This window comes from Samsonia erythrinae, assembly GCF_004342665.1.
GTDB classification, from domain to species: domain Bacteria; phylum Pseudomonadota; class Gammaproteobacteria; order Enterobacterales; family Enterobacteriaceae; genus Samsonia; species Samsonia erythrinae.
This window is the reverse complement of the sequence record NZ_SMBY01000005.1, coordinates 1-115,343: the sequence shown is the minus strand read 5'-3', so window position 1 is coordinate 115,343 and position 115,343 is coordinate 1. Positions and strand designations below refer to the sequence as shown.

Here is a 115,343-nt window from a genome sequence, read left to right as displayed (position 1 = left end):
CGGCGGGAACGGCGCTGGCGGATAAGCAGGAAATCCGTCACCTTAAAGACGAACCCGTGTCTCTCGATCCCATCAAGGCGGTGGGGTTGCCGGAAGCACAGGTGGCGCGCGATCTGTTTGAAGGGCTGGTCAATCAGGATGCCAAAGGGAATATTGTCCCCGGCGTTGCGCTGCGCTGGCAAACGACGGATAACCGGACGTTTTTCTTCACCCTGCGTGAGGATGCGCGCTGGTCTAATGGTGACAGTGTCACCGCTGCCGATTTTGTTTACAGCTGGCGGCGGCTGGTCATGCCTGAAAACAGCTCGCCGTTTGCCTGGTTCGCCCGGCTGGCGGGAATACAGAATGCCGAACAGATTCTGTCAGGTAACATGCCCGCCGACCAGCTTGGCGTGACGGCCTTGAATGACCGTACCCTGAAAGTTCAGCTCAGTAAGCCGGTGCCTTATTTTGTCAACCTGACGGCGAACTTCAGCCTGTTTCCGGTACATCAGGCTACCGTGGAAAAATACGGTCATGACTGGACGAAACCGGGCAATCTGGTCGGGAATGGCGCCTTTACGCTGGCCCAGCGCGTAGTGAATGAAAAACTGGTGCTGACGCCGAATCAATACTATTGGGATCATGCCAATACGCGCCTGACCAAAGTCACTTTTGTTCCCATTAATCAGGAGTCTAACGCGACTAAACGCTATCAGGCAGGGGATATCGATATCACCGAGTCATTCCCGAAAAATCAGTACCAGAAATTGCTGAAGACGTTACCCGGTCAGGTTTATACGCCGGAACAGCTTGGCACCTATTACTATGCGTTTAATACCCAGCGCGCGCCGACGAATGATGTCCGGGTGCGCAAAGCGCTGTCCTACGCCATCGACCGTAATGTGATTGCGAAAAAAATTCTGGGAACGGGAGAAAAACCGGCCTGGCGCTTCACGCCGGATGTAACGGCCGGTTTTAAGCCTACAGAGAGCCTGTTGCAGCAATATTCTCAGGATGAATTGGATGCACAAGCGAAAGCGTTGATGGCTGCGGCAGGCTATGGCCCTGATAAACCGCTGAAGTTATCGCTGTTATACAACACGTCGGAAAGTCACCAGAAGATTGCGATTGCCGTGGCTTCGATGTGGAAAAAAAAGCTGGGAGTCGATGTCCGCTTGTCCAATCAGGAATGGCAAACCTATATCGATAGCCGCAACAGCGGTAATTTTGATGTGATACGCGCATCCTGGATCGGCGATTATAACGAGCCTTCGACATTCTTATCCCTTCTGACCTCGCACCATAGCGGTAACATCGCGCGTTTTAACAATGGGGATTACGATCGCGTGCTTGATGAGGCTGGTAACCAGACCAATCCCAGCGCGCTGAACGCGATCTACAACCGGGCGGAGCAAATATTGCTGGATGAAGCGCCGATTGCACCGATTTACCAATACACCAACGGGCGTCTGATCAAGCCGTGGGTGAAAGGGTATCCCATGACTAACCCCGAGGACGTGGCATACAGCCACATGCTGTACATCGAAAAACACTAGTCTGGCGTTGGCGAACCAAGCGGCCAATAGGCACGAAAGGGCTGCTAGCGAAAACCGTTGGAGGAAATCAGTGGTGGCAGGAAAAACGTTGCAACACAGCGGGGCGGTTCATGCGTATCAGTTGGATGGTAACGGCGGGATTACGCCAATTGGCGAGTTGGATATCGCTAAGAGTGAAAAAACCTGCTGGCTGCATCTGGATTATACGTTGCCTGCCAGCGCACGCTGGCTGAACGAAACCGCGCTGGTGCCGGATAGCGTGCGTCGCGCCTTGACGGGAGAAAGCGCGCGCCCGAGAGTGACGCGTTTAGGCGAAGGGACGCTGATCACGCTGCGCAGCATCAATTTGAATCTCAATGCGCGCCCGGATCAACTGGTGGCTGTCCGGGTCTTTATCACCGACAAACTGATTATTTCTACCCGACGCCGCAAGGTGTTGGCGATAGATGAAATTCTCACCGATCTGAAAGAGGGCAATGGCCCGACGGACAGCGCAAGCTGGCTGGTATCCATCGCGGAAGCGCTGACCGATCATACCAGCGAATTTATTGATGACTTGCATGAGAAAATCATCAATCTGGAAGACGATTTGCTGGATCAAAAGATCCCCGCGCGCGGCGAACTGGCGCTGATTCGCAAACAGCTGATTGTGTTGCGACGCTACATGACGCCGCAGCGCGACGTTTTTTCGCGCCTCTCCGGTGAGAAACTGCCCTGGATGCAGGATGACGATCGACGCAGAATGCAGGAAATTGCCGACCGATTAGGACGCGGGTTGGAGGATTTGGATGCCAGCGTTGCCCGTACCACTGTCTTGTCGGATGAAATCACCACGCTGATGACGGATGCGATGAATCGCCGTACCTATACGATGTCGCTGCTGGCGATGGTTTTTCTACCAACGACGTTTTTAACCGGGCTGTTCGGCGTCAATTTAGGGGGCATTCCCGGCGGCGATGCGCCGTTTGGTTTTCTGACATTTTGTCTGATGTTAACGGTATTAATCGGTGGCGTTGCGTGGTGGTTAAAACACAGTAAATGGTTATAGCTGTCCACCGCAGATTAACATGCAGAGAATCACAAATTTTCGCGAACGGGCGAAAAAGCACGGGGAAATTGAGCGATATCAACATTTTTCAACTTATGGTGCGGCACTATCATTCACGCAGGTGAATGCAACGTCAAGCGATGGGCGTTGCGCTCCATGTTGTCTTACTTCCATTTTTTTGAATTACTGCATAGCACAATTGATTCACAACAAGCCGACAATTTGTCGGCTTTTTTTTACCCCGCACACCCAATCCCTGCTGTTTTGCTGCGAGGGAGGCGGCAAATAACATGCCGGTAACCCCTAACCAGCATGTCCCAACTTACGTTAGTCAGCCGTGTTTATTTGATCTCCAGCACGTCAAGCCGGGCGATTGACGGTGTGTCATCATCGTCTTCCGGCTGCCAACCAACAGGTTGCAGCGGTAGTTCTTCACGATCGAAGGCCAGATCGCCGCCATCGACCACGTCACCTCCGTGACGAATGCTTTTGAAATCAAACAGCGCATGATCGGCCAGGTGAGAAGGAACAACGTTCTGCATCGCGCTGAACATGGTCTCAATACGTCCGGGGTAGCGTTTGTCCCAGTCGCGCAGCATATCTTTAATAACCTGACGTTGCAGATTCGGCTGCGAACCGCACAGATTGCACGGAATAATCGGATATTGACGGGCTTGTGCAAAACGCTCGATATCTTTTTCACGGCAGTAAGCCAGCGGTCGGATGACCACATGCTTGCCGTCGTCACTCATCAGCTTCGGCGGCATACCTTTAAGCTTCCCGCCGTAGAACATATTCAGGAAAAGCGTCTGCAATATGTCATCGCGGTGATGACCGAGCGCGATTTTCGTCGCGCCTAGCTCCGTCGCCGTGCGGTATAAAATTCCACGGCGCAGGCGTGAACACAGGGAGCAGGTCGTTTTCCCTTCCGGGATCTTCTCTTTCACAATCCCGTAGGTGTTTTCTTCAACGATTTTGTATTCCACGCCGATACTGTCCAGATAGTTCGGCAGTACGTGTTCCGGGAAACCCGGCTGTTTCTGATCCAGGTTTACTGCGACCAGCGAAAAATTAACCGGCGCGCTTTGTTGCATATTGCGTAAAATTTCCAGCATGGTGAAGCTGTCTTTCCCGCCAGACAGACACACCATGATGCGATCGCCTTCTTCAATCATATTAAAGTCAGCGATGGCTTCACCGACGTTGCGGCGCAGGCGCTTTTGCAATTTGTTCAGGTTGTATTGCTGTTTTTGACTGATTTGTTGATTTTCTTGCATTTTATTTTGTTCCTACACCCATGAAGGGCACCAAAGGGGCAAAACGATTCACCGCGCGAGTTTCCGATTCAGCATGCCGACCTGATCTTCAGCATGGCTTTAATCTATTTTCGTCGACTTCAATACGCCGTTTGTGCGTTCTCATGTCCCCATTGGGTTAGCGATAGCGAAAAGTTTTCACCTGCCGGAAAACCAGCAAGCATAAGTATGTCGGGTATGGTACGGATTACAGCGACGAATACCAGATCGTTTTACCGCGGCCTTTGATTTTTATCGCGGTGTTGCCGACAGGAAATAGGCTAGATATAGTCTTAGTCTGAAAAGTCCGGACGGTAGGTTCCGCTGCGAAACGCGGCGTCCAATTGACTGTCCACACGATCAGAGGCCGAAATATGAAAGGGTTGTCATGGTTATGCACTGCTGCCGCGCTGCTGCTGGTAGGGTGTGGGAGTCATAATGAGCAAAGTGCGCTGGCCCAGCGGAGCGACAATAACAGTACCGTGGCGCAGTTGAAGAGCAGTTCGCCGATTGACGTCAACTGTATGTTGCTCGGCGGAACGATGGGGGTTTCCCGCCAGTTGGATGGCGCGAATGTCGGCGCCTGTCAACTGGCGAACGGAAAGCGCTGTAGCGAACAATCGCTGATGAATGGAACCTGTCCGGCGGGGTGAGTATTGCGGCAGTGTGCACTGCCGCAGCGCAGCGTTAACGCGTCACCAGATTGGCGCAGGGCACGTTCTGACTGATATCCTTCAGGTTTTGCAACGTCGTCTGGGAAATGCTGATTAACGCCTCTTCGGTCAGAAATGCCTGATGCCCGGTGAATAACACATTGTGACATGCGGATAAGCGACGGAAGACATCGTCCTGAATCACATCGTTGGATTTATCGGCAAAGAAGAGATCGCGTTCGTTTTCATACACATCCATGCCCAGCGCGCCGATTTTCTGCTGTTTTAGGGCATCAATGGCGGCCTGTGAGTCGATGAGTCCGCCACGGCTGGTATTGACGATCATTACGCCGTTTTTCATTTGCGCAAACGCCGCGCTATCCAGCAGATGGTGGTTTTCCGGCGTCAACGGGCAGTGTAAAGAAATCACGTCAGCGCTGGCGTACAGGGTTTTCAGATCAACGTACTCGGCGCCCAATTCCAACGCCTGCGGGTTTGGATAGGGGTCGAACGCCAGCAGCCGCATGCCGAAGCCTTTCAGGATACGCAGGGTGGCGATGCCGATTTTCCCCGTGCCGATAACTCCCGCCGTCCGCTTATGCATATTAAAGCCAATTAACCCTTCCAGAGAGAAATTCGCGTCGCGAGTACGTTGATAAGCGCGATGGATGCGGCGATTCAGCGTCAGCATCAGGCCGACGGCATGTTCGGCAACGGCTTCAGGAGAATACGCCGGCACGCGCACGACGCTGATCCCCAGTTCTTTGGCGGCGTCGAGATCGACATTGTTAAAGCCCGCGCAGCGCAGCGCCAGCGTGGTAACGCCAAGTTCCGCCAATTCGGTCAGGACCTCACGCCCACCGTCATCGTTCACAAAAATGCAAACGGCCTGGCTGCCCGCGGCCGTTTTTGCGGTGCGCGATGTTAGCATGAAATCAAAAAACTCCAGATCATAGCCAAACTGCTGATTGACCTGTTCCAGATATTTACGGTCATACTGCTTGGTGCTGTAAATTGCCAGTTTCATCGATGATTTCTCCGAAAAGTCTTTAACTAACGCTATCAGAAAATCGGACGCTGACAAACCGTTACCTGACTGACAGTCACGGTTTGAAAAGGGAGGATCGCCGCATAACGGCAGTTCGCGACGCAACGGCTGGAAAAATCAGACAACACGGCAGGAGAAGCGATAAAGAAAAGCGCGCCAGCAGGCGCACAATAAGTTTAGCCAAACAAAACAATATCAATGGCAAGGATGGTAATAATGATTCGTTATGCCGTCGCTAACTGGGACAGCTGCGCTTTGGCATCTTCGGTCGCTTTCTGTGCCACATCCGGGCCGTAGCCATAGCCTTCTGCGAACACGAATTCAATGTCGGTCAGGCCGAGGAAGCCGAGGAAGACACGCAGGTACGGTTCCAGCAGGTCGGTTGGCGTGCCTTTATGGATGCCGCCACGGCTGGTTAATACAATCGTGCGTTTCCCTTTCACCAATCCTTCCGGGCCTTGCTCGGTGTAACGGAAGGTCACGCCAGCGCGCGCAATCAGGTCAAAGTAGTTTTTCAACTGGGTAGGAATATTGAAGTTGTACATCGGCGCCGCGATGATGATGATGTCATGCGCCTGCAATTCGGCGATCAGATCGTCGGACAGTTTCAGCGCTTCCTGTTGGCGCGGGGTCAACGGGGCATCGGAAGGGCGCAAAGCGCCGACTAATTCGCCATCCAGTACGGGAATCGGTTGAGCAGCCAGATCGCGCACGGTGATCTTATCGTCAGGATGCGCGGACTGCCATTGCGCGGTGAAGTGGTCAGCCAGTTGGTTTGACTGAGAAAAACCTGCCAGAATACTTGATTTCAGAACCAATACGTTGCTCATTGCCAATTCCTTTAATGATGAAAGCGGGCGACACCTTTACGCCCTTTATTGCGTCACATCTTATGTGTCGTCAGGGAATGTGGAAAGTGCAAATATTCGAGGTCTTTATTCGATTTTCTTGAATAAGACAGTCTGATGCCATTAGAGCCGGTGTATGGCAATGTGCTACTATCCTCGACCTAAAAATTCCACGACCTGAAAATCCCTGCCTGCGCCATCAGGTTAGGGTAGGCGACGAAAATCGTCCCGGCAGAGAAAAAAGCAAAGTAGAGAAACGGCAGTTACCGTTAAGGAAGAGCAACGTGAAATCACCTCTCAGTGCATTGTCTACACAGTTAAGTGAGCTAATGCTTCGCGATCGGCAACGACTGCGCCGCCGCTTACAGGGCGCAGCGAAAGTCGACAGTCCGCAGGCGCAGGCGGCGATCGCGCAGGAGATTGAAGGAGAGATCGTTGCGGCGCGGCAAAAAGTCGCGAATCGTCGGGCTAGCTGTCCGGCGATCCACTACCCTGAACAGCTTCCCGTGAGCCAGAAGAAAGACGAGATACGGAATGCGCTGCGCGATAATCAGGTGATTATCGTGGCAGGCGAAACCGGATCGGGTAAGACCACTCAGTTGCCCAAAATTTGTCTTGAACTGGGGCGGGGCGTCCAAGGGCTGATTGGTCATACGCAGCCGCGTCGTCTGGCAGCCAGAACGGTGGCGGACCGTATTGCCGCCGAGCTGGAAACGCCGCTGGGCGGCTGCGTCGGCTATAAGGTGCGGTTTAACGACCGGGTTGGCGATAACACGCTGGTCAAACTGATGACGGACGGTATTCTGCTGGCGGAAATCCAGCAGGATCGCCTGTTAATGCAGTACGACACTCTGATCATTGATGAAGCGCACGAGCGCAGCCTGAACATTGACTTTATTTTGGGCTACCTGCGTCAGCTGTTGCCAAAGCGCCCTGATTTAAAAGTGATTATCACGTCGGCCACCATCGATCCGCAGCGTTTTTCCCGTCATTTCAGCAATGCGCCGATTATTGAGGTATCTGGCCGGACATATCCGGTCGATGTGCGCTATCGTCCGGTCGTGGAGGACGCTGACGACAGCGAGCGCGATCAGCTACAGGCGATTTTTGATGCGGTAGAAGAACTGACGCGCGAAGGACCGGGCGACATTCTGATCTTCATGAGCGGCGAACGTGAAATTCGCGATACGGCGGAAGCGTTGATGCGTCTGGATTTGCCGCACACCGAGATTTTACCGCTGTATGCGCGCTTATCGAATCAGGAACAGAACCGCGTCTTCCAGTCGCACCATGGTCGTCGCATCGTGCTGGCGACCAACGTGGCGGAAACGTCGCTGACCGTGCCGGGCATCCGCTATGTGATCGACCCGGGGACGGCGCGTATCAGCCGCTACAGCTTCCGCACCAAGGTGCAACGCTTGCCGATTGAGCCGATTTCACAGGCCTCGGCGAATCAGCGTAAAGGCCGCTGTGGCCGCGTCGCGGCCGGTGTGTGTATTCGGCTCTATTCCGAGCAGGATTTTCTGTCGCGACCCGAATTTACCGATCCTGAAATTCTGCGTACCAATCTGGCCTCCGTTATTCTGCAAATGACGTCGCTGGGGTTAGGCGATATTGCCGCGTTTCCGTTTGTTGAAGCGCCGGACAAACGCAATATTCAGGACGGTGTGCGCCTGTTGGAAGAGCTGGGGGCGATTCATCTGGCGGAGAACGGGCATTATCATCTGACGCCGCAAGGGCGGCAGTTGGCACAATTGCCGATCGACCCGCGTCTGGCGCGCATGGTGCTGGCGGCGAGTAAAATCGGCTGTGTGCGTGAAGTCATGGTGATCGTTTCCGCGCTGTCGATTCAGGACCCGCGCGAAAGGCCGTTGGATAAGAAGCAGGCATCGGATGAGAAACATCGCCGGTTTGCCGATAAAGACTCCGATTTTCTGGCCTTCGTCAACCTGTGGGATTATCTGCGCGAGCAGCAAAAGACGCTGTCTTCCAGCCAGTTCCGCCGCCAGTGCCGCACGGATTTCCTTAACTACCTGCGCGTGCGTGAATGGCAGGATATCTACACGCAGCTGCGTCAGGTGGTGAAAGAGCTGGGGCTGCCGGTAAACAGCGAGCCGGCCGATTATCTGAGTATTCACTGTTCGCTGTTGACCGGGCTGCTGTCGCACATCGGGCAGAAAGATATCGAAAAACAGGAGTTCAGCGGCGCGCGTAACACACGCTTTGCCATTTTTCCGGGTTCCGGGTTGTTTAAAAAACCACCGAAATGGGCGATGGTGGCGGAACTGGTGGAAACTAGCCGCCTGTGGGGACGTATTGCCGCGCGTATTGAGCCGGAGTGGATTGAGCCGCTGGCCCAGCATCTGATTAAACGCAGTTACAGCGATCCCCACTGGGAAAAAGCGCAAGGCACGGTGATGGCGCAGGAGAAGGTCACGCTGTTCGGATTGCCGATTGTCGCGGCGCGCAAGGTGAACTATAGCCAAATCGATCCGACGCTGGCGCGTGAGCTGTTTATCCGTCACGCGCTGGTCGACGGGGATTGGCAAACGCATCACGCTTTTTTCCGGGCCAACCTCAAACTGCTGGCAGAGGTGGAAGACTTAGAGCACAAGTCGCGCCGTCGTGACATTCTGGTCGACGACGAAACGCTGTTCGCCTTCTACGATGAGCGCCTGCCGCACGACATTATTTCCTCTCGCCATTTCGATAAGTGGTGGAAAACGGCGAGCCGGGGCAACGGCGACCTGCTGAATTTTGAAAAGAGCATGTTGATTAAAGACGGCGCGGAGCAGGTGAGCGCGCTGGACTACCCGAACTTCTGGCATCAGGGCAGTCTGAAACTGCGTCTGTCCTATCAGTTTGAACCGGGGGCGGATGCGGATGGCGTCACGGTACACATTCCGCTGCCGATCCTCAATCAGGTGCGTGACGAGGGCTTCGAGTGGCAAATTCCCGGTGTGCGTCGTGAACTGGTGATCGCGCTGATTAAATCGTTGCCCAAACCGTTACGCCGTAACTTTGTTCCTGCGCCGAACTACGCGGAGGCCTTTCTGGCGCGAACGTCGCCGTTAGAAAAGGGATTGCTGGATGCGTTGGAACGCGAGTTGCGGCTGATGACGGGCGTGACGGTGCCGCGCGAGGCGTGGCAATGGGATTTGGTGCCCGATCATCTGAAAATCACGTTCCGGGTGGTGGATGAAAAGCAGCGGGGGCTGCGGGAAGGTAAGGATCTCAACGCGCTGAAAGCGCAGCTCAAGGATAAGGTGCAGCAAACGCTGTCGTCGGTGGCGGATGACGGACTGGAACAGCGCGGTCTGCACGTTTGGAGCTTCGGTTCCCTGCCGGATTGCTATGAGCAGAAGCGCGGCGGTTATTCCGTGAAAGCCTATCCCGCGTTGGTGGATGAGAAAGATAGCGTGGCGATCCGCCTGTTTGATACGCCGCACCAGCAGCAGCAGGCTATGCGGCAGGGCTTGCGTCGACTATTGTTGTTGACGATCCCATCGCCGATTAAATATCTGCATGAAAAGCTGCCGAACAAGGCGAAGCTCGGCCTCTATTTTAACCCGTATGGCAAAGTGCTGGAGCTCATTGATGACTGTATCGCCTGTGCGGTAGACAAGCTGATTGAATCTTCCGGCGGCGTGGTATGGCAGGAAGCGGCCTTTCACCAACTGCATGAAAAGGTCCGTGCGGAGCTGAACGATACGGTGGTTGATATCGCCAAACAGGTTGAACAGATCCTGACCGTGGTCTTTAGCATCAACAAACGCCTGAAAGGGCGGGTCGATATGGCGATGGCGCTGGCGTTAAGCGACATCAAGAACCAACTGAACGGGCTGGTTTTTCGCGGTTTTGTCACCGAAAATGGCTGGCGTCGTTTACCGGACGTGCTGCGCTATTTACACGCGATCGAGCGACGTCTGGAAAAACTGGCGCAGGATGCCCATCGTGACAGAGCGCAAATGCTGAAGATTGAACAGGTACAGCAGGCGTGGCGGCAATGGTGGAATAAACTGCCTGTGGAACGGCATGATGACGATGACGTGAAGGCGGTGCGCTGGATGATCGAGGAGTTACGCGTAAGCTATTTCGCCCAGCAGTTGGGAACGCCTTTTCCGATTTCGGATAAGCGCGTGTTGCAGGCGATGGAGCAGGCGGAAGCGTAACGTCCTCTTGTGGTATCAGGTCGGCGATGGCGGTTGTTTTAATGCCAGATACGCCGATCTGATGGCCTCCTCACCATACTGCTGTTCCAGACGCTTGATGGTGAAGTGACCTTTCGCCATGTTTTGGTAGTGGTGAATGAAAAGGGTATTTATCGCGGCGCCGCTTGCCGCGCCAATGACCGGGACAATCTGCGCGGCCATTTTTTCCGTCATAGTCACCCCAAGCCGCATGGCGACGGCATCAATCAGTTTCGCCAGCGTTTTCCCCGCGTGTGAGGTGCTCATCCTGGCAGACGCTTTGCCCGCGCTTTTTTTGCCGGCGATGCCGATCAATTCACGTGTGGCATGTTTGGTAATGTCTGCAAGGACAGCACGTGATGCATAGTAGGCGGAATCCGCGGCGTCATCGCTTTCTTGTGTGCCGCCAAGGGCGAACACTTCCACGCAGGCGGCTTTAACGGACATATCAGAAAGGGCAAACCCTTCGCTGCGGGCGGTATCGGCCACTGAACGCATCATGATGGTAGTGCTGATGGGGAGTTCGACCAGCAAGCCCGCGGCACCAAAGAAACCGCTGACCGCACCGGACGCGGCGACGGCCAGTTTATGTGTTTTGGGGGAGGCGGGCCGCGCAGGGGCATCGTCCAGCGTATAGAGCGCCGCATCTACCGCTTTGTAAAGCGCCGAGTGCACGACATCCTGTATTTTGTTTTTCACCATGGTCGGTAGTCTGGATAAGCTCCACTCAATCGGCTTGCCCACCAGATTTGCGGCCTGTATGGCAAAAGAGGGCGCTTCCAACAGCGCGATGGCATTTTTGATGGCAATTTCATCCTGCGAAGTAAGAAGAGTCATTCGCGTTCCTCATCGATGGGCAATCTGCCTGTTTTCAGGCGAGGCTAGGTAGCAATACGTGACGAGTGCGCGGCTAGCCAGAGGGAGAAATTCTCTGGCAGAATAGGGCGGGAGAAATAATACCCCTGCACTTCGTTGCAACCAAAACGTGTCAGATGTTCAAGCGTTTCCTTGTTTTCAACGCCTTCCGCCAGCACAGTGTAATTCAGTTTGTGCAGCATGCCGATCGCCGACGCCACAATAACCCGGCTATTGTGGTCGGTTTTGATATCTTTAATCAGCGACTTATCCAGCTTTATCATCGTCGCGGGAATATTGCGCAGATAGCTTAAGTTGCTGTATCCCGAACCGAAATCATCAAGCGCAATCGTGAAGCCGAGCTGCTTGAGCGCCAGCATCGTGGCGGATGTTTCTGAGCTCTCAATAATCTTCTGCGTTTCGACGCACTCCAGGTCAACATCCTGTGGGGTCAGCCCATCACCTTCCAAAATCGCCATGATCCGCGGGATGAAATCACTTTCGGCAAAATTACTGACGGCGATATTAACCGATACCGGGAACGTTAGCCCCGTTTGACGCCACGCCTTAACCTGGCTCGCCGATTGCCGGATGACCCATTCGGTTAACGGTCGCATCAGCGTCGTTCCTTCCGCCAACGGAATAAACTGGTCGGGATAAATTTCACCCAGCGTGGGGTGACGCCAGCGAATCAGCGCTTCGGCGCCGGTGATGGTGTGCGTCGTGAGACTTAACTTCGGCTGATACACCAGATAGAGACCCGGTTTGTTGTTCTGTATCACATCGGCCAGCTCATTAAGCAGGGTAAAGGCCAACTGCTGTGCTTTATCCGCCTCATGATCATAGGCGGAATGGCGGATGTTCCGGGTGATGGCGACGCGCAGTGCGCTCATCGCTTCCCGCAGAATACGTTGTGGGTCGTTGGCGGGGATCTGAAATTCGGTGTAGCCGGTGAAAAGCTCCAGCTTAAGCGGAATATGGCTGGAAATACTTTCATGGATGCGATCGGCACAGGCGTCGAGTTCCGCCAGCGCCTGTTCTTTTTTATCTGACTTGACTAATAGCGCGAAGCGTCCGACAGCGACGCTATAAATACTGCTTGTTGCGCTTAAACTCAGACGCAGAAAAACGCCTATATCTTTTAGCAAACCTTCGACGGTCGGCATGCCCAGCGCACACCCCATTTCATAAGCGTAAGAAATCTCAATGGTATCAATCAAAATAAGCAGATAGTTTTCATGAATATCCGTAATGTGACTGATATCGTAAATCAGGCGCTGGCGGTTAGCTAATAGCGTCACGCCATCAATCAGCCCGATATTATTACGGTACTCCATTAATATCATCGCGATGGAGGCTAAATCACGTAATAGCCGTAATTGGATTTTACTGAGCGTGCGAGGAACATAATCGATAACGCAAAGTGTACCGATGGAATACCCTTCTTTGGTTTTCAGCGGTACGCCGGCATAAAAACGCATAAAGGGTTCACCGGTAACGAAAGGGCTGTTTTTAAAGCGCGCATCTTGTTTTGCGTCGGGGCAGACAAAGTCTCGACCTGTCTCTATGGTAAAGTGATCGAAGGTGCCGATTTTATCGATATCATCCAGAGGGAAACAGGTTTTTGCTTTAATGTGCAGCGTTTTCGGGCCCGTCAGGGTGATGAGCGCTGTCGGCGTACTCAGTAGCTGACAGGCCATGTTGGTGAGTTTATGCAGGACTTCATCCTGATAGGCGTCGGTTTTCTGTAGCTCGTCGAGAATCTGCATGCGTTTTTCTTCATCATGACTCAAATGTTTTAACATGTAGACTCTTCCTTTTCGCAAAAATAATCGCGATAACAGCTATTTAAATTAATGGCGACACATTAGTATAGCGGCTAAAAAATAAGGTGGCTTATTATATCACGCTCATCTTTTAGCTATAAACCAACGTATTTTCTCCTTAGCGAGGGTTGGTGTTAAAAAATAGCGCGTTGGAAAGGCGCGGCTGCAAATGAAAGTATAATTATAAAGCAGCATTTTTCAGAAGAAATAAATGAAATTTGAATAATTTTGACATCCGCGTTGGGATGTCATGAAACAGAAATTAGCGTATATCGCGGATAAAATTATAACATACATTTTTAATGCCATATTCAGATGAAAAACGTTAGGCGATACGTTAAGTACGCTCGCCTGACGGAAGAAGCGAAATTCATGGTGACTTAGCGTCGTTTTGCCATGCTCTCCAACTGCTGGCGAATGGCAGTAACGGCGACGGCGCGGTTATCCGCGCGATCGCGCGCGCTGGCCTCTGGCGCTGAGCTTTGAATCCCCATGAGCACCCAGCCTGATGTCAGGTTCATCATGAGCGGAGAACCGCTGTCGCCCGGCAATGTGTCGCACTGATGCGCCATAACCGCGGAGTGAACCCAGCCCGTGATCACACAATTCTGATGACGATAGAGCCTGTCCTGATGATCTTCCGGATAACCTGCCTGCGTCACGCGTTGGTCGTTTTCCCTTAATGTCTTTATCAAGTCCTGACGGCTTCCCTGCCATATCGGGAGCGGGCGAATACCCGGCGGCGTTTGTTGCAGACGAATCAGCGCATAATCCAGTGGCGCCGCCGAAGGCGGAACGATCCATCCCTCTCCGTCAGCTTTCAATTTCCGGGCGAGTTTTTTATTCGTCAGCGCTTCAATTTCTGTTGTTTCATAGCGCCAACCGTCCGCTGTCGCCAGAAAGCGTAACGCGACGGGGGGATCGATCTCGCCCTTTGGCGGCATAACCACGCAGTGTCCCGCGGTGAGCGCCAAATGGGGCGAAATGAGTGTCGCGGTACAGAGGTTGCCGCTGGCGGTTTCCAACTGGCCGATAGCCTGCCACGGCCAGCTCGCGGCGTCAGGGACGGCATCCCGATCGTCGTGATTGAAAAATAATATTTGTTGTTGCGTGGCGATATCTGACGGGGTGGTCGTTGCCCAACTTAACGAAGCGATAAAGGGTAATGAACATAACAACCAGGCTGATATGCGCATGTAATGAGTCAACCTTATGGTAAAAGTCAGCAACGTGAGTGAACGCATTGATTCAAACGTAATGCGTTAAGCGAATTATAGATGTAAATCACGGGGGTTGTTGCCTGAAGAGTAAAGGGATGGCCCCTGATAGGGATGACCTCCGCAACTGCCTAGAGGAAAAAAATCAGGGTGATAAGTCCACAGAGCAAAACAAGGGATAACGTAATTTCAAATGAGTAACGACGTATCATTATCCCGTACCCCATGAAATAAACACCCGGTAAACCGGGTGTTTTGAGGGTAACCCCATTGGGGAACCCGTAGAGTCATGTGATGAAACCGCGGTCGCCGATGGGGGCCGCTTTCCCGTAAGGGGAGACAGCGTACTTACGCCGCTGGCGGGGTGGTTTCAGGCTTAGCCGTTTTCGCCTTTTTCACGTGTTTTTTTGCCGCTTGCGCTTTCTGCTCCGTTGCGGGTTTGGCTTTTTTCACGTGTTTCTTGGCCGCCTGCGCTTTTTGTTCCGCCGCCGGTTTGGCTTTCTTCACGTGTTTTTTGGCCGCCTGTGCTTTTTGTTCCGTAGCCGGTTTGGCTTTATCCCCCATTTTTTTATGGTGATGGGCTTTAGCCGGAGCGGACGTTGTGGCCGCTGAAGCCTGAGCGGGCATGCTGGTTACGGTATCTGCGGCAAAGGCTACAGAGGACAGACCCAGAGCCGCACCCGCGATCATAACTAATACTTTATTCATCATCTTTTCCTCATTTCTCATTCACGTTTCGTGACCCTCAGTTGGGCCGGTGAGATGAGAATAAGAAAAACCGATCGTGGCTTCAGTGAGTGATTGGTTTCGGCATGTAACCGAATGTACAAGCCGGAAGCGATTGAAAGAGGACGGCGGGATAACCGCCGTCGTGGCTAGCGCAATGCCGCGGTAGTGGTTGTCGCTGTTTTTACCGGCCAGGAGAAACGGAAGCGGGCGCCGCCGAGCGGACTGTCATCCACGCTTACGCGGCCTTCGTAAGCGCGGGCGATAGCATGGACGATCGCCAGCCCCAGTCCGCAGCCTCCGCTACTGTTCTCCATTCCTGCCTCCAGACGAATAAACGGCTCAAAGACACGTTCCCGGTTTTCGGGGGCAATGCCGGGGCCGTCATCTTCGACTTGCAGACAGGCCAAATTGTCAGCTCTGGATGTCAAACTGATGTGCAGGCGCGTATGGCAGAAGCGCAGACCGTTGCCGATCAGGTTATTCAAAACCCGTTCCATCAGTCGCAGATCGAGCGCGCCGATCTGCGCCGTATGGGGCATCTCCAGCGAGATGTGTTTATCCGGGTGGATCAGACGGAAATCATCCACCTTTGCCTGCAACCACGAGGGAATATCAATATCGGCAAGATGCAATGCCACCTGAGGACGGTCGAGCCTGGCATAGGTTAGCAGTTCGTCAATCAAGGCTTCGAGTTGACCAATATCCCGGTTTAACGCCTGCTGTTCGTCTTCCGTCAGATTGTCGCTCATGGCCAGCCGGTAGCGCAGCCTGACCAGCGGTGTTCGCAGTTCGTGTGCAATACTGTCGATTAACTGCTTTTTACTGTTGATCAACTGATTCAGATTATCCGCCATCCGGTTAAATGCGACGCCCAGTCGGAACAGACTCGACGTGTTATCGAAATGGATACGTTCTTCCAGATGACCATCACCCAGACGCTGCGCGGCGTGTTCCAGCTTTAACATTGCTTGCCAGTGCGGCCGCATCCACAGAAAAACCGGCAATGCCAACGATAACCCGATAAGGATCACGAGCAGTAGATCCAGTAGCCGCATTTCGTGTAGGAAGAACAGATAGGGAATCGGGCCGACGGCAAGCACATAATGACTGCGGGGAATGCGTTGGATAAAGGTGTACTCGTCATCCAGCGCAATGATTTCACCCTGATTCAGCCGCTGTCTATCTCTGGGGTTCAGCGCGTATTTACTCACCGGCTCGATGTGCAATTTAAACGACAGGTTCAAATCGAGCTGACTGATGGTTTTGTGCCAGTCACGGGGGGGGATCGCGCGCAGTTCGTTACGAATGAGGTATAACGAACTTTTCATCAGGTCATCCATAGACTGACGCCCGGCGCGTTCGGCCGTCACTTTGTAAACCAGCCCAACCAGTAGCGTCATGACGACAAAACAGGCGAACAGTAACAGAAAAAACTGCACGAACAGCTTTCTCATGGCGTAACGCTCTCCCAGGTATTCGGCGCGAAGAGGTAGCCTTTGTTACGCACGGTTTTGATGCGGAACGGCTCCAGCGGGTTGTCGTAGAGTTTTTTCCGCAGGCGGGAAATCGCCACATCGATACTGCGATCCATACCGTCATAGCTGACGCCGCGCAGATTTTTCAACAGCGCGTCGCGATCCATGATGTGACCGGCATGTGTCGCTAGCTGCCAAAGGAGATCGAAATCGGCGGTGGATAAGACGATATGTTCTTGCCCTAAGGTGACCTCCCGGTTTACCGGGTCAATACAGAGCAGACCAAAGTGCAGTGGTTTATGGACCTGCAACGCGGTGTGCGTTACGCTTTCCGCCGTCGCGTGCGGCGCAGCGGCGTATTGTCGCAAATGCAGGCGCAGACGGGCGAGTAACACGGCAGGCGGCGTGGTTTTCAATATGTAATCATCGGCGCCCATTTCCAGCGACAAAATATGGTTCATATCGCTGTCCAGCGAGGTCAGCAGCACAATCGGGCCGCGGTATTGTGGCCGCAATTCCTGACAAATCGTCATGCCGTCTTTACCGGGCAGCATGATATCCAACAGCACGAGATCGGGCTGATGCTGTTCAATAAAAGCTAATGCCCGATCGCCCCGAGCTTCAACCTGAACATCAATGTCATGCTTGCCGAGGTAGGCTGCGATCAGTTTTCCAACCTCGCTATCATCTTCGATAAAAACAATCTTATGCATGGTCTTTACGTTATCCCCATCTCACTGCGGGTAGCATAGCCTCATGAACGGGGATAAACGAGAAATGAAGCGTAAATGGGTGTTAAGCGTTTGTTTGCAGGTCTGAATTCGGTAAGCGGCGGCGTCCTTTTTGGCGCGACGCTAGCGCAAAGCCCGTCCGCCATCGACGCCCAGCGTTTTTCCGGTCATGTAGCGGCTGCTGAGTAAATACTCCACCAGCCTGACAATCTCCTCTTCACCGGGCGCAATTTTCATTAATGACTTCTCAAGGGCCTGTTGGCGATACGCGTCGTCATCCTGTTCTTTAAACAGAATTAAGCCGGGCGCAATGGCGTTTACCTTCACCTCCGGCGCCAGCTTGCGGGCAAAGGATCGCGTCATGTTATCCAGCGCCGCTTTGCTGGCGGCATACGCGATATGTTTCTCACTGCCTTTTTCCACGACGTAATCCGTCAGATGAATAATGTCTGCGCCTGCGATGCCTTGCCCACGCAGACAGGGCTCCAGCAATTGGTTGAGCAAATAGGGCGTATAAACATGAATTTGCAGCATATCGGCCAGCGTTTGCTCTGGCGGAGTGGTCGGCGTCTCCGGTTCCCAGCGGCTGGCGTTATGAATCATTGCGCGCAGCCGCGGCGTGAGCGACCGGATCTGTTCAGCGAAGGCATAGATGTTTTCCGTCGTGGAAAAATCGGCGGCCAAACAGATTGCGCCCGCCTGACGTAATGCGTCCAGTTCGGTATAAGGGGTACGATAGCTGAGTATCACCGGAATCGACCGAGCCAGAAATGAACGGGCCAACGCCAGCCCGATACGTCGGGCTCCGCCGGTAATGAGCACGGGAGCGGAAGAAAAAGTTGTCACGATGAGATCTCCTCAACACGCGGGTCAAAAGGTGGCAAACCGTGACAATATACCTGAATTTTTCTGCATACTCGCCATACTTCAGGCGGCATGTACAAGACGTTGCCTGACCACTTTGGATGACTGACTCGAACAGGGGGGAGCGGCATTGCCGTCGCGCCCTGCGTGTGGCAAGGCGTCGGATTGAACGCAGACAAATGGCTGTCTGCGCGCTTTAACATGCCATGCCGTGCAGCGCGGGCACGGCATGGCGGGTGAGATTCGTTATGCGGAACGCGCGGTGGTCGCCTCAATTGCCTGCGCCAACGAGCCGTAGAAGCTGAGCTTCCCTTGGATCGGATGCACTTTCGCCCGCGCCAGCGTTTTGAGCGGTTGGAAAGGGATATCGGTGATGATGAGCTGCTTGCCTTCGGGCAGCGTTTCGCTAAAGCGCAGGAACGCATTTAATCCGCCGGCATCCAGTACCGGTACGGCATCCCACTGTAAGATGATGTTTTGATAACCTTCGCTGCGTACCGTCAGATCGTTAAAGATGCGCTCTGCCGCGGCGAAAAACAGTGGGCCGTTAACCCGTAAAACCAGGTGGTCGGGTATTTTGGTGTCCGGCAGCTCGCTCAACCGCGTCATTTGCGCGATACGGCGCATAAAGAGCAACGAGGCCAGGACGATACCCACGGTAATGGCGATAACCATGTCAAACAGGACGGTCAGCGACATGCAAAGCAGCATCACGATGATATCGTCTTTCGGCCCGTGGCGGAGCAGGTCGACAACTTTATGCGCTTCGCTCATGTTCCAGGCGACGATCAGCAGCAGTGAGGCCATCGCGGCTAACGGCAGATAAGACAGCCATGGGGCCAGTATCAGCAGAGCCAGCAGCACCAACAGCGCATGGATAACGGCGGAGATCGGCGAGCTTGCTCCGGCCCGCACGTTCGCGGCCGAGCGGGCGATCGCGGCGGTGGCGGTAATGCCGCCAAAGAACGGTGCGATGATGTTGCCAAAACCTTGTCCCACCAGTTCCGCGTTGGAGTGGTGCTTTTTACCCGTCATACCGTCCAGCACGACGGCGCACAGCAGCGATTCAATCGCGCCCAGCATGGCCATAGAAAATGCCGCGGGCAGCAGAGCTGAAATGCTGTGCCAATCCAGCGCCATGGTTTTCCCCTCAGGTGACGGGATATTCCACGGCAAAACGAGCTGCGGCAGGATGGGCGGGATACCCTGTCCCTGTGAGCCATCGGCCAGCATATAGCTGAAACGGGAGCCGATGGTCGCCACATTCTCACCAAACAGCGACATGATCCCCATCACGGCGACCCCCGCCAGCAGCGCGGGCAGATGACCGGGCAGGCGAATGCCCAGCCTCGGCCAGAAGATTAAGACCAGCAGCGTTGTTGCGCCAATCAGCGTATCGGCCAGGTGCAGAGTAGGCAGGGATTGCGCCAGCGCCGCGACTTTCTCGACGTAGTGCTCAGGCACTACCGCCATTTGCAAGCCGAAAAAATCTTTGATTTGCATAGTTCCGATGGTGATGGCGATCCCAGAGGTAAACCCCAGCGTCACCGAGAGCGGAATGTATTCAATCAGGCGACCGAAGCGGCAAACGCCCATCAGCAGTAAAAACACGCCGGAAAGTAAGGTGGCCACCAGCAGGCCGGATAGCCCGAACTGCTGCGACACCGGATAGAGAATGACGACGAACGCCGCAGTCGGCCCCGATACGCTGAAGCGCGATCCGCCGCTCACGGCAATGACGATCCCGGCGATGGCCGAGGTATACAATCCGTACTGCGGGGGAACGCCACTGGCGATCGCCAGCGCCATCGCCAGTGGAATAGCGATAATGCCAACGGTGATGCCGGCGATAATGTCATGGGTGAAACGTTGCAGTGTATATTTTTCGCGCCAGCATGCGTCAATTAGTGCGCTGAACGGCCTGATGCCGTTAATTCCGTGCGTTTTCATCTAAACAGAAACCAAAGTAAGGAAGCAAATGGACATGGCGGGCCTGGCGGTCCGTCGAAGACGCTCATACGATACGCCGGACGCGCTCAGAAGATCCAGAGATACATCAAGATAAGTTGAAGTCAGGCGGGCCGATACGATAAAGATCGCGTCGGTGAAGAACATTCGCACGGCGGTAACGTCAAATTTGCGGGAAACCCGGTGATGGCGTTCCCAGCAGAACGCCTGGCACCGGGTCTCCCGATTCTGTCACGATGAGGTTGTCATCAAATGTTATTACAACATGATGGTAATCAGATAGGCGGCAAAGAGCGCCAGATGCGCGCTGCCGCTTAACACGTTGGTTCTACCCGTCGAGAACGTAATGTGGCACAGCACCAGAACAGACAGCATCACGACAATATGGGGCATATCCAGACCGAAGTTCAGCGTATGACCTGTCATCATGGCGATGATGGTGACGGTTGGCACCGTGAGTGAAATCGTCGCCAGCACCGATCCGAAGAACAGATTCATGGCGCGCTGTACCTGATTTTTCAGGACGGCGCGGATCGCTCCCAGCCCTTCAGGCGAGAGAATCAATAGCGCGACCAGAAAGCCCGTAAACTGCGTCGGCGCATACATTTCAGTCAACAACGTTTCCAGCGTGACGGAATTCATCTTGGTCACAGCGATAACGGCAATCAGGTGAATCAGAAGCCAGCCCGTGTGCCAAAGCGAACTGTGGGCGGATGGCTTACCGTGATGTGGATCGTCACCCTCATCCTCGTGTTCATAAACAAACAAACTTTGGTGAGTACGGGTCTGAATCAACAGGAAAACGCCATACATCGCTGCGGAAATGGCGGCAACGATCAGGGACTGAGTGAGGCTGAAGTTGCCGCCCGGCAACGCGCTGGGAAAAACCAGTACGATCACGGCCAACGGGAAGATCGCCATCAGATACTGCTTGATGCCGCTCAGGTTTACGTACTGCGTGGCGAACTTGCGACCGCCAAGCAAGAGGGCGAAGCCGACCAGGCCACCGGTCACAATCACGATAACGGAATAGAGCGTATCGCGCATCAGGTCCGGGCCCGCGTCGCCGGTCGCCATCAGCGCTGAAATCAGGCTGACTTCAAGAATGACGACGGAGAGGCTAAGAATAAGTGAACCGTAGGGCTCGCCAAGGCGGTGTGCAAGCACATCGGCATGGCGTACCACGCTGAATGCGCTGAAAAGGATCCCCGCTAATGCAACGGCATTGATGGCGAGAATTGCGATAAGATCTTGTGAGTTACCCCACATATAAAGTATGGCGAGCGCAATAACGGGAAAAATAAGCGAGTATTCATGATGGCGAGTCTTGGCCACCTCAGCATGAGACTTCATTGCGGGCGTTCTCCTTATCCAGAGGATAAAAAAATGAAAATATCCCCGTTATAATTGAGCCGGCCTATTTTCTGCTCAAATTATTTCGGGCACAAACAAGTAATAAAGAAAAAAGTTACCAGAAAGTAGTTATAGCGTCATAAAACGCACAGAATGATAACATATCGTTGCATTCGTCGAGGGAATTTACGGATTTTTACGCATTGAGATAAAATCGGCATCAACGGGGAGAATTTGCAGCTATTCTCCCTATTGCAATGATTTTGAAATGTATTTTCAATGGCTACTGATCGGGATTGTCCATGATATCGTGGCGTTTATGATGATAATCCTCCTCATTTAGCCCTTCTCGCCAATAAGGTACGGCATACACCTGATTTCGTTCACAACCGCGTTCCCGGCGAACATGGCGACGGAGTTGAACGACGATGCGATCTTCACCGGCTAACCAGTAAAATGCTCCATCGGCAGCGGGTAGCGTCTGAAAACGGTGCAACAAGGCATCGGTGACGTCCGTTCCGCCGACGATCCAGTGCAGCTGGAAGCGGGGCGGCGTAACGATATCGAGCTTATCAGCATGGCTGTCGACACGGATCACTGCATGTCCTTGAGTCTCTGCCGGCAGGTGTTCCAGCAGCGCGGCGATCGCGGGGAGAGATGACGGGTCGCCTGCCAGATAATAAGTCGCTGCCGGGGGGAGCATCGGGTACGGGCCACCAGGCTGCGAAAGTCCCACCCAGTCGCCGGGTTTGGCCTGCCGTGCGAACGTGACGGCCGGCCCGGCATGGTCATGCAGCGCGAACACCATATCGAGCTCCGCCTCCTCTGGGCGCAATGCCCGCACGCTATAGGTTCGGACAATAGGGCGCGCCTCGCCCGCCGGCCATATCGGCCCCCGTTCGCCGATGACCGGCAAGATGGGCTTTTGCTGCCCGGCTTGCGGAAGAAAGAGTTTGATATGGGCGCCATACCGCTCGGCTGGATAATCGCGCAGGGCATCGTGATGAAAAGTCATGCAGCGTAAATGGGGGGAAAGGTCGTGGATACGTTTAACCTGAACCCAAACAGGCTGGCGCGGCGTTGCCATTTCATGTCTCCGAGGATAGTCAATTCCAGAACAGGGCAGGACTATAACATGAAGTGATAACCATTATCATTTCATGCGCTAACATTCGCCCTGCGGATGATATCGCTATACCGCAGCGGAGCTGGCCTGCGGTTGTGGGTATCGGGCGTGCGTTCTATCTGCTGCAACGTGGTCGATTGGTGTGAGTTAAGCGCTGAATATTGCGTACTGTCAACACATGAAACATTGTCATAACCTTTTTCAGTTTTTGTGACCATTATCAACCTTGCTTGTGAAGCGATAAATGCATAACCTCACTCCTATCATGGCATAAACTCAGGCGGATGAAATAGTTAGGCTTGAGAGAAAGGATACCGCCCTGATGGTCGGTAATAAGAGGGGGCGTCGTAAGAGAGCGCCATTTTAGCGAGTCATGTTGGGGGAAGCTGTGTTAACACGCGATTTTTTGCAAAAAGCGGATTGCAGAACCTCTTTTGGTTCCATCGACGAGACGCTGCTGCTCACGCCGCAGCAGCGTGCGGATTCGCTGGAACGGACACTGGCGCGACGGCCAGCCGGTGGTGCTGTCTGGGTATTCGGTTATGGTTCACTAATGTGGAACCCGGTTTTTGACGCTGAAGAGGTCTGTCTGGCGACGTTGACTGGCTGGCAGCGGGCCTTTTGCTTACGTCTGACCGTGGGGCGTGGCACGGCCTCGCAGCCGGGCAGAATGCTGGCGTTGAAGCCCGGAGGGCAAACGACGGGGCTGGCTTTCCGTTTGCAAACGGACTCATTGCGAGAAGATCTGGAACTGCTGTGGAAGCGGGAAATGATGACGGGCTGCTATCGTCCGCTCTGGTGCGAGCTACAGCGGAAAAACGGCGCACCGCTGACGGCGCTGGTGTTTGTTTCCGAGCCCGAACATCCCCTGAACGAACAAGATACCTGTATCCAGAGCGTCGCGCCGTTGATTGCCCGCGCCAGCGGTCCGCTCGGCACCAATGCGCAATATCTGTTTGCGCTGGAACAAGAGCTAAAGAATCACAATACGGAAGATAAAAACGTGAGCGAACTGGCCCAGCGGGTGCGTTTCCTACAGCAGTCCTGTTTTTCGTCCACACTTCCCGGGCAATAAGCCAGACATTGAGGTGGACGGCCATTCGCCGTCCACCCCGCAGTGGCGCAACATGCCGCATTACCAGCCGACGCCGACCCCCATGGTATAGAGAGTGTCGTCAACATCTCCCTGATCGCTTTCGATACGGGTCCGAGAGACTTTCATACTCATGGAGGACCAGTCGGTCAGCTTAAAGCGTAATCCGGCTTCTGCCTTCAGATACAGCGGCGTCGTCGCATCGAAAGATCGCCCTAATTCACCGTTGGTGAAAGCCTCAACCGATTTACTGAACAAATAGCGGTTATAGGCCCATTTCATCCCGCCGGAGTAGAAGTTGTCTTCGCCTTGATCGCGATAAACAAACGTTTGGGAGTTGACCAGCGATGTCAGCGAGAACGCGCCCAGATCGTTATCCCAGAACTGATAGCCGGGACCCAGACCGAATGAGCGGTTAATTTTAATGCTTTCGATCCAGTCGCGTTTGTACTGATAACGTCCCTGCCAGAACCAGTTTTCATCAACAAATTTATCCAACGCATATTCGCCCGCCGCATTCTTGGTGCTCTCGACATTATCCTCTTTCGCCAGATGATAACTGGCATCAAGGTTGTGTCTCCAGGTGCCATGACGCGCCTTGGTATCCAACGAAACATCGTAATTATCGGTTTCCGTCGAGCTTTTCTTGTGCGACATGCCGGCGTCGATGTTGCCTTTCCAGGCGAAATCCGTCACCAGCGGCTTTTGCGCCACGATCGAGGTAATTTCGGAAAGCGGCAACGTTTGCGGACCCGCCGCCTCGGCAGACAGCGACGGCGTTGCGACGATAGCGCGATTTTCGCCTGCTTTAATCGCCGGGTAGAGAACCCCTTCCTGATAACGTTCGCCCTGGATGACCAGAGCGTGGTCGGTTTCAAAGGTTTTGACTTTATCCCAGGAAACCGCGACGGTTCCGGCATAGTCGGTGTTGATAAAAAGCTTTCCGCCGTCGAGCAGCGTGATTTTCCCGGTGAGCTGATCACCGTTGGTTAGCCAAATCGTGTCAGCGCGGCTCTGCGTAATGCCTGCGGAGAGGGCAATGATCAGACTGAGGGAAGAGATTGCGTGTTTGGATAGTGTCATTTTGCCAGATAAACAGTAGTGACATACATTGAAATGTCCGTCAGAGACGTACAGCCGAGAATCAAGAACCGGAGTGATCCGGAGCGGGAAACATTAACAGGAATCGTAATGATGCTCTACCCGAAAAAGGTGATTGATTAGAATGTAAATAATTATAAAAGTTGCCATTGATGATTAATGGCTATAACGCGATGTTGGTCACATTTTTCATGCGCAGGGAAGGGGGATGTCATGCGGTAACCTCTGGCCTGAACCCGTTTCAGACCAGAGGAACCTGAAGAGACGCTATGCCGTGCTCTGCGTGTGCTTCGCCGTATTTTTGGTTAAAAAACGCGTGGTAAGGAACTGTCTTACGCGTAAAACAATACGTTCCTGAAACAGAACGCACAGGATGACGGTTGATACCAGAAACAGGAGATATCCCGTTATCGACAACTGTACCTGACCCGCCGCGGCAATACATTGGTCCCAATCGCTGAGGCAGGCTGTCGGGTTGCCGCGCACCAGCTGTTCCAGCGTGCGGAACAGGTTAAACAGCGGGACGTGCAGCGCAAAGATAGAAAGCGACGCCGCGCCGAGCCGCGGTGACCAGTGGCGTAGCCACTCGCTGTCAGGCTCGCGCGCCAGCGCGCTCAGACAGACTAAGCCCACCTGCGCCGGCAGCAATAAGCCGTTGTGCAGCAGGAAATACCAATAGGCCTCACCTTTTGTAAACAGCCAGGTCGCCACCAGAAAATTAGCGCCGATAAAGAGCGCCACCGCGTAACGCTGGCCTCTGCTCAGCGGCTGGCGATTTTCATTTCGGTAATGGCGGAACAGCGCGTAGCCCAGGATCCCGGCCAGAAACTCGGGTAAGCGAAAAATAGGCCCACGCTGTAATAGTCCGGTATAGGGCATGCCGAACTGTTGTTGCCAGATAACCCAAATCGGCGGCAGCAGATACAGCAGGCAGATGATCCCCATCCATAACCAGGGGTGGCGGCTTCTCAACAGACGCGGCGCAAGCAGTGGAAACGTCAGGTAGAAAAAGAACAGCGTAGAAAGCGACCACAGCGGGGCGTTGAACGTCAGAAAGTAAGGGTTCCACGCCTGCAACATCAGCACCTGCAATAACCCGTTGAACGCCAACTGTGTATTTGTCATGTAGTGACGCAGCGTTTCGGGATCCGCGGCGGGGTCATTGGTATCATAAATGACGAAACGCGCACTGGCGACCTGTCCTTCCGGCGGTACAGCCAGCCATTGCATTAGCGTCACGACGGCAATGGAAGACAGGAGGGCGATAATATGAATGGGGTAAAGATTAAAGAAGCGTTTGGCCCAGAATTGACGGGCCGGCTCACGCAGACGCCCATCTTTGATATACACATGCGCCAGCAAAAAGCCGGACAGGACGAAGAACGTACTGGTGGCGAAAAATCCCATGCTGGTGAGCTCGCTTAAAAAAGGAATGCGCTCGCGCTGGGGATAAACGTGCACGGTGTGATAAATCATCACATAGCAACCGAGCAAAAATCGTAACCACTCCAGGCCGATAAATCGCTCTTTGCTAACTTTTTTCATGTTGTTCCTCAACGTTAAACTCGGTGTAAAAGCCGTAAATTGCGATTACAGACTAGTTTAGACGAGAGAAACCTCACATTAATTAGGATAATGGCTATAAATGCCGTCGCTGTTTAGTCACCGTTTAAATTTGGCGGAGAATAGGTGATATTTTCGCCAGCGGCGGCGTCATTCTCGCTCACCCGAAATCCCGGACGGAAGGGCGCCGGAGCGCCTTATCCGTACCGCCGACAAGCGCGATGTTGTCTGACGTCGGTTAAATGACCTTTTCTTGTAATACCCAAACGGCAGCCTCAACCCGCGATTTCAGCTTCATTTTTTTCAGCAGATGTTTGACGTGAACCTTAACCGTACTTTCGGTGATCGTGAGCTTGCGGGCGATGACCTTATTGGACAAACCCTGCGCCAACAGTTTCAGAATATCGCGCTCGCGCGGCGTAAGCTGTTGAATATCACGGTCGCTGCTGTGGCGACTTTCACGCAGGCTGGCGGCCAGAATTGGCGTTAATGTTTCGCTCAGCACCATTTTTCCTGACGCCGCCTGATGCAGCGCGGCCAGTAAATCTTCTGGCTCCATATCTTTAAGCAGATAGCCATCGGCGCCGTTTTTGAGCGCATTGACAACATCATCTTCATGGTTGGACACGCTGAACACCACAATCCGGCCAGACAGCGATTTTTCGCGCAGGCGATTCAACGTTTCCAAACCATTCATGCCGGGCATGTTCAAATCGAGCAGAATCAAATCCGGATCTAACTGCTCCGCCAGCTCAACCCCCTGTTCGCCATGGCTTGCTTCGCCGGCCACCTGCAATTCCGGGTCCATGCTGATCAGTTGTTTAACGCCATTTCGCAACATGGGATGGTCGTCAATCAGCAATAAGGTGGCGGCATCTTCGTTAATCATGTGTTTCTCCTGTTAATGGCAACCGGTGATGGTATTCGGAAAGGAAACTGACATTGACTTCAGTGCCTCCCGATGGCCGGCGTCGAACAATGCATTCGCCGTGCAAGCCTCGTGCACGGTCGCGCATAATAATAAGTCCATAGTGGTTGGCGCGGCTGACATCGTCAGGAATACCGATACCGTTATCGGTCACGCTGAGTTCGATGTAGCCCTGACGCAATTGCAGGGCGATCGCGACCTGGGTCGCCTGTGCGTGTTTATAAATATTACTTAACGCTTCACGCACGATTTGCAAAATATGGATGCCCTGATGAGCGGATACCGACTGCGGCGGTAAACGGTAATCTAATTCGATGGCATAGCCCAGACGTTTGCTGAATTCATCGACGGAGGCCCGTAATGCCGCGAGTAAACCGGACTCAGAGAGTTTCAGTCGGAACGTCGTCAGCAGTTCACGCAATTGACGGTAAGCGGTGTTCAGTTCTTCCCGCATTTCCGTCAGCAACTGCTGCGCGCTGGGCGACAGTTCGCCGCCCTGCATTTGCAGACAGCTCACCTGAATTTTCAGGCAAGAGAGAGACTGTGCGATGGAGTCATGCAATTCGCGGGCAATGGTGGCACGTTCCTCCATGAGCATCAATTGCTGTTGATGATGGGATTGGCGTTCCAGCGCCAGCGTTGTGGTCAACTGTTCCAGTAACGTGTTCAGCAATTGGTTCTGATCGCGGCTCAGCGTGGTGTTGTCCGGAAGCGTGGCAAGCACCATGCCATATTGTCCATGTTTGTCGTGCAGATCCCAGCAGTGCGGCTCGCCCGGCATTTCTTCCGGTTTTCTCTGCATACCGCAGCTCTGACAACGGGTGTCCGGACAGCGTGCCGGCTGCGGCTGGCTGCTATCGCTAAATTGATGAAATTGCTCCTGATTATTATCTTCATACAGCCGCAGTTGAATATTGCGTAGCGGCGTCAGTTCAGGCAGCTCGTTGAGGATCGGCATCAACCGACTGCACAACGGCGCCCCGGTATGCAGATGTCGGCTGGCGCGATAAAGAAAAGAGAGGAGCTCGTTTTTCTTTTGCAGATCGGCCGTTTTTTCGGCCACGCGCTGTTCCAGTTCGTGGTACATGGCGGAAAGCTCGTCCGTCATGCTGTTCAGTACCTGGCCCAGCGTGCTCATTTCGTCTTGACCGTGAATGGTCACCCGCTGGGTAAAATCCCCCCGGCCAATCGCTTTGGTCATCGAAACCAGATGTCGCCATGGCGTTAACAGGCGGCGTCGCAGGTAAAAGAACGTCGTCACCAGCAGGATAACCATGATGCCGATGAAAATACGCTGCACCTGCGTGACCATCATCAGGCGTTGCTCGGTTTTCTGGTCGATCGCGGAAACCAGATCGTCCAACTGGGTGACGAAACGCGCCACGTCTGCCGACGCGTCGTTAGGATGCGCCGCCTGTCGCAGGTGGGGTTGCAGGCTCTCCAGCCAGAAAATCCGCAGCGTGTTGAACTGTTCGCTGAGCCCCTCCCGGCGTACAGCCTGCTGTAAATCACTGCTGATTTCATCCTGTTCCAACTCGTGCAGGTAAATGTCATGTCCGGCAGAGAGCGGCACCATCGACAGCAGACGGTAGCTTTGCATACGCAGTGAGCCGGCTTTATTAATGGCGTGCGCATTCCCTTGAATGCTTTGAGACATCCAACTGGAAATCGACATACCCGCAATGCCGAGCAGGCCTAACAGCAACATTAACAGCGCGACCTGATTGACGAGCGATAGCGGCAGCAGGAAACGTTTCAACATATAAAACAACCTCTGCTAGAGGAGTAGAAAATCAGTACCGGGAAGGATAATCCTTGTTGGCATTTTTCCCGATCGCACACGATAACCCCATACCCACTAGTGAGTACCACCAAATATCCGACCCGTAAAAGTGATGAGGAAGGAGAGAAAAGTGGGGGGTGTAACAACTTGAATTATCGTCGTTTATTTTTTAACGGAATTTACTCATTAAGGAGTGTGGTGATTTTTACACGGTTTTTTTACCTGACAGCTCGTTGATTTGCATCAACTTTACCTGCGGTGTAATCCCTAATGTTGCGCCTTAATTCTACCGCGTTTTTATTTATTGAGGTTTATATGACGCAGCCTTCATCACCCGAAAAAATATCGCAGAGCTCGCTGATAAGTCGATGGAATCCTGAAGACCCACAATTCTGGCAATCTGGCGGTCAACGGATAGCACAGCGTAATCTTTGGATCTCTGTGCCCTGTCTGCTGTTATCGTTTTGTGTCTGGATGATTTTCAGCACCGTGGCGATTAATTTGAACAAGGTCGGGTTTAGTTTTACCACGGATCAACTCTTTTTGCTGACCGCGTTGCCTTCCGTTTCCGGTACGTTGTTGCGTGTTCCTTACTCCTTCGTCATCCCAGTAGTCGGGGGACGCCGCTGGACGACGTTGAGCACGATTATTCTGGTGATCCCGTGTATCTGGCTGGGATTTGCCGTGCAAAACCCACAAACGCCTTACCGTATTTTCGTGCTTATTTCCCTGTTATGTGGTTTTGCCGGCGCGAACTTCGCCTCCAGTATGGCTAACATCAGCTTCTTTTTTCCGAAATCGCGTCAGGGTGGCGCATTAGGCATTAACGGCGGTTTGGGCAACCTCGGCGTAAGTGTGATGCAGCTTGTGGTGCCCGTGGTGATCTTCCTGCCGATACTGAGTCTCGGCGGCAGCGGCGTTGTTCAGCCTGACGGCAGCACCCTCTGGTTGCACCATGCGGCATGGGTTTGGGTGCCGTTTCTGGTGATCGCCTCGATCGCGGCGTGGTTTGGCATGAACGACCTGTCTACGGCCAATGCCTCCATACGCAAGCAACTGCCGGTGCTTAAACAAATGCACCTGTGGGTACTCAGTTTCCTGTATCTGTCGACGTTTGGTTCGTTTATCGGGTTTTCGGCGGGTTTCGGCATGTTAGCCAGAACGCAGTTCCCGGACGTGGTTATTTTGTACTATGCCTTCTTCGGGCCGTTGCTGGGGGCGCTGGCGCGTCCGGTCGGCGGGATCCTGTCTGACCGCTTCGGCGGGATCAGAGTCACATTGATTAACTTCATCCTGATGGCGATTTTCTCCGTACTGCTCTTCCTGTCTTTGCCGGGTGAGGGGCATGCGGGGTCATTCGGACTGTTCTTCGGCATCTTCATGGCGCTGTTTCTGACGGCGGGGCTGGGCAGTGGTTCTACCTTCCAGATGATTGCGGTGATTTTCCGTAAGCTCACGACGGATCGGGTGAAAGCCGCCGGCGGAAGCGATGCAGATGCGCAGCGCACGGCGGCCACCGATACGGCGGCGGCGCTGGGCTTTATTTCAGCGATTGGCGCGATCGGGGGGTTCTTCATTCCTAAAGCCTTCGGGACGTCACTCGAATTAACCGGCTCGCCCACCGGCGCCATGAAGGTGTTTGTGGTGTGTTATGTCGTGTGCGTATTAGTGACCTGGCTGGTTTACGCCAGAAAGAAAAACTGAGCCTTGACCCGGCTCCCAACCACCTCGTAGCCACATTTTATGTCGACTAAGAGGTGGTTTCGTGCGCGGTTAATGCTGTTATTTTCATGCTACTCCGTAGCACGCGCCCGACAAGGAACGCTCAATTGCCGCGCTCCTTGACCTCTGGCTTGTTGGCGCTAATTGTGTCGCTACGCGATACCTTCGGCGCTCGTGACTGCTACTCGGGCCTCCAGTGACGCGTTTACTCGCCCCATTAATGGGCTCGCCCTACGGGCCAGCACAAGTGCTGTTCAAAAACGTCGTTGACGTTTTTGTCCGACGCGGCACTGGTTTTCGCCGCATCCCTGCGGCTCACCCGGCAGTCACGCCCACCTCAGCACAATTTTTTACGCCAGAAAAACAAGGACAGAGACATGCTCTCTACGTTCGCATGGAAATATAACTACGACGCCTCCTCCTTTTCGGAGAAGCGTTTTTTTCGCGCTGCATCCAGCTACCCCCTTATTGAATCTGCACGATTTTTCGTCGCTTCCTGACTACTACCTCTAAATAGTCGTGTGTATAAATTCAGTATAAGCACAAAACAAATGGTTTTATTTTTATCCTTTAAAATCATGTAATTAATTTATTTTTTCGTAATAATTCTTTGGTGGTAGTTGAATGTCTTCTTCGTTTTTTGCGGGAGGGCACTCTTGATCGTTATCAAGTTTGCCGCCGCGGTTGCCGGATACCCTAGCGCCAATTTGAGCGATGTATCGTAAGCAAAAACAGATATCTGCTACGAACATTTCATAACGACAGGGGCCAGCAGGCTTCGCAGCAGGAGAGTCCGGATGAGCAAATTCCTTGACCGGTTACGTTACTTCAAACAACTGGCCGAACCGTTTTCTGATGGTCACGGCCAGACCCTTAACACCAATCGCGATTGGGAAGATGGCTATCGTAGCCGCTGGCAGCACGACAAGGTGGTACGTTCTACCCACGGGGTAAACTGCACCGGTTCATGTAGCTGGAAGATTTATGTGAAAAACGGTCTGGTGACGTGGGAGACGCAACAGACTGACTATCCGCGCACTCGTCCGGATCTGCCCAACCATGAACCTCGCGGCTGCCCGCGCGGCGCAAGCTATTCCTGGTATCTTTACAGCGCAAACCGTCTGAAATACCCGATGATGCGCAAACGCCTGCTGAAACTGTGGCGTGAGGCTCGGTTGACGCACAGCGATCCGGTTGATGCCTGGGCATCCATCGTTAATGACCCCGAAAAAACTAAATACTACAAACAGATCCGTGGCCGCGGCGGTTTTGTTCGCTCTGACTGGAATGAAGTCAACGAACTGATTGCCGCGTCTAACGTTTATACCGCCAAAACCTACGGCCCTGACCGCATCATCGGCTTTTCACCGATTCCGGCGATGTCGATGGTGTCTTATGCGGCCGGTGCGCGCTATCTCTCCCTGTTGGGGGGCGTGTGTCTGAGCTTCTACGATTGGTACTGTGACCTGCCGCCCGCTTCGCCGATGACCTGGGGCGAACAGACCGACGTACCCGAATCGGCCGACTGGTATAACTCCTCTTACATCATCGCCTGGGGATCAAACGTTCCGCAAACTCGTACCCCGGATGCTCACTTCTTCACGGAAGTCCGCTACAAAGGCACCAAAACGGTCGCGGTGACGCCGGACTACGCTGAAATCGCCAAGTTGTGCGATCAGTGGCTGAACCCGAAACAGGGGACTGACAGCGCGATGGCGCTGGCGATGGGGCACGTTATTCTGAAAGAATTCCACCTTGATAAACCGAGCCAGTATTTCAGCGACTATGTACGGCAATATACTGACCTGCCGATGCTGGTGCTGCTGGAGCCGCGTGAGGAGGGGTACTATGCGGCGGGCCGTATGCTGCGTGCGTCCGATTTGGTGGATAACCTCGGTCACGATAACAACCCGCAGTGGAAAACCATCGCGATTGACGACGCCAGCGGCAACCTGACGGCGCCGCAAGGGTCAATCGGCTATCGCTGGGGCGATCAGGGTAAATGGAATCTGGAACAGCGCGACGGCGTGAGCGGCGAAGAGGTGAAACTGCGCCTGAGCCTGCTGGGGTCGCACGACGAGGTGGTTGACGTCGGCTTCCCGTATTTTGGCGGCGCAGTCAGTGAACATTTCAACAGCGTCGAATTGCAGGATGTGCTGCTGCACAAACTGCCGGTGAAACGCCTGACGCTGGCTGACGGTAGCGAAGCGCTGGTTGCCTGCGTCTATGACCTGACCATGGCGAACTATGGGCTGGATCGCGGTCTGGATGATGACAACTGCGCGCGTGATTACGACGAGGTGAAAGCCTATAGTCCGGCCTGGGCCGAGAAGATCACCGGCGTTTCTCGCCAGAACATCATCCGTATTGCGCGTGAATTCGCCGACAATGCGGATAAAACGCACGGGCGCTCCATGATCATCGTCGGTGCCGGTATCAACCACTGGTACCACCTGGACATGAACTACCGCGGCATCATCAACATGCTGATTTTCTGCGGCTGCGTGGGGCAGAGCGGCGGCGGCTGGGCGCACTATGTCGGGCAGGAAAAGCTGCGCCCGCAAACCGGTTGGATGCCGCTGGCATTCGGTCTGGACTGGCAGCGTCCACCGCGCCACATGAACAGTACGTCCTTCTTCTATAACCATTCCAGCCAGTGGCGTTATGAAACCGTCGCGCCGCAGGAGTTGCTGTCGCCTCTGGCGGATAAATCCCGCTTTACCGGCAGCATGATCGATTTTAACGTGCGTGCCGAACGTATGGGTTGGTTGCCGTCTGCGCCCCAGCTGAATATGAACCCGCTGGATATCGCGGAAAAAGCGCGCGCCGCCGGCATGACGCCGCAGGACTATACCGTTGCCGCGTTGAAATCAGGCGAAATCGCGTTTGCCGCCGAACAACCGGACAACCCGCAGAACTTCCCGCGCAACCTGTTCATCTGGCGTTCTAACCTGCTGGGCTCTTCCGGTAAAGGGCATGAATACATGCTGAAATACCTGCTGGGTACGGAACACGGTATTCAGGGGCAGGATCTCGGCGCACAGGGCTGCGTGAAGCCGGAAGAAGTTGAATGGCGCGATCAGGGCGGCGAAGGCAAGCTGGATCTGGTCGTGACGCTCGACTTCCGCATGTCCAGTACCTGTCTGTATTCCGACATCGTTTTGCCGACGGCGACCTGGTATGAAAAAGACGACATGAATACGTCGGATATGCATCCGTTTATTCATCCGCTGTCGGCGGCCGTCGATCCCGCATGGGATTCCAAAAGCGACTGGGAGATCTACAAAGGCATTGCTAAAACCTTCTCCCGCGTGTGTCAGGGCCACCTTGGTCAGGAAACGGATCTGGTGACGTTGCCGATCCAACACGACTCTGCGGCGGAAATGGCGCAGCCGTTCGGCGTGGATGACTGGAAAAAAGGCGAATGCGATCTGATCCCGGGGAAAACGGCACCGCACCTGATGGTGGTGGAGCGTGACTATCCGAATCTGTATGAGCGCTACACCTCGCTTGGCCCACTGTTAGACAAGCTGGGCAACGGCGGTAAAGGCATCGGTTGGAACACGCAAACCGAAGTCGATTTCCTGAAAAAACTGAACTACACCAAAACCGAGGGTGCGGCGGCGGGTCGTCCGAAAATTGAAACGGCGATCGACGCGGCGGAAGTGATACTGTCTCTGGCGCCGGAAACCAACGGTCAGGTGGCGGTAAAAGCATGGGAAGCCCTGAGCAAAGTCACCGGGCGCGACCATACGCATCTGGCACTGAATAAAGAAGACGAGAAAATTCGTTTCCGCGATATTCAGGCGCAGCCGCGCAAAATTATCTCCAGCCCGACCTGGTCTGGTCTGGAAGATGAACACGTTTCCTATAACGCCTGTTACACCAACGTTCACGAGCTGATTCCGTGGCGCACGCTGTCCGGTCGCCAGCAACTGTATCAGGATCATGAATGGATGCGTGCCTTCGGTGAAAGCCTGCTGGTTTACCGTCCGCCGGTCGATACCCGCGCTGCCGCGCCGGTGATGAACCAGAAACCGAACGGCAACCCGGAAAAAGCGCTGAACTTCCTGACGCCGCACCAGAAATGGGGCATTCACTCCACGTACAGCGACAACCTGTTGATGCTGACGCTGGGGCGCGGCGGGCCGATTATCTGGCTGAGTGAAGACGATGCCCGTGATTTAGGGGTGGCGGATAACGACTGGATCGAAGCGTTCAACGCCAACGGCGCGTTGACCGCGCGTGCGGTTGTCAGCCAGCGCGTGCCTGCGGGCATGACCATGATGTACCACGCGCAGGAACGCATCATTAACCTGCCGGGGTCGGAAATTACCCAACAGCGTGGCGGTATTCACAATTCGGTCACCCGTATCTGTCCGAAACCGACCCATATGATTGGCGGCTATGCCCAGCTGGCTTATGGCTTTAACTACTATGGCACTGTCGGGTCAAACCGCGATGAATTTGTGGTGGTTCGTAAAATGAAACGCATCGACTGGCTGGATGATGAAGGCCACGACTACGCTCAACAACCGGTACAGCAGGAGAAAGCCTGATGAAAATTCGTTCACAAGTGGGCATGGTGCTGAATCTGGACAAATGCATCGGCTGTCACACCTGCTCGGTTACCTGTAAAAACGTCTGGACCAGCCGAGAAGGAATGGAATACGCCTGGTTCAACAACGTCGAAACCAAACCGGGCGTGGGGTATCCCCATGCCTGGGAAGATCAGGAAAAATGGAAGGGCGGCTGGATCCGTAAAATCAACGGTAAGCTCGAACCGCGTATGGGTAACCGCGTCAGCGTGTTGTCCAAAATCTTTGCCAACCCGGATGTGCCGGAAATCGACGACTACTATGAGCCGTTCGACTACGACTATCAGAACTTGCGCAAAGCGCCGGAAGGGAAACATCAGCCCGTCGCGCGTCCGCGCTCGCTGATCACCGGTCAGCGGATGAAGAAAATCGAGAACGGTCCGAACTGGGAAGACGATCTGGGCGGCGAATTCAGCGTGCGGTCGAAGGACAAAAACTTCGATAACATGCAAAAAGAGATGTACGGCCAGTTCGAAAACACGTTCATGATGTACCTGCCGCGCTTGTGTGAGCACTGTCTGAACCCGGCGTGTGTGGCGACCTGCCCGAGCGGTGCGATCTACAAACGTGGCGAAGACGGCATTGTCCTGATCGATCAGGACAAGTGCCGCGGCTGGCGTATGTGCCTGACGGGTTGCCCGTACAAGAAAATTTACTTCAACTGGAAAAGCGGCAAATCAGAAAAATGTATTTTCTGCTATCCGCGTATCGAAAGCGGTCAGCCGACGGTCTGTTCGGAAACCTGTGTGGGGCGTATCCGCTATCTGGGCGTGCTGCTCTATGATGCCGACCGTATCGAACAGGCCGCGGCAGTCGAAAATGAGAAAGATCTGTACCAAAGCCAGTTGGATGTCTTCCTTGACCCGCATGACCCCAAAGTCATTGAACAAGCACTGAAAGATGGCATTCCCAACAGCGTGATTGAAGCGGCGCAGCAGTCGCCGGTTTACAAAATGGCGATGGACTGGAAGCTGGCGTTGCCGCTGCACCCGGAATACCGCACGCTGCCGATGGTGTGGTATGTGCCGCCGTTGTCTCCGATCCAGTCTGCCGCGGACGCGGGCCAGTTGGCGCACACCGGCGTACTGCCGGACGTGGAAAGCCTGCGAATTCCCGTAGAGTATCTGGCCAATCTGTTAACCGCCGGGGATACCGAGCCGGTACTGCTGGCGCTGAAACGGATGCTGGCGATGCGTCATTACAAACGGGCGGAAACCGTAGAAGGCAAGATCGATACCCGCGCGCTGGAGCAGGTAGGGCTGACCGAAGCGCAGGCGCAGGAGATGTATCGCTATCTGGCGATTGCCAACTACGAAGATCGCTTCGTGATCCCGACAAGCCATCGCGAACTGGCGCGTGAAGCGTTCCCGGAAAGTAAAGGTTGCGGCTTCAGCTTTGGCGATGGTTGCCACGGTAGCGATACCAAATTCAACCTGTTCAACAGCAAACGGATCGACGCCATCGACGTCAGCAGCAAAACGCGCGACATGAACAGCAAGATCATGCAGGAGACGAATAATGATTAGCCTGCGGATTATTGCCCGACTGCTGGACTATCCCGATAGCGAACTGTGGGAAAACAAGGCGGAACTGATCGAAGCGGTCGAACAGACCGCCGCGTTGCCACTGCGTGAGAGCCATCAGCTCATGCAGTTCATCGACGCATTATGTTCGCAGGATCTGTTGGATAAACAGGCGGAATATAGCGGTTTGTTTGATCGCGGCCGGGCAACCTCGCTACTGCTGTTCGAACACGTACATGGCGAGTCTCGTGACCGTGGGCAGGCGATGGTCGATCTTATGCAGCAGTATCGTGAGGCAGGGCTGGCGTTGGATTGCCGCGAACTGCCCGACTATCTGCCGCTATACCTTGAGTATCTTTCTCGTCTGGAGCCCGCGCAGAGCCGCGCGGGTTTACTCGACATCGCACCGATTCTCGCCTTGATTGGCGCGCGTTTGCAGCAGCGCGACAGCGACTATGCCGTGCTGTTCGATCTGTTGCTGGTGATTTCAGGCAGCGAACTGAAAAGTGACGATGTCACCAATACGGTCGCTGACGAGGCGCGCGATGATACGCCGCAGGCGCTGGATGCCGTGTGGGAAGAGGAGCAGATTAAGTTTCTCGGCGAAGAAGGCTGCGCATCGGCCCAACAAACGCAACACCAACGCCGCTTTGCGGGCGCCGTGGTGCCGCAATATCTGAATCTTGACGCTACACCGGCGGGAGGGCAACGCTAATGAGCGCTTTCACCAACTATTTTAACGTGTTCTTTTTTGACATTTATCCGTATCTGGCCATGGCCATTTTCCTGATTGGCAGCTGGTTGCGCTATGACTACGGCCAGTATAGCTGGCGTGCGGGTTCAAGCCAGATGCTGGATAAGAAGGGGATGCGTCTGGCGTCTAATCTGTTCCATCTGGGGATTCTGGGCGTTTTTGCCGGGCATTTCCTCGGCATGTTGACGCCGCACTGGATGTACGAAGCGTTCCTGCCGATGGAAGTGAAACAGAAAATGGCGATGTTTGGCGGCGGCGCGGCGGGTATCCTGACGTTCGTCGGCGGTGCGCTGTTGCTGAAACGCCGTCTGACCAACCCGCGCATTCGGGCAACCTCCAGCGTCGGTGATATTCTCATTCTGTCGTTGCTGGTGATTCAGGCCGGTTTGGGGCTGCTGACCATTCCGTTCTCCGCGCAGCATATGGACGGCAGCGAGATGCTGAAGCTGGTGGGATGGGCGCAGAGCGTGGCTTTCTTTCAGGGCGGCGCGTCTGAACATCTGGCGGGTGTCGCCTTGATCTTCAAACTGCACATTGTGCTGGGGCTGACGCTGTTCGTGCTGTTCCCGTTCTGCCGTCTGGTTCATATCTGGAGTGCGCCGGTCGAGTATCTGACTCGCCGCTACCAGCTGGTGCGTAATCGTCGCTAAGCGGCGATAGGAAACGGCGGCATACAGGGTACAACGCCGCCGTTTCTCTTCCCCTCTCCTCCATCTCTCTTTCCATCATCCGCGGCTTTTTCATCGTCAACATCGTGTTTTCAGATCTGTCGTCACATTTCTATCGTGAGGGGCGTCTGGCAAAGAGCTGACCCGTGGCGAATCAGACGACTTATCTTATAAATTGACTACCTGCTTTGAATGTGGATAAGTTCCAGACTCAGGTTAAGCATCACCGAAAGACCGGATGAAGGCGACCAATCCAAAGGAGTCTGTGTTCTTATGCGCTTTGATATCATCGACCTGCGTCTGTTTCTCAACGTTTATAAGGCGGGAAGCATTACCGGCGGCGCCGCGTTGTCACACCTGACGTTGCAGTCAGCCAGCGAGCGTATCCGCGGTATGGAAAGCGAGCTTGGCGTCCCGTTACTCAACCGGTCGAGAACAGGGGTTACGCTGTCAGACGCGGGATATTCATTGGTCAACCATGCCAATATCGTATTGCAGCAGGTTGAGCATATGCGCAGTGAATTGCATCAATACGGCAAAGGGCTGCGCGGGCACATCAATCTGTTATGTAATTCCTCGGCGCAGAGCGAATTTTTACCCGGTTTGATCGGCCCTTATTTACAGCATAACCCCAATATTTCCATCTCTGTTAAAGAGATGCTCAGCGACGATATTGTCACGGCCATTAAAAATCAAACGGCGAATTTAGGCATCGTCGCTGATTCTACCCCGTTGAACGGATTGGCCTCGCGTCCTTTCCGTGATGACGAATTAGTGGTGTTTGCGCCGGCAAGCGGGCGCTGGCGCGATCTCGACAGCACTACATTTGATGCGATTATCACCGCCGAATTTATCGGCTTATCCGCGGGGATCGCGCTTCAGGATCATATTGATGAGCACGCCAAGAAGCAGGGGCGTCGTCTTAACTACCGCGTCCGCATGGCGACATTTGATGCGGTGATGCAGGTAGTGAACAGCGGCGTCGGTATCGCGATCCTCCCGAGACATGCCGCCGAGCGCTATCCTCATCGCCGTGATATCCATATTATCCGTCTGTCGGAACGCTGGGCTAACCGCAAACTGATTATCTGCGCACGGGATTTCGCCGATCTTCCCGGATATGCAACGGCGTTTGTGGATTTTCTGGTTCAACCCCCGATCGGATCCTAGCCGCTATTTAATCGTCATATACGCGCCCAGCGCAATCAGCCCGATAAAAAAACAGCGGCGGAAGGCGAGTTCGCTGATTAGCTTACGCAGGTATTGACCGGCATACATTCCGGCAATCGCGGGAATTAGGGCAATGGCAGATAAAGCATAGTCAACGTGATCCAGTTTGCTGTCCAGCGACAGGTGCATGGCTAGCGCAAGAGTCGATGCCGTGAAAGCCAATCCGAGCGACTGAACAAGATCGTCTTTATTTAACTGGAGCGATTGCAGATAGGGGACGGCGGGAATAACGAAAACCCCGGTCGCTGCGGTAATGGCGCCGGTAAGATAGCCAACCAGTGGCGAAAGCCACTTCTCTGCTTTGCCCGGGGACGGGAGTTTCGTGGCAATCAGTCCCCAAAGGCCATACATGATCAGCACGATACCCAGCGCGGCTTCAGTCCACGACGACGTAGAGGTTAAACCGGGTAATACGCTGAATAACGTGCCAATAAAAATCCCTGCAATCAATCCCCAGAGGCGTTTAATTAAGCGAAAAAATGCCGGCCCGATGAAGAGTTGCCATATATTGGTCACCAGCGACGGGATAATTAACAAACTGGCTGCGCTGGCCGGCGGCATCACGACGGTTAATAACCCCATTGCGATCGTTGGCAACCCCAGCCCAATTACGCCTTTCACTATTCCGGCCAAGAGGAATACGGAGATAATGGTAATCACTTCAGCCCCCTGTTTATATGACATTGTGCCTTATCACCCTTTGATGGCGGGATAGTAAAGGGGGCGATAGTGTCTGTATATGCGTATTTGGTTGAGGATGTCTCAAGGAAAAACTGATGTGGCCTTTGGCGGGACAGGCAGGATTGCCAGCTGTAACCGCCGAGGCGGAACGACAAACGAAAATGACCACCCGACGCATCAGGTCGGGCGGTGCGCGCAACAGGCGATTACCATCCGGTAATGCGCTGCCAGGTTTCCTGAGCGTTAGTCTCTGATTTCAACACCTGATAGTGCTGATGCATCGCGGCAGTGGCGCAGGCGTGGTTCGGCAAGATCCGCAAGCGTGTGCCGACGGGGAAATCATCAACCGAAAGCCCGGCGTCGACGGGAAGCGCGATGATGCCGTGTTCCTGATTGGTGGTCGTCACGCAGAGGTCGTCATAAGGGCGGCCATCCAGATGGCAAACCAGCCCGTAACCGTAATCCTTCGCCTGAGATGCTGTGCCGCGATCGCGGGAGAGCGCCATCCAGCCCGCATCGATGAACACCCAGCCTTTTTCGCGATTATGCCCAATCACGCTGCACACCACCGACAGGGCGATATCATCCAGCGAGCAGACGCCGACATTCTTCATCACCAGATCGAAGGTGGTGAAAACGCCCGCTCTCACCTCGGTAATGCCGGTTAAGTCTTCAGCAAAGTGCGCCGTTGGGGTCGCGCCGACGCTAAGCACAGGGCAGGCAATGCCCAGCGTGCGAACGCGCCGCCCGGCGAGGTTGATGGCGTCGCACTCTGCGCGCGCCGCCGCGCGGATCGCCTCGTCCGTGCGACAGGCGTAAGATTCTCCCGCATGCGCCAGCAGGCCGGTGAGCGTCGCGCCGTTACCGTCGATCTGCTTTGCCAGCGTAAGCAGCGCCTCGCTTTCCGGTGGAATACCGCCGCGATGCCCATCACAGTCGATCTCGATAAATACCGAGAACGTAACGTCATTGGCGAGGGCAAAATCGGTGACTGCGCGCGCCTGTTCTGGGCTGTCGAGCAGAATATGCAGGTTCACGCCTTTACGGATTAAATGGGCGACGCGCGGCAGCTTGTGCGGCGCGATCCCCACGGCGTAGAGCAGGTCGGTATACCCCGCGGCGGCAAAAGCTTTCGCTTCTGCCAGCGTCGAAACGGTCGCCGGCGATGCGCGGTCCTTGAGCAGATAGCGGCCAGCTTCAATCGAACGTAGCGTTTTGAGATGTGGCCGGATTCGGCTGCCCAATTGTTCCGTTCGCCGATACAGCCTGTCGATATTGCGCTGAAAACGGAATTCATCAATCAGCAAAAAGGGCGTTTCCAGCGCGTTAAGCCATTCACTCTTTTTCATTGTACACCTTCATGTTGTTTAGCCTGCTGCCAGACGGCAAGAATGCGCTGGCCGATATATAAGTCCTGAATGGACAGACCGGAACTGTCGAAAACCGTGATCTCATCCGGCGTTTTGCGTCCTGCGGCGTTCGCGCTAATCACGTCGCCAATGGCGGTTAGCGTCACATGGGCTGGCGCGTGTTGGAAGTCACCTATCATTCGGGACTGGGAAGGCAGATCGCAAAACAGACGCCCCGTATGAAACAGGTCGGGCGGCAGTTCCTGCTTGCCAACGGCATCCGACCCCATGCTGACAATGTGCGTGCCCGCCTTGACCCACGCGGCGTTAAACAGCGGTGCGCGCGATGGTGTGGCGGTCACGATGATATCCGCTGCTCGACAGGCGCTTTCGGCATCGCTGATGTGTGCATCCAGCCCGACAGCCATGAGTTCTTGGGCCATCTCTGTGGATTTACGGACATCGCGTCCGACGATCAGCACGGTACGAATGGGCCGGATTCTTGCCAGCGCAGCGCATTCATAGCGTGCCTGATGACCGGTGCCGAACACCGCTAAAACCGAGGCATCGGTTCTGGCCAGTAAATCGGCGGCGACAGCGTCGGCAGCGGCGGTACGAAAGGCGTTTACCTTTCCGGCTTCAATCGCGACGGCCATTTTCCCGGTTTGCTGATCGAACAGCAGGATCAGGGAATTGTGACGAGGTAGCCCGTTCGCAGGATTTCCCGGCCAGAACGATCCGATTTTGAGCCCCGCAAGCTCACGGGTTGCCGCGGCTTTGACGCTGAAAGTGTTACTTGCCTCGGAACCGTGCCCGTGCACCACCGGAAAACTGTGTGCTTCCGGTTCGCTGGCGGCGAGCAGGGCTTGACGAACGGCGTCATAAGCCAGCTCATGGCTGATGAGCGCAGCAGACGTCGCTTCAGAAATAAAAATCATCGTTTTTCCTCAGACATGACCGGCCAGAAATGCGCTGTAGCGGCTGATATCGACATTCCCGCCGCTGATAATAATGCCGATACGTTTACCGCGCAGCGATTCCCTGAGGTTACGCGCGGCGGCGAAGCCGAGACACCCCGTCGGCTCAACGACCATTTTCATGCGTTCGGCAAAAAAACGCATTGCGTCAATCAGGTCGTCATCCGTGACCGTCAGAATATCATCGACATGCCGGCGAATTATCGGGAAGGTATAGTTACCCAGATGCTGGGTCTGTGCGCCATCGGCGATGGTTTTGGGCGTATCAATATGCACGATGTTGCCGCTACGCAAAGATTGCTGCCCGTCATTTCCCGCGAGCGGTTCGACGCCATAAATTTTGCAGGCCGGAGAGAGCCGGCGGGTTGAAAGCGCGGAACCCGACAGCAACCCACCGCCGCCCAAACAGACGAACAGCGCGTCCAGTTCGCCCGTTTCTTCCAGCAGTTCTTTCGCGGCGGTGCCTTGCCCGGCAATCACGTGCGGGTGATCGTAAGGGGGGATCAGCGTCAGTCCCTGTCTTTTCGCCAGATCGCGGCCGATCTGCTCACGATCTTCGGTATACCGATGGTATTCCACTACGTTCCCGCCATAGCCGCGCGTGGCCGCGACCTTCGCCGCCGGCGCATCGTGAGGCATGATGATCGTGGCAGGAATACCGAGCAATTTAGCCGCCAGTGCAATCGCCTGCGCATGGTTGCCGGAAGAAAAGGTGACCACGCCAGCGGCTTTTTGCTCGTCTGAAAATTGCAACAGCGCGTTCATGGCGCCGCGAAACTTAAATGCGCCCATGCGCTGAAAGTTTTCACACTTGAAAAAAACGTCTGCGCCGAACGCGGCATTAACCGTGCGTGATGTCATCACCGGCGTTTTATTGGCATAGCCGGCAATACGTTCCGCCGCGGCGACCACATCGTCGAAGGTCGGGAGGTGTAAGTCGCTCATTTCAGGATAACCTGTTGTTAGTGATGGTGAATACGGCGTCACGATCGCGACGTCGCTGCATGTTGAATAAACAAAATATATAAAATTAGATAAATTGTCTAATGTGGTGTGTGTTGAACGTGACGGCGGCGTAAAACCTGTGCTGCTGAAAGAGGGCGAAGAAAGGGTGTGTGGTACACTCAGCGCCGGAAAATGCGGTTGCGCCGGTATGGGTATAGGAGAGTAACAATGTCTACATCTGGAGAAGATCTGCTGCTGACGCAGTTAGATGCCATAGCGAAAGGGGTGAGCGAGACGTTCGCGCCATTCTGTGAAGTGGTTGTGCACGATCTGAAAAATCCGCAGCACGCCATTCTTTCCATTCACAATAATCTCTCCGGCAGAGATGTCGGCGCTCCTGCGACGGAACTGGGGCTTGCCCGCATTGCCTCACCCGATTTTCCTAATATTTTGGCCAATTATGCCAATCAGTTTGCCGACGGGCGTCCGGTAAAAAGCACCTCGGTCGGCATCAAAAATGCGCAAGGCGAATACGTCGCGGCGCTCTGTCTGAACGTCGATATGACGCTATTTCGGGGGATGCAGCATGCGCTGGCGCAGTTTACCCAGTTGGCTGCCGATGCCGTCACTGAGCATCTGGAGCCCAACGGCGCAGCGGCGATCAGACTGCACATCGATCATTTCGCGGCGCGTCTTGCCACCACGCCACGGGCGCTGAAAGCGCAAGAGCGTAAATTACTGCTTCAGGAATTAAAGGACAGCGGTCTGTTGGACGTGAAAAGAGCCATGGAAACCATCGCACAGCATCTGGGCGTATCCCGTGCGTCGGTTTATTTGTATGCGAAGGAATAGGGCGAGGGGCAGTCAGATAGGTTAAGCCATTGATGTGGCGTGCCATCGAGGTTTTTTAGCCAGACAGGAGGAAAGCGCTGAGTTTCTCAGGGCGTTTTGCGCATTGCATTGTTGTTGCTCGCTTTCTATACTGTATAAAAAAACAGTTATATTGCCGAGTAATGAAACGATATCTTCCTGAGTCCAATCCTGTAAAACAGCCGCTGAACCTTTATGCCGATACAGTCCCCGCGGGGTTTCCCAGCCCGGCGAACGATTATATTGAACAGCGCATCGATCTGAACACGCTATGTATTCGCCACCCTGCCGCAACCTATTTTGTCCGTGTTTCCGGTCAGTCAATGGTGGATGGCGGTATTCACGATGGCGATCTGGTGGTGGTCGATAGCGCATTGCAAGCACGCCATGGCGATATAGTGATTGCAGCGCTTGACGGCGAGTTCACGATCAAACAATTGCAACTGACGCCAACCCGGGCCTTGGTTCCGATGAATGCGGCCTATGCGCCGATTCCCTTTCACGTCAACGACTGCCTGGAGATTTTTGGCGTCGTGACCTATGTCATCCATGCGACACGCTAATGTACGCGTTGGTTGATGTGAATACGTTTTACGCCAGCTGTGAAAAGATTTTTCGCCCAGATCTGGCCGACAAACCGGTCATCGTGCTCAGTAACAACGATGGCTGTGTGATTGCCCGTTCTCATGAAGCTAAACGACTGGGCGTAAAAATGGGCGTGCCGCTGTTTCAAATCGGTGGGCTCATTCAACAACACAACATTGCCGTTTTTTCCTCTAATTATGCGCTTTATGCCGATATGTCGGCCCGCGTGATGAGTATTTTGGAAGAGATGGCGCCTGCGGTGGAAATCTACAGCATTGACGAGGCCTTTTTGGATGTGTCTGGCGTGAGTCACTGCATATCGCTTGAGCGTTTTGGGCAGCAGATCAGGGAGAGAATAAAACGTGAAGCGCATTTGACCGTGGGCGTCGGGATCGCGCCGACCAAAACGCTCGCTAAGTTGGCGAATCATGCGGCGAAAATCTGGCATAAAACGGAGGGCGTGGTGGATTTGTCCAGCCCGGTACGTCAGGAGAAATTGCTGGCGATTACCCCCGTCGGCGATGTCTGGGGCATCGGGCGGCGACTGGCGCGCAGGCTGGAATCAATGGGGATCGACAGCGCCTTGATGCTGGCGCGCTGCGATCTTGCTTATATCCGCAGAAACTTTAGCGTGGTGGTCGAACGAACGGTACGTGAACTGCGCGGACAGCCCTGTCTGGCGGTTGAAGAACAGGCCGCAGCCAAACAGCAAATACTGTGTTCCCGTTCATTTAGCTCACGTATTACCGAGTATGCGCACATGCATCAGGCGGTTTGTCGTTATGCTGAACGGGCGGCGGAGAAATTGCGTCATGAGAAGCAATATTGCTGCCAGGTCGCCGTATTTATCCGCACCAGCCCGCATGTCGCTCAAGGGGAATATTATGGCGATCAGGCGACCCGCGTGACATTCGTGCCGACGAACGATACCCGGGACATTATTGCGTTGGCGATCGAGGCGCTGGCGCGCATCTGGAAGCAGGGCTATCGCTATTGTAAAGCCGGCGTGGTGCTATCCGATTTTTATCAGCAGGGGATTGCGCAATTAGACATGTTTGACGCGCGTAAGCCCCATGCGAATAGCGCCGGTTTAATGGCGGCAATCGACCATATCAACCATTCTGGTAAAGGAAACATTTGGTTTGCTGGCCAAGGGGTGAACCCCGGCTGGGCAATGAAACGAGAGCGGTTATCGCCCGCTTACACAACGCGAACCGAAGATTTAAAGGTTGTAAAGTCATGATGCCGCCTGAAAAAATGCCTGATATTTATGAATACCCGGCACACCTACGAACTGAACTGGATGAGTTGCCAGCGGCGCCCGGTGTTTATGTCTTTCACGGCGACAGTGACACGTTGCCGTTGTATATCGGCAAAAGTATCAATATCCGCGCTCGCGTGTTATCGCATCTGCGCACGCGTAAAGAAGCGAAACTGCTGAGGCAGACCCGACGCATTACGTTTATTGAGACCGCCGGGGAGATCGGCGCGCTGTTATTAGAAGCCCGGATGATTAAGCAGCAGACGCCGCTTTTTAACAAGCGGCTGCGGCGTTCACGTCAATTATGCTCGATCCATTTTGATGGAAATCTCATCGAGGTGGTGTATGCCAGAGAGGTCGATTTTTCTACGACGCCCGATCTGTACGGGTTGTTCAGCCATCGTCTCGCGGCGATAAACGCCTTGAAAACGATAGCCGATGAAGAAAAGCTCTGTCTGGGCGTACTGGGTATCGAACGCCTGCCGGCGGGGCGGGCGTGTTTTCGCTATGCGTTGAAAAAATGCGCCGGCGCCTGCTGTGGTAAAGAGCCCGTGTCGGCGCATCAAGAGCGGCTGGCGATTCGGCTCAATGCCATGAAGCTCAACTGTTGGGCCTATCCGGGGAAAATTGCGATTAAGGAGAGCCGTCAGGGGAAGACGGAGTATCACATCATTCATCACTGGTTTTATCTGGGCACCGTCGCGGATTTGTCAGAGGTGGCGACGCTAAAACAGGTTGCGACGAATTTTGATAGCGATGGCTACAAAATTTTATGCAAACCGATTATCAGCAACGGTGTGGACATTATTCCGCTGGATGAATAATGCGCATCATCTGCCCTGTGCATTTCTTCTGAAAACTTATCGGTGTTTTTTTCAATTTTTGCCTATACTTGGTTACTGCCCGGTCTGCCGATGAGCGGCATAAAGATAAGGGTCATGTGAAACGAAAACGCGAGGAGTAGGTATGGGTATTTTATCCTGGATTATTTTTGGCTTGATTGCGGGGATTTTGGCTAAGTGGATTATGCCCGGTAAAGACGGCGGCGGCTTTATCCTGACGGTATTGCTTGGGATTATTGGTGCAGTTGTGGGCGGCTATATCAGCGTTTTCTTTGGGTTTGGTCGAGTCGATGGCTTCAACTTCGGCAGCTTTGTGGTGGCCGTGGTCGGCGCAATTGTCGTGCTGTGGGTGTACCGCAAGGTTCGGGGTTAATGCGGTATCCGTTGCCCCTGTTCAGGGGCAACATGCTTCTTCTTTATTCCTTTTCTACGTAACTTTTCTACATCATCTACATCATCTACATCATCTACATCATCTACATCATCTACATCATCTACATCATCTACATCATCTACGTCTTTAATGCGTCACGATACTATCCAGCGCACGCAGGTGCGCTGGCTGCCACGACAAGTTGATTTCGGTACCGGTCTTCCAGTGCGGTTGGATCTCGCTGGCGGGGAGTTTCACCATAAACTGCGGCTGGCCAGCCACTTCAGTCATCATTCTGACGTGATCGCCCAAATAAATGAATTGCTGAATTCGAGCGCTGACCTGCTGCATCCCGATATCGACGTGAGGCGCATTGACGTGAATGCGTTCCGGGCGAATACAGAGCGTAATCTTTCGGCCCGGTGAACTGGGACGAACTTTTAGCGCCCGCAGCGAGGTACCGTCGTCCAGCGTTACCCGATAGAACGCGCCTTCGGCTTCGGCGCGAGTGGCGATCAGCGTATTGTTTTCGCCGATAAACTGCGCGACAAAGGCGTTTTCCGGTTTTTCATAGATATCGCTAGGGCTGTCCATCTGCTGGATCACGCCATCGTTAAATACGGCGACGCGATTGGACATCGTCATGGCTTCGCTCTGGTCATGGGTGACGTATACCACGGTTAATTCCAGCGACTGATGCAGCTCTTTGATTTCCAACTGCATATGTTCGCGAAGTTGCTTATCCAGCGCACCGAGCGGTTCATCCATCAGCACCAGCTTGGGTTCGAAAACCAACGCCCGCGCCAGCGCCACGCGCTGCTGTTGACCGCCGGACATCTGTGCAGGGTAGCGATCGGCCAGATTGGTGAGTTTTACGCGATCCAGTACCCGATCCACCTTCTCTTTGATGTCGGCACGATTCAGACGACGGATAGACAGCGGAAACGCCAGATTTTCCGCCACGGTCATGTGCGGAAACAAGGCGTAGTTCTGAAACACCATACCGATATCGCGCTGGTGCGGCGGAAGATGGTGCAGCGGCGCATCACGCAGCAGGATTTCTCCCTGCGTCGGGGTCTCAAACCCGGCGAGCATCATCAAACTGGTGGTTTTTCCCGAGCCGGATGGCCCAAGCAGGGTCAGAAATTCACCTTCACGGATATCCAGATTAAGGTTTTTGACGATCAGGCGCTCGCCGTCGTAGGTCTTCTGAACATTCCTGAAACTGACGTAATTTCTCATTTTTACTCTCCGGCAGTCACTGTTATTCATAAGAATGCATAAACCATGCCGGATGCTTAGCAAGCAGGGACCAATGGGCTAAAACGTGGTTGAATACCCTAACCGATGCGCCGGAATAGGGCGTGCTGGTGGCGGATATCACCGTAATGGTGCGGATCGGCCCGTCTGGAAACGGAGGCGATCAGGCGTCGGAATGTCGCGAATTCAGTGCCTGAATACATGCCACAATCACGGCAAATGCCTGTGTCATTTGGTTCTCTTCCACGCTGGCGTAGCCGAGTAATAAACCACGCTGCGGGGTGGGTTGCAGGTAGTAACTGGAAAGCGGTTTTACCATCACGCCGCGGCGCAAAATCTCGGCGCTCAGCACGACGTCATCGATATGGGAAGGCAGGATGAGCAACATATGCAGCCCGGCGTTGCTGTTATCACCGACATAATCCGGGCCCAGATGCGTTTCAATCAATGACGTCAATAACGCGCGGCGGCGGGCATACAGCAGGCGCATGCGACGGATATGCGCGGCGTAGTGGCCTTCGCGGATAAATTCCGCAAGCGTTGCCTGCGTTAGCCAGCGTCCGCCCCGATAGAGTTCGGAATGCGCCGTTTTCAGGGCGTGCGCCAGCAGCGGCGGCAGTACCATGTAGCTGACGCGCAGGCCGGGGTAGAGCGTTTTGCTGAATGTCCCGATGTAGATCACCGGGGACTGCGTTTGTAGCCCTTGCAGGGCGGGGATCGGGCTACCGGAAAAACGGAATTCGCTATCATAATCATCTTCGACTACCCAGCAGCCGTGTTCCTGCGCCAGTGCCAGCAGGCGCTGGCGGCGCGTCAGGCTCATCACCGCGCCCAACGGATACTGATGTGACGGTGTCACGCAAATCAAGCGCGGGACGGCTCCGGGAGACAGCGTATCCGGCGGTGCCAGCCCTTGTTCATCGACATTGACTGGCGCAACGCGCAGGCCGTTAATCGTCAGGACATTACGAATTCCCCAGTAACAGGGATCTTCAATCCACGCCAAATCACCGGGGTTACACAGCATTTTAGCGAGCAAATCCATCGCCTGATGGGTGCCTTCGATAATCAGAATTTGCTCCGGCGTGCATTCCACGGAACGGGCAACGCGCAGGTAATCCACGAGTGCGAGTTGCAGTTCCGGGCAGCCGCCAACCGGGGAATAGGAAAGCTGTTCAGGGCGTATACGTCGAGTCAGGCGGGTCTGAATCCGTCGCCATAAGTCATGCGGAAAACTGGCGATATCGGGGATGCCCGGCATAAACGCGCCCCATTGGCGAGCGGAAGCGCCGGCATAACCCAACAGGTGAATACCGCGACGCGAGAGTTCATGTTTGGGATCGCGGAGTTCACCGGGATTCTCGCTGTTTACCGGCAGCATATTGCCATCGGGCAACTGTTGCGTGACGAAGGTCCCGCTTCCTTTACGTGCTTCGATATAGCCCTCAGCCAGTAGCTGTTCGTAGGCCGTCAGCACGGTATTACGCGACAGAGACAGCTGCTGCGCCAGATCGCGCGATGACGGAAGACGCCGGCCGGCGGCAATCACGCCATCGAGAATGGCCAGCCGGATGCTGTCGTACAAACGTTTGTTTAGCGCCCCGTTCTGCTGGCTGGCTAAACGCTGGAGCAATAAGTCGGTCAGGAGCGAGCGCAAAAGTGGATCCTTAAAATATTCAAAACTGGCACTGGATTATAGAACCATCTCGCGTCTAAATGACACCATCATCTTCAACGACTAACCGATGTGTTTGGGATACCGGAGCAGACCATGAAGAATAGTGAACTGAATCAACGCCGTCAGGCTGCGACACCACGTGGCGTCGGCGTCATGTGTGATTTCTATGCTGAGCGGGCGGAAAACAGCACCCTGTGGGATGTTGAAGGACGCGAGTTTATCGATTTCGCCGCCGGGATTGCGGTACTGAACACCGGCCATCGCCATCCGAAAATCGTCGCCGCGGTTCGCGAGCAGTTAGATCGCTTTACCCACACGGCTTACCAGGTTGTGCCTTACGGCAGCTATGTCACCTTGTCCGAGCGTATCAATGCGCTCGCGCCCATTGACGGCGATGCGAAGACGGCATTCTTTACCACTGGCGCGGAAGCGGTGGAAAACGCGGTGAAAATCGCCCGTGCCTACACCCGGCGGCCCGGCGTGATTGCCTTCAATGCCGCTTTTCACGGTCGCACGCTGTTGACCATGACGCTGACGGGCAAAGTGGCGCCTTATTCGACAGGGTTCGGGCCGTTCCCCGGCTCTATTTTTCACGCGCTTTATCCGAATGAACAAGATGGCATCACCGTCGAACAGGCGCTGGAAAGCGTTGAACGCCTGATGCGCACCGACATTGCCGCCGATCAGGTTGCGGCGATTTTGCTGGAGCCGGTGCAGGGAGAAGGCGGTTTCCACATTGCGCCGCCCGCCTTCATCCACGGTTTGCGCAAGCTGTGCAACGAGCATGGCATTCTGCTGATCGCCGACGAAGTTCAGACTGGGTTTGCCCGCACCGGCAAGCTGTTTGCTATGGAACATTACGCAGAACAGGCCGATCTCATCACGATGGCGAAAAGCCTCGGCGGCGGCTTCCCGATCTCCGGCGTGGTTGGACGTGCAGAGGTGATGGATGCGCCAGCGCCGGGCGGGCTGGGCGGTACTTATGCCGGTAACCCGCTGGCGGTGGCGGCGGCGCTGGCGGTACTGGATGTGATTGAAGAAGAGCACTTGTGCCAACGGGCGCGGCGTCTGGGCAATGCGCTGGTGGATACGCTGGAGCAGATCAAAGGGCGGTGTCCGGCACGGGTGGCCATCCGGGCGCAGGGATCCATGGTGGCGGCAGAGTTTAACGATCCGTCTACCGGTAAACCTTCGGCAGAGATAGCCCGTCAATGCCAGAAAAGTGCGTTAGACGCAGGGTTGCTGTTACTGACCTGCGGCGTACATGGCAATGTGATCCGCTTCCTGTACCCGCTGACGATCCCTGACGAACAATTCAACCAGGCTTTGAACATTTTGACACGCGTACTCACACGATAAAAAAGGAACCCTACAATGGAACAGCATGTACAACTCAAACAGCAAACGCTCTTTCGTCAGCAATGTCTGATTGACGGAGACTGGCAAGACAGCCAAAACGGTGAACGCCTGAGCGTGACCAATCCGGCGACGGGCGAGGTGCTGGGTCACGTACCATTAGTGACGTTGTCACAAACCGAACAGGCGATTGCGGTCGCAGAGCAGGCTCTGGTTGAGTGGCGTAAGAAGACGGGCAAGGCGCGTGCCGCGTTGTTACAGGCATGGGCGCGCCTGATTATGGAAAATCAGGCGGATCTGGCCGCGTTGCTGACGGCGGAACAGGGAAAACCGCTGGCGGAAGCGCAGGGGGAAATTGCCTACGCGACCAGCTTTATCGACTGGTTTGCTGAAGAGGCGAAGCGTATTGAAGGCAGCGTGCTGCAATCGCCGCAAGGACAGCAGCGACTGATGGTGATTAAGCAGCCAATCGGCGTCTGCGCGGCGATCACACCGTGGAATTTCCCGGCGGCGATGATTACCCGTAAAGTTGCGCCGGCACTGGCGGCGGGCTGTACGATGATCGTTAAACCGGCTGAACAGACGCCGTTTACCGCACTGGCGCTGGCTGATCTGGCTCAACAGGCGGGGATCCCGCGCGGCGTGTTACAGGTGATTGTCGGCGATGCGCAGTCGGTCGGCAAAGTGCTGTGTGATAGCCCGGTCGTGCGCAAGCTGAGCTTCACCGGTTCCACCGAGGTGGGCCGCATGCTGATGGCGCAGTGCGCGCCGACCGTGAAGAAACTGTCGCTGGAACTGGGCGGCAATGCGCCGTTTATTGTCTTTGACGATGCGGACGTGGATCAGGCGGTGAACGGCATTCTGGCCTCAAAGTTTCGCAACAGCGGGCAGACCTGCGTTTGCGCCAATCGAATCTATGTACAGAACGGTATTTACCCGGCGCTGGTTGAGCGACTGGTTGAAGCGGTACGCAAGTTGCACGTAGGGGAAGGCACCGAACCCGGTGTGACGCAAGGGCCGCTCATTGATGGCAACGCGGTCAGCAAAGTTGAACAGCATATTGCCGATGCGCTAGCGCATGGGGCAACGCTGCTGCTTGGCGGCAAACGCCATGAACGAGGGGGCACATTCTTCATGCCAACCATTGTCGGCGACGTGACGCGTGAGATGCGTTTCGCGCGCGAAGAAACGTTCGGGCCGGTGGCGCCGCTGTTCCGCTTCAATGATGACGCTGAGGTCATTGCGATGGCGAATGATACCGAATTCGGGCTGGCGGCCTATGTCTATACACGCAACGCGGTGCGTCAGTGGACGGTGCCGGAAGCGCTGGATTATGGCATGGTCGGCATCAATACCGGGCTGATTTCGAATGAGGTCGCGCCGTTTGGCGGGGTGAAGCAGTCCGGGCTGGGGCGTGAGGGATCGCGCTTTGGGATTGAAGACTATCTGGAAATGAAATATCTCTGCGTCGATCTTTCCTGATAATGCGTTCTCCCGAACGTTAGTAAGAAACGCGTGTCGGTAGCCGCTATCGACACGCATATACCGGACACGCAATGTGTTTGGATGGTGCAAGGGAATGGCGATTTGCACCACAACATGACAAAAATGGCGAAGTTTCATCAGGTATAGGAAAGCCGGATTTTTTTCACCACCGTTCCCGCCGCCGCTGTAGCAAAACATCAATAAAATCTTTGAATTGGCATAATTTATGCTCATATTTTTTGCGGGTTATGTTGATCCGTGATGCATCAACATGCGGTGCGCAAAAAATAGGGTATGCAGAATTGTGATACGCATTTGACCTTTACGTTGATTACCACTCCAGGAGCGAAACGATGTCCATACTCAATAACATATCCAAAGCGAAAGGCTTTTTTAACGGTCCGGCACTGAAAAAAGTGGCGGTCATGGCTTTTCTGGTGACGATGGCCTGCCAGGCGCAGGCGGAGTCCGTTACGGTGATTTCATTCGGCGGTTTAAACAAGGATGCACAGGATAAGGCGTTTTACAAACCGTTCGCCGCTGCTGGAAAAGGTACGGTAGAAGCCGGTGAATATAACGGTGAAATGGCGCGTATCCGGGCGATGGTGGAAACCGGGCAGGTGGGCTGGGACGTCGTAGAGGTCGAAGGCCCTGAGCTGATGCGCGGCTGTAACGAAGGCTTATTTGAGCCGCTGGACTGGTCAACGTTGGGCGATCAGGCCCAATTTGTCAAAGGGGCAGTCAGCGAGTGCGGCGCCGGAATTTTCCTGTGGTCAACCGTCTTGACCTATAACGCGCAGAAGCTGAAACAGGCGCCGAAAAGCTGGGCCGATTTCTGGAATGTGAAAGATTACCCCGGCAAACGCGCACTGCGTAAAAGCGCCAAATTTACGCTGGAAATTGCGCTGTTGGCCGATGGTGTGAAGCGTGACGATCTTTACACGGTACTGGCGACGCCACAGGGGGCCGAACGCGCGTTTAAAAAGCTGGATCAGATCAAATCAAACATTCAGTGGTGGGAATCCGGCGCACAGCCGTTGCAATGGCTGGTATCGGGCGATGTCGTGATGACGTCCGCGTATAACGGTCGCGTCGCGGCGGCACAGAAAGAAGGGCATGACTTCAAAATTGTCTGGGCTGACAGCATTTACGATTTGGATAGTTGGGCAATCGTCAAAGGCTCCAGGCACAAGGCGCTGGCGGAACGGTTTATCGCTTTTGCCAACCAGCCGGAAAATCAGAAAGTGTTTGCGGAAAATATTCCATATGGCCCAACGCACGTCAAAACCACCAGCCTGCTGGATCCTGCCATCGCGGCTAATCTGCCAACAGCGCCAGAAAATCTGGCACAGGCTTTGCAGGTAGACACGGCGTTTTGGATCGACCACGGTGAAGAGCTGGAACAACGCTTCAATGCCTGGGCTGCTCAATAAGGCGCAGTGATTGACTTTACGTGATGATGGAGAAAGAGCCTATGTCCCAAAGTGATATCGTCGCTGCTGCGCCCTCGGGTGGACTCGACGACGATTCGACGTTGAAACAGCAATTAGCAACCGCGCAGAAAGCCTATAAAAAACGCTCTCTGCTGCTGATTGCGCCGTTGTTTCTGTTTATCGTGGTGAGTTTTCTCTTCCCGATCACCTCGATTTTGGGGAAAAGCGTGTCTAACCCGGAATTGCGCGACAATATGCCACAGACCATTGCCGCGATGCGGCTTTGGTCCGGCAATAATATACCGGATGAAGCTGTCTTTCGGGCGCTGGTGAGTGATTTGCGCGATGCCCGCAGCAGCGGAAAACTGAGCACAATCACCAAACGTCTGGGATATGAAGGGGCGGATTACCGGACGTTGATTACCCGAACATTGCGTAAGCTGCCCGCTGAGGGCAGCAGCGATATTCGAGAGCAACTGATACGCGAGCAGCCGATGTGGGGGGAACTGGCGACCTGGAAAACCTTCGATCGCGCTACCCGACCTTTCACCAGCTATTACCTTCTGGCGGTATTTGATCATAAAGTCGATGCCACTACGCAGCAAATCGTCGCGCAGCCTGCCGATCAGGCGCTGTATGTGGATGTGCTGTTGCGCACGCTGGTGATGGCGGGCGTCGTCACGCTGCTGTGTGTCGGGTTGGGCTATCCTTTGGCCTATTGGCTGGCGAAACAGCCGTCTAACCGTGCCAACCTGTTGCTGATTCTGGTGCTGCTGCCGTTTTGGACATCGCTAATCGTACGGACGGCGAGCTGGATTGTACTGTTGCAGTCCGGCGGTTTGATCAACCGCTCGCTGATGAATATCGGCATCATCGATGAACCGTTGGTGCTGGTGTTCAACCGCATTGGGGTCTATATCTCCATGACCCACATCCTGCTGCCGTTCTTCATTCTGCCGCTGTACGCAGTAATGAAAGGTATTTCCCCGAACTATGTCCGCGCTGCCGTTTCGCTGGGCGCACATCCGTTTATCGCGTTCTGGCGAGTTTACGTGCCGCAAACGTACGCGGGCGTGACGGCTGGGGCGCTATTGGTCTTCATGATGGCGATTGGCTACTACATTACGCCTGCTCTGCTGGGCGGGCCGAGCGATCAGATGCTGAGTTATTTTGTCGCGTTCTTCACTAATACCACGATGAACTGGGGAATGGCGGCCGCGCTGGGTACACAACTGCTGATTATCGTCACGCTGCTGTATGTGGTGTACATCCGCGTAACGCGCACCAATGCGGAAGTCGCAGCACATTAAGCGCGATATTCATAACCTGATATTGGGGGGAGATAACAAATGAGACAGCAGGGTGAAGTGGTTATTCGTCTGTGGAACACGTTCTTTAATTTCTACGGGGCGGCGATGTTGTTGTTTCTGGTTGTCCCTGTTCTGGTGATTGTTCCGCTTTCATTTAATGCGGGTTCGTTTCTGAGCTACCCGCTGACGGGATTTTCCCTGCGCTGGTATCGCGAATTTTTCAACTCCAGCGAGTGGCTGGGGGCGTTGGGCAATAGCCTGCTCATTGCGCCGCTGGCCACGCTGCTGGCAACGGTGCTCGGCGTGCTGGCATCGGTGGGGCTGGTACGCGGAGAGTTTCGCGGTAAATCACTGGTGATGGCGGTACTGATTTCACCGATGATTGCACCCGTGGTGATTGTGGCGGTAGGGATGTTTTTCTTCTTTGCCAAACTGTCGCTGCTGAACAGTTATCTGGGGTTGGTGCTGGCGCATGCGATGCTGGGGGTGCCGTTCGTGGTCATTACGGTTACGGCAGTCTTGAAGAACTACGATCACAACCTGACGCGTGCCGCCGCCAGTCTGGGCGCCTCGCCGCTACTGGCTTTTCGCAAGGTGACGTTTCCGCTGATTGCGCCAGGTGTGTTTTCCGGCGCGCTATTTGCATTCGCGACGTCGTTTGATGAGGTGATCGTCACGCTGTTCCTCGCGAGTCCGCGCCAGCGCACGCTGCCGCTACAGATGTTTGCCGGCATCCGTGAAAATCTCGATCCGACCATCGCCGCCGCCGCGACCATGATGGTCGCGGCGGCACTTATCCTGCTGATCGTGATGGAAATCCTGCGCCGCCGCTCGGAACGGTTACGGAGTGGGATTTAAGATTGTACAAAATGGCTCAGGAGGTTCGGTATGACAACGCAAAAAACATTATTGTTGACCGGTGCCAGTCGGGGGATCGGGCATGCCACCGTTAAGCATTTCCATGCGGCCGGGTGGCGGATTTTCACCGCGTCGCGTCAGAACTGGGCTGAAGAGTGCCCATGGGCAGAAAAGTTGCTTAATCACATTCATCTCGATTTGGAAGATATCGATAGCTTGCAACAGACGCTGCCGCTGATTAAAGAAAAGCTGGGCGGTCGGTTAGATGCGCTGGTCGATAACGCAGGGATTTCGCCCAAAGGTGAAGGCGGGCAACGTCTGGGCGTGCACGAAACGGACTATGCGACCTGGCTGCGGGTCTTCAATGTGAATCTGTTTTCCTGCGCGCTGTTGGCAAATGGCCTGTTCGATGAGCTGAAAGCGTCGCAGGGTTGCGTCATCAATGTGACCTCCATTGCCGGATCGCGCGTTCATCCCTTTGCTGGCGTAGCCTATGCCACCTCAAAAGCCGCTTTGTCCGCGTTGACGCGGGAAATGGCGTTTGATTTTGGTCCGCACGGCGTGCGCGTGAATGCGATTGCGCCGGGGGAGATTGAAACCTCGATTCTGTCCCCCGGTACGGATGACATCATTGAACGGCAGGTGCCGATGCAGCGCTTAGGGAAACCCGAAGAGGTGGCAAGTCTGATCTATTTTCTCTGCACCTCCGGCGCGTCTTATGTCAACGGCGCGGAAATCCACATCAACGGAGGGCAGCATGTCTGACGGACGACCCACTGCGCTTTTTCCCGTGTTCCCATCATTTGTGTCCAATCAGCCAGTGTTTGCCGAGGCGGTATCGCATGACGACGATCTGATGACGCAGGCCGTGCCGCAGGTTTCCTGCCAGCAGGCATTGGCTATCGCGCAGCAAGAATATGGCTTATCCGGGCAGATGGCGCGGCTTCAGGGGGAACGCGATATCAATTTCTGCCTGACGGTCACGCCAGATGAACGCTATATGCTGAAGGTGATCAACGCGGCGGAACCTGCCGACGTCAGCGATTTCCAGACCGCGCTGCTGCTGCATCTGGCTCAACGAGCGCCTGAACTTTCCGTACCACGCATCAGGCTGACAACAGCGGGGCGGGCGGAAACATGCGTTGAGATCGATGGCGCACGGCTGCGCGTGCGGCTGGTGAGCTATCTGGCGGGTACGCCACAGCACCTGAACGAGCCTTCGACGGCATTGATGTCGCAGTTGGGAAGCACGCTGGCGCAGTTGGACAACGCGCTCTACGGCTTTACACATCCGGCGGCGAACCGTTCGTTGCTGTGGGATATCAGCCGCGCAGAGCAGGTGCGCCCTTACCTCGATTTCATTTCTGAGCGGCAACAGCATCAGCATCTTCGGCGTATTTTTGACCGCTATGACGGTTGCGTCGCGCCAGCCTTGACGACGCTGCGCCGCCAGGTCATTCATAACGATCTGAATCCGCATAACGTACTGGTAGAAGGGGCGTCACCGACGCGTGTGACCGGCATTATCGATTTTGGCGATGCGGTGTTCGCCCCGCTAATTTGCGAAGTGGCAACCGCGTTGGCGTATCAAATCAGCGATGGGACGGATCTGCTGGAGCATGTTATCCCCTTTATTGCTGCGTATCACCAGCAGAGGCCGCTAGCGCGAGAGGAGATTGTGCTGTTACCGGATTTAATTGCGACCCGCATGGCGCTGATCCTGACGCTTGCACAATGGCGAGCCTCACGCTACCCCGACAATCGCGAGTATCTGCTGCGTAATGTGCCGCGCTGTTGGCATCGCTTGCAACGTATCGCGGCCTATTCTCATTCGCAGTTTGTGACGCGTCTACAGCAGGTTTGCCCGGAGGTTGTGCAATGAATCAGAGAGAAACCCCTTCTGAAATCACAACGACAGCGGCATTGCTGGCGCGTCGTCAGCGGGTATTGGGCAGCGGCTATCGCCTGTTTTATGAAGAACCGCTGCACGTCGTGCGTGGAGAGGGCGTATGGCTGGTCGATCATCAGGGGAAACGCTATCTGGATGTGTATAACAATGTGGCTTCGGTCGGGCATTGTCATCCGGCGGTGGTTGAGGCGATGGCACGACAAAGCGCACAGCTCAATACCCACACGCGGTATCTACACGCTGCAATTGTCGATTTTGCGGAAGATTTGCTCAGTGAATTCCCCGCCGAATTGAATAACCTGATGTTGACCTGCACCGGCAGCGAGGCCAACGATCTGGCGTTGCGCATTGCCCGGCACACCACGGGAGGAACGGGCATTTTGGTGACTCGCTGGGCGTATCACGGCGTTACCAGCGCGCTGGCGGAGCTGTCGCCGTCGCTGGGGGATGGCGTTGTGCGCGGCAGTCACGTGAAGCTGATTGAAGCACCCAATACCTATCGTCAGCCAGGCGCGTTTATTACCAGTATTCGTGAGGCACTGGCGCAGATGCAGCAGGAAGGTATTCGTCCTGCTGCGCTGTTGGTGGACACCCTTTTTTCCAGCGACGGGGTGTTCTGTGCGCCGCAAGGCGAAATGGCGCAGGCGGCGGCGCTGATTCGTCAGGCGGGGGGGCTGTTTATTGCCGATGAAGTCCAGCCGGGCTTTGGCCGTACCGGGGAAGCGATGTGGTGCTTTGCGCGTCACGGTGTCGTCCCGGATTTGGTGAGTTTAGGGAAGCCGATGGGGAACGGGCATCCTATCGCCGGTCTGGTTGGGCGTTCCGCGCTGTTCGATGCATTCGGGCGGGATGTTCGCTATTTCAATACGTTCGGCGGCAATCCGGTGTCCTGCCAGACTGCCCATGCGGTACTGCGGGTCATTCGGGAAGAGCAATTGCAGCAGAACGCGCTGCGCGTGGGGCAATACCTGCGGCAAGGGTTACAGCGGTTGGCGCAGAATTTTCCGTTGATTGGCGATATTCGGGCTTACGGTCTGTTTATCGGCGTGGAACTGGTCAACGATCGTGAAAGCAAAGCGCCGGCAAGTGAATCGACGTTGCAGGTGGTGAATGCCATGCGCCAACGTGGCGTGCTCATCAGCGCAACGGGACCCGCGGCGAACGTGCTGAAAGTGCGTCCGCCGCTGGTGTTTCAGGAAGAACATGCCGATCTATTTTTAACCACGCTGCGTGATGTGCTGGCGGTAATCGGCTCCCACAGGGAATAGTGACTGACAGAGAACGCGATTACGGGTGCTGCGCCAACTGCACGGCATCATGCAGATTCAGACGCTGCCAGAAATTTTGCTCGCCCGTCTCGCCCGCTGCGCCAGAAAGCGGGTAGCCGTCGGGCAGCGCGGTTTTCGTCATCAGGTTTCTGCGCTGAGTCGCGGAGAGATGCGGCAGGACGGCGTCGAGCAGGACATCGGCGCCTTCGGGAACAATGGCGGCGGTCGGTGCGTGATGCGTCTGGGCCGGCAGGCCATATGTCATGGTGTAGCGATAAAATGTCTGCATTTGCGGCGCCGTGTAGGGATCATCCTGTGGCGCATTTTGGGCGCAGACGCTCAGCGAAGCGCCACACGCTTTTTCTAGCGCGCTACGCAGCTCCGCTTTGGCCTCTTCAAACAGCCGGCGGTAGCGCGAATCGTTAAGGTCGTGCGCCACGTTGCGTTCGGCAAGCATTCGCGAACCAATCACGTCCAGCGGATAATGGACGCCCAGCACAATACGCGAATAGCCATAGCGCGCAGCGCGATCGATCAACGGCACAAAGCGCTCAGGGATCATTTCCGCCAGCAGCAGGGCATCGGTATAACCGGTGTTGGTATGTCCACTCGGGAATGCGCCGCCGGAAGCCGTGTAAGGCTGGTTATCGCCAATCACGACGGTATCCGGCACCAGATGGAGGGTGTTATTCGGCTGGAGAAAAGGACGGGGATAGTTGAAGTGGCGTTTGGCTTCGGCGGTACTGATTTCAGAAGCCTTAATTAACGCCGCCGCTTTGCGCAGTTCGCCGCGATCATACGCGCCGATAAACGCATTAGCGAGTTTCGGACCCAGCGCGTCAGCCAGGAAATAGAGATAGTTGACCCCCTGGGCATCGACCAGCGCCTGTTCACGTTGTCCCTCGGTCGCGTCGCGATTAATGCGCGTGACGATAGCCGTATTCTTCTGCAAAACCTCGGCGGAAAGCGATGAGAACGATGCCAATAACGCAATACCTGCCTGCTGATTCGCGGTTACCGCGAAATCATAACCGCTGGCGCTCAGCCACGCGGTATCGGCCCTCTGCGCCGTTTGTGTCGCCGACTCCAACTGTTTACGGGTGATCTGCGGCGCATCCCCCTGGATCGCCTTACGCAGCGCGGACCGGATCGCGCGTTCCATTTCAATCACCTGAGGGCGATGGCTGGCCTGCGTGGTGGACTCGACGATGGCGCTGATTGTTGCACTGTCCGGCTGGGACGGAGCCGAAAATCCAGGAAGCGGTAACAGAAAGAGGCTGGCTATCGGTAATACCCGTACTACCGATAAGCTGCCGATCGCAGAGAAAACACGGGAATGGTCACGCATGGCGGCATCCTTTATTGAGAGAAGAAATGTTTGCTGAAGCGGGATCAGGCTAGGCGGTGGTTGTGACGGCAATGTTTCATGATATTTTTTGAAATGGTTATCAACGGATTGTCATCATTTATTTTGTTTTGCGACGGCGGGAAGGGGAAAAGGCGTATGAAGTCCGGGCCAACGTGTCGTCGTAAACGGAAAAAGCATAAAAAGATTCTAAAAAACAGAAAGGTGATTTGCTTTTTTTATCATTGACGCAAAGCTCATTTCTCTCTACTTTAAACAAACGCTTTATTATATTACTTCATTGATTTATAAGTAATTATTATGTTCACCACGCGAATAACAGACAGCGTTGCCCGGTAATTCCTCAATCAACAGGCGTTTATCCTCGACAGCCATGCGAAAAAAGAGAGGTGATGCCTTGTCCTTTTATCAAACAGGCACTCGTTTGCCTGAACAACGCCAATAAATAAAGTAACGCAACAGGAGTGAGTCGGGTAATGATTCGGTTAGAAAATGTGAGCGTTGATTTTTCCGCCGGTAAACAGGCACAGTCCAGAGCGGTAAACAACGTCAACCTGACCATTCAGCAGGGGGAAGTGTTTGGGATTGTCGGGACCAGCGGCGCAGGGAAAAGTACGTTGCTGCGGACGATCAATCTGTTGCAGCGGCCAACGGAAGGGCGCGTGTTTCTGGGCGAGACGCTGATCAGCAATGCTCGTGGTCGTGAATTGCGTCAGCATCGACAGCGTATCGGGATGATTTTCCAGCATTTTAATCTGATGCATACCCGCAATGTGTATGACAACGTGGCGTTCAGCCTGCGTGCGGCAGGCAAGCGTAAAGAAGAGATTGCCGCGCGCGTGCCGGAAATTCTGGCGCTGGTTGGGCTACAGGATAAGGGCCAGTCTTATCCGGCACAGTTGAGCGGCGGGCAGAAACAGCGCGTGGGTATTGCCCGCGCGATTGCCAACCACCCGGAAGTGCTGTTGTGTGATGAGCCGACCTCAGCGCTGGATTTGGAAACGTCGGCGTCTATTCTGACACTGTTAAAAAGTATCAATGCGCGTTTGGGGATCACGATCGTGCTGATTTCCCATGAAATGAGCGTTATAAAAAGTATTTGTCAGCGTATGGCGGTGATGAACGGCGGCAATATTGTGGAAGAGGGTGAGGTCTTTACGATCTTCTCGTCGCCTCAACACGCCTACACCAAACAACTGGTGAGTCATACCAGCCCGGTCGAATTACCTGAACGCTTTAAGCTGAATAATAAAGGCGTCCTGCTGAAAATACTTTTTGCCGATGATTCGGTGGAACAACCGATATTATCTGACGTCGCACAGCAGTTTCAGGTATCGGTAAATATTCTGCACGGCAATATTGAATACATTAACGATCGGGCGCTGGGACATATTATCGCCCAGATTTCCTATCGTGACGATCCGACGGCGAATAATCTCGCCGCCGCGATTGCTTATATTCGACAGAATACCTTTGGGGTGGAGGTCATCAATGACTGAGTTATTCGGTGAATTAATCTTCGCCTTCGGTGAAACCTTCACGATGGTGGGTATTTCCACGCTCTGCGCCGTCATCTTCGGGCTGCCGCTGGGCGTCGCCATTTATGTGACCGATCGTCATTTATTCTGGCAAAACCGCTTTGTTTATCTGGTTTCAACCATTCTGGTGAATATTATCCGTTCGATCCCGTTTGTGATCCTGCTGGTGCTGCTATTACCGTTAACGCAGATGCTGTTGGGTAATACGATCGGACCGGTGGCGGCGTCGGTGCCCATGTCCGTGGCGGCAATCGCCTTCTATGCCCGCTTGGTGGATTCCGCGCTGCGCGAAGTCGATCCGGGAATTGTGGAAGCGGCGGAAGCCTTTGGCGCCAGCCCGACGCGCATCATTGCGACCGTTCTGTTGCCGGAAGCGTTGGCGGGGTTATTACGCGGCCTGACGATCACGCTGGTCAGTCTGATTGGCTACTCGGCGATGGCCGGGATTGTCGGCGGTGGCGGTGTCGGCGATCTGGCGATCCGTTTTGGCTACTACCGTTATGAAACGGAAGTGATGGTTGTGACCGTGATTGCGCTAGTGGTGCTGGTGCAGGTGGTACAGTCGCTGGGCGATGTGCTGGCGAAAAAAGCCAATAAGCGCGAACGTCGCTAATTCAGGGCAGCAGAGAAATAGCATGAAAATAGACAAAATCGTATTACGAAAAATGAAAATGGCGCTGAAAACGCCTTTTACCACCAGCTTTGCCACGCAGACGGAAAAACACTTCTCCATCGCGGAAGTTCACGCCGGAGGGCAGATTGGTTACGGCGATTGTTCAGCAATCTCGCTGCCGTTTTATAACGAAGAAACCAACGTGACCGCCTGGCATATTATGCGTGACTTCCTGATCCCGATGATTAAGCAGGCCGGTGAGATTGAACATCCTTCGCAGGTGCGCGATATTTTCGCGCCGGTAAAGCGTAATAACTGCGCTAAAGCGGCCATCGAAGGCGGTATTTGGGATGCTTACGCGAAGATAAAAGGCGTGCCGTTGCATCAATTACTGGGCGGCGTGCGAAATAAAGTCGAAGCCGGTGTCAGTATCGGTATTCAGGACACGCCGGATAAATTAGTCAGCGTGGTCGATAGTTTCCTGAACGAAGGCTACAAGCGCATCAAAATAAAAATCAAGCCGGGAAAAGACTACGACTATATTGCGGCGCTGCGTGAGACCTTTGGCGATATTACGCTGATGGTGGACGCCAATTCCGCCTATACGCTGGACGATATTGATTTCTTTAAGCGCATTGATAAGTTCAATTTGCTGATGATTGAACAACCGCTGGCGCACGACGATATTATCGACCACCGTAAACTTCAGGCCGCAGTGAATACGCCGATCTGTCTGGATGAAAGTATTGCCTCGGTCGAGGATGCGCGTAAAGCGATAGAACTGGGCAGCGCCAAAATCATCAATATTAAAGTGGCGCGCGTCGGCGGCATTACTGAAACCAAGCTGATTCATGACTACTGTCAGGCGCACAATATTCCGGTGTGGTGCGGCGGCATGCTGGATACGGCGGTCGGTAAAGCGCACAACATTGCGGTATCAACGCTGCCGAACTTTCTCTACGCGCACGATATTCCACCGTCTTCCCGCTACTGGCATGAAGACTTCATGCTGCCATTTGTCGAATTAGACAAGGACAGCTGCGTTGCGGTGCCAAATAAACCGGGTATCGGCTTCGATATCAACCCTGAACTGTATGATAAATATTGCTACGGACAGGAAACCTTTTTGTTTTAACGGATGTTGATTAACGATTTTTTAGTAAGCCTTTTTTAGTAAAACATGTGAGCAGTAAAACGTTATCCAACACCAGGGAATAACGTTATAAAAATAGAAAAAATAATGAGCGATGCCACGCAGGGCATAAGAGTATGGATTTAGGGAAAAGCACGGTGATGAGGTCCCCGCAGGGAAGCCTCGCACCGTGGCCGCTCCTGGTATCTCGACCTTAGCCCTGTGCTGGCGCTCTATATAACAATAACGAGAATGCCGTTAGCAAACGGTAAACACTGACTAAATCGGACAGACAGGAACGCGACGATGCGATTGAAAAAACTTATTCCACTCATGCTGGCGCTGGGCATCTCTCAGGCTTACGCAGCAGATTCAGGCAAAGAAATCACCATCGGCGTATCGCCGGGGCCGTACGGTGATATGGTCACGAAAGCGATCAAACCGGAGATGGTGAAAAAAGGCTACGACGTAAAAGTGCGCGAATTCAGCGACTACATCCAGCCGAACCTGGCGCTGTCGAATAAAAGTATCGACGCCAACCTGTTCCAAAACCGCCGCTATCTTGACCGTTTCAGTGCGGACAAGGGGTTAAAACTGGCGGAAGTGATCACCGTGCCGACCGCCAGCATGGGCTTTTACTCCAACAAAGTCCGCTCGCTGGATGAACTGAAAGCGGGCGATATCGTGACGCTGCCAAACGATCCGTCCAATCTGGCGCGCTCGCTGGATTTCCTGCAAAAATACGGTCTGATCAAGATCAATCCAGAGATTACACCGACCAAAGCCTCGCTGCGTGATATCACTGAAAACCCGAAAGGGCTGGTGTTTAAACCGCTGGAAGCCGCACAGCTGCCGCGCGCGCTGGGGGGCGTAACCGGCTCGCTGATTAACGCTAACTTCGCGATTTCCGCCGGCCTGAAGCTGTCTGACGCGATTCAACTGGATGTGCTGCCGGAAGATCTGAAAAACATGATTGTCGTGCGGGCGGAAGATGCCGACAAACCGTTTGCTCAGGATCTGAAAGCCGCCGTTCAGTCTCCGGAGTTCGCCGCGTTCTTTGAGGATAAAAACTCCATGTTCAATGCGTTCCAGAAACCTGAGTGGATGAAGAAATAATTCTTCTTTCAAGTCGCCAGTGCCGCGTCAGTCAGAACTGCGGCACTGGCTTTCGCGGCATCCTGTCGCTCACGCGGCTGTCCTTCTCATCTCGGCATCATTTCTGATGTCAGGATACGCCGGAAAAACAGGCTCTCAACATCACTTCTGGCGTACATACGCTCTATGCTCTTCTAATCGCGTACGCCCTTGCTCCCCCAGTTCCCAGAACAGGCCGGTCATGATCGCTAATCCTTCGCGGGCGACGGATTTCAGCAGGTGTTCGTTGACCGCGTGCTGACCGCATGCCGGATAGGAGTGGGGGATCCACAACGTCGGCAGGCCGAGGATGTCGGCAAAAACGTCATTAGGTAGCGACCCGCCTAAATTCGGTAACAGCGCGGGCTGTTTACCGCTGATGTGTTGCATCAATGCCAGCGTCCAGTTGACCAGCGGATCTTCGGGATTAAAGCGCGTCGCTGGAGAGGTGTTAAGCACCTCAACGTCTACGTGCGCGCAGCCGTGCCGGTCGAGGTGCTGACGCATATGTTGCGCCAGATGTTGCCAGTCGGTACCAACCACAAAGCGCAGCTGACAAATTGCCGTCGCCTCGGCGGGGATCGCGTTTACCGGCTGGTGTGGATTGCCGGTAATGAACGACAGCACTTCCAGCGTGTTCCAGCCAAATAGCCGCTCGGCAGGCGTGAGCCCTTCGGCGCCCCAGTTTTCATCCATCGGCGGATCGTCTGCGCTGCCGGCAGGGACGACCGTGCTGAGAATCTTGCGTAGTGCCGGCGTTAACGGCGGCGGGAGCAGGGCGTCGATCTTCATCCGTCCTTGTTCATCCACCAGACTGGCCACGGCGTTTGCCAACTGCGTCCCCGGATTGCTCAGCAGCCCGCCCCAGTTACCGGAGTGGTATGCCCGATCGCGCGCCTTAATGTGCAGGCGGAAATTCACGCAGCCGCGGGAGCCGAGAAACAGCGTCGGGCGTTCGGCGCTGAGGCGAGGGCCGTCGGAAGCGATAAAAATATCGGCGGCCAAAGCCTGTTTATACTGGCGGCACAGGTCGGCAAGGCCCGGTGAGCCGATTTCTTCGCCCATCTCGAACAGCAGTTTGCAGTTGAAGCCCAGACGCTGGCCGCGCGCCTGAAACACCTGTTCCAGCGCCATCAGGTTGATGCTGTGCTGGCCTTTATTGTCGGCACAGCCACGCCCATACCAGCGGTCGCCTTCTTCCACCAATGCCCAGGGCGTAAGCCCATCGCGCCAGTTTTCTTCATCACCGAACACCACATCGCCGTGGCCGTAAGACAGCACCGTCGGCAGGCTGGGATCTTCGATGCGTTCGGCCAGCAGAAAAGGGGGATGGGGTTCTCCTGATACGTTCAGACGCGTCACCCTGAAGCCCATCGCCTGCAACGCAGGCTGGATCTCGTCGGTCAGATAGCGGCTCAGCGCGGCCTGATTTTCCGCTTTCTGACTTTCGCTGGCATGGGCGATACGCCGGGCCAGCGTCTGTTTGAACTCTCCGCGATCGAAACGCTCACAGGCGATACGAATAAGGTCTGCGCTGGTCATGCCTTTCCTTGCTGGATAATGTGCTGAAGTTACCGGTATTTAAAGAAAAAACGAGCTTTGCAACAATAATAAAATTTGCAATCAAGCTTTGCTTTTAATATAAGCCTGACTGATGCCCCGTTTTACCTGAAAGGAATACCGCTATGCACAGCAGTGAAATCCGTTACTTTTTGGTGGTTGCAACCACGGGTTCACTCAGCGCCGCCAGTCAGCACCTGTTTGTCGCGGTTTCTGCGATCAGTCGTCAGATCCAGCGGCTGGAAGAGCGCATCGGCGTGCCGCTGTTCGACCGTCACGCCCGGGGGATGGTGCTGAACGACGCCGGGCGGATTCTGGAAAATCATGTGCGCAAAAGCATGATGGACATGGAAGCCGCCGTCGCGGAAATTCAGGGGTTAAAAGCCAGTCGCCGGGCGCTGCTGCGCATCGGCTGTACCGAGGGGATGGCGTTCGATCTGCTGCCCACGCTGTTTGCACGTTTTCGACAGCAGGATCCGGATATCACCTTTGCGCTGAAGGTCGATTCCGCGATGCAGGTGTCCCAGATGATTCGTAACGGTGAAGTCGATATCGCACTCCAGTTTGCGCTGGCGCCCGAGCAGGGCGTCAATGTCGAACTGGCGCTGCCTGCGCCGCTGATGCTATTGATGTCAGATGAACACCCGCTGGCACAGCGTTCTGTCCATCTGACCGATCTGCATCCTTTCCCGCTGGCATTGCCGGAGCCTTCCACCACGTTGCGACAGCTTTTCGATCTCTCGTGCCGGATGAACGGGACATTTCTCGAACCAACGCTGTGCTGCAACAACTTCACCACGCTTTATGATTATGCGATGAGCGCGCCGGGGGCCATCACGGCGTGTAGCTTCTATTCCGTCATGTACAAGTGCTTACAGGCGCCGATCTGCCTGAAACCCTTGAATATTAAGCAGCTCGACCAGCGTTCGCTTCAGGTGCAAACGCTGGCGGGGAAGGTGCATGCGCCGCAGCAGCGGGCATTCCTGGCGTTTATGATGGCGGAGCTGCGTCAGGGAGAGGCGTATTACCTGAGTCAGGTTGCGGCGGCGTCATAACGGCATACGACGCCTTTACGCATCGCGCTCGGCGTTTCACTCCATCTCAATAATGTCACCTTTTTGCTCGTCTTCGAGCTGGCGCAAGAGGCGATACACCTGAGCCACCGCCTGAAGCGTCTCGCGCGGAATGTAATGACCTTCCGACGTCGTGCGGTAGAGCGTGCGGGTCAACCAGATGAAGCGAATCACCGGAATGTTCGCTTTTTTCGCCTGTTCGATGAGTTCCCGCGCCGTTTGGTTTTCCCCTTTAAACAAGATGCGCGGCAGCGGCGTTTGACCGGGGCGATAGTAGAGTCCCACCGCATAGTGCGTGGGGTTGATCAACAGCATATCGGCGTCTTCGACTTTTGCCTTGGGGCGCGGCGCGGCGGGTTCATTCATCATCTCTCGCGCCAGTGATTTACGGTGGCCTTTCATATGCGGATCGCCTTCGGAATTTTTGTGCTCGTTGCGTAAATCTTCATGGCTCATGCGCTGCTGCTTGAGAAAGAAATATTTTTGCAGGCCGAAATCCATGACGGACAACACCAGTAGCGCCGTCAGCGTCGTGCGGGCGATGCGAGTCAGTAGCGCTTTAACGCCTTGCCAGAACCCGTTCAGGTCGCCGTAGGCCAGTTCAACCAGCGCTTCCAGCTCCGGGACGACCACCTTGTAAAAAATGGTGCCGATGACCATCGCTTTCAGAATATTGGTCAGCATCTCCACCAGCTTGCGCATTGAAAACATCTGCTTGAACTGGTTGATCGGATTCAGTCGGTTAAGATCGAATTTCAGCGCTTCGGGCGCAAACAGCGGCCCGTATTGGATCCAGCCGCCGGCGATGCGCAGCAGCACGGCAATTGAGGCTGACAGCAGGCAGAGCGTGCCCGCCAGCATGGCGGCATCGTGAAACACCTCTTTCGCCACCTGTGCAAACGGGGCGTCCAGTCGCTGTAGCGGCAGTTGCACCAGCGTTTGCAGTTTCCCCATGGTGCTGTTTGCCAGCGCCAGCACACATTCCAACAGGCCGATGCAAATCAGCAGTTTGGGGACATCCTGACTTTGTCCGACTTCCCCTTTACGACGCGCATCTTCCAGTTTTTTCTCGGTTGGCTGTTCCGTTTTTTCGCTCATTGGCGTCGCCTTGTCAGCTGTTGGGGGCTGCGATAAGCAGCGGAAGCAGATGCTTGAGATCAGGCAGGCCCTGAAGTTTGTGGTCGCCCAGATACTGAAGCACGGGTAAATACACGATGAAAAACGCCATCCCGACCAGACACTTGGCCGGAATCGACAGGATGAACACCTGAAGCTGCGGGCTATACAGGCTGAGCAATGCGATGCTGAACTCCAGCAACAGCAGTAGCGCCACCAACGGCCCGGCATACACGACCAGATGGGTAAAGGTCGTGGCCAGCAGGTTGAGATACACCTCAAACCCTTGTTCGCCGGGGGCGGGAAGCCAGGACAAGACCGGCCAGATTTGGTAGCTATCCCATAACAGCTGCGTCAGTCCTTTCAGGCCGATGCCGATGATCAGTAGCAGAATGAGGGTTTGTTTTAGCAGATGGCCGAGCGGCGTGGCATCTGAGCCTAAAGCCGGGTTAAGTTGACCGCCCATTAATGCGCCTCGTTGGTTATCAAACAGCGCGCCGACGGATTCAAACATCCAGAACGGCATCGCCAGAATTAACGCGAGAAGTAATCCCACGACGATCTCCTTCAGCAACAGGCCGGGCAGCATCGGCCAGGACAAGGGCGTCAGCAGGAGTTGCTGTTGCACAATCGGGGCGGGCAACAGCGTCAGGGAGATCACGACGGCGTTACGCAGCGTGCCTTTCAGTACGTTGAGTGAAAAAACCGGCACCAGAATGAAGCAAGGGTATAGCCGGGCGATGCCGAGCGTTATGGCGATGATAAAGTCATAAACGTGCTGTATGGTGGCGATCATGCGGATTTATACCCCGGTATGCGCAATCATATTGAATGCGGTTATCGCCAACTGCATCAGTTCGACGCCGATCCAGCGTCCGGACAAGGCCAGCGCCAGCCCCACAGAAATCAGTTTGACGGCGAAGGGCAGCGTTTGATCCTGTAGCTGCATCACCGCTTGCAGCAGCGAGACCAGTACGCCGACGATCACGGCCACCAGCAGCGGCGGCGCAGAGAGCAACACGACCATCACCATGGCCTGGCGGAAAAGCGTGATAATTTCCATCGCAGCCTCACAAATAGCTGTAAAACAGACCGTCCAGCAGTCGCGTCCAGCCGCTGACCAGCACGAACAGCAGCAGCTTTAACGGTAGCGAGAGCGTCATCGGCGCGACCATCTGCATCCCCAGCGCCAGTAGCACGTTTGACACGATGAGATCGATGACGATAAACGGAATGTAGATAAGGAAACCGATTTTGAACCCGGCCTGTAATTCTGACAGGACGAAAGCGGGGATCACCAGCAGCATATTTTGCGTGTTCACCTGTTCTGACAGCGAGGCTGGCCACATTTGCAGGCTGTTTTCGTGCAGATGGGTGAGGATATCCGGGTCAAGGTTGCGTGACATAAACGTTTGCAGCGGTTCCAACCCGTGAGTCACGCTGGACTGAAGTGACGCGATGTCGGTCATATCGAGCGGCTGCGCCTGTACGCGTTTGGTGATGTCCTGAAACACCGGAGCCATCACAAACAGCGTTGCCGCCAGCGCGATGCCGTACAGGGCCATATTGGGCGGGACTTGCTGCACGCCGATGGCGTTGCGGGTGATCAGCAGCACAACGGCAATCTTCAGAAAGCAGGTGCAGACAATCATCATCAACGGGATCAGAGAAAGCGCGCCCAAAAAGAGCGCGAACATCAACGGATCGAACGCGCCGGACGTCATTGTGCCTGCTCCTGTTCTGCGGTGTGCGCGTCAGGTTGCGTCAATGCCTGCGCAGGGGTGGGAAAACGCTGGGTGATCTGTAACCCCAGCCGGCCTTCCACATCAACCAGTTCGCCACTCGCCAGCGCGATATCCCCGTGATACAGCCAGGCGTTGCCCGGCACCACGTCGCGCAGCGTCAGCACACTGCCGCTGGCAAGATGCTGTAGCTCCGCCAGCGTCATGTTCAGGCTACCGCAGCGTATGTGTAACGTGACGGGCAGCGGGGGTAGACACTCAGTGACGTTGTCACTTGTGGCGGCGAAATCAAATGCCGAGACATCTGAATCGGGAGCAGTCGGTATGGTGTCGGTCGTCGATGCGGGCATAGTGACAGTCTCCATGTCGGTAACAATGAATGAATAAGGGGCTGGCGTGGTAAGTTGCAACGTGCCGCGCAGACGTAGCGTGCCGGATGTCAGTACGCCTTCGCCCGAGGGCGTAAACCACGGACGATTGGGCAGGATAATGTCGCCGACCTGAAGCGTCCGAAGGGCCGGAAGCGGCAGGATGACATCCGCCAGCGTGATCGGGATCGTCAGGCTGATCCCGGCGGACAACGACCGGCGTTGACGCTGCCAGTCGGCGCGGGCAAAGAGCGCCAGCCAGACGGCGTCCCCCGCTTGCATGCGGCTACGCACGGCGATCCCGTTCCAGCTTACGCAGAACCAGCCGCACAGGATGCCATCGTCGCGTGGTGCCGATGCGGTGGGGATTGCCGGATCGGATTCCGCCGGATAAATTTCCCCGACCAGCGTGCGTAATACCGGATTTAGCGACTGGTTGTAGAGTGTCCAATACCATTCCTGCGCGGTGCCGTCGCCTTCAGCCACGGGCAGGAGCGGGCAGTCTGCCAGCAGGCTGAGCGCCGGAAACGGCTCGGTCAGCGAAAACCCGCCGATATCGCTGCGCCAATGGCTGACCGGCGTCTGGGAGGGCTGTGCGGCCAGCTCGTCTTCCGTCGTTAGTTGAAGTTGCAGGTGGCCGACAATTCCGTCGCGGGTAAACGGCAGCGTCAGCCCACTGGCCAACACTGACCGGATGCGCGCATGTTGCGCACGCAATGTCGGCAGCTTCAGCGGTCTGATAGGGCATGAATGTGCGTTCATCGATGGTCTTCTCTGGCGTCAAACCGCAGGTTTATCGGACAATCCAGCGCGCTGGCGAGCGAACGCCGACAGGCTTCACGCCGATCTTTTAACTGGTGATAGCTTTCCCGACTGAATCGCAGCGTAATGTCCCACCCGCGCGGCATCAAATGAGCCAGGCGGGCATCAATGTCGCCCAACTGCGGCAGTTGCAGGCTAAAGGAGAACGGCGGGGCGCAGATATTGTCCATTGCCTCAATCAGCTCGCATTGCAGCGGGCCCCATGCGGGCGGCGTCACCGTTTGCGAACTGTCCGTCGTCTCGCTGTATTGCGGCAAGACGACGTTTGCCGACCCATTCAGCGGTAAGGCGGCAGGCGCTTCCTGATAAAATGCATCTTCAAAGCCGTCTGAAAACGTGAAGGCTTCCCAGAAATCCATGGATTGCGGATCGTCCGCGCGCAGGGATTTCCCTTGCTGAGCCACCAGGGTGTTTTGCGCCGTCTTGGGGTCAGAGGACGCAATCTGTCGGTTATTCATCGTTGCTCCTGAGGTAATGTAAGCAGGAATTCCAGTTTTTCCACCGCCTTCTGGCATTGGCGCGTGGCGTATCGGGCATCATCAACCTGACGTTGCTGCTCGCGGTGTTGCTGTTGCGTTGCCTGCACCTGTTGTGTTTGTGTTGCTATTTCGCTGAGTAAATGCTGTTCGGCCGCCAGATGTTTTTTCAGGTTTTCCAGCGTTTGGCTCTGCCCGTGGGTTTCCCGGACAAACTGGTCGCGCTGGGTCTGGCTGGCCTGTCGCAAGGCGTCAACCTGCTGCTGATGATGGTGCTGCTGCTCCGCAATCTTCACCAGCCGCTGTTCTTCCTGCCGTTGCTGGCGCTCGCTGCGGCTCAGACGCTGGCGGCGTATCGGCATCAACAGGTTCAACACGCTCTGTAATTCGGCGTCGCGTTCAGCGTTATGGGGCATAGCGGCTGACTCCGGCGAGCTGCTGTTGAATGTCGTCGTAAGCCATCGGCTCGCGCATTGACTGACGCAGGAACTGCGTGATGTCCGGGTAGGCGTTAACGGCCGCATCGGTCAGCGCATCGTGACCGGGCTGGTATTCCCCCAACCGGATGAGCATCTCAACCTGTTTATAGGCTGCCAGTAGTCGTCTTACGCCGTTGGCGTCACGGATATGAGTGGCATCCACGACATTACTCATGGTGCGGCTCAGGCTGGCCAGCACATCGATAGCCGGATAATGGCCTTGTTCCGCCAGACGACGGGCGAGTACGATGTGCCCGTCGATCAGCGAGCGCACTTCGTCCGCGACCGGATCGTTCATGGAGTCCTGCTCGATAAGCACGGAATAGAGCGCGGTAATAGCGCCGTCTTCCGTTTGTCCTGCGCGCTCTACCAGCCGCGGCAACAGGGTGTAGACCGAGGGCGGCAAACCACCGCGTCCCTGCGGCTCCCCCAGCGCCAGCCCGATTTCACGCTGGGCGCGGGCGAAACGCGTCAGGGAATCAATAATCAGCAACACCTGACGTCCTTCGGCGCGGTAGGCTTCGGCGATGGCGGTGGCGGTGAAGGCCGCGCGGGCACGCTCCATGCTGCTGCGATCGGAGGTGGAGCACACCAGTACGGTGCGGCTGCGCAACGTGTCGTCCAGTTCATGGTCGAGAAATTCGCGCAGTTCGCGGCCACGTTCGCCAATCAGCCCGAAGACGATGGCATCGCACGGCGCATTACGCGCCAGTTCGGCCAGCAGCGTGGTTTTTCCGCAGCCCGCGCCGGCGAAAATACCGACGCGCTGGCCCTGACCGATGGTGAGCAACCCGTCAACGGCGCGCAGCCCGGTCGGGAGCGGCTGACTGATGCGCGGACGGGCGGTCGGCGGCGGGGCGTCGCCCAGCACGGGCTGCGTGCGTCCCCAGACTTGCCCCGGTTCGACAAAGGCGCTTTCACCGCCTTCTTCCAGCGCACGGCCAAACCCGTCCAGCACGCTCCCCAGCAAACGATCTGACACCTGAATGCGGTGCGGCTGATACAGGGGCGTTACGGTCGCGCCCTGTGCGATGCCGTCCAGCGCGCCCAGCGCGGAAAGAAAGGTATTCTGCGGGCTGAACCCGACCACTTCAGCCATCATCTGGCTGTCGTCCTCGCGGGCAACCCAGCACAGATCGCCAATGCGCGCCTGAGGCAGGCTGCACTCCAGCAAAATGCCGCTGACGGCCATGACGCGGCCTTTTTGCTCCACGGGGGCATATCTCGCCAGTTGTTGGCGCTGCCAGGCGACCCATTGGTCGAGCAGCGGGAAGGATGATTGAGTCTGCATTACCAGTTCACCGTTATCTGTTGTCTGCCGCTGAATTCAATCTGGTGTTCATCAATTCTGACTAGCCGCAGATTGTCGATTTCATCGCCGATGAAAAAGCGCTGCCCCTCCGCCGTGACGACATTGGCGCGAGGCCCGCCGGTCACCTGAACGATCTGAAACGGCAGTTGCTCCGTTTTCAGTTGCGTCCGGTTATCGATGGACAGCGATGTTCTATAACGTTGGTGGAGTTGAACGAGCATCCGTTCCAGCTTTTTTTGATCGTCCGGCGTTAATTGTCCGGTGAGCGTCAGGCGATCCTGATAGGCGGCCAGCTTCACCGTCGCGCTGAGCTCTCGCTCCTGTAACATGATGCGCAGCGTACTTGCCAACTGGGGCAGCGTGCTGAGCGGCTTACGGGTATCCTGCGGCGGCGGGGCCGCGGGCATTGCCACGCTTTCCTGAAGCTGCCAGCTACCGACCATCACCAACAGTAATGTTCCGAGCACCAGATAGCTGGCTTTGGCCCACAGCGGCAGATGCGAGGCGGGGCGCGGCGTGGGCGTAAGTACCGACGCGGCGGTATGGGCCGACGGCTCATCGGCGGGGGTATCCACAGACTGTTCAGTGGGCTCTGTGGCTACCGACGGCGCATCGTCATCAGGCCAGGGGGTCTCCGCCGCCACGATGCAGAGCCAAATTTGTCCGAGTGCAAACGGTGTACCGGGCGGCAGCGCGTCGATCTGTTCAACGGCATGGCCTTCCGTATTGCACAGCGCGCCATCCAGCGCGCTGAGCGACCAGCCGCCGGAGACGTGCTCCAACTGAGCATGATAAGGCGCGATGCCGGGATCGTAGAGCACGAGGTCGGCATCATCGGCCGCGCCGATGCGCCAGGCGTTGCCGCAGAGCGGCAGAGCCGCGCCGCGATGTAAACCAGTCAGTACGCGTAATTCAAACATGGTGTTTACCTATGCGCTAAAGGGATCGGGGGAGTGATAAAGATCAAGGCGTCCGATGACGTTGATCGACAGCGTGGATTCCAGTTCGGTGAATGACAGCACCGGAACATGGTGAAATTCGTCCTGCAACAGGGTGCGAAACGGGCTGCGTAAATCCTGCGCCACCAACACCAGCGCGTCAGGCGACGAGAAGCGCGGAAACGCCTGCCGCAACTGGCTGAGCAACGTCGAGGCATCGTCCTGCGACAGAGCAAAGAAGGTTTCATTCTGCGTCTGGCGCAATGTGTCGCGCAGCAGTTCTTCGCTTTCTGGCGTTAACAGCCACACGGAGAGCGTGTTGTCGCGACTGTACTGGTGACAGATTTGTGATTTGAGCGCCAGCCGGACATATTCGGTCAGCGCGAGCGTATCCCGTTCGTGCTGACCCACTTCAATCAACGCTTCGGCGATAGGGCGCACTGACCGCAGCGGTACGCGTTCGGAAGCCAGCCGTTGCAACACGCCGGCAAAACGCGAGAGCGGCATGATGCGCTGGAGCTCTTGCGCCAGTTCGGGCTGCTCACTCTCCAGCCAGGTCAGAATGGATTTGGTTTCCTGCAAGCCGATGAACTGTGAGCCGGTGCGGTGAATAGCCTGTTCCATGCGCGCCAGTATCAGCTCATCCGCCGTCCAGCGTGGCACGTCGTCCGGCTGCTGCGTCACCTGTTCCTGCGGCAGCCATAGCCATTGGCTTTCATCCCGCAGCGTCGACCCCGGCAGCGCCAGATTGACATCCACCTGTTCCGCGATGCTACTGGCAACGGCCAGACGATCGGTGACCAGCGTGGCTTTAACGTAAGGGATCTCATAGACGCAAAACTGAAATTCATCTTCCGCCAGACGGTCGGTGTATTCGATATCAAAGGAGGGCAGGGTAAAGCCGAAACGGTAGACCAGACGGTTACGCAGGCGGCGGATATTTTGCAACAGCTTCAGCGTCATTGGCCGCTCCTGCCAGACCGGATGAAACAACAGCAAATAGGCGCGCGTCGGGTTGAAGCGGCGCAGATCCTGAAAACCGTTCTGTTCAGCAGGCAGGTTGTCCGCTTCCGACTGGCTGGCATCGCGCTGTCCCTGCTGTTTAATGCGCCACAACTGAAACAGGCCGCTGCCGAGCGACGCCAGACTGATGGCGATAAACACCAGCGTCGGCATCCCCGGCAGGAGTGCGAAACCAAACATGCCGATAGAGGAGATGATCCACGCTTTGGGCTGGCTGGTGAGCTGTTCGGCAATTTCCCGGCCAATATTGGCATCCACTTTTTGCCCGTCGGCTGACACGCGGGTGATGATCATCCCGGCCGTCAGTGAAATCAGCAGCGCCGGGATCTGTGCAATCAACCCGTCGCCGATAGTCAATACCGAGTAGATGTGCATCGCGTCGGATGCGGACATATTGTGTTGCAGAACGCCAATGGCGAAGCCGCCGATCATGTTGATGAACACGATAACCAGTGAGGCGATGGCATCCCCTTTGACGAACTTCATCGCACCGTCCATTGCCCCGAACAGCTGGCTCTCTTTCGCCAGATTTTCCCGCCGTTGCCGCGCCTGATGCGCTTCGATCAGCCCGGCGCGTAGATCGCTGTCGATGGACATCTGCTTACCGGGCATGGCATCGAGCGTGAAGCGTGCCGCGACCTCCGCCACACGCTCGGAGCCTTTGGTGATCACCAGAAAGTTAACGACCGTCAGAATCAGGAAGATAACCAGACCGACCGCCAGATTGCCGCCCACCACGTAGTTACCGAAGGCTTCAACGATGTGGCCGCCATCCTGCTGGAGCAGGATTTGCCGCGTGGTGGAAATGGAGATCGCCAGTCGGAACATGGTGGTCAGCAGCAGCACCGCGGGAAACGTGGAGAAGGCCAGCGGTTTGGGCAGATACATCGCCAGTACGATCAAGAGGGACGAGGCGCAGATATTCAGCGCGATCAGGACATCGATGAGTCCGGTAGGAAGCGGAATGATCATCATGAAAACGATCGACATGACGATGACCGCGCCAACGACCTCCGAGCGCTGCATGGCGCTGAGCGCAATACGATTCAGCCAGATAATTAACAGGTTCATGCCTGCCCCTTATCCTGCTGATGTTGCCGTCCCTGTTCATCGCGCGCCGCGGTTTTGGCCTGTTGCTTTTCATACTGGGCGATATCGCCAATCATGCCGCGTATCAGCTGAAGCGCCGTTTGCCGATTTTTACTGTCGCGCCATAGGGGATGAGGCAGGTCACTGACCAGCGGCAGCAACGCGCTGAAAAAAATGACCTGATGCGGTATCTGCGTCCCGGCAACGTCACGGCCAAGGTTGTGCAGATCGCGAGCATAGGCGCCGTTCGCACTCAGGCCAATCAGACGGCGGGTCAACTCCACGGCAGTGAGCGTAAAGGCTGGCACTTTGTTTGCCATCCGCTCAAGCAGGGTCTGGCTGGATGACAGCGTATGGGTCAAATGGCGGGCATCATTGAGGTTACTCAGCATTTTGTTGAGAATGGTTTTAGAGATAGACGGCGTCAGCGACGCCATATCCGCCGCCAGCGCACGCTGTAGCGTGCGCAGCCCGACAGAAAATGTCGCCGCGTCAAAGCGCTCCAGTAACGAATCCAATAGGGCGCTGGCGGATTGCTGATGCACGATTTTCTGGTAGTAGAGCTCGCGCATCGCCTGCTTTTGTTCCGGCTGCGTGCTGAACAGCGCGATCGCCGCCGCGGTATTTAAACCCGCCCGGATTTCCGGCCCTTTCTCCTGACGCAATTGCTGTAGCGCATGTTCCGCCGCCGTTGTCAGTTCCGGCTGGCGTGATTGCTGCTGGATGTGGCGCAGCAGAATGTCGCCGCGCGCCGGATCGTTGCCCGCGGCCTCCAGTACCGCCTCCAGCGAGGGCGAGTCTTGCCGCGTAAGCAGAGCGCGCATGCGGTTCAACTGCTGGTCGAGCGTACTCTGCGACGGATTTTCCAGCATCCTGAACAATTCCGTCAGTTTCTCGATGCGTTCGACATTCGCGGCGGCGCGCGCGTCCGGCTGCTGGGTGATTTGTCTCCGATTCAGCGACTTACTTCTTCGTTCCGCCTGTTCACCGAACGCCATCGCCACTTCTTCCATCGAGGTGGATAACGGTGAACTGGAGGGCGCATGGTGCGCGCTGGTCTGCTGCACCGCGATCTGCGGCGTGGGGTCGTCATCCATAACGACAGGGCGCGGCAGGGCACTGCTGGGGGGAAGGACAGTCGGTATTTTGATCATGGTGTCATCCTGAATAGGTCAGCTACGTGTCGTGGTCTGAACGCGTGCGGGTATGAATATATTGCTGTGTGGCAGTGAAAAAGGCTGGGTTCCCTGGTGGAGACGTATCGCAGCAGACGGAATTTGATAGCAGATTGTGTTAAACGTCAGTTTTACTGATTGCAATAACTTGCAATTTCACGTTGTTGGCGTTGGCAAAAAGTGGCGTAATAAAACGCAGAGATAAAAATAATTTATTAAAAATCAATGCAATAAAAAACATTTCCGGCTGGCACAGTGCTTGCTCTTCCGTTTTTGCCAATTGGGGCACAACAACGGAGAGTCAGCAAATGGAAATGTCAAATCTGAAACACAGCGATCAGACCCCTTCGCTTTACCCGGCGTTATCTGTCGATTGGGAACAGGTGTTTCTTCAACACGGAAAGAAATTACACAACTTTATCCGTAAGCGCGTCAGCAACCATGATGACGTCGAGGATTTGCAGCAAATGACCTATCTGGAAGTGCTCAAACATCGGGATAAGTTTGCAGGCGCATCACGGCCGGAAACCTGGGTGTTCGGAATTGCGCTCAATCTGGTCCGTAACTATTTCAAACAAACACGGCAGCGCGATCAGGAAATCGGTGATGAGATGCTGGAACACATCGCAATCGATCTCGATCCCGGCGTGATTACCGAAAGTCAGCGGGCATTGGAACGGGCGGCGGAATCCATTGCCATTCTCCCTGAGGATACCCGGCACATGCTGCTGCAACTGCTGGATACCGACGCCAGCTATCAGGATCTCGCTTTGCAGTTAGGGATACCGATCGGTACGGTTCGGTCACGGTTATCCCGCGCCAGGGGCGTCATCCGTCAAGCCGTTGAGTCCTGAGGTATTCATTAAGGCTAGAGGGGGCGGCTGTTTCCGCCGTTTTTACTACTTATGCAGCGATCGCCTTAACAAACAGGCGGTTGCTGCTCGAAACGTAGGTTACGCACAGTGATATCAGGTTGCATTTATACCGTTGTCAGGCTGCCTGCCCATCTTCTGAAATGTTGAGACGCCGTATTCAGGCGCCTGCATGGGTGGGCGCCTGGACAATTGTCTTAATCAAGTAAGGAGAGAGCAATGATGTTTATCCAACCTTTTCATTCCGATGAGGAAACCCAGGCCCCTGAGCTGGAACTGGTGGATTTTGCGTTTAGCCGTATTAAGGACGCGATTTACATCGTCAATGAAGAACAGCGCTTTTGTTATGCCAACGGGGCCGCCAGCCAGATACTGGGCTACAGCGTTGAAGAGTTCATGCATCTGAAGGTGGCCGATATCGACCCGTACTGGGTTGCCGAGCACCTTTCACCCAACTGGTTACAGGAGTATGAATCGGGTGTCGGTATCACGTTTGAAACACGCCACCTCACCCGTTACGGCATGGTTATCCCCGTCGAGGTCAATCTCACACATTTTCAACATAGAGGACGTAGTTATAGTATGTGTGTCGTCAGAGATATCAGGGAACGTAAACATATCGAACAACTGGCTTACGCGCGGGAACAGGAGTTCCGTGCGCTGGTTGAAAATACGCCGGATTTGATTATCCGTTTCGATCCCAATCTTCATTGCCAGTACGCCAACGCCATGAGTCTTAAACATCTGGACTTCACCGCAGAGCAAATTCGGGGGCGTAGGATTTCGTCATTAATGCCTGGCGCAGAGTGTGCCATCCGCATGGAACAACTGGTGCAGCAGGTTGTCGATACCCGAAGCAGCGCGGAAGGTGAAGTCATGGAAGAGCGGGGCAAAGGTGAGCATCGCCATCAAAGCATTCACCATATTCGCTGCGTGCCGGAGTTCAATCAGCACGGTGAACTGGTTTCCATCCTGACCGTGGGACGGGATATTACGGCCATTCGCTATGCGGAGAAGAAGTTGGCCGATTCGCATATGAAGCTGCGTTTACTGGCGCGCCAGCGTGAGATCTCACGCGAGGAGGAGCGTAAGCATATCGCGCAGGAAATTCACGATGAGCTGGGCCAGCACCTGACGACGATCCGCATGAGCCTATCGCTGATGCGCATGTGTTTCGCCAAAGATAACCCGGATATGCAGGCGCAACTGCAAAAACTGATGCAGTTGGCCGACCAGACTATCCAGGTGGTTCGCAATGTATCGACCCGGCTGCGGCCAAATGTGCTGAATATGGGACTGACTCCGGCGCTGGAATGGCTGAGCGATGAATTTAACCGTTATTACAGCGCGACCTGTCTGCTGCGCACACTCGGAGAGCCGCTGGTGCTGAACGACGAGAGCACGACGGCGGCATTCCGCGTCGCGCAGGAGTCGCTAACCAACGTCGCGCGCTATGCCGCCGCTACGCAGGTATTTATCACGCTGGATAACCAGCAGGACCACGTTGTTTTGTGCATCAAGGATAACGGCAAAGGGTTCGATGCTCAGGCAAAAAATAAGAATGCCTTCGGGCTGATGAGTATGAAAGAGCGAGGGCGCATGCTGGGCGGTGAGGTGGTCATTGAGAGCACGCCCGGTGAAGGTACGCTGGTGCAATTGACCTTCCCGAAAAATGGCTACACTCGCTAATCAGGGAAAGCGAATAACAACAGGAAGAAATGAGTAATGAGCAAACAAATACGCCTCATGATCGCAGACGATCACGTCATTATGCGTGAAGGTCTTAAACAGATTTTTGCGCTGGATGACTCGTTGAATGTGGTGGCCGAAGCGGGAAACGGCGCGCAGGTTTTAGCGCAGTTGCGCAATATCGCCATCGATTTATTGTTGTTGGACATGTCAATGCCGGGGATCAGCGGTGAAGCGCTGATTTCACGCGTGGTGGCGCAGTATCCGCGTCTGCCGATTTTGGTGCTCAGCATGTATAGCGAGGCGCAAATTGCCCAACATGCGCTGAAGAGCGGCGCCAAAGGCTATATCACCAAAGATAAGGATCCGGAAACGCTGCTGTCGGCGATCCGGCGTGTGGCGCAGGGCGCCCGCTATATCGATCACACGATTGCCGAGCAGTTGGTGTTTGCCAATTATACGCATGGCGGCAGGGCAGAGCACGATATCCTGACGGCCAGAGAACACCAGATTATGATTATGTTTGCGCAGGGTATGGGCATTAATACCATTGCCAATGAGCTGGCCATCAGCAACAAAACGGTCAGCACACATAAGTCGCGGATGATGGAAAAAATGCAGTTCAGCACTAATGCGGAGATTGTTAAGTATGTCTTCAGTAAGAAGCTGATCCCCTGAACATCCCCTCCGACAAGGAAAGGACGCAGGTGACCGGGATTCGCCAGTCGGCGGATCCCAGGATGATGTATTACGATTCTTTAACGATGTCTTTACGATTTCTTGCGGGTTGTTTAAATTTATAATTTATTGTTTTGTTTGGTTTTTATGCGTTTTTTGTAGGCATTTTCCTACAAATGTCGCTGGGATCCCTACCGGATGTTCAGCGATGCCTGATGGTTTCATTGTTCAATGACGGTGATGCTTGTCATCGTTCCACCGGTGACAAATCGGTGTGCGCCACGCGAGAAAACATCGCGAACGTACGATGGTAACCCACACGTTATGGAAGGCAATCAGTTAGCCCTTTGGGCACCAGGAGTTGTTAATGAGTAACCATTACCGTCAGGACAAACAGTACTACCCATCATCGAGCTATTTTCCGCCATCGCCTGTGGTTGAAGATATTCACTCGGTGCTCTCACCTATTATCAATGTGATTGCTCCCCTTAATGTCGATATCGTTCTGGAAGGCGAAACCGGCACAGGGAAAGACACGTTGGCTAATCGGATCCACCGGCTTTCCCGATGCAGCGGCCCTCTGGTGGCGGTGAACTGCGCCGCGGTACCGGAAAATCTGGCCGAGAGCGAACTTTTCGGCGTGGTATCGGGCGCGTATACCGGCGCTAACCGTTCCCGCGCCGGATATCTGGAAAGCGCGGATAAAGGGATCCTGTTTCTGGATGAAATCGACAGTATGCCAATGACGCTGCAAGCCAAGATGTTACGCGTGCTGGAAAGTCGCGGCGTTAAGCGACTGGGGAGCACTCAGTTCACGCCCGTGGATATGCGCGTGATTGTGGCGACGCAAACTCCGCTGTTGCAACTGGTGGAAAAAGGATTGTTTCGCCGCGATCTCTATTTTCGTCTGGATACGGTCAAGATTCAGTTGCCGACACTGCGTTCGCGCAGCGATCTCATTTTGCCGCTATTTCAGCGTTTTAGTCAGGAAGCGGCGATGCGTCTGAGAATGACGCCGCCGACGATGACCGCGGAGATTCACGAGCGGTTGCTGACCCATAGCTGGCCTGGCAACATCCGCGAGCTGAAAGCCGCGGCGGAGCGTTGGGCGCTGGGGCTGTCGCCGCTGGCGGAAAGTCAGCCGCTATTGCATCCGCATCCTTTACAGCTGAAAGACCGTTTAAAGCGCATCGAAAAATTTTTGATTCAGGATGCTTTGCACCGCCATGACCACCGTATTGACGATGTGGTGATGGAACTGGGTATTCCTAAACGCACGTTTTACCACCGTCTGAAAGTCCTGAATGTGGCGGTGCGGGAAATGTGCGCAGGGGCGGGAGAAACCTGTCAGGCCTGATGCCGAAAGCCGATGATTGTCGACGTGAAGTGCGGAGGTGAACACACCCCGCACTTCATCCGATGAAGCCGACCCTTTTCATTCGCACATGCCGTTTACAGGGAATAGGGGTTGCACATCATTGCATTGCGCGCGCAGCCGATCGGGTTACGTCGTTTCTATCGGCGGGCACGAATAATGGTGGATGTCCGGTAGATCGTGCACGGCGACCGCTTTACCAAAATACCATCCCTGTAGCATCGCGGAAGGGCAGCGTTGCAGGATGTAGGCGGCTTGTTCACGCGTTTCTACCCCTTCGATAACCACAGGAATGTCCAGCTTTTGGATCAGGGTAAATAACAGTTCCGCCATCGCGGCTTTCAACGAGTCCGTACCGATGGCGCAGACGAATATTTTATCGATTTTGAGTATGTCGAACGGCAGGCGGGCCAGATAGTCAAGATTGGAATAGCCGGTGCCAAAATCGTCCAGCGCAATCTTATAGCCTAAGCGCTGTAAAGCCCAAAGACTGTCGGCCAGCGCCTGATGAGAAGTGCCCGACCGCTCGGTGAGCTCCAACATGATGCGCGTTCTGTCGATTCCCAGCGCGTCACAACTCCGCCGCAGGAAATCATGATAATCAGGCGAAACAATATCGGATACGGACAGATTAATACTGAGAATAAAGGGCGCTTCCTGAGTGAGATACGGTTGCATATCGTGCAGCGCCTGACGCGTGATAATACGGGTTAACTCGGCGGAACAGCCTGTTTTTTCTGCGATACTGATGAAATGCTCTGGTGATACGTTGGCGCCGCGCTCGTTTTTCCAGCGCGCCAGCGCTTCTACGCCGACAATCGCACGCTGCGGCAGGCTGATGAGCGGTTGGTAATGCACCTGAAACCGCTGGTATTTGATCGCGCGCTTAAGCTGTGATGACAGCGCATGATGTCGCTCGTAGTAGAGCTGATAAAACAGGGCAAAACTGGCGCCGATCAGCCCGCCGACAAAAAGCAGCGAGACGATCACATACCAGGGGCGATACAGGATACCGGCAGAATCGAGCTGCGCTAATACGCAGATATTATAATTTGTCGCACAGAAAAACGTCTGGCGTTTTCCCATCGTCAACCACGAGTTTTCCCCGAGCGGTAATTGCTTGAATGTTGTCGGCATCACGTTGCCAAACGTTTGATAAACATGTTCCCGATTACGGGTCGTCAGCATGGCGCTGTACCCGGCCGGCGGATGCGTGAAATGATGAAATGCGGCGGCGGCAGTGATGGTGGCTACGCCGTTGAGACTGGCCATGTCCGCGATGATGCGTGGATCAATCATCTTGTTCGTCGCTGTCCAGAGATGTATGCCATCGGCAGTCGTCAGATTCGGCGGCAGCAGAAAGACCGGAGGATTGAGGACACCCCAACCCGCGGAGCAGATGAGATAGTTGTTCTTGATACGTCCAATATCGCGCAGGTAAACGGAGTAAAAGGACATCAGGCGTAATTCTTTCAGGTCGGCGCTGGAGCAGGGGGGATTATTCAGCGTCAGTACCCGGTTGAGGATTTCACGACTCTCATTGGCGACGACGGTTCCCTGATTAAGGACTTGCTGACCATAGCGCAGCAATTGTGTTTGCTCCTGTCTGGCTAAAATTCCCTGCCCGATAAACAGAGCGAACATCGCGCAGCCAAACGAAACCAAAACAAGCCTGAACCACAATCCGGAATGGGTATTAAGGGTGAGCATAGCGTTCATCCAGCCGGGGGGAGAAAATAGTGCAGCATGGGTTCTGGTGTTGCTTCCTTGCCAGTTGCACAACGTTTTTCTGCCATCGTCACCATGGCATAATCGTTCCTGTTATCCCAAAAGCGTCTGAATCCAGTAAGGACAGGCACACTTTTTTGCCATTTTAAAATAAAATAACCAACGTCTAACGGTCGGAAAGATGGAGAAAAATAGGCCAGTTCTTCCCCTCATCCCCCTGGCGCGTTGAAATTTATGCGCTGAGGGAACTCATCCAGCGCCATCTCTACTTAATGAATGAACACGATGTCCTTGCATAGCAGGGCCGCTCATTTCTGCAACCATCATTCTATTAGGAGATACATCATGGCTTTTGGACTTTCACAGATTGCCTCTCAAACTGCCGCGCTGACGCTGGATAGTGCGATGTCTGATTCATTAAAGCAGGCATCAGAAGCGCAGGCATCGAAAATCGCGCTGGATACCGAAAACTCCATTCTGGATGGTCAAATGGACTCTGCATCCAAGTCATTGAACTCCGGACAGAAAGCGGCAAAGGCCATTCAGTTCTGAGGGTGAGTCAAAAGGCCGGAATCCCACTCCGGCTTTATTTTCCGGGGTCGATCTTCGCTTCGGACCATCGCTGAAATACGCCATTTCTCACACGCTCCCCATGAACCGCGCCGGTAATGTACAACTCAGCAAGTTCCTCTCTCATCTGAACCTCGCGCCCTGACGCACAGAAATTTTCTTGCTCACAGGAACTCACTCCAACGCATCGCCACTCAATGAATGAACAAGATGACTGTCTAGACAGCATGACGGTTCGCTACCGTAACTATTCTTTTATTAGGAGATATATCATGGCTTTTGGAGCTTCTCAGGTTGCGTCAAGAGACGCCTCTTCATTGCTGGATAACGCAATGGCTTCTTCATTAAAGCAGGCATCAGAAGCGCAGGCATCGAAGATCGCGCTGGATACCGAAAACTCCATTCTGGATGGTCAGATGGATTCTGCATCAAAATCATTGAACTCCGGGCAGAAAGCGGCAAAGGCGATTCAGTTCTGAGGATGAATCAACGGGCCGGAATCTGATTCCGGCTCGATGTTGTTTTGCATGAACCGCAACCCCATCCTCGTCCTCAGCCGCGTTGCGTCACGTCCACACACTTGAAACCGCTCCACAGTGGCTGAGCCATAAACCTCGCCGACTGCACGTTTGTCACATGCCCAACGTCATCACTCGGGATATTTCCCGATAAAGGGAACTCATCCGACTTCATCTCTACTTAATGAATGAACAAGAGGGCTGTCTATACGGCGTGACGGTTCACTACCGTAATCATTCATTCTATTTAGGAGATATATCATGGCTTCAGGGCTTTCTCTGGTCCCTTATCAAGGTAATTCGTTGGCACAGACAGGCGGCGCTTCTCAGGCCGCCTCCAAAGACGCGGCTTCGCTGTTGGATAATGCCATGGCCGATTCACTGGGAAAGGCGTCACAGGCGCAGGCATCGAAAATCGCGTTGGATACCGAAAACTCCATTCTGGATGGTCAGATGGATTCTGCCTCTAAATCATTGAACTCCGGGCAGAAAGCGGCAAAGGCGATTCAGTTCTGAGTGTGAGTCACGGGTCGGGGTCATGCTCCGGCCTTATTTTAATTTGCCTGCGATGGAACCCCAATCATGAAAATCAATCACGCCACAACCGCGCATCAGCCGGGCAATATTTCGCTGGCCGATAATGAAACGGCCTTTTCCAGTCACCGTCAGGATGTTGCCTGGTTCAGCGCGGCGCTGTCATCCACGCCGGTAACGGCGGAAACCGGCAACAGCCAATGGCTGAGCGCGCTGGCGGAGAAATCTCAGGGTCTGAATGCCGTGTTTAAATCCGCCGAGCGCGACGTCAGTCAGTCGATGCGTTCCAATAATCCTAAAGATGTGCTGGATGCGACCCGAACGTTGTCGTCGTTCTATCTGGAAAGCCTGCTGAGCGCCAAAGTCGTGGCGAAAAGCGTGCAGAGTCTGGAAAAACTCACCAACTTACAGTAACTGACTATGAAAATCGATAAGCGAATATGGCTTCTGCTGATCGGTCTACTGGTCGGCTGCGGCGAGCCGATTGAACTGAATCGCGGGCTGTCGGAAAACGATGCCAACGAGGCTATTTCGGTGCTTGGCCGCTATCAGATCGGTGCGGAAAAACGTATCGACAAAACGGGTGTGACGCTGATTATCGATGCGAAAAACATGGAACGGGCCGTCAACATTCTCAACGCGGCAGGATTGCCGAAACAGCCGCGCACTAATCTGGGGGCCGTTTTTCAGAAAAGCGGCGTGATCTCGACGCCCCTGGAAGAGCGCGCTCGTTACATCTATGCCTTATCCCAGGAAGTGGAGGCGACGCTGGCGCAAATCGACGGTGTACTGGTGGCGCGAGTCCATGTGGTGTTGCCGGAACGGATTGCGCCGGGCGAGCCGGTTCAGCCAGCATCGGCGGCGGTGTTCATCAAATACCGTGCTGAACTGGAGCCGGATAGCATGGAGCCGCGCATCCGTCGTATGGTGGCCAGCAGTATCCCCGGTCTGTCAGGCAAGGACGATAAAGAGCTGGCGATCGTTTTTGTTCCGGCGGAACCGTATCAGGATACGATCCCGGTCGTCATGGTGGGGCCGTTCACCTTCACGCCGGATGAGATGCGGCGCTGGCAGTGGAGCGTGGGGCTGATCGGGCTGATGCTGACCGGGCTGTTAGGCTGGCGTATCGGTAAGCCTTATCTGCGGCAGTGGCGGCAGAAAAAAGCGGAGGCCCCGTCGTCATGACCGCACAAGAAGACACCCTGATACGCGACGCGGACAACGGCACGCTGCTCGCGTGGGTCATCTGGTGGGCGGAAGGCTGTTTGTTACAGGCTGACCCCAGTTGGCAAGAGGAACAGGCGGCGCTGCCAGACGCGCCACTGCGTCGTAGCTGGCTGCATGTGAACGCGGTTCGGCTTAATCGGCGTTTCTCCCTGCCGCTGGCGCCGCCGCCAGCCCCGCTGACGTCATTGATGCAGTTGGGCGCGCTGGATGGCGCGCAGCGGGAAAAACTGTTGCGCCTCATGGCGCGGGTTTGTCAGCCCGTGCGTGAACAACACCGCGCTGACGAGGAAGATAAATGGTGTGAACGGCTGGCAAAGGCGCTGAGACCGGGATTATGGCTACCCGCTCAGATGACATTTTCCGGCCCATCCCCTGAAACGCGCATTCAGACGGCGTTGATGTTGTTGCGCCTTCGCTACGGTGAAGCATGCTGGCCGCGTCTGCGGTTGTTGTTTCCACGCGACCGGGCAACACGCTGCCCGGCTCCGACGACCTCATTACCCGTCTCCCGGCTGACCGCGCTGTGTGATGCCGTCATCTGGAAGGCGTCAGCGCTCGCCTAGATGCGTCTATTTCTCTCGTATGTGGTAAGGACAAAATATGTTGATAACGAAAACGTTGGCGACCATTCCCGGCGCAAGCCGGGAGGAAACGGTGATTATTCCGGCGGAACGGGTGGCGGCGCATCGTCGCAGTCGAACACTCTGGGAGGACGCTCACGTGCAGGCGGAGGCGATCGTGGCGCAGGCGCATGAACGCGCGCAGTCGCTCTGCGAACAGGCGGTAGAAAAAGCGGAAGCGGCGTTTTGGCAGCAGGTGAATCCACTGTTGCAGGGCATTCAGCACGACCGGGAGAATCTTGAGCAAACCCTGATTACGCAAGCCGGACAGCTGCTGCGCGAGGCATTGTCGCAGTTGCTGGATGACACGCCTGAGTCAGCGCGCCATCACGCGTTATTGCGGCAATTGCTGAAGCAACAGCGGGGAGAAAGCCAGGGAACGTTATACTGCCATCCTGCTCAGCTTGCCGACGTACAGCGCTGGCTCAATGCGCATGCGCATTTGGCGTGGCGTCTTGCCAGCGATGAGACGCTGGATAGCGATGCCATGAAACTGATCACGGCACATGGCGTGCTGTCACTGAGCTGGCGGCAGGCGACGGCGCAGCTTGTACCGCCCGCGGCGCCATTGGAACACCGTGCACCGGCGGGCTGATGCCTTTACGCGGGCTTCATCTCGTTCTTACCGGCGCGTTTTACCGCACATGGCGTCAGCGCCGCGTTCTGGCGCCATGTGCGGCTGCTTTCCTCCCGACGCTTCTCGCGTCTTCTTATCTTTCCGCCTCGTAAATCCCCATCATCCGCTGGGAACTGCGCCCCAGGGCTAACCACTCACTATCAGGTTTATGAACAGAGCCTGTTTAGGCAGAAAATAGCGATGAGGAACCCGTTATGTCACTTAATCCCATTCAGCGCCGTTTAGATGCGCACCTGGTCGATTCGCAGCGCAAGCTGGATGATATTGCGCTGGACGTCGCCGAAGGCGGCGCCAGTCAGGCGGACAGTTACGCCTTTTATGAAGCCAGCATGGATTACTCCAACGCCAGTTGGGCCGTCGGGCAGTTGCTGAGCGTTAAGCATGGTTTGGCAAAGGCTATCATCAATGACTTCAACTGATTTGGCCGCGATGCTGGAGCAGTGGCTAAACGGCGGGACGCCGGCGCTGACGTTAGAGATCGACGGCGGCGCGGTGGCCGTGGTGCGGCTGTCGTCTGGCGTGGCGTGTAGCGCGGCGATCCCGCTTCATGATCTGCCGGATGACGCGGTACTGACGCGCGCGCTGCGGTTGGCCGAAGCCGCCCGCAGCGCCTTACGGGATGAGGCCGCGATGCTCTCGCTGTCTCCACAGGATGAACAGCTCTGGCTATGGATGCCGCCCGACGCCGATGACGTCATGCAACTGTGCCGCAGTCTGGAAACCTTACTTAATCAACGGGATGTTTGGCTGAGCCTGCTCACGCCACGCGTGAAAACGTCCGTTGCCGCACCGCTTAATCTGAACACGCTGGCTTTTTTGCAAGGAGAACGACATGCGTAAGGGATTGATGGGTAAAAAATGGTTGTCTCATAAAGGGTATCGAAGCCTGCTGGCGCTCTATCGCTGGTTTTGCTGGGCTGTGGTCTTGATTGGGGTTATCCCCGTGAACGGCATCATGTCTCCGGCGCATGCGGCGACGCCCACCGGCTGGGACAAAGGGGCGTATGCGTATTCAGCGGAACAGACGCCGTTGTCAGTGATTCTGACGGATTTCGCCAATAGCCACGGTGTGGATCTGGTGTTAGGGAATATCGCCGACAATGAGGTGACGGCGAAGATCCGGGCGGATAGCCCCGTGCAGTTTCTCGACAGGCTAGCGTTGGAACACCGTTTTCAGTGGTTCGTTTACAACAATGCGCTGTATGTCAGCCCACAGGATGAACAGGCATCGGTACGTCTGGAAATCTCGCCGGATGCCGCGCCAGACCTGAAACAGGCGCTCAGCGGCGTCGGACTGCTCGACGCCCGTTTCGGCTGGGGGGAATTACCTGAGGAAGGGGTGGTGCTGGTGACCGGGCCTCAGGCCTATATCGATCTGATCCGCAATTTCAGTCAGCAGCGGGAAAAACAGGAAGATCGACGTAAGGTGATGATCTTTCCGCTGCGCTATGCCTCGGTATCCGACCGGACACTGCAATATCGCGATCAAAAAATCACGCTTCCCGGCGTGGCCACTATTCTCAATGAGCTCATGGATGGCCAGCGTGCGGCACCGGCGGGGGCTGCCAGCCCGGCGCCCGCGCTGCCGGATACGGGCATGGAGGCGATGCGGGAAAGTACGCGTGCGATGATGACCCGGCTGGCGACGCGCAACAGCCCGACGCGGCGCGGTGAGGCGGCGGGGCGCGGGACATTAAGCGGCAAGATTTCCGCCGATGTGCGTAATAACGCGCTGCTGATTCGGGATGATGAAAAACGCCGGGCCGAGTATCAGCAGCTCGTCGAATACATCGATGTGCCGCAAAATCTGGTCAATATTGATGCCATCATCCTGGATATCGATCGTACTGCGCTGTCGCGGCTGGAGGCGAACTGGCAAGCGCAGCTCGGCAATGTGAGCGCGGGCAGCACCATGATGATGGGTCGAAGCACCCTGTTTGTCAGCGATTTCAAACGGTTTTTTGCCGATATTCAGGCGCTGGAAGGCGAGGGGACGGCTTCCATTGTCGCCAATCCTTCCGTTCTGACGCTGGAAAACCAGCCTGCGATCGTTGATTTCAGCCGAACCGCGTTTATCAAGGCGACGGGCGAGCGGGTCGTGGATATTCAACCCGTCACGGCAGGCACCAGTCTACAGGTCACGCCGCGCGTGGTGGGCGAAGGGGCGCGGCGTAGCATCCAGCTGGTCATTGATATTGAAGACGGTCAGGTTGAAACGGGACCAGAGGGCGAAGCATCAGGTGTGAAGCGCGGCAATGTCAGTACGCAGGCGCTGATTGGGGAAAATCGTGCGCTGGTGTTGGGAGGTTTTCATGTGGAAGAGAGCGGCGATCGCGACCACCGTATTCCAATCCTTGGGGATATCGCGCTGCTGGGGAAATTGTTTACCTCTACCCGTCATGAAGTGTCTCGCCGTGAGCGCTTGTTTATTCTGACGCCGCATTTGGTTGGCGATCAAACCGATCCCACTCGTTACGTCTCCTCCGCGAATCGCCAGCAGTTAAATGGCGTCATGAATCGCGTCGCACAGCGCAACGCGAAAACGGATCTCTACAGCATGATTGAAGGCGCTTTTCGGGATCTGGCCAGCCGGCAGCTTCCTGCCGGGTTTCAGGCCGAAAGCCGGGGGATGCGGCTGGGAGACGTGTGTCGCTCGCAGCCGGGCCTGCTCTATGACAGTTCGCGCTATCAGTGGTACGGCAATGGCGAAGTGCGTCTGAGCATCGGCGTGGTGCGTAACGTGGGCGCGCAGCCGCAGCGTTTTGATGAAGCGGCCTGCGCCAGCCGCCGCACGCTGGCCGTCGCGGCATGGCCGAAAACAACGCTGGCGCCGGGAGAATCGAGCGAAGTGTTTCTGGCCGTGCAGCCTGCACTCACGCCGCAGACAGCCAGACGCGCTGTGTTGGTCGGTCATTGATTTTCGGGGATGCTTTTCCACTATTTTCAATCACGACAGGAATTTCTTATGAACTATCACGTTGTGTCAGTGGCGCTGATCGCGCTTTTACTGAGTGCCTGTAACGCCCCGCGACAGGTGGCTAACTGTGAATCGGTCAGCTGTCGCCCACAGCCGGAGGCCCGGCAGTTAATCATCTGGTGGCAGCCCGATCTTCGCACCGGCCCCGCAGACTACAGCAGGGTTAGCGTAGATGAATGAACCCGCGGCAGTATTCGACAACCAACAGGATTTTCTCGTCGCGCTCGACACCGGGTCGGATGCCTGTTGGCAGGTACAGGCAGGCATCACGCTAAGCTTTTCGGCGGCGTCTGCGCGGCAGGGGGGGCTGATCTTAACGCTGGCGCCCGCTCGCTGTTATCCCGGTCTGCTGCGACAAGTTTTACAACGGCGTTTTCTGGAGGCCGATGCGCTATGTATGTGCGGATTAAGCCTGGACGACCAGCAACATCTCCGGCTGCATCGTGCGTTACCCGCACGACATGACCCCATCGGGGCCATTAATGCGCTGTGGTGTTTAGCGGGTTTGCCGCCACGCTGAGCGCTGAAAAAGTGACGGGTTTTCGCGCGACAACGCGGAACCGTCAGGGAAAGAAAATCACTTAATGGGGGAGTGTTGCAATCATGCGGTTTGACCGCACATGCGTTGGCACTTTCCTAACCCATTTACTCATTGAGGAAACATTATGCTTAATTCTCTTGGTGGCGGAACCTCTGTTCAAATCACGATCAAAACAGGCGGTGACGGTTTCTTTCCCCCCCGGACTTCACAAAGCCAACCCTCGCAGTCCGCGTTTGGTGGTCAAAGCGGCAATATCGCTGAAAAACTGTCTGACATGATGACTTCCCTGCTATTCATGGGGAGCATGATGGGAAGTGGCGGACTTGGCGGTTTGCTGGGACAAGGGCTCGGCGGCGGCCTCGGTAATCTGGGCAGCAGCCTGGGCAGCGGTTTGGGTGGTTTGTTGGGCGGTGGTTTAGGCAGCAGCTTAGGCGGCACGCTTGGCGGCGGTTTGGGCGGCGCGCTGGGTAGCGGTCTTAACGCCATGAACCCATCGGCCATGCTGGGAAGTCTGGTGTCTGACGTGCTGGACGATTTGTTCGGGGACGTGGGAAAACAACAGGGCAGCCTGTTCGGCGATAAACAGCCGTCTGGGTCAGAGTTATCCGCGTACAGCAAGGGGGTGAGAGATGTTCTGTCCTCCATTTTGGATAACGGTCTGAGTCAAACGAAAGGACAACAACCGCAGCTGCAATCGTCGTTTGGCAACACGGGTCTGGAAGGGCTGAGCGGCGCGGACGGATTTAACCAACTGGGTAGCTCACTGGGGCTGAGCGTAGGGCAAAAGGCCGGCTTGCAGGAACTGAACAATATCAGTACCCACAGCGACAGCCCGACGCGTTATTTCGTCGATAAAGAAGACCGTGAGATGGCGAAAGAGATCGGCCAGTTCATGGATCAGTATCCTGAAGTCTTCGGCAAACCGGAATTCCAGAAAGATCACTGGCAGACGCCGAAGCAGGATGACAAATCCTGGTCGAAAGCGCTTAGCAAGCCGGATGATGACGGTATGACGAAAGAAAGTATGGATAAATTCATGAAGGCGGTTGGCATGATCAAAAGCGCAGTGGCAGGGGATACCGGCAATACCAACCTGCACGCTCGCGGCAATGGCGGCTCATCACTGGGTATTGACGCAGCCATGATTGGTGACCGTATCGTCAATATGGGGTTGAATAAACTCGCGGCCTAACGAAACGTCACAGGGAGCAGGGGAAGACGCTGCTCCCCCTTGTGGTTCAGATAACACCGTTTCATCCCAAGGGATGAAACGGCTCGCTTAATTTCCCCCTTCCTTACGATCCCTACGACGTCACTCGCGCTTTTTTCTCCGCGGGATCGCGGCAAGATCGCCACATTGCATCCTAATCACACCGCTCCCCCACACCCGTTATGCCGACCGTCTGCCCGATGCCTTTCACCCGCGGGTACCCACCGCGTTACATCAACAACGCGCAGTGGTTTTGCCCGCCGATGGAAAACGGGGCGCGTGATTGCATCGGCGTCCTCCCCATGCTGTCCTGCCCGCGGCCTTGCGGCTCTTTTTGGCTGGCCATTAGGCGTTGCGACCGTTCCGGGGGGCGCTCTCCGGGTTCGCTCTGATCTCGTCCCCGTGTGGATCGCCGCGGCAGCGATGCTATGCTGCCCAATCCCTGTCTCGCCGCGTGCGATGCCTTAAAGCCCCGTTGCTGAGGTTGCCGCAGAGAAACCCCTGCCGGGCCGTCTCGTATCCATCGTTATGACGCCACGCACGGGGTAGCTTTTCTCGCTCGGTTGTGCGGTGGCCTCCCGTTGCAGCCGCTCAGATTGTGTGACGAGAAGCGGTATGACCGCACCTGAGCGTCTTTTTCAGGGGCGATGCGTCTGGCGTCTTTCATGGACGGTGGTCTGAGGTTGGCGGATAACCAGCCGGTGATGAGGATGACGACCGCGACACGTCTGAAGCGCGTCACGATGATGGATGAATAGCGGGAGAGGGGGATCGTCGGGATGTGGTTTATATGGCGTTGGCAACGGCGGGAGCACAAACTGAACCCGGGGATTTTCTTTAGACAAAAAGAAAGCCAGCGCAGGTTTCCCGCGCTGGCTTTTCCCCGGTGTGGTAATCGAATGATTACGCCTGTCGCACGGCAATAAAGCGGTCGGCGAGCAGACGGGCGATCCAAAATGACGTCTGCGCCACGTCGCTATGCAGCCCATTCTTTGAGTGAATATCAGCCTGATGCAGGAAATCCTGCTCCAGCGAATCCACAAACGTATCGAATTCGAATTCACCCCGTCGTTGTACGCCTGACTGGCTGAGCACCGCGTTCAACTGCGCTCTTACCAGTTGAATCGCCCGGTTGAATGATTCACGTTGAGCCGGTGTAATGTATCCACCTTGCCTGGCGATATCCGCCCAGCGAGCGGACGTAGGAGAAGTCATCGTGTTTGGCATCTTAATTCACCTGTAAGTTAGCGGAGTCCGGTACTTTGTAGTGATTGTTAACATTCGTCAGGTTGATATTGCTCCCCTTCACGTTCAGCCCTTCACTGTCGCTTTTCACAAACGAAAATTTGCCGTTTTCCGCGTCAATGTTGTTCAGGTTCAAATTCCAGTCGCCCTGTTGCCCACCGTTAGTACGGACGAACGTACCGAAATCTTTCGCTTTGAAATTATCGATCGTCAGATTTGCGTCGGCGTTCAGCTGGAAAATCTTATCGGAAGCCCCCTGAGCGCTGCTGTTGGTGATTTCAACATTGGCGGGTTTACCGCCGTTCGATTTCACCGTTAGCGCATCTTCGCCCACGTTTGTCCAGTGTACGTTATCAATTTTGGCATCGCCGTGAACATGCACGCCGTCCGCCGCATTATCGCCAAACACCACATTTTTCAGCGTAGCGCCCGGCGCCAGATCAAACAGTGGCTTCTGACCTTCAGCCTGACTGCCATCGCCTAACTTGCTGCCGGCGGTAAAGGTTTTGCCTCCGCCGTCAAACACTTCACCGGGACCGACTTTGATCGTGTCGTTCACCACGGTGGCGTTACCGCTGGCCGTTGGGAATGAGACGGGGCCCGCGCCAGCCGATGAGGCAGCAGGGGATGTGCCGTTCGTTCCCGTCGGCGCCGCGGTTACCGGCGCTGCGCCAGCGCTATTACCGCCGACAGGCGCGGAGGTGGCGGCAGGTGTACCACCAGACGGCATGGCTGGCGCGCCGCCGTTGCCGCCGGAGGCCGTTTGCGGTGCGCCTACCGATGGAGAGCCTTCGCCCTGTGACTGGCCGCTGCCTTGCGGCTGCCCGAATTCGCCTTTCTGCGAATCCATCAGATTGCCGATCAATTCCAGCAGCGCTTTTAACACATCATTGCTGCTCAGTTGGCCACCGCCGTCCGCCGTTGGGTTGATGGCGTTATCCAAGGCGTTGCCCACGGAATCTTTCAGGAGAGAGCGGCTTAAATCTTCCGGATTTTGCGCACTGCCGGCGCCACGGGTGTCGGATGCGCCGCTTAGCGGTGAGGCGCCGCTATTGCCGCCAGCCGGCCCGGATGCCCCGGACGCGGCTGGATTTCCCGTCTGCTGCCCGTTTTTACCGGGGATCAGCGCTTCCAGCAGTTTCAGCAAAATATCCGCGGGGTTGTTGTTTTGCCCTAGCGCCGAACTGCCGCCATTGCCTGCGCCAGCCTTGTCCAACGGGCTGCCATTGGCCGATGACGGCGTATCGCCTTGTGAGTTCGGCAGGAGTGCGCTGAGCAAGGTGCCCAACGCTTCCATGAGTTGGCTCTCTTGCTGCGCAGAACGCGGCGACGTGATCCCTTTATTATCCAGGTGTGAGGAATTCAACCCCGTCGAAGACAGGTTTGAGCCGGGTTGTGTGCTGAGCGAAATCGTCATATCAGCCATAACATCTCCTTGAAAGTAATGAGTGATGGGTCTTAACAGGCTTACGTCTGTTGCGAATTAAGTGAGGGAAAGGAGGCGGTGGTTCCCGAACGAGAGGTGAAAGATGTTGGGAACCGGGCGGAAAAAATAGTTACTCAATCAACACGCTCATCCCATCATCTATGGAACTTACTATGCAAAAAATCCAGCATGTACAGCCGGGACTGTCCATTTCGGAGATTAGGCCAGCCGCGGCTAAGGCAACGTTGTCACAGAGCAGCAGTACGGCTCAGAGCCAGAAAGGCGCGCAATCTCTGATTCAGCAAGGTTTATCCGATAAAGGCAAACAGCCCATGTTGGAGCAGGGAAGCAGCAGCCGGGTGAAAAGTCAGGATGCGCGCCAGCACACATTGCGCGAACTGCTATCATCAGGCGGGATGATTCAAAGCCTGCCGCGTAAGCAGCGCGATGCGCTGGCATCGGGCGGCCCAATCCAGAGTCTCTCCCGGTTTGGTGATGCGCCTATACTGTCGCGTGATAATAGCCTGTCGGAACATAGGTTAGCGAGCGACGTTGAACGCAGCGATCGTTTTCACACCGCGCCAAGTTCCTTTGCCGGCTCGCTACGACGCAGCGAGATCGGCGGCGATAGCGAGCGATTCTATACGCCGCGTGAGACGCTCTCTCCGGCGCATCCGAGTCAGGCGGCGTCAGCATCCGGCGTAAAAATAGATCATCACGGCAAGCTACAGTTGGGTAAAGCGCTGCCGGAAGCGGTGAGCACTCTGTTACAACAAACCATGGGGAAGAATCGCCAGCCATTTGTTGCTCATCACGAAAATCCGGATACGCAGCAGCATGCGCTACTGGACAAATCAGGGCGTATGTTCGTCATTCAACACGATCAATATCAGCATATTGCGCTCCACAGCAGTAGCCGCAGCGCACTGCCGGCAGGCAAAACCGGTATGGATAAGATACAGCTGGAATCCGCGTCGGATCGCATCATCGTCCGCCCCCACGCTGGCGAGCCTGCCAGCGTGCCGCTGTCTGGACGCCTGCTTCAGGAACTGTTGAGCGGTGTCCACCGGCAACCCGACTCCGCCTCCGGCTCGGGTGAACAACTGCGCCTTCATGATGGTAAACTGTTTGCGCTTAATACCGAGTTTGGCGTCTGGCAGCAAAACAGTGATGTTCCTCACAGTCAATTATCCCGGCAGGGCGATGGTCAACTGTATGCGGTCAAAGATGACCACACGCTGAGCAATCTGTCATCGGGGATGGCGTCATCAACCTTCAGCGATAAAATTAAAGCCTTCTCGGCCAATGAACACGGGCAGTCTGCCGTACTGACCGAACAGGATCATCTGACGCAGTTGCATCTGATGAGCACATTGGATGCAACGCCGCAGCCGGTGGCGCTCAAGCGGGAAGAGGGGGAACCGGTTAATGCGCAGGCCGTGGGGTTGACGGCTGAACATCTGCTGATTGCCGATGATGAAGGCCACCTTTACCACGCTCCGCTGCCTGCGGCTGGGGAAGACGCCGTCACGCTAACGCGGCTCCACGCGCCGGCGCTGGATGCGGCGCTGGGAAAAGACCATCGTATTACCGGATTTGCTCACGACGAACACGGACAGGCGCAGCTCCTGGCCACCGACCGTCAGGGACAGAATCACGTTGCTTCTCTGGGACAGGATGGGCTATCGCCAACGCCGGGTTGGAACCTGAGCGATAGTCTGGTCGTCGATAATAAACTGGGGCTGACCACGAAAACGCCGGCGGCGAAAGACACGCTGGATCTGGGAAGACTGGGGCAAATTGGTTTACAGGACGGAAAAGTTCATTTTTACAACGGCGATACCCAAAACTGGGAAGCTTCCGGCGTTGAGGCCAGCCAGCTTAAGCGTGGGCTGGATAATCAGGCCTACACCTTGAAAGACGGGGCTATTACGCCGTTGTCCATCAACCAGAATTCCAATTCGTTTACGCACGGCGATAACACGGTTTTTGCCCTGACGCAGGTGCGAATGACGCCGTCGGCGGGCAGCGCACTGCCGGGGATCGCCAAGGATGACGGCGTATCGGCGATGGCGGTGATTAACCGTAATAAATTCATCGCGGTGGATAAGCAGGGCGATTTACATTTCCACCAGATTAAACCGGGAACCAGCCAACTTGCCGCGCCCTCGCTGACGCTGCCCAAGAGCGGCCTGTCTGGCGAGATCCAAGACATTGCCCTGGATCACAAACAAACCCTTTATGCGCTGAACAAAGAAGGACAGCTTTTTCAGTTACCGAAAGACGACTGGCAAAATACGGCCCGTCATGACAGCGCGCAGTGGCAGCCCGTGGCGACGCCGGCAGACGGTAAGGTGAATACGTTGGGAACGGATGCGCAGCATCGTTTACAGGTGACACATGACGATCATGCGTTACATACCCTGCAAGGGAATACGTGGAAAACATCGTTCCCCGAAAGTGAAGAACCGTTGCCTAGAGGCGCGCGCGCGGCGGAAACGGTCTTTGGCCGGCTTGATGTGGCGACCAAGGGGGTGAGGATACCGCTGACTGGAGTAACGGTGAAAGCTGATGTACAGACCTTCAGTAAAACGGGAGAAGAATCCCAGCAGGTGAAAAGCAAACTGTCGGATTTGGTGAGAGCCCACGTTGTCACGTTCTCGATGGACGTGCCGCGACCGCTGAAAACGCTGGCTAACCATGTCCAGCATCAGCTTCACGGACGAGAAGGCCTGAAACCCGTTTATGACATGCAAACCCAATTACTGCAAAAGCTGGAAACGGCGGCGGCTCAACAACGGGAGGCGCCACGGGATCTGGCGAGCCGGATAGAGAATCTGGATCTGGGAGAAAAAGGAAAACCGCTGATCGGCCTGTTAAAACAGTTCAACACGGAACTGGAAAGTAGTTCGGCCAAAGCGGCGTTGCTGATAGGCAAACAGCAGGGCGTCATTGACGACAAAGGCGTCATGAATACGCAAGGACGACCGGACCGCCTGCACAGCGGTGAAAAAGATCTGGCTCCCGCGCTGCTGGCCGTGCTCGAAAACCACCCGTCATCGGAAACCAGTACGGCCAGTACGCTGATAAAAGCTTTTGTTGACAGCAAAACGCCGATCGCACAAAAACCGAACGGCGAGGCGTTTGGCATGCGGCGAGATACCAGCGACCCCCTGTCATTGGCGAAATCGCGGCTTGTGCTGGATACCCTGGTGTTAGGTGATTTGCATAAACTTACCGATCAGTTTGAAGCGCTTTCCGGTACGGCGCCGGATGATGAGGCGCTGGCGTCAATGATGAAAACCCTCAATGAACTGCGACAAGGCGAATATGGCGAAAACCCGGTGAAGAAAATAACGGACATGGGGTTCACCAATCACAAAGCGCTGGAAGCGGATTACGACGCAGTTAAAACCTTTATGAAGGCGTTCAGGAAGGAGGATAACGCCGTCAGCGTGACATCGAAAACCGTGATGCAGGCGTCCAGTCAAGCGGATCTGGTTGATAAAATGAAAGCGACCGTCATGTCGTTGGACAAAGGGGAAAGCATTGCGTTTAGTCGGACGTATGGCGGCGGCGCATCCACGTCTTTTGTCGTGACGGGGACGAGCCTGCCTTTCCCGCCGGTGCCGGGCGGCGGGATCAGCGGCGACAGAAATTACAACCTGAGTTTTTCGCGGGGCGAAAACGGTATTAATGTCGCCTTTGAACGCTCTGGCGGCATTACCGGGAAAGCGACCTATTCCGGCGGGTACGACGTCAGTGAATATCTGACCGGGAAAACCTCGACACAGATGGCGCAAAAAATCAACAGTCAGCACAGCTTCACACCGGATGTGCGTGCGTCATTCAATGTGTCCGCCAGCCTGAAAATGGCGCAGCAAAATGCCCTGAGTTTTTCCGTCAGCGAAGAAGAATTGCCTGAGTTTATTGACAGCCTGTCAAGCGGCGCGCTCGACCCGCTTGCGCTGTTGGATAAAGGAGAGCAGCACGCGGTGAAAGCGGGGAAAACCGTCAGTTTCAACCTCGATGGCAGTATGGCGTTGGATCTGCGTGGCGGCATAAACCTGACCAACAGCGGAGCGGCGCCTTCTGAGGCGGTCATCCGTGGTTCGCTCGGCGTATCGGCTAACGTTAATGTGCTGAATGCCGAAAGCGCCTCCAGCGTGAAACAAAGTAACACGACGACAACGTATGACGAGTCCAACAATCGCCTGCGTTTCATGAATCAACTCGGCATAGGGGCAAACGCCGCATTATCCGCGGGGGTGATCCGCACGCTGGATGAAGGGATGGTTCCGGTCTTTACTTCCACCAGCGTGGGGGTCAATGTGTCGGCCGATTCGCGCACTAACCAATCGATTAGCCTGAGTATGAAAAAAGCGGAGCCGCTGGAGTCAAAAGACATTGAAGACCTGACCAAAAGCCTTGCCTCTGCCTTTGGCGATCCGGCCAGTCAGTTACTGATCGGTGCAGTCAAAAAAATGGCGGAACCAGACCATCAACTCACCATTCTGAACGAACATTTTTCCGACAAAACGGCAGAGAGCAACGATCAGCGCCAGGGATTGGTCAACCTGAAAAAACTAAACATGAGGCAGGATGTCGCGCAGCGTGACGGCGCCATGTTGGACAGCGTTACACACACCACATCGTACACGAACCTCAGCAAACTGACGGAAAACGGGTTATTTCAGGTGATTGGTAACCACCTCTTTTCTACGCTGCCGCCGAGCAATGCCGATCGGATCAATAAACTGATCGCGGATAACCCGGCGCTGCAAGACATCGTGAGTCGCTTGCAGACTAATGACAGAGCCACCGTGAAGGTCGGGTTGGAACTGAAAGAGGATGTCCGGAGTGCAATAGAGCAGGGCATACAGAACCGGACGCACGGTAAAGATGATGTCATTGCGCTGTTTAAAAACAGCGACAACTTACGTCTCGCCAGCATCGAAGTCTCGCAGACGGTGAAGAAGAGCGAAGGGATTTCGCTTCCGCCGGTCATTATCGATACCTCAAGCAGCGCGGGCGTCAATATGAGCAAGCTGCTCGGCAGCGTCAGCTTCAGCTACGGGCAGGATCAAACGATGCCGCAAAGCTACAAACTGGGCGGCGAGATAGCGAAAGCCAGCCCCGCCACCATCCATGCCCTACATCAGTTACAGCAAGAAGGGCTGCAACTGAAAAGTTAATGTGTAAAAGGAGAATACCATGACGCATACGCAGCAATATATTACCCGCTTATTACGCCATTACGGTGAGAGCAACGGCGGTCAGTTTCGTTTACAGGACGGCATCTGCGCACTGCGCGAGCCGGATGGACAAGAGGCCGTCGTACTGGAAGTGCCCGCCAACAGCGACGTACTGGTATTGCACAGTGACGTAATGCGATTTCAGGCAGAGGTCGGCATATCCGTTTATCAGCTTATGTTGATGCTCAATTTTGAGATGGCGGCGATGAAGGGGTGCTGGCTGGCGTTGGATGAAAATTTGACCCTGCGTTTGTGCACCCAACACATTGCGGCGTCGCTGGATGATGCGAGTTTTACGGTGCTGCTGCTTGGCTTTACCGAACAGGCAAAAGAGACCCGACGGCTGATTCATGAGTTACGGCCGGACCTGATGGCGGCATAACGTTGATTCAGCGTAACGGTGGGGGAGCGCGCCTAATATGGGCGATCTCTGCCGGATTAACACCAAACGAAAACCGCTGGGGCAGGTGGACGATACGCCATTGAGCGTTCTGCAAACGCTGTCGGCTCGTCCTCTCTGCCGTCTGGGGGGATCGGGTGATGAGTCGGGCGATGTCGGAGTCGCAGAGGGCGCGACCTGAATGACGTCGCTCAACGGCGTTGCCCCGACGGAACGTTTCTGCATATTTTCAGGGAACCGAACGCATTTTCACGCCACTCATCTCTTAGCTATCTTCGTCATACCGCTATCGGCCTGCTTACCGGTCTGTCCGTGCTCGCACGCAGTATGTTCGGTCTGACGACAACAGAATGGGGATGCAAATGATTAACCGTATCGAGAGCAGAAGCAATTGGGAGAGCGTCGCGACCACGGAGCGTGCCGAGGCCGGCAGGCCGCGCGCTGCATTGCCAACGGCGCGATCGGGCACTCGCGCCATTGATTTTGGTGACGTCGCGCCAAATGTGACGCAAATTCCTGCTGATTTAAGGACGATAACGCCGGTGCGCGTTTCGCCAGCGGCACAAAAGGTTGCCGACAGTGCAGCGATTGAGAATCCAAAACCGATCGTCGATCTTCAGGCTATCGACAGTTCTGAACATAGCAGTGCGAAAGTGCTGGAAACGTGGTCGCCATTATTGGGTGATTTGCCGGAAAATGAACGTGAAAAGGCGGCAAAAGAACTTAACCGCCCGTTGGCTGCGGCGAAAATGCTACAGGATGGTGGGCAGAATGCAGAAAAAGCGCTCGCTTATTTGCGTGAAAATCCCGCGATCTATACGGCGATGGATACGGCGAAAGATGGCGGCAGAGCGGATGGACATATCTCCGAACGGGATATCAAATCCTTTATCAAAAACATGGAACGGCGCGCCGATGACGCGAATCATGCCGTAAAGGCATACAGGGAAAAGAATCCGACAGCCGATGCGCAGTCGTTGCGGTTGGTGCAATCTTCAGCGCTGCTGCTGGCGAATGAACCCTTGATTAACGCTGCCGACCCCAAAAAATTCTACACCTCTTCCTCTGTGCAACGTAATGACCGCGACAGTACCCTGGCCGATCTTAACGCGATAACGAGTGATAACCCCACCTTGTCGCCTCAGTTGAAATCGGCGGCCAAACTGTGGTCGCACCCTGGGTTATTCGGGATACTGGAACACGCGGATGTCAAAGGCGAGAAACTGGCGCGCGTGCCGCATGACGGCAAGTTGATGCTGCATGATATGAAGAGCTGGATTCGTGAGCAGGCGCCGGTGAATGAGCAGGAGATGACGGATACGCTACACAATGCCGCTGCGCTGGGGCTGGCGGCGAAAACCGATATCAGCAAGCTGGACGACGCCGTTTTTACTCAGCCGAAGGCGTACAGCGGTGCGCAAAAATCGGCGACGTTGGTGAAACTGCAACAAACGCTGGAACAGGTTATCGCCGGACGTGTATATCGAAATACGGAAGAAACGGAAAGCGTGTTGAATCAGCGTATTGAGGCGCTACAGCAAGATGGCGATGTGATCCAGCACTTTGAGCAGGCCGTGCCGCGTGAGATGAACCGTATTTTGCAGTCCGATCCGGCGCTGGCGCAGGCGGCAATAAACCCACGCTCTGCGAATATCGCGCCACAGGCCGTCGGGCTGGATGCCTCGCTTTCGGCTGGGAAACACGGGGGCGCAGGGGTAAAAAGCGATGCGCAGGCAGTGGAGAATGCAGGGCGCAGCGTGATGGGGTTTGCCAAGTCATCGTTACATACAGAGGATTTAACCAAGGCGGCAGGCAGCAGGGCGGCAATCGGTCTGGCAGGTAAAGCCGGTGCGGCAATTGCCGGGAAAGTGGTCGGCGCGGTAGCGGGTGAGGCCGCGGGAGCGGCGGCGGCCTCCGCGGTTGGCACCGCAGCAGGGCCGGTAGGCTGGGCGGTGAGCGGGGTACTCAGCATCGGTATGGGCATTGCGGAGCTGGTGAATTTTCTTAACGCCAAAAGCAAACTTAAACATCGTCGGGAAGATTTCGCCAGGACGGTTAACCCTGTGCTGGAGCAGTTTAACATTCCCAAGCCGCGTTGATGCTGCGGATTAAATCTCGAAACCCGGGGCGACGACTTTCACCGGTTTTTTACACGCGTCAGGCGTAGGCTGATTGGCGGGGAGGTGGCTACAGTCCGGGGCAAAAGGGTTCAACGCATCACGATTCAGATAGAGGATAAACAGAATAAAAATAAGGAGTGGGATTAAAATACGCTTTCTTTTCATGGCGACGGTTATCTTCAATCAGTTGTAGTATAAAAAAGGATATATTAAAAACGGGTGAATTTTAACGCGTAACGCGGTGTTTGTCTTTAGTCATTCGCCTTTCCACTTAATAGTTGTGGTTATTATGGCGGTATGGAGTGAATGATTTAAATATCTCAAAACGAATTAAGGCGCAGGGGAACTTTGATCAAAATAAAAAAACACAGTTGGCTTCTTATCGATGAGTGAATAACTCATATTCAGTAAAACTTTAATGCGGCGTCAGGTTTTATTGTTACTCCTGAGCGATATAAAACAACAAAAATGGATAATGAAATCCAAAAAACTCAGAAGATGACAAGGCTTATTTTGTTAGTCTGATGTTAAAAATCATTTCTCTCGCCGAATCTAAAGGATAAAAATCATGTCTGACCTGCTTGCCGAACGACGTTTCACCGCGAATGATGCGATTCCCTCTGAGGAGGGTGCCGCGGTTGACCGACAGACATTCCGCGATGCGATGGCAAAGTTAAGCGCGGCGGTCAATATTGTCACGACAGACGGCCCGGCAGGCAAGGCGGGGTTTACCGCATCCGCCGTAACCAGCGTCAGTGATACCCCAGCGACGCTCCTGGTGTGCCTGAATCGCGCATCATCGGTTTATCCCGTGTTTCAGGTGAACGAACATCTGTGCGTCAATACGCTGGCGGCGCAGCATGAAGCGTTATCGTCGGTGTTTGGTCGCCCGTCTTCTATCGAAACTCGATTTGCCGCGGCAAAATGGGAAATATTGCACACGGGGTCACCGGTATTACAGGATGCGCTGGTCGCCTTCGACTGTCGGGTAGAGGAAATCGTGAGCGCGGCGACGCACGATATCTTCATCTGCCGCGTGTTGGCGCTGAAACAAGGAAAGCCTACCGATGGTTTGGTCTATTTTTCCCGCCGTTATCATGCACTTCGTGGTTGACGTCAGCACATGTCGCGCCTCCATTGAACCGTTCGACCGGAGGCGATGGGGGGATTACGAAGGGGACAACACCGCCTGTGGTACTGCACTCTGTGCGGTGCTCAGACGGTTCAACGCGGCTTCCGCCAACCGTGTGAAATAGTGTGAGGCAGGCGCAATCGCACTTTCGTCAGGATTAAACTGTGGGTGGTGCAGGCCAAATTCGCAGTTTGAACCAATACTGACGAACGTGCCCGGCACTTCCTGGAGATACAGCGCGAAGTCTTCGCCGCTCATTTGCCGTTCAGCGTTTTCCACCTGATAGCCTGCATCACGGGCAATTTGTTTGCTGAAATCGGCCCATTCCGCCGTATTCACGACCGCCGGCGGGCCGGGATACCACTTCAGTTCCGCTGTTGCCCCCAGCGCAAGGGCGATACCGCTAATCAACTGCTCAATCCGGGTGGGAATTTCCGCACGAATTGCCTTGTTGTAAGTTCGCACCGTGCCTTCCAGCTCCACCGTTTGCGGCAGCACATTCCAGGTATTGCCGCCCTGAATACGCGTGATGCTGATCACCAGCGACTCCAAAGAGCTGAAGCTGCGACTGGGCAGGGTTTGTATGGCGTTGACGATATGACAGGCGGTGACGATGCTGTCGATGCCTTGTTCCGGCTTGGCCGCGTGCGCGCCTTTACCGGTAATGGATATGGAAAAACGATCCACGTTGGCATAGAAGGATCCGCTGCGCGTGGCAAACGTCCCGGCGGGAAGTTCCGGCGCGTTGTGCAGGCCGAAAATGGCGGCGACATCCGTAAGCGCGCCCGCGCGGATAAGCTGTCTGGCGCCTGTTGAAACCTCTTCCGCCGGCTGAAAGAGTAGCCGAACTTTCCCCGGCAGCCGGTGTTCACGTTTCTTAAGCAAACAGGCGGCTCCCAACATCACAGCGGTATGGAAATCGTGTCCACAGGCATGCATCACGCCAGCGTGCTGCGATCGAAAAGCCACGTTGACCAACTCCTCAATCGGCAGCGCGTCTATATCCGCACGCAACGCAATAACGGGCCCGCTGCCGTGTCCGATTTCGGCAACGACGCCAGAAGTTAACGAGAGGGGTAAAAGTCGGATATCTTTTTCTTGCAGCCAATGGGTAATGCACGCGGTGGTGTGATGTTCCTGATTGGACAATTCCGGGTACTGATGTAAATGCCGCCGCCAGTGAATAAGCTGTTGCTCAAGCGATAATGATTTATCACAACAGGGGATATTTTCAGCCATATCCATACACCTCCTGAAAAAAATAATCTCTATAAAGGTAGCGGATAGCTATCGCCCGGATAAATATCATCTGGTTATATTTCATGTCTTTTTATCTTCACTTCCTTGATCTTCACCCGACAACGCTTTGTATAAGAAATGCTATGCTTTTCTGTTTCTGTCGCGTTTAAACATTATCATCGCAAGGGTAACATAACCCGAGGCTGGTAAAATAAACCTGACGGACAGGGATTTACATCATCAATAGCAGAGGGATTGAATGAAAATCAGTAGGATAAATAAGGGAATTGTCGCGCTGCTGCTGACGCTTCCGCTATATGGATTGGCGGAGACCCCGTCGCCTGATTCGTTCGCCGGCTATACTACGCAGGATCTCACCGCGGCATTGCCTGCACGGCTGTCGAATATGATTCAGCGAGACAAAGTCGTCGATGTGCCAAATCACATGGTTCAGACCGAGTATGTCGATGCTTCGACGGGGAATAAGGCGCTGGTGTCGCTGTATATGTTACCGCCAGACCGCAATGGCAACATTCCTCTTGCCGCCAAACCCAGCGATTTGGATGCGGTGATTGCCAGTACCGAAAAGGAAATGCTGCGCCAGCGCATTAAACCCGACCAGCGCGCAGGGCAGATTGACGATGCAACCCCTTATCGCTGCTTACAAACTGTTCTGAATAACAAAATTATGCACTCCCTTTGTTCGGCGCTGATTAAAGGGCGAGTGCTGGAAGTTCAGGCAATCAGCGTGATTAAAAATGTTCAGGATAAAGCCGAAAGGCGTAATATCCTCGGGCAGCAGGATAAATTCGTGACAGAGATAGGTCAGGCGTTGCTGGCACTTAAAAAGTAACCCAATGGGGCGGCGACGGTCATCACCTGCGAAGCGCCGATATTGAGCGAAGGCGAGTGCCTTCGTTTTTTTGTGCCTAACGCCAGTCTCTTGCCTTGCCATCGTCATTACGTTTGTGCATAACTGGCTGAAATCATCATGGTAAAAAAACACCGGATCAAATATATGCTCTTGCTGCTTATTTTGGCTGTGATTGTGTTAGCCGTTTATGGCTGGGTGACGCAGCCGCAGTACGTTTCACCGGAGGTAAAACCGCAACCGGGAAACCCACTTTTCCACGATGGCGCGTTCCACAACCCGGTAGCCCGACCGGCGGTGGGAAACCAGAGCAGGATAACCTTACTGTACCGCTTTCTGTTTGCTAAAGATCCCGAGGCGTTGCCGGAAACCCGACTGCCTTCGCGAAAGACCGATCTCCATCAGCTTAGTAAAATGGATAACGTCATCATCTGGATGGGGCACTCCAGTTATTTTATTCAACTGGAAGGAAAAACGTTCCTGTTGGATCCGGTATTCAGTGATAACGCCTCGCCGATACCGCGCACCAATGTCGCGTTCAACGGCAGCAATATTTATTCACCGGAGGATATTCCCGTCATCGATTATCTCCTGATTACCCACGATCATTGGGATCATCTGGATTATCCGACGTTAAATGCGCTACGCGGGAAGATTCGCCGTATCGTCACGCCTACCGGCGTAGGCTCCTATTTTGTGAAATGGGGATTCCCTCAGGAAAATATTACGGAAGGCGGCTGGTTCAGCCGTTTGCAAGAGGATGGGGTGGAAATCCATGTGCTGCCTGCGCAGCATTTTTCCGGCCGACTCTTTAAACGGAATCAAACGCTGTGGGGATCCTTTGCGCTGATAACCCCGCAGCACCGTCTGTATCTTGGCGGAGACAGCGGTTATGGCGCACATTACACAGCGATCGCCGAGCGCTTAGGCGAGTTTGATATCGCGATAATGGAGTGTGGACAGTACGATCGGGAGTGGCCTCATGTTCATATGACGCCGGAGGAAAGCGCGCAGGCAGCCAGCGATTTAAAGGCCAAAGCGGTGTTGCCGAGCCATAACAGTAAATTCAAACTGGCGCACCACCGTTGGAACGAACCGCTGGAGCGAATGGCCCAGGCCAGCCAGGGCCGTGATTGGCGGCTGATGACGCCGCGTATCGGCGAACGTGTCCAAATTGATAATCCCCAGCAGACATTCACTCAATGGTGGTTGCCTGAATGAACGCAGAAACCCTGTGGTTCAGACGATAAAAATCCACGCAATTGCGTGGATTTTATGGGGTTTTCTAGTCTTTATGCGATTCACTGAGATCGCATGAGACAACAGCGGCTGTTTAGACGTTGAACCATGACTTTTATTGTATTTTATTGATATTAAATGTTTTAATTTCTAATGTTCTTTAATTATACTCATGCTTGTACTCATTTTGGAATTGGCTCGCTTTCGGAATGGACAGTTCGTATGTTCGACTCCATAATCGGCACCATTTCAAACTTTTGCCAAGTCTACCGAAACCAACTCAAAGCCCGTATACGGCTAGTTTCTAGCCCGTACCTTATCTTTTGGTATCAACTGGAATCAAATCACAGTTGGGGGCATAAGTGGGGGGCAATCTGTGTTCGGTCCAGGGATATGCCCTAATGAAGTGTAAGTATCCCGGTAAGCCGTGGTGCGACAGAGAAACCAAGAAGGTTCGCCATTGCTCCGGGGAAGTCTTTCATTACGCCATAGTTACCAGCCTACGGAATACAATCCCGCAGCGGATCTAACCAGCGTGATGTCAGGACATGAATCAAAACATTATCCCTTCCTTATTGTTGTGGAGTCAGAGAGTAAATGGCATTTATTAGTCATTAAAAAAATAATCAGTTGAATTGGTTATCCATGACTTCCCTGACACACTTAAATGTGTCGGGGAAGTGAGTTTGTTATGATGTGAATATTTTTATATCTACACCCATCTCATCAGCACTACTTAACCAATCTTCGATTAGTTGAAAAGCTTGTATTGTTTCAGATTGCTGGTCAGTATCTTTTGACATCTCTTCAATGAAATGTTTTTTCGAAAAAGAGTTGCCCATTACTATCCATATTTCTTTATTGCACAGTGGTGATTTTCTTCTATTAGATATTAACTCCCAGGTTTTTTCCTTAAGTTTATTTTCTTTATTAGGGATCTTTCCAATTTCGTTAAAGGCTAATCTAAAACGAGACTCAAGTTTATGTTTGGCTTTATGGGATGGCCATGCTTTATCCCAAATAGAGTAGTTTCCTGGGGTATTAGCATCTGAGTGTGAAATCAGATAGGTTAAGTTTTTAATTGCTTGACTTCCGACCTCTGCTATCGCTCCTGCTGAGGATTTTGGAGAACTGGATGATTTCCCACATTTTACATGAATGAAACATAATTTATCCGGTGATGATACGATAAAATCACATGGTTCTGTATCCATGTCAGTGCAAAGAACGAGATCGCAATTTGGAATATAAGGATGAAAGGGTCCTAATTGTGGAAGAGTAGCATTGCTATTTGAGTGGTTTTTTAATTGATCAATTAAATAAAATATAGAATTCTTATCAAAGCTTGTGCTTGTAGTATTAATATACATATCATTTTCATCATACTTTCCTTTTTCTTTAAGACCCTTTGAAAGCAGGGCTGGAATGCTTATGAGTGAACGTCCCGACCAACTTTCCTCAGCAGTAATACCTTTTTCAAAAGGAAGTGAAAATTTATAAAATTTCGACGCACTATATGTTGTTCCGTCTAAGAAAAGAATTCTAAAATAGTCATTATTTAAATAAGCAATTATTTTATTGAAATCATCATAATTGTTAGTAGTTGTCAAAAGATAACTATGTTTATCTTCTTCATGCTGAATTTGTATTTTAAATGGTTTTGAACCAACAAATAACTCCGCACCTTCATCTTCTGAATATTGAAGGTAATAATAGTCCGGTAGGAAATTCTTTTCGGAAATTAATCCGGTATCGAAATCTGATAAATCTAGAATAATTGAAACTATATCGGAATTGGGTTTTTCATTGATGGGTTGCGAGAATGACTTTATTAATCGGCCATTATTAGTTGCTTCTTTTGCTGTTCCTAAATCAATTTTCTCAATCCATTCAGATAGTTCTTCTATACTAAAATTCCTTTCCATTTGGTCAGAGACACGACCAGACCTAGCCCCTATATAGAAACTACTGTCATTTTTCCCTTGTTCATCCTTATTAACTACTTTCAATGTTGTTAGTGCGTACATGGCATTGCGCTGAGTGCTATTTATATTTTCTAAATTTTTACCTTTTAAGGACATCGCTTCCGGTCTATTTTTTGCAGTACCTATAGCCCTTGAGTGAGCTTCTTTTATTTCACGGACTTTAGTGGCTGCAGCTAATGCTGTTAATCTATTGATATTTATAGGGTTTGAAAGATTTAAGTCGATTCTATTTGCATACTTGGCACCAGCGCTGTCAAAGATAGCTATGCTATTAGATAACTCTTTAATTATTATTATTTCTAGCTTTGGTTCAAAAAATAACTTATCAGAAAGATATTTTGAGCTATTGAATGATATGTATAGATACATGAATACATTATGGTCATTTTTTATTTCTTTAACAAGTGAACCTTGTGTATGCAGTTCCCAATATATTTTATCCAAAAGAAGGGGGGGTGAGTAATTAGGCCCTTTTTCTATAAAGCAAACGGATGCCAATGGTATTGAAATATCATTGGCATTTATGGATTGCAAGTCCAATCGTTCTCTGAAACGACTAGAGAAGTAGCTGTATTCAGGGAAGTTATCAAGAAATCCTTTTATTAGGTTAGTTGTGCTTAGCGATTTTATAAATCCTTTTGAACCGCTAGGTGTGGATATGTAGTCATCAAATACGCGGTAACTTTGCCACATTCTTTCATTGGATAAACTAGCAAGATCTATTATCATCGGTTCTATTGAATTGTAATTCCTAACAACTCTCCCAATAGTTTGAACCAATTCTCTACCACTTCCAACTTGATAGGTTGAAACTAGTAATTTTGCTTCAGGCAAATCTACACCTTCATCAAGTTTATGTTGATGAATAAGAACTCTTATGTTGTCAGATTTTAATGCGGAATTTACTGATTTAAATTTACCGCTAACTTCATCATTTCTAAATGTCTCATGTATACTTACTGTTTTGAATTTTTTAGAAATTGATTCGTGGTATCGAGATATATCATAGGCATCTTTACATTTTATTATGCATTTTATATTTTCATTTTTTTCTAGAAAAACCTGTACTTCTTGAAGCATTTTCTCCATTGAATTCACTTGAATGAAATTTGGCTCAGTAATTATTTTATCAGAAATAGCCTGTTTAAATGTAAAGATAAAATAATCATCTAAGTCAACGTTTAATTCGAAAAGATCATTCCTATATGGTGTTGCCGTTATTACAACTTTTATTGCATCTGATTGTCGTACGATTTCTCGCCATACAGGAGATGGTTCAGAATGACCTTCATCAATAATAATAAGATCAAAGAAACTTTGTGTCTCATCTAGGTCTTCTGGTGATAACATTGATAGTTTTTGAAATGTTGATATATATATACCATCTTCATTTAAATTATTAATGTTTTTAAATGTATTCTTTAGTTTTATATCTGGATCGTTTAACGTCACTCTAAAAAATCTACTTGATACTTCTTTATAGAGCTGTTCCTTAACTGCTCTCCTATGACAGATAATTAAAATATTTCGCTCTTTACTTAGATGTGATATTAAACTTATGACACCTGTTTTACCCGCTCCCGTTGGTAAGTTAATTAAGCATGCCTTATCACGAATATTTCTTTTCTTAAATTTAAAAAATTTCTCCACAGCTTCTTCTTGACATTTCCTTAATTTTCCTGTGGATGATTTTAAGTATTTTAATAAATTTCTTTGCATGTAATCTCCTTTGCATATTTAAAAAACTCAATAAATACAATTATGATAAAAGGGTTTATAACCAATCACCTTGGTCCGCACTGTGATCTTCTCTAATTGCATCTTGTTGATAGCTTATTGCAATGCGGTCTAAGCAAGCTGCGGTTCGAGGCCATTCAAATCTAAGATCATCAGCATCTTGTTTATAGCGTTCTACTAATATTCGTTCTTGCCCACCACCATCGTGTGGCATGCGTACAGTTACGCCACGGCGGTTGTAAACACCAACTTCAAAACCACTCTCCATTGCTCGACTTCTAGCAAACTCAATAACTTCGCAAATTGCTTCTGGCGGCCAAGTTTCATTTATTTTTCTTTTTGCGGCAGAGAGAATCATGCCAATCGTGTTATCACCTATTTCACCACGACCTGCAGACTTCAGTAATTGACGAGCTTGCTTGACCCACGACATCAATACATAAGAGTCAATAGTCCCGTTCTCATCGGTCCCGGGTACAATTGCCCAATCATGCAAAACTTGATATGCCTGGCTTGCTAGATCACGGGCCTGCTTAGAATTTGCTGGTTCAGATTCAACTACACCACTATCTTCTTCAGGTAGATAGAGTAATTTCATTAGTGAGGTAAAAAACACAGGGTCTTTAGCAAGAGCCTGATGTAAGTTTCTGGCTGGATGTCGTGAATGCCTTAAAACTTGAAAATAAACCCATTCGAGCCTCACAATTTCTTCTATTGAAGTATTTACATCACTCTCCAGATAATCTAGGAGAATGCCAATATAATAGCTCGACATCGTATTGTCATTATTGGAAGAGTCTGTAGTGCTCGCAGCGGTATGCATTACTCTAATAATAACTGAGCCTTCTGGTTCTATCTTTATATTATTAGCAAGCCACGCAAGAGCATCGTGACTTCGGTCTGCCAGAAGTAAATGGTCAATGACATACTCAAGCTCTATATCCGCAGAAATCCTAAATGTAGGGATCGTCTGCCAATATATTGTACTAATATTAACTGGCCTCGATTCTATTTTAAGCCAAAGCGACATTACAGGTGGTAATACTTGGGCAATGCGTACTTCCGCCAACTTCCCCCAATTATCAGTTATAGCTTGTTCCCATATTTCATGAACCCAAGTTTCGCTTTCTGAACTTTTCGTGGCTTTGAGTCCATAAAGAATTCCCAAACCAATATTTGCTATATCTGAATCACCAGAAATTAGAGTTTTTTTCATTAGAAAATGTTTATGCCCACAATTTGTTGAAGATCGCGCTAAAGCAAGACCAAAATCGTAGTGCAGCGTAATTGTCGAAGAGAAATGAAATATTTGTTCAAATTCAAGTTCTGCAAGTAAGAACTCTACTGCTTCCGATTGTCTCTCTTCGAGCCTATTTCGTTGTGTTTGCCAATCATAATTTTCGCCTAGCTCATTGGCTCCTGCACAAAATAGCCAGCGAAAACGCTCCTCGACATTTTCTGGTGTTAGTGAAACAAATGTAGCATCCAACGGTGCTAATTCTTCTTCAGACAGAGCCCATGGAGCATCTTTAAAACCACGGTTTCTTTGTAAAAAATGCCGTAACTCATTCCACAACCTTTCTTTTTCATCAGATGATGTGAGGTTAAGGGAGTAATCAGCTAATTGCTTAGCTGCTGAAAATTTCCAGTTTGAATCAAAATTCCCCCAAAGGTGGAAAAGTTCAAACCACCGTTCGCACCTCCCATTTATATGCATTAATAATCTGTCACCGATTTCACATGCTGCTGTTGCAACAGAGGACCAGGTAATCGACTCCGGCTCATTAAGAGTGAAATCACGCCAATTTGGCATAGAAGAAGGTTCTGAAGTATCGTTTGAACGAGGTGCTAATGCGAGCAATAACTTCCAACCAGCAATTGGATGCATCGATATGATCCGATCAATGACCTTAATACGTTGTGATGAATTAGCATAAGTTTGTGGTGACCAACTAACAAAAATCCGCCTTAAAGAAACTGCTGGACGGTTACCCCATCGACCTCCGGGATCGACATCATCTAACCAAGCCAGTAAAAGTGCTGATTGCATTAGATAACTCGGACTACGCGCTAGCATCTCTAATGCCCATAACAAATTTGAAAGGTATTCTGTGGGTTGCATTATCCCTTCATCACTTCGGAATAATGACAAAATCTGAGGTGAATCGCCTTCCAACCCAGCTTCTACAGCGTCTAGAAATACCGTTGGGGCTGTGTAAATAGACCCATTTTAGTTCCATGCATTTTTTGAGTTCCCGGCCAAATAATGGTGCTGTCGGTATTCCTCCGGTGTCATATTTTTCAGCGATTCATGCGGACGTTCACAGTTATATTCTGATAACCATTTTTCCGTGATTTCACGTACTTCATTCAGCGTTCTGAACAGATAAAAATC

General features: G+C 54.1%; 97 protein-coding genes and 2 pseudogenes (1 of these 99 running past the window's edge). 54 read left to right on the top strand and 45 right to left on the bottom strand.

Going from position 1 to position 115,343, the window contains the following annotated elements; all coding sequences use genetic code 11:
* A protein-coding gene (locus EDC54_RS10205; protein WP_132455809.1) for a peptide ABC transporter substrate-binding protein crosses the window boundary here: on the top strand, window positions 1–1,538 show its 3' portion. It extends 76 nt beyond the left edge of the window; 1,538 of the gene's 1,614 nt are visible here — the last part of the coding sequence; its start codon lies beyond the left edge, outside the window; the stop codon is at window positions 1,536–1,538.
* A 70-nt stretch (window positions 1,539–1,608) separates the two neighbouring features.
* On the top strand, window positions 1,609–2,586 hold the full coding sequence (zntB, locus tag EDC54_RS10200; RefSeq protein WP_132455807.1) for a zinc transporter ZntB: 978 nt from the start codon (window positions 1,609–1,611) through the stop codon (window positions 2,584–2,586).
* Window positions 2,587–2,927: 341 nt separating this feature from the next.
* Here zntB and ttcA read toward each other — a convergent pair whose 3' ends face one another.
* Together ttcA and EDC54_RS18250 are read right to left on the bottom strand one after the other, a co-directional pair.
* Complete coding sequence (gene ttcA, locus EDC54_RS10195) at window positions 2,928–3,863, bottom strand: tRNA 2-thiocytidine(32) synthetase TtcA (RefSeq protein WP_132455805.1); 936 nt, start codon at window positions 3,861–3,863, stop codon at window positions 2,928–2,930.
* 122 nt (window positions 3,864–3,985) lie between these two features.
* Window positions 3,986–4,124 (bottom strand): annotated as a pseudogene (locus tag EDC54_RS18250) (site-specific integrase); the annotation flags it as partial.
* Window positions 4,125–4,255: 131 nt separating this feature from the next.
* Between EDC54_RS18250 and EDC54_RS10190 the strand changes: the two are divergent.
* Window positions 4,256–4,534, top strand: coding sequence for a putative hemolysin (locus EDC54_RS10190; protein WP_132455803.1), 279 nt, complete (start codon window positions 4,256–4,258; stop codon window positions 4,532–4,534).
* Window positions 4,535–4,568: 34 nt separating this feature from the next.
* Here the strand turns inward: EDC54_RS10190 and EDC54_RS10185 are convergent, their stop codons facing one another.
* Together EDC54_RS10185 and EDC54_RS10175 are read right to left on the bottom strand one after the other, a co-directional pair.
* On the bottom strand, window positions 4,569–5,561 hold the full coding sequence (locus tag EDC54_RS10185) for a 2-hydroxyacid dehydrogenase (protein ID WP_132455801.1): 993 nt from the start codon (window positions 5,559–5,561) through the stop codon (window positions 4,569–4,571).
* A 245-nt stretch (window positions 5,562–5,806) separates the two neighbouring features.
* Window positions 5,807–6,412, bottom strand: a complete 606-nt coding sequence (locus tag EDC54_RS10175; RefSeq protein ID WP_132455799.1) for an FMN-dependent NADH-azoreductase — start codon at window positions 6,410–6,412, stop codon at window positions 5,807–5,809.
* Between the two features lie 302 nt (window positions 6,413–6,714).
* Here EDC54_RS10175 and hrpA point away from each other — a divergent pair, with 302 nt between their 5' ends.
* Window positions 6,715–10,602 (top strand): ATP-dependent RNA helicase HrpA, encoded by a 3,888-nt coding sequence (gene hrpA, locus EDC54_RS10170; RefSeq protein ID WP_132455797.1) that lies wholly within the window; start codon window positions 6,715–6,717, stop codon window positions 10,600–10,602.
* A gap of 15 nt (window positions 10,603–10,617) precedes the next feature.
* On the opposite strand, the gene EDC54_RS10165 is transcribed toward hrpA, so the two are convergent.
* The 10 genes from EDC54_RS10165 to EDC54_RS10120 all read right to left on the bottom strand — a co-directional run bounded on the left by EDC54_RS10165 (window position 10,618) and on the right by EDC54_RS10120 (window position 22,725).
* On the bottom strand, window positions 10,618–11,457 hold the full coding sequence (locus EDC54_RS10165; RefSeq protein ID WP_132455795.1) for an EcsC family protein: 840 nt from the start codon (window positions 11,455–11,457) through the stop codon (window positions 10,618–10,620).
* 44 nt (window positions 11,458–11,501) lie between these two features.
* Entirely contained in the window at window positions 11,502–13,280 is a 1,779-nt protein-coding gene (locus tag EDC54_RS10160; RefSeq protein ID WP_132455793.1) for a sensor domain-containing phosphodiesterase, read from the bottom strand.
* Between the two features lie 401 nt (window positions 13,281–13,681).
* On the bottom strand, window positions 13,682–14,497 hold the full coding sequence (locus EDC54_RS10155) for a trypsin-like serine peptidase (RefSeq protein ID WP_132455791.1): 816 nt from the start codon (window positions 14,495–14,497) through the stop codon (window positions 13,682–13,684).
* A gap of 369 nt (window positions 14,498–14,866) precedes the next feature.
* On the bottom strand, window positions 14,867–15,226 hold the full coding sequence (gene asr / locus EDC54_RS10150) for an acid resistance repetitive basic protein Asr (protein WP_132455789.1): 360 nt from the start codon (window positions 15,224–15,226) through the stop codon (window positions 14,867–14,869).
* Between the two features lie 167 nt (window positions 15,227–15,393).
* Window positions 15,394–16,701 carry a two-component system sensor histidine kinase RstB gene (gene rstB, locus EDC54_RS10145; protein WP_132455787.1) on the bottom strand — a complete coding sequence of 436 codons (1,308 nt, stop codon included), beginning with the start codon at window positions 16,699–16,701 and terminating at the stop codon, window positions 15,394–15,396.
* A complete protein-coding gene (gene rstA, locus EDC54_RS10140; protein WP_132455785.1) occupies window positions 16,698–17,435 on the bottom strand; it encodes a two-component system response regulator RstA in 738 nt (245 codons plus the stop codon). The genes rstB and rstA overlap by 4 nt, the downstream gene beginning before the upstream one ends.
* A 141-nt stretch (window positions 17,436–17,576) precedes the next feature.
* Window positions 17,577–18,299 (bottom strand): dihydromonapterin reductase, encoded by a 723-nt coding sequence (folM, locus tag EDC54_RS10135; RefSeq protein WP_132455783.1) that lies wholly within the window; start codon window positions 18,297–18,299, stop codon window positions 17,577–17,579.
* A 264-nt stretch (window positions 18,300–18,563) separates the two neighbouring features.
* Window positions 18,564–20,267: a C4-dicarboxylic acid transporter DauA gene (dauA, locus tag EDC54_RS10130; RefSeq protein ID WP_132455781.1), complete on the bottom strand. Its 1,704-nt coding sequence runs from the start codon at window positions 20,265–20,267 to the stop codon at window positions 18,564–18,566.
* A 276-nt stretch (window positions 20,268–20,543) separates the two neighbouring features.
* Entirely contained in the window at window positions 20,544–21,638 is a 1,095-nt protein-coding gene (chaA, locus tag EDC54_RS10125) for a sodium-potassium/proton antiporter ChaA (RefSeq protein ID WP_132455779.1), read from the bottom strand.
* A gap of 283 nt (window positions 21,639–21,921) precedes the next feature.
* Window positions 21,922–22,725 carry a siderophore-interacting protein gene (locus EDC54_RS10120; RefSeq protein WP_132455777.1) on the bottom strand — a complete coding sequence of 268 codons (804 nt, stop codon included), beginning with the start codon at window positions 22,723–22,725 and terminating at the stop codon, window positions 21,922–21,924.
* A 427-nt stretch (window positions 22,726–23,152) separates the two neighbouring features.
* Here EDC54_RS10120 and EDC54_RS10115 point away from each other — a divergent pair, with 427 nt between their 5' ends.
* Entirely contained in the window at window positions 23,153–23,839 is a 687-nt protein-coding gene (locus tag EDC54_RS10115; RefSeq protein ID WP_132455775.1) for a gamma-glutamylcyclotransferase, read from the top strand.
* Window positions 23,840–23,899: 60 nt separating this feature from the next.
* On the opposite strand, the gene EDC54_RS10110 is transcribed toward EDC54_RS10115, so the two are convergent.
* The 4 genes from EDC54_RS10110 to narX all read right to left on the bottom strand — a co-directional run bounded on the left by EDC54_RS10110 (window position 23,900) and on the right by narX (window position 29,211).
* Complete coding sequence (locus EDC54_RS10110; RefSeq protein ID WP_132455773.1) at window positions 23,900–24,940, bottom strand: DUF481 domain-containing protein; 1,041 nt, start codon at window positions 24,938–24,940, stop codon at window positions 23,900–23,902.
* 285 nt (window positions 24,941–25,225) lie between these two features.
* Window positions 25,226–26,503 carry an acyltransferase family protein gene (locus EDC54_RS10105; protein WP_132455771.1) on the bottom strand — a complete coding sequence of 426 codons (1,278 nt, stop codon included), beginning with the start codon at window positions 26,501–26,503 and terminating at the stop codon, window positions 25,226–25,228.
* Window positions 26,504–26,759: 256 nt separating this feature from the next.
* The gene (narL, locus tag EDC54_RS10100; RefSeq protein ID WP_010276892.1) at window positions 26,760–27,410 is read right to left on the bottom strand and encodes a two-component system response regulator NarL; all 651 of its coding nucleotides are present in this window, start codon (window positions 27,408–27,410) and stop codon (window positions 26,760–26,762) included.
* On the bottom strand, window positions 27,403–29,211 hold the full coding sequence (gene narX, locus EDC54_RS10095; protein WP_132455769.1) for a nitrate/nitrite two-component system sensor histidine kinase NarX: 1,809 nt from the start codon (window positions 29,209–29,211) through the stop codon (window positions 27,403–27,405). The genes narL and narX overlap by 8 nt, the downstream gene beginning before the upstream one ends.
* 336 nt (window positions 29,212–29,547) lie before the next feature.
* Between narX and EDC54_RS10090 the strand changes: the two genes are divergently transcribed.
* From EDC54_RS10090 to EDC54_RS10065, 6 genes are all read left to right on the top strand, one after another.
* Window positions 29,548–30,936 (top strand): NarK family nitrate/nitrite MFS transporter, encoded by a 1,389-nt coding sequence (locus EDC54_RS10090; protein WP_132455767.1) that lies wholly within the window; start codon window positions 29,548–29,550, stop codon window positions 30,934–30,936.
* Window positions 30,937–31,751: 815 nt separating this feature from the next.
* Entirely contained in the window at window positions 31,752–35,513 is a 3,762-nt protein-coding gene (locus tag EDC54_RS10085) for a nitrate reductase subunit alpha (protein ID WP_132455765.1), read from the top strand.
* Window positions 35,513–37,078, top strand: coding sequence for a nitrate reductase subunit beta (gene narH / locus EDC54_RS10080; RefSeq protein WP_132455763.1), 1,566 nt, complete (start codon window positions 35,513–35,515; stop codon window positions 37,076–37,078). Before EDC54_RS10085 ends, narH begins: the two co-directional genes overlap by 1 nt.
* A complete protein-coding gene (narJ, locus tag EDC54_RS10075) occupies window positions 37,071–37,790 on the top strand; it encodes a nitrate reductase molybdenum cofactor assembly chaperone (RefSeq protein WP_132455761.1) in 720 nt (239 codons plus the stop codon). The genes narH and narJ overlap by 8 nt, the downstream gene beginning before the upstream one ends.
* Window positions 37,790–38,479, top strand: a complete 690-nt coding sequence (narI, locus tag EDC54_RS10070) for a respiratory nitrate reductase subunit gamma (RefSeq protein WP_132455759.1) — start codon at window positions 37,790–37,792, stop codon at window positions 38,477–38,479. Before narJ ends, narI begins: the two co-directional genes overlap by 1 nt.
* 291 nt (window positions 38,480–38,770) lie before the next feature.
* The gene (locus tag EDC54_RS10065; protein ID WP_132455757.1) at window positions 38,771–39,667 is read left to right on the top strand and encodes a LysR family transcriptional regulator; all 897 of its coding nucleotides are present in this window, start codon (window positions 38,771–38,773) and stop codon (window positions 39,665–39,667) included.
* Window positions 39,668–39,670: 3 nt separating this feature from the next.
* On the opposite strand, the gene EDC54_RS10060 is transcribed toward EDC54_RS10065, so the two are convergent.
* From EDC54_RS10060 to EDC54_RS10045, 4 genes are all read right to left on the bottom strand, one after another.
* Window positions 39,671–40,411 carry a sulfite exporter TauE/SafE family protein gene (locus EDC54_RS10060; protein ID WP_230514499.1) on the bottom strand — a complete coding sequence of 247 codons (741 nt, stop codon included), beginning with the start codon at window positions 40,409–40,411 and terminating at the stop codon, window positions 39,671–39,673.
* 203 nt (window positions 40,412–40,614) lie between these two features.
* Window positions 40,615–41,757 (bottom strand): DSD1 family PLP-dependent enzyme, encoded by a 1,143-nt coding sequence (locus EDC54_RS10055; protein WP_132455755.1) that lies wholly within the window; start codon window positions 41,755–41,757, stop codon window positions 40,615–40,617.
* Window positions 41,754–42,695 carry an ornithine cyclodeaminase family protein gene (locus EDC54_RS10050; RefSeq protein WP_132455753.1) on the bottom strand — a complete coding sequence of 314 codons (942 nt, stop codon included), beginning with the start codon at window positions 42,693–42,695 and terminating at the stop codon, window positions 41,754–41,756. Before EDC54_RS10050 ends, EDC54_RS10055 begins: the two co-directional genes overlap by 4 nt.
* 9 nt (window positions 42,696–42,704) lie before the next feature.
* Window positions 42,705–43,679, bottom strand: a complete 975-nt coding sequence (locus EDC54_RS10045) for a threo-3-hydroxy-L-aspartate ammonia-lyase (protein WP_132455751.1) — start codon at window positions 43,677–43,679, stop codon at window positions 42,705–42,707.
* A 228-nt stretch (window positions 43,680–43,907) separates the two neighbouring features.
* Between EDC54_RS10045 and EDC54_RS10040 the strand changes: the two genes are divergently transcribed.
* The 5 genes from EDC54_RS10040 (at window position 43,908) to EDC54_RS10020 (ending at window position 47,610) form a co-directional block, all read left to right on the top strand.
* Window positions 43,908–44,531 carry a helix-turn-helix transcriptional regulator gene (locus EDC54_RS10040; protein ID WP_132455749.1) on the top strand — a complete coding sequence of 208 codons (624 nt, stop codon included), beginning with the start codon at window positions 43,908–43,910 and terminating at the stop codon, window positions 44,529–44,531.
* 161 nt (window positions 44,532–44,692) lie between these two features.
* Entirely contained in the window at window positions 44,693–45,112 is a 420-nt protein-coding gene (umuD, locus tag EDC54_RS10035; protein WP_132455747.1) for a translesion error-prone DNA polymerase V autoproteolytic subunit, read from the top strand.
* A complete protein-coding gene (gene umuC / locus EDC54_RS10030) occupies window positions 45,112–46,377 on the top strand; it encodes a translesion error-prone DNA polymerase V subunit UmuC (protein WP_132455745.1) in 1,266 nt (421 codons plus the stop codon). The genes umuD and umuC overlap by 1 nt, the downstream gene beginning before the upstream one ends.
* The gene (gene cho, locus EDC54_RS10025; RefSeq protein ID WP_132455743.1) at window positions 46,374–47,219 is read left to right on the top strand and encodes an excinuclease Cho; all 846 of its coding nucleotides are present in this window, start codon (window positions 46,374–46,376) and stop codon (window positions 47,217–47,219) included. The genes umuC and cho overlap by 4 nt, the downstream gene beginning before the upstream one ends.
* A gap of 142 nt (window positions 47,220–47,361) precedes the next feature.
* Window positions 47,362–47,610: a GlsB/YeaQ/YmgE family stress response membrane protein gene (locus EDC54_RS10020; RefSeq protein WP_132455741.1), complete on the top strand. Its 249-nt coding sequence runs from the start codon at window positions 47,362–47,364 to the stop codon at window positions 47,608–47,610.
* Window positions 47,611–47,757: 147 nt separating this feature from the next.
* On the opposite strand, the gene EDC54_RS10010 is transcribed toward EDC54_RS10020, so the two are convergent.
* Together EDC54_RS10010 and pdxR are read right to left on the bottom strand one after the other, a co-directional pair.
* Window positions 47,758–48,852 carry an ABC transporter ATP-binding protein gene (locus tag EDC54_RS10010; protein ID WP_132455739.1) on the bottom strand — a complete coding sequence of 365 codons (1,095 nt, stop codon included), beginning with the start codon at window positions 48,850–48,852 and terminating at the stop codon, window positions 47,758–47,760.
* Between the two features lie 181 nt (window positions 48,853–49,033).
* Window positions 49,034–50,527: a MocR-like pyridoxine biosynthesis transcription factor PdxR gene (gene pdxR, locus EDC54_RS10005; protein ID WP_132455737.1), complete on the bottom strand. Its 1,494-nt coding sequence runs from the start codon at window positions 50,525–50,527 to the stop codon at window positions 49,034–49,036.
* A gap of 114 nt (window positions 50,528–50,641) precedes the next feature.
* Between pdxR and EDC54_RS10000 the strand changes: the two genes are divergently transcribed.
* From EDC54_RS10000 to EDC54_RS09965, 8 genes are all read left to right on the top strand, one after another.
* Entirely contained in the window at window positions 50,642–51,907 is a 1,266-nt protein-coding gene (locus EDC54_RS10000; RefSeq protein WP_132455735.1) for a 4-aminobutyrate--2-oxoglutarate transaminase, read from the top strand.
* Between the two features lie 15 nt (window positions 51,908–51,922).
* Window positions 51,923–53,386 carry an NAD-dependent succinate-semialdehyde dehydrogenase gene (locus tag EDC54_RS09995; RefSeq protein WP_132455733.1) on the top strand — a complete coding sequence of 488 codons (1,464 nt, stop codon included), beginning with the start codon at window positions 51,923–51,925 and terminating at the stop codon, window positions 53,384–53,386.
* 356 nt (window positions 53,387–53,742) lie between these two features.
* The gene (locus tag EDC54_RS09990; RefSeq protein ID WP_132455731.1) at window positions 53,743–54,822 is read left to right on the top strand and encodes an ABC transporter substrate-binding protein; all 1,080 of its coding nucleotides are present in this window, start codon (window positions 53,743–53,745) and stop codon (window positions 54,820–54,822) included.
* Between the two features lie 41 nt (window positions 54,823–54,863).
* Window positions 54,864–56,132, top strand: a complete 1,269-nt coding sequence (locus EDC54_RS09985; protein WP_132455729.1) for an ABC transporter permease — start codon at window positions 54,864–54,866, stop codon at window positions 56,130–56,132.
* Window positions 56,133–56,171: 39 nt separating this feature from the next.
* On the top strand, window positions 56,172–56,990 hold the full coding sequence (locus tag EDC54_RS09980) for an ABC transporter permease (protein WP_132455727.1): 819 nt from the start codon (window positions 56,172–56,174) through the stop codon (window positions 56,988–56,990).
* Between the two features lie 30 nt (window positions 56,991–57,020).
* Entirely contained in the window at window positions 57,021–57,755 is a 735-nt protein-coding gene (locus EDC54_RS09975; protein ID WP_132455725.1) for an SDR family NAD(P)-dependent oxidoreductase, read from the top strand.
* Window positions 57,748–58,872 (top strand): phosphotransferase, encoded by a 1,125-nt coding sequence (locus EDC54_RS09970; protein WP_132455723.1) that lies wholly within the window; start codon window positions 57,748–57,750, stop codon window positions 58,870–58,872. The genes EDC54_RS09975 and EDC54_RS09970 overlap by 8 nt, the downstream gene beginning before the upstream one ends.
* Window positions 58,869–60,167, top strand: a complete 1,299-nt coding sequence (locus tag EDC54_RS09965; RefSeq protein ID WP_132455721.1) for an aspartate aminotransferase family protein — start codon at window positions 58,869–58,871, stop codon at window positions 60,165–60,167. Before EDC54_RS09970 ends, EDC54_RS09965 begins: the two co-directional genes overlap by 4 nt.
* 19 nt (window positions 60,168–60,186) lie before the next feature.
* Here EDC54_RS09965 and EDC54_RS09960 read toward each other — a convergent pair whose 3' ends face one another.
* Window positions 60,187–61,515: an acid phosphatase gene (locus EDC54_RS09960; RefSeq protein WP_132455719.1), complete on the bottom strand. Its 1,329-nt coding sequence runs from the start codon at window positions 61,513–61,515 to the stop codon at window positions 60,187–60,189.
* Between the two features lie 494 nt (window positions 61,516–62,009).
* Here EDC54_RS09960 and EDC54_RS09955 point away from each other — a divergent pair, with 494 nt between their 5' ends.
* The 4 genes from EDC54_RS09955 to EDC54_RS09940 all read left to right on the top strand — a co-directional run bounded on the left by EDC54_RS09955 (window position 62,010) and on the right by EDC54_RS09940 (window position 65,932).
* Window positions 62,010–63,032, top strand: a complete 1,023-nt coding sequence (locus tag EDC54_RS09955) for a methionine ABC transporter ATP-binding protein (protein WP_132455717.1) — start codon at window positions 62,010–62,012, stop codon at window positions 63,030–63,032.
* Window positions 63,025–63,684, top strand: coding sequence for a methionine ABC transporter permease (locus EDC54_RS09950; RefSeq protein WP_132455715.1), 660 nt, complete (start codon window positions 63,025–63,027; stop codon window positions 63,682–63,684). Before EDC54_RS09955 ends, EDC54_RS09950 begins: the two co-directional genes overlap by 8 nt.
* 22 nt (window positions 63,685–63,706) lie before the next feature.
* Window positions 63,707–64,819: an o-succinylbenzoate synthase gene (gene menC / locus EDC54_RS09945; protein ID WP_132455713.1), complete on the top strand. Its 1,113-nt coding sequence runs from the start codon at window positions 63,707–63,709 to the stop codon at window positions 64,817–64,819.
* Between the two features lie 303 nt (window positions 64,820–65,122).
* Window positions 65,123–65,932, top strand: coding sequence for a MetQ/NlpA family ABC transporter substrate-binding protein (locus tag EDC54_RS09940; protein ID WP_132455711.1), 810 nt, complete (start codon window positions 65,123–65,125; stop codon window positions 65,930–65,932).
* A gap of 141 nt (window positions 65,933–66,073) precedes the next feature.
* Here EDC54_RS09940 and EDC54_RS09935 read toward each other — a convergent pair whose 3' ends face one another.
* Window positions 66,074–67,492, bottom strand: a complete 1,419-nt coding sequence (locus tag EDC54_RS09935; protein WP_132455709.1) for a M20 family metallopeptidase — start codon at window positions 67,490–67,492, stop codon at window positions 66,074–66,076.
* Window positions 67,493–67,635: 143 nt separating this feature from the next.
* Here EDC54_RS09935 and EDC54_RS09930 point away from each other — a divergent pair, with 143 nt between their 5' ends.
* Window positions 67,636–68,565: a LysR family transcriptional regulator gene (locus tag EDC54_RS09930; RefSeq protein WP_132455707.1), complete on the top strand. Its 930-nt coding sequence runs from the start codon at window positions 67,636–67,638 to the stop codon at window positions 68,563–68,565.
* A gap of 36 nt (window positions 68,566–68,601) precedes the next feature.
* Here the strand turns inward: EDC54_RS09930 and sctU are convergent, their stop codons facing one another.
* The 12 genes from sctU to EDC54_RS17905 all read right to left on the bottom strand — a co-directional run bounded on the left by sctU (window position 68,602) and on the right by EDC54_RS17905 (window position 79,403).
* Entirely contained in the window at window positions 68,602–69,681 is a 1,080-nt protein-coding gene (gene sctU / locus EDC54_RS09925) for a type III secretion system export apparatus subunit SctU (RefSeq protein ID WP_132455705.1), read from the bottom strand.
* A gap of 13 nt (window positions 69,682–69,694) precedes the next feature.
* On the bottom strand, window positions 69,695–70,495 hold the full coding sequence (gene sctT, locus EDC54_RS09920) for a type III secretion system export apparatus subunit SctT (RefSeq protein WP_132455703.1): 801 nt from the start codon (window positions 70,493–70,495) through the stop codon (window positions 69,695–69,697).
* Window positions 70,496–70,501: 6 nt separating this feature from the next.
* Complete coding sequence (sctS, locus tag EDC54_RS09915; protein ID WP_132455701.1) at window positions 70,502–70,762, bottom strand: type III secretion system export apparatus subunit SctS; 261 nt, start codon at window positions 70,760–70,762, stop codon at window positions 70,502–70,504.
* 7 nt (window positions 70,763–70,769) lie between these two features.
* A complete protein-coding gene (sctR, locus tag EDC54_RS09910) occupies window positions 70,770–71,423 on the bottom strand; it encodes a type III secretion system export apparatus subunit SctR (protein WP_132455699.1) in 654 nt (217 codons plus the stop codon).
* Window positions 71,420–72,571 (bottom strand): type III secretion system cytoplasmic ring protein SctQ, encoded by a 1,152-nt coding sequence (gene sctQ, locus EDC54_RS09905; RefSeq protein WP_132455697.1) that lies wholly within the window; start codon window positions 72,569–72,571, stop codon window positions 71,420–71,422. The genes sctR and sctQ overlap by 4 nt, the downstream gene beginning before the upstream one ends.
* Window positions 72,568–73,089 carry a type III secretion system HrpP C-terminal domain-containing protein gene (locus tag EDC54_RS09900; RefSeq protein ID WP_132455695.1) on the bottom strand — a complete coding sequence of 174 codons (522 nt, stop codon included), beginning with the start codon at window positions 73,087–73,089 and terminating at the stop codon, window positions 72,568–72,570. Before EDC54_RS09900 ends, sctQ begins: the two co-directional genes overlap by 4 nt.
* On the bottom strand, window positions 73,086–73,523 hold the full coding sequence (locus EDC54_RS09895) for a type III secretion protein (protein ID WP_132455693.1): 438 nt from the start codon (window positions 73,521–73,523) through the stop codon (window positions 73,086–73,088). Before EDC54_RS09895 ends, EDC54_RS09900 begins: the two co-directional genes overlap by 4 nt.
* Window positions 73,513–74,877: a type III secretion system ATPase SctN gene (gene sctN / locus EDC54_RS09890; protein WP_132455691.1), complete on the bottom strand. Its 1,365-nt coding sequence runs from the start codon at window positions 74,875–74,877 to the stop codon at window positions 73,513–73,515. Before sctN ends, EDC54_RS09895 begins: the two co-directional genes overlap by 11 nt.
* Window positions 74,877–75,818 carry an FHA domain-containing protein gene (locus EDC54_RS09885; protein WP_132455689.1) on the bottom strand — a complete coding sequence of 314 codons (942 nt, stop codon included), beginning with the start codon at window positions 75,816–75,818 and terminating at the stop codon, window positions 74,877–74,879. Before EDC54_RS09885 ends, sctN begins: the two co-directional genes overlap by 1 nt.
* Before the next feature lie 9 nt (window positions 75,819–75,827).
* Complete coding sequence (gene sctV / locus EDC54_RS09880) at window positions 75,828–77,930, bottom strand: type III secretion system export apparatus subunit SctV (protein ID WP_132455687.1); 2,103 nt, start codon at window positions 77,928–77,930, stop codon at window positions 75,828–75,830.
* Window positions 77,927–79,102: a type III secretion system gatekeeper subunit SctW gene (sctW, locus tag EDC54_RS09875; protein ID WP_132455685.1), complete on the bottom strand. Its 1,176-nt coding sequence runs from the start codon at window positions 79,100–79,102 to the stop codon at window positions 77,927–77,929. The genes sctV and sctW overlap by 4 nt, the downstream gene beginning before the upstream one ends.
* Before the next feature lie 139 nt (window positions 79,103–79,241).
* Window positions 79,242–79,403: a hypothetical protein gene (locus tag EDC54_RS17905; protein WP_165904297.1), complete on the bottom strand. Its 162-nt coding sequence runs from the start codon at window positions 79,401–79,403 to the stop codon at window positions 79,242–79,244.
* 28 nt (window positions 79,404–79,431) lie between these two features.
* On the opposite strand from EDC54_RS17905, the gene EDC54_RS09870 reads away from it, so the two are divergent.
* The 4 genes from EDC54_RS09870 to EDC54_RS09855 all read left to right on the top strand — a co-directional run bounded on the left by EDC54_RS09870 (window position 79,432) and on the right by EDC54_RS09855 (window position 83,719).
* The gene (locus EDC54_RS09870; RefSeq protein ID WP_132455683.1) at window positions 79,432–79,977 is read left to right on the top strand and encodes an RNA polymerase sigma factor; all 546 of its coding nucleotides are present in this window, start codon (window positions 79,432–79,434) and stop codon (window positions 79,975–79,977) included.
* 237 nt (window positions 79,978–80,214) lie between these two features.
* Window positions 80,215–81,684, top strand: a complete 1,470-nt coding sequence (locus EDC54_RS09865; protein WP_132455681.1) for a PAS domain-containing sensor histidine kinase — start codon at window positions 80,215–80,217, stop codon at window positions 81,682–81,684.
* 36 nt (window positions 81,685–81,720) lie between these two features.
* On the top strand, window positions 81,721–82,362 hold the full coding sequence (locus EDC54_RS09860) for a response regulator transcription factor (protein WP_132455679.1): 642 nt from the start codon (window positions 81,721–81,723) through the stop codon (window positions 82,360–82,362).
* A 367-nt stretch (window positions 82,363–82,729) separates the two neighbouring features.
* Window positions 82,730–83,719: a sigma 54-interacting transcriptional regulator gene (locus tag EDC54_RS09855; RefSeq protein WP_132455677.1), complete on the top strand. Its 990-nt coding sequence runs from the start codon at window positions 82,730–82,732 to the stop codon at window positions 83,717–83,719.
* Between the two features lie 147 nt (window positions 83,720–83,866).
* On the opposite strand, the gene EDC54_RS09850 is transcribed toward EDC54_RS09855, so the two are convergent.
* Complete coding sequence (locus EDC54_RS09850) at window positions 83,867–85,447, bottom strand: EAL domain-containing protein (protein WP_132455675.1); 1,581 nt, start codon at window positions 85,445–85,447, stop codon at window positions 83,867–83,869.
* A gap of 363 nt (window positions 85,448–85,810) precedes the next feature.
* Here EDC54_RS09850 and EDC54_RS09845 point away from each other — a divergent pair, with 363 nt between their 5' ends.
* The 13 genes from EDC54_RS09845 to EDC54_RS09785 all read left to right on the top strand — a co-directional run bounded on the left by EDC54_RS09845 (window position 85,811) and on the right by EDC54_RS09785 (window position 94,281).
* Window positions 85,811–86,017: a hypothetical protein gene (locus tag EDC54_RS09845; protein WP_132455673.1), complete on the top strand. Its 207-nt coding sequence runs from the start codon at window positions 85,811–85,813 to the stop codon at window positions 86,015–86,017.
* 290 nt (window positions 86,018–86,307) lie between these two features.
* On the top strand, window positions 86,308–86,514 hold the full coding sequence (locus EDC54_RS09840) for a hypothetical protein (RefSeq protein ID WP_132455671.1): 207 nt from the start codon (window positions 86,308–86,310) through the stop codon (window positions 86,512–86,514).
* 300 nt (window positions 86,515–86,814) lie between these two features.
* On the top strand, window positions 86,815–87,069 hold the full coding sequence (locus EDC54_RS09835; protein ID WP_132455669.1) for a hypothetical protein: 255 nt from the start codon (window positions 86,815–86,817) through the stop codon (window positions 87,067–87,069).
* Between the two features lie 66 nt (window positions 87,070–87,135).
* Window positions 87,136–87,501, top strand: coding sequence for an EscI/YscI/HrpB family type III secretion system inner rod protein (locus EDC54_RS09830; protein ID WP_132455667.1), 366 nt, complete (start codon window positions 87,136–87,138; stop codon window positions 87,499–87,501).
* A gap of 6 nt (window positions 87,502–87,507) precedes the next feature.
* Complete coding sequence (gene sctJ / locus EDC54_RS09825; RefSeq protein WP_132455665.1) at window positions 87,508–88,272, top strand: type III secretion system inner membrane ring lipoprotein SctJ; 765 nt, start codon at window positions 87,508–87,510, stop codon at window positions 88,270–88,272.
* Window positions 88,269–88,877 (top strand): type III secretion protein, encoded by a 609-nt coding sequence (locus tag EDC54_RS09820; RefSeq protein WP_132455663.1) that lies wholly within the window; start codon window positions 88,269–88,271, stop codon window positions 88,875–88,877. The genes sctJ and EDC54_RS09820 overlap by 4 nt, the downstream gene beginning before the upstream one ends.
* Before the next feature lie 37 nt (window positions 88,878–88,914).
* A complete protein-coding gene (gene sctL / locus EDC54_RS09815; protein ID WP_132455661.1) occupies window positions 88,915–89,529 on the top strand; it encodes a type III secretion system stator protein SctL in 615 nt (204 codons plus the stop codon).
* 236 nt (window positions 89,530–89,765) lie between these two features.
* Complete coding sequence (locus tag EDC54_RS09810) at window positions 89,766–89,990, top strand: type III secretion protein HrpF (protein ID WP_132455659.1); 225 nt, start codon at window positions 89,766–89,768, stop codon at window positions 89,988–89,990.
* On the top strand, window positions 89,977–90,411 hold the full coding sequence (locus EDC54_RS09805) for a type III secretion system chaperone (protein WP_132455657.1): 435 nt from the start codon (window positions 89,977–89,979) through the stop codon (window positions 90,409–90,411). Before EDC54_RS09810 ends, EDC54_RS09805 begins: the two co-directional genes overlap by 14 nt.
* Window positions 90,404–92,488: a type III secretion system outer membrane ring subunit SctC gene (sctC, locus tag EDC54_RS09800; protein WP_132455655.1), complete on the top strand. Its 2,085-nt coding sequence runs from the start codon at window positions 90,404–90,406 to the stop codon at window positions 92,486–92,488. The genes EDC54_RS09805 and sctC overlap by 8 nt, the downstream gene beginning before the upstream one ends.
* Before the next feature lie 48 nt (window positions 92,489–92,536).
* On the top strand, window positions 92,537–92,728 hold the full coding sequence (gene hrpT, locus EDC54_RS09795) for an HrpT family type III secretion system protein (RefSeq protein ID WP_132455653.1): 192 nt from the start codon (window positions 92,537–92,539) through the stop codon (window positions 92,726–92,728).
* A complete protein-coding gene (locus EDC54_RS09790) occupies window positions 92,721–93,068 on the top strand; it encodes a type III secretion protein (protein ID WP_132455651.1) in 348 nt (115 codons plus the stop codon). The genes hrpT and EDC54_RS09790 overlap by 8 nt, the downstream gene beginning before the upstream one ends.
* Before the next feature lie 145 nt (window positions 93,069–93,213).
* Window positions 93,214–94,281 carry a type III secretion protein HrpN gene (locus tag EDC54_RS09785; RefSeq protein WP_132455649.1) on the top strand — a complete coding sequence of 356 codons (1,068 nt, stop codon included), beginning with the start codon at window positions 93,214–93,216 and terminating at the stop codon, window positions 94,279–94,281.
* A 921-nt stretch (window positions 94,282–95,202) separates the two neighbouring features.
* Here the strand turns inward: EDC54_RS09785 and EDC54_RS09780 are convergent.
* Window positions 95,203–95,526 carry a DNA-binding protein gene (locus EDC54_RS09780; RefSeq protein ID WP_132455647.1) on the bottom strand — a complete coding sequence of 108 codons (324 nt, stop codon included), beginning with the start codon at window positions 95,524–95,526 and terminating at the stop codon, window positions 95,203–95,205.
* Window position 95,527: 1 nt separating this feature from the next.
* The gene (locus EDC54_RS09775; protein WP_132455645.1) at window positions 95,528–96,970 is read right to left on the bottom strand and encodes a pectate lyase; all 1,443 of its coding nucleotides are present in this window, start codon (window positions 96,968–96,970) and stop codon (window positions 95,528–95,530) included.
* 173 nt (window positions 96,971–97,143) lie between these two features.
* Here EDC54_RS09775 and EDC54_RS09770 point away from each other — a divergent pair, with 173 nt between their 5' ends.
* From EDC54_RS09770 to EDC54_RS09755, 5 genes are all read left to right on the top strand, one after another.
* Window positions 97,144–102,165: an AvrE-family type 3 secretion system effector gene (locus tag EDC54_RS09770; RefSeq protein ID WP_132455643.1), complete on the top strand. Its 5,022-nt coding sequence runs from the start codon at window positions 97,144–97,146 to the stop codon at window positions 102,163–102,165.
* A 19-nt stretch (window positions 102,166–102,184) separates the two neighbouring features.
* On the top strand, window positions 102,185–102,607 hold the full coding sequence (locus EDC54_RS09765) for a CesT family type III secretion system chaperone (protein WP_132455641.1): 423 nt from the start codon (window positions 102,185–102,187) through the stop codon (window positions 102,605–102,607).
* A 37-nt stretch (window positions 102,608–102,644) separates the two neighbouring features.
* Window positions 102,645–102,806: a hypothetical protein gene (locus EDC54_RS17900; protein ID WP_165904296.1), complete on the top strand. Its 162-nt coding sequence runs from the start codon at window positions 102,645–102,647 to the stop codon at window positions 102,804–102,806.
* Between the two features lie 181 nt (window positions 102,807–102,987).
* Window positions 102,988–104,724: a type III effector HrpK domain-containing protein gene (locus EDC54_RS09760; RefSeq protein ID WP_132455639.1), complete on the top strand. Its 1,737-nt coding sequence runs from the start codon at window positions 102,988–102,990 to the stop codon at window positions 104,722–104,724.
* 589 nt (window positions 104,725–105,313) lie between these two features.
* A complete protein-coding gene (locus EDC54_RS09755) occupies window positions 105,314–105,859 on the top strand; it encodes a flavin reductase (protein WP_132455637.1) in 546 nt (181 codons plus the stop codon).
* Between the two features lie 54 nt (window positions 105,860–105,913).
* On the opposite strand, the gene EDC54_RS09750 is transcribed toward EDC54_RS09755, so the two are convergent.
* Complete coding sequence (locus EDC54_RS09750) at window positions 105,914–107,116, bottom strand: M20 peptidase aminoacylase family protein (protein WP_132455635.1); 1,203 nt, start codon at window positions 107,114–107,116, stop codon at window positions 105,914–105,916.
* 259 nt (window positions 107,117–107,375) lie between these two features.
* On the opposite strand from EDC54_RS09750, the gene EDC54_RS09745 reads away from it, so the two are divergent.
* The 3 genes and pseudogenes from EDC54_RS09745 to EDC54_RS18060 all read left to right on the top strand — a co-directional run.
* Entirely contained in the window at window positions 107,376–107,969 is a 594-nt protein-coding gene (locus EDC54_RS09745) for a hypothetical protein (protein ID WP_132455633.1), read from the top strand.
* A 165-nt stretch (window positions 107,970–108,134) separates the two neighbouring features.
* A complete protein-coding gene (locus tag EDC54_RS09740; RefSeq protein ID WP_132455631.1) occupies window positions 108,135–109,208 on the top strand; it encodes an MBL fold metallo-hydrolase in 1,074 nt (357 codons plus the stop codon).
* Between the two features lie 441 nt (window positions 109,209–109,649).
* Window positions 109,650–109,812: pseudogene (locus EDC54_RS18060) on the top strand (phage integrase central domain-containing protein); the annotation flags it as partial.
* Window positions 109,813–109,915: 103 nt separating this feature from the next.
* Here the strand turns inward: EDC54_RS18060 and EDC54_RS09730 are convergent.
* The 3 genes from EDC54_RS09730 to EDC54_RS09720 form a co-directional block, all read right to left on the bottom strand.
* Window positions 109,916–112,930 carry a DEAD/DEAH box helicase gene (locus tag EDC54_RS09730; RefSeq protein WP_132455629.1) on the bottom strand — a complete coding sequence of 1,005 codons (3,015 nt, stop codon included), beginning with the start codon at window positions 112,928–112,930 and terminating at the stop codon, window positions 109,916–109,918.
* A gap of 55 nt (window positions 112,931–112,985) precedes the next feature.
* Window positions 112,986–115,070: a hypothetical protein gene (locus EDC54_RS09725; RefSeq protein WP_230514498.1), complete on the bottom strand. Its 2,085-nt coding sequence runs from the start codon at window positions 115,068–115,070 to the stop codon at window positions 112,986–112,988.
* Between the two features lie 108 nt (window positions 115,071–115,178).
* The coding region (locus EDC54_RS09720) for an integrase core domain-containing protein (RefSeq protein ID WP_165904295.1) at window positions 115,179–115,343 on the bottom strand (165 nt) is incomplete at its 5' end.

Excerpts from the sequence above, each read along its gene's own strand:
- ttcA (WP_132455805.1), bottom strand. The coding sequence starts at position 3,863 with ATGCAAGAAAATCAACAAATCAGTCAAAAACAGCAATACAACCTGAAC.
- EDC54_RS10190 (WP_132455803.1), top strand. The coding sequence starts at position 4,256 with ATGAAAGGGTTGTCATGGTTATGCACTGCTGCCGCGCTGCTGCTGGTA.
- EDC54_RS10185 (WP_132455801.1), bottom strand. The coding sequence starts at position 5,561 with ATGAAACTGGCAATTTACAGCACCAAGCAGTATGACCGTAAATATCTG.
- EDC54_RS10175 (WP_132455799.1), bottom strand. The coding sequence starts at position 6,412 with ATGAGCAACGTATTGGTTCTGAAATCAAGTATTCTGGCAGGTTTTTCT.
- EDC54_RS10165 (WP_132455795.1), bottom strand. The coding sequence starts at position 11,457 with ATGACTCTTCTTACTTCGCAGGATGAAATTGCCATCAAAAATGCCATC.
- EDC54_RS10160 (WP_132455793.1), bottom strand. The coding sequence starts at position 13,280 with ATGTTAAAACATTTGAGTCATGATGAAGAAAAACGCATGCAGATTCTC.
- EDC54_RS10155 (WP_132455791.1), bottom strand. The coding sequence starts at position 14,497 with ATGCGCATATCAGCCTGGTTGTTATGTTCATTACCCTTTATCGCTTCG.
- asr (WP_132455789.1), bottom strand. The coding sequence starts at position 15,226 with ATGAATAAAGTATTAGTTATGATCGCGGGTGCGGCTCTGGGTCTGTCC.
- rstB (WP_132455787.1), bottom strand. The coding sequence starts at position 16,701 with ATGAGAAAGCTGTTCGTGCAGTTTTTTCTGTTACTGTTCGCCTGTTTT.
- rstA (WP_132455785.1), bottom strand. The coding sequence starts at position 17,435 with ATGCATAAGATTGTTTTTATCGAAGATGATAGCGAGGTTGGAAAACTG.
- dauA (WP_132455781.1), bottom strand. The coding sequence starts at position 20,267 with ATGAAAACGCACGGAATTAACGGCATCAGGCCGTTCAGCGCACTAATT.
- chaA (WP_132455779.1), bottom strand. The coding sequence starts at position 21,638 with ATGAAGTCTCATGCTGAGGTGGCCAAGACTCGCCATCATGAATACTCG.
- EDC54_RS10120 (WP_132455777.1), bottom strand. The coding sequence starts at position 22,725 with ATGGCAACGCCGCGCCAGCCTGTTTGGGTTCAGGTTAAACGTATCCAC.
- EDC54_RS10110 (WP_132455773.1), bottom strand. The coding sequence starts at position 24,940 with ATGACACTATCCAAACACGCAATCTCTTCCCTCAGTCTGATCATTGCC.
- EDC54_RS10105 (WP_132455771.1), bottom strand. The coding sequence starts at position 26,503 with ATGAAAAAAGTTAGCAAAGAGCGATTTATCGGCCTGGAGTGGTTACGA.
- narL (WP_010276892.1), bottom strand. The coding sequence starts at position 27,410 with ATGATTAACGAAGATGCCGCCACCTTATTGCTGATTGACGACCATCCC.
- narX (WP_132455769.1), bottom strand. The coding sequence starts at position 29,211 with ATGTTGAAACGTTTCCTGCTGCCGCTATCGCTCGTCAATCAGGTCGCG.
- EDC54_RS10090 (WP_132455767.1), top strand. The coding sequence starts at position 29,548 with ATGACGCAGCCTTCATCACCCGAAAAAATATCGCAGAGCTCGCTGATA.
- EDC54_RS10085 (WP_132455765.1), top strand. The coding sequence starts at position 31,752 with ATGAGCAAATTCCTTGACCGGTTACGTTACTTCAAACAACTGGCCGAA.
- narH (WP_132455763.1), top strand. The coding sequence starts at position 35,513 with ATGAAAATTCGTTCACAAGTGGGCATGGTGCTGAATCTGGACAAATGC.
- narJ (WP_132455761.1), top strand. The coding sequence starts at position 37,071 with ATGATTAGCCTGCGGATTATTGCCCGACTGCTGGACTATCCCGATAGC.
- narI (WP_132455759.1), top strand. The coding sequence starts at position 37,790 with ATGAGCGCTTTCACCAACTATTTTAACGTGTTCTTTTTTGACATTTAT.
- EDC54_RS10065 (WP_132455757.1), top strand. The coding sequence starts at position 38,771 with ATGCGCTTTGATATCATCGACCTGCGTCTGTTTCTCAACGTTTATAAG.
- EDC54_RS10060 (WP_230514499.1), bottom strand. The coding sequence starts at position 40,411 with ATGTCATATAAACAGGGGGCTGAAGTGATTACCATTATCTCCGTATTC.
- EDC54_RS10055 (WP_132455755.1), bottom strand. The coding sequence starts at position 41,757 with ATGAAAAAGAGTGAATGGCTTAACGCGCTGGAAACGCCCTTTTTGCTG.
- EDC54_RS10050 (WP_132455753.1), bottom strand. The coding sequence starts at position 42,695 with ATGATTTTTATTTCTGAAGCGACGTCTGCTGCGCTCATCAGCCATGAG.
- EDC54_RS10045 (WP_132455751.1), bottom strand. The coding sequence starts at position 43,679 with ATGAGCGACTTACACCTCCCGACCTTCGACGATGTGGTCGCCGCGGCG.
- EDC54_RS10040 (WP_132455749.1), top strand. The coding sequence starts at position 43,908 with ATGTCTACATCTGGAGAAGATCTGCTGCTGACGCAGTTAGATGCCATA.
- umuD (WP_132455747.1), top strand. The coding sequence starts at position 44,693 with ATGAAACGATATCTTCCTGAGTCCAATCCTGTAAAACAGCCGCTGAAC.
- umuC (WP_132455745.1), top strand. The coding sequence starts at position 45,112 with ATGTACGCGTTGGTTGATGTGAATACGTTTTACGCCAGCTGTGAAAAG.
- cho (WP_132455743.1), top strand. The coding sequence starts at position 46,374 with ATGATGCCGCCTGAAAAAATGCCTGATATTTATGAATACCCGGCACAC.
- EDC54_RS10020 (WP_132455741.1), top strand. The coding sequence starts at position 47,362 with ATGGGTATTTTATCCTGGATTATTTTTGGCTTGATTGCGGGGATTTTG.
- EDC54_RS10010 (WP_132455739.1), bottom strand. The coding sequence starts at position 48,852 with ATGAGAAATTACGTCAGTTTCAGGAATGTTCAGAAGACCTACGACGGC.
- EDC54_RS10000 (WP_132455735.1), top strand. The coding sequence starts at position 50,642 with ATGAAGAATAGTGAACTGAATCAACGCCGTCAGGCTGCGACACCACGT.
- EDC54_RS09995 (WP_132455733.1), top strand. The coding sequence starts at position 51,923 with ATGGAACAGCATGTACAACTCAAACAGCAAACGCTCTTTCGTCAGCAA.
- EDC54_RS09990 (WP_132455731.1), top strand. The coding sequence starts at position 53,743 with ATGTCCATACTCAATAACATATCCAAAGCGAAAGGCTTTTTTAACGGT.
- EDC54_RS09985 (WP_132455729.1), top strand. The coding sequence starts at position 54,864 with ATGTCCCAAAGTGATATCGTCGCTGCTGCGCCCTCGGGTGGACTCGAC.
- EDC54_RS09980 (WP_132455727.1), top strand. The coding sequence starts at position 56,172 with ATGAGACAGCAGGGTGAAGTGGTTATTCGTCTGTGGAACACGTTCTTT.
- EDC54_RS09975 (WP_132455725.1), top strand. The coding sequence starts at position 57,021 with ATGACAACGCAAAAAACATTATTGTTGACCGGTGCCAGTCGGGGGATC.
- EDC54_RS09970 (WP_132455723.1), top strand. The coding sequence starts at position 57,748 with ATGTCTGACGGACGACCCACTGCGCTTTTTCCCGTGTTCCCATCATTT.
- EDC54_RS09965 (WP_132455721.1), top strand. The coding sequence starts at position 58,869 with ATGAATCAGAGAGAAACCCCTTCTGAAATCACAACGACAGCGGCATTG.
- EDC54_RS09960 (WP_132455719.1), bottom strand. The coding sequence starts at position 61,515 with ATGCGTGACCATTCCCGTGTTTTCTCTGCGATCGGCAGCTTATCGGTA.
- EDC54_RS09955 (WP_132455717.1), top strand. The coding sequence starts at position 62,010 with ATGATTCGGTTAGAAAATGTGAGCGTTGATTTTTCCGCCGGTAAACAG.
- EDC54_RS09950 (WP_132455715.1), top strand. The coding sequence starts at position 63,025 with ATGACTGAGTTATTCGGTGAATTAATCTTCGCCTTCGGTGAAACCTTC.
- menC (WP_132455713.1), top strand. The coding sequence starts at position 63,707 with ATGAAAATAGACAAAATCGTATTACGAAAAATGAAAATGGCGCTGAAA.
- EDC54_RS09940 (WP_132455711.1), top strand. The coding sequence starts at position 65,123 with ATGCGATTGAAAAAACTTATTCCACTCATGCTGGCGCTGGGCATCTCT.
- EDC54_RS09935 (WP_132455709.1), bottom strand. The coding sequence starts at position 67,492 with ATGACCAGCGCAGACCTTATTCGTATCGCCTGTGAGCGTTTCGATCGC.
- EDC54_RS09930 (WP_132455707.1), top strand. The coding sequence starts at position 67,636 with ATGCACAGCAGTGAAATCCGTTACTTTTTGGTGGTTGCAACCACGGGT.
- sctU (WP_132455705.1), bottom strand. The coding sequence starts at position 69,681 with ATGAGCGAAAAAACGGAACAGCCAACCGAGAAAAAACTGGAAGATGCG.
- sctT (WP_132455703.1), bottom strand. The coding sequence starts at position 70,495 with ATGATCGCCACCATACAGCACGTTTATGACTTTATCATCGCCATAACG.
- sctS (WP_132455701.1), bottom strand. The coding sequence starts at position 70,762 with ATGGAAATTATCACGCTTTTCCGCCAGGCCATGGTGATGGTCGTGTTG.
- sctR (WP_132455699.1), bottom strand. The coding sequence starts at position 71,423 with ATGACGTCCGGCGCGTTCGATCCGTTGATGTTCGCGCTCTTTTTGGGC.
- sctQ (WP_132455697.1), bottom strand. The coding sequence starts at position 72,571 with ATGAACGCACATTCATGCCCTATCAGACCGCTGAAGCTGCCGACATTG.
- EDC54_RS09900 (WP_132455695.1), bottom strand. The coding sequence starts at position 73,089 with ATGAATAACCGACAGATTGCGTCCTCTGACCCCAAGACGGCGCAAAAC.
- EDC54_RS09895 (WP_132455693.1), bottom strand. The coding sequence starts at position 73,523 with ATGCCCCATAACGCTGAACGCGACGCCGAATTACAGAGCGTGTTGAAC.
- sctN (WP_132455691.1), bottom strand. The coding sequence starts at position 74,877 with ATGCAGACTCAATCATCCTTCCCGCTGCTCGACCAATGGGTCGCCTGG.
- EDC54_RS09885 (WP_132455689.1), bottom strand. The coding sequence starts at position 75,818 with ATGTTTGAATTACGCGTACTGACTGGTTTACATCGCGGCGCGGCTCTG.
- sctV (WP_132455687.1), bottom strand. The coding sequence starts at position 77,930 with ATGAACCTGTTAATTATCTGGCTGAATCGTATTGCGCTCAGCGCCATG.
- sctW (WP_132455685.1), bottom strand. The coding sequence starts at position 79,102 with ATGATCAAAATACCGACTGTCCTTCCCCCCAGCAGTGCCCTGCCGCGC.
- EDC54_RS09870 (WP_132455683.1), top strand. The coding sequence starts at position 79,432 with ATGGAAATGTCAAATCTGAAACACAGCGATCAGACCCCTTCGCTTTAC.
- EDC54_RS09865 (WP_132455681.1), top strand. The coding sequence starts at position 80,215 with ATGATGTTTATCCAACCTTTTCATTCCGATGAGGAAACCCAGGCCCCT.
- EDC54_RS09860 (WP_132455679.1), top strand. The coding sequence starts at position 81,721 with ATGAGCAAACAAATACGCCTCATGATCGCAGACGATCACGTCATTATG.
- EDC54_RS09855 (WP_132455677.1), top strand. The coding sequence starts at position 82,730 with ATGAGTAACCATTACCGTCAGGACAAACAGTACTACCCATCATCGAGC.
- EDC54_RS09850 (WP_132455675.1), bottom strand. The coding sequence starts at position 85,447 with ATGCTCACCCTTAATACCCATTCCGGATTGTGGTTCAGGCTTGTTTTG.
- EDC54_RS09845 (WP_132455673.1), top strand. The coding sequence starts at position 85,811 with ATGGCTTTTGGACTTTCACAGATTGCCTCTCAAACTGCCGCGCTGACG.
- EDC54_RS09840 (WP_132455671.1), top strand. The coding sequence starts at position 86,308 with ATGGCTTTTGGAGCTTCTCAGGTTGCGTCAAGAGACGCCTCTTCATTG.
- EDC54_RS09835 (WP_132455669.1), top strand. The coding sequence starts at position 86,815 with ATGGCTTCAGGGCTTTCTCTGGTCCCTTATCAAGGTAATTCGTTGGCA.
- EDC54_RS09830 (WP_132455667.1), top strand. The coding sequence starts at position 87,136 with ATGAAAATCAATCACGCCACAACCGCGCATCAGCCGGGCAATATTTCG.
- sctJ (WP_132455665.1), top strand. The coding sequence starts at position 87,508 with ATGAAAATCGATAAGCGAATATGGCTTCTGCTGATCGGTCTACTGGTC.
- EDC54_RS09820 (WP_132455663.1), top strand. The coding sequence starts at position 88,269 with ATGACCGCACAAGAAGACACCCTGATACGCGACGCGGACAACGGCACG.
- sctL (WP_132455661.1), top strand. The coding sequence starts at position 88,915 with ATGTTGATAACGAAAACGTTGGCGACCATTCCCGGCGCAAGCCGGGAG.
- EDC54_RS09810 (WP_132455659.1), top strand. The coding sequence starts at position 89,766 with ATGTCACTTAATCCCATTCAGCGCCGTTTAGATGCGCACCTGGTCGAT.
- EDC54_RS09805 (WP_132455657.1), top strand. The coding sequence starts at position 89,977 with ATGACTTCAACTGATTTGGCCGCGATGCTGGAGCAGTGGCTAAACGGC.
- sctC (WP_132455655.1), top strand. The coding sequence starts at position 90,404 with ATGCGTAAGGGATTGATGGGTAAAAAATGGTTGTCTCATAAAGGGTAT.
- hrpT (WP_132455653.1), top strand. The coding sequence starts at position 92,537 with ATGAACTATCACGTTGTGTCAGTGGCGCTGATCGCGCTTTTACTGAGT.
- EDC54_RS09790 (WP_132455651.1), top strand. The coding sequence starts at position 92,721 with ATGAATGAACCCGCGGCAGTATTCGACAACCAACAGGATTTTCTCGTC.
- EDC54_RS09785 (WP_132455649.1), top strand. The coding sequence starts at position 93,214 with ATGCTTAATTCTCTTGGTGGCGGAACCTCTGTTCAAATCACGATCAAA.
- EDC54_RS09780 (WP_132455647.1), bottom strand. The coding sequence starts at position 95,526 with ATGCCAAACACGATGACTTCTCCTACGTCCGCTCGCTGGGCGGATATC.
- EDC54_RS09775 (WP_132455645.1), bottom strand. The coding sequence starts at position 96,970 with ATGGCTGATATGACGATTTCGCTCAGCACACAACCCGGCTCAAACCTG.
- EDC54_RS09770 (WP_132455643.1), top strand. The coding sequence starts at position 97,144 with ATGCAAAAAATCCAGCATGTACAGCCGGGACTGTCCATTTCGGAGATT.
- EDC54_RS09765 (WP_132455641.1), top strand. The coding sequence starts at position 102,185 with ATGACGCATACGCAGCAATATATTACCCGCTTATTACGCCATTACGGT.
- EDC54_RS17900 (WP_165904296.1), top strand. The coding sequence starts at position 102,645 with ATGGGCGATCTCTGCCGGATTAACACCAAACGAAAACCGCTGGGGCAG.
- EDC54_RS09760 (WP_132455639.1), top strand. The coding sequence starts at position 102,988 with ATGATTAACCGTATCGAGAGCAGAAGCAATTGGGAGAGCGTCGCGACC.
- EDC54_RS09755 (WP_132455637.1), top strand. The coding sequence starts at position 105,314 with ATGTCTGACCTGCTTGCCGAACGACGTTTCACCGCGAATGATGCGATT.
- EDC54_RS09750 (WP_132455635.1), bottom strand. The coding sequence starts at position 107,116 with ATGGCTGAAAATATCCCCTGTTGTGATAAATCATTATCGCTTGAGCAA.
- EDC54_RS09745 (WP_132455633.1), top strand. The coding sequence starts at position 107,376 with ATGAAAATCAGTAGGATAAATAAGGGAATTGTCGCGCTGCTGCTGACG.
- EDC54_RS09740 (WP_132455631.1), top strand. The coding sequence starts at position 108,135 with ATGCTCTTGCTGCTTATTTTGGCTGTGATTGTGTTAGCCGTTTATGGC.
- EDC54_RS09730 (WP_132455629.1), bottom strand. The coding sequence starts at position 112,930 with ATGCAAAGAAATTTATTAAAATACTTAAAATCATCCACAGGAAAATTA.
- EDC54_RS09725 (WP_230514498.1), bottom strand. The coding sequence starts at position 115,070 with ATGCAACCCACAGAATACCTTTCAAATTTGTTATGGGCATTAGAGATG.